The sequence below is a fragment of the Pseudoalteromonas sp. CO348 genome (genome assembly GCF_004208845.1).
Taxonomy (GTDB): domain Bacteria; phylum Pseudomonadota; class Gammaproteobacteria; order Enterobacterales; family Alteromonadaceae; genus Pseudoalteromonas; species Pseudoalteromonas maricaloris.
In genome coordinates this window covers 288,357-401,822 of sequence record NZ_SGPI01000040.1, presented here as the reverse complement: position 1 = coordinate 401,822, position 113,466 = coordinate 288,357, and the positions used below count along the sequence as shown (strand labels likewise).

The following is a 113,466-nucleotide window of genomic DNA, read 5'->3' as shown; positions in this document are numbered from 1 at the left end:
AGTGTACGACCTTCAAATACCACCGCCGTCTGCTCTGGCGCATTCGCTACCTGCCCCTCAAATAAATCATGAATACAGGCCTTCTCTGGGTAAGGCTGCGCTGTGTTGTTAAGGTCATTTATCAGTAGGTTTGACTCTATATCGGAAAGAAACTTAATATCAGAAAATTTCGAGTTATCGTTATTAGTGATTGAAAAAATTAGATTAACTAGACTTTCTGTCATTGAGTGAACCAACTCATCTGAAAGTACAGATTCTGCAAAAGTCCAATAAATACAGAGTCCTCCGTTACCCTCTACACATTCGATATCTAGATCAACCTCAATGTAGTCAGTTTCAGGCTCTTCTATTTCAATTCTACCATTACCAAGACGCAAATCCGGTATTTCATTGTTTTGAAAAGAGAAAAGTATCTGTATTAATGGAGAAATACCCTCAACCCTTTCTAACAAGCAATGACTAACAATATCGTCAAATGGCACTACTTGCTTATCAATTAAATCTAAAAATTGGAGGTTATGATATTTAACAGACTCAATAAACGTAGATGAAGTCTTGATTTTCGTTCTAAATGGTAACGTATTTACAAAATATCCGACCGTATCACTTAACGTTTCGGCCGATCTATTTGCTACAGGGATCCCCATAAGGATATCTTTGCTGTCACTGTACTTTGATAGAATAAACGACGTTGCTGTTTGTAGTACACTGAATAAAGTAACATGATGTATTTTACAAAAACTCTTTAATTCTTCATAACGTTGATGATCTAAATGAATAGTTTTACGTTTTGCCTTTTGTAAGTTTGATAGTGACCTATTAGTAGTAGGAAGACTATGAACTTGCGGAGCCCCTCTTAAGTATTCTTTAAAGAAAGACAGGTTGTCAGCGATTGCGTCTTGAGTTTTGCTACTTTGCTGCCAATCAGCATAGTCGATATACTGTAAAGGCAGATCTTTATTAACCTCGCTATTACTAATCAGAGCTTGATAAAACTCACTCAAATCTCTAACAATAACACCTATTGACCACCCATCAGAGGCAATATGATGAATCTTGATATGTAACTCAAATTGCTCAATGTCAGTTTGAATTAATAATGCCTTCAACATGCAACCCGATTCAAGTGTAAAGCTTGAGGTTTTAAATTTCTCACGTTCTGCATCAATATATTGAAATGAGTTGCTGCCATTGTTATATGGTAAATGATTTAAAAAGAATCCAAAGTCTTCAACGACTTCCTGAGTCAAGTATCCATTGCTCTCGTGATAGCAAGTACGTAAAATTGAATGGCGTTTGATTAGAAGCGTAAATGCATCTTCTAACGTTGAGACAGAAAGAGTGCCATTGATATGCAGAACACGATAAAATTGATAAAAGTCGCTTGATTGGTTCGAATTGGCTAAGAACCACATTTGGGCTTGTCCAGAAGACAATTTCCCAAGCTTCTGTTGAGGATAAACCCTTACAAATTCTTCATTCTCGGTTTCAGCATTTTTACTCTTTATATACGTAACTAGTCGTGCTTTATTATTTCTTATTTCCTCAAGCAGTGACTTGTCCATTTTTCCTTTTGGAGCATTTACTTTTAAGTTTGAGTTTTCAACCGATAAAGTCACACCGAGAACGGAGCACTTATCAATTATATTTTTTATATTCATAAAAAACCTAGTAAATTAAAAAACAGCAGATTCTTTTTCATTTAATGGAGAATCTGCTTCCTGATAAAACGGAGTTGACTCTACCACTTCCCCACTTTCTATTTTTATAATTTCATCACAACAGTGAAAGTATCTATCATCATGTGTGATCGCTATTATTGTCTTTCCTTTACTCTTTAAGTCCGGAATCACATAATTGTAAAATAAGTCTTTAAACTCTGGGTCCTGATCTGCAGCCCATTCATCCAAAATGTATATATCTCTATCTTCGATGATACCGATAAGAAGAGCTAGCCTACGACGCTGGCCATCAGAAAGCTTTATTGTCGAAAATTTGTTATCAACTAATTCCGTTTTCCCTTTCAACTTGAAGATATCCATATAGTATTTTATTCTTTCAACATCATTAGAACTCAGGCTATTATAAAAACCATTAAACAAATAATAGTCAGAATATATTGAATAAAACATCCCCCTAGCAGAAAAAATATTTTCGAGGTTAATCTCGTCACTCCCAAAATAGTAGGTGCCAGAGCTAGGCGTGTAATGCATTGACACAACTTTGCACAATGTCGATTTACCAGAACCATTACCACCAACAATGAAATAAACTTTACCCTTATGGAACTCGAGATTTTCAACAGAAACCTTAAATTTACGTTCCTCTTCCCCATAAGAATATTCAATGTTTTTCAATTTAATACTATTCCAACATTTATCTATTTCTTGACCTTCTTCATTTAAAACTTCTCCACTAGAATATATTTCATTAATTTTATTTAAAGAAATTTCACCTAGTTTCAACTGATTCATTAGACTAAGCACGCTTGCAATTGGACCTGTTATATATAGAAGAGCCATAACGACTCCATATGTACTCTGTTGCTCTACATCAGGGCCTTTAGGAAGTAAAAATATAACAATACCAATCGCGAAAAAGCATAGAATCTCACTTGAATTACCAGCTAAGTGAAGTATAAAATCACCTTTTTTTTCTTGTTTTAAAGATTCCAGAGTTGGGGACGTGATTTCACTATCTAAAAATTTCTCGGATTTTCTTTTATCTAGCTTTAATTCATAAGCACCAAACACTAAACCTCGAAATCCTTCCTGCATAACGTCTTTTAACTCTCTTGACTTAGAGTAAAATTTCTTAGTTCTACTTAATGGAAATTGAAACAAAACCAGCCCGAATATAATAAATAAAATTGTGTAGATAAATATCTCAAGATCAATTACAGCAAGATAAATAAGCATACCTATTGCTGTCACAGTTGAAACAAGTACCATTGGAATCGCGATAGCAGCATTTGTAAGTCTCCCCATATCCTCAGTCAGAACATTTAGAATGCGAGACAACCCTAACCCTTCGACATGCGCTATTTCAGAGCTATTTATCTTCCTCGAGAGATCTATTCTCAATCTAGCAACGGCAGTTTTAGCTAAATTATTGACAAGAATAACTGATGAAGCTTTGGTTATTAGTACCAAGGCTATCAATCCAAAAAAGAATGCCTCAACACTAATATGATTGGAAATGTAATTATGAGCTTTCGCCTCACCAGAAACACCTGACAATATACTCGGAATGATCAAAGCGTATAGGGCTCCAGATATGATACTCAATGAGATAGAAGCATATAACTTACTCGGTGAGTTTGAAAAAAGCAGCTTCATTAATGTTAAATCATTATTTAATTTCATAATAATCTCTAGATAATGAATTCATCAGTTTCTTCCTCTAACTCGTTACTTATTCCTCCGAGTACGGCCTGGCTTCGCTTAACTTGAAGCAACTCCTGATCAATTATCGACGCGCACCCTTGAATCGTCGAAGATTCAAAGAAGCTCTTAAGTGGTAGTGAAATATGGAAGTGCTTGTTTATCAAGTTTACCAACTTAGTTGCCATCAGTGAGTGACCACCTAATTCGAAGAAGTTATCCGTAACCGAAATGTGATCTAGCTCTAATACTTCACTCCACAGATTACTAAGGTAGATTTCGGTTTCGGTCGATGGCTCTATCGCTCCGGCACTGCTCACCGGCTTAGGTAGCTTCGTTCTATCCAATTTACCATTTGGATTATGTGGAAACTCAGTTAGATGCATATATACAGTCGGTCTCATAGACTCTGGAATTTCCTTCGCTAACGCGGTTCTAATTTCATCTTCGATAGCTGTATTAGAGCCATTTGTATATGTCGTGTAGTACAACGCGAATTTGCTATCGCCACTTTCCAATGGGACTACATGAGCAAGGCATTTTTTAACAACCTCTAGTTGGTTTACGATGCTCTCTATCTCACCGGTTTCGATTCTTATCCCTCTTAAACTGACTTGGTGGTCAACCCTTCCTAAGAACTCAAAATTTCCCGAACGGGTAAGTCTTGCTCTATCTCCCGTTTTATACAATCTCTCACCAATAGCGTTGTTGTACACAAACTTTTGCTCTGTTAATTCTGGTTTCCCAATATATCCATTAGCTAGTGATAAGCCACCAACGTATAACTCTCCAGAAACCCCCAGAGGCTGAGGCACTCCGTAGCTATTCATTGTATAGAACTTCATATTTGGATGTGGCTTACCAATACAGTACCCACCGCCGTCGTGTTCATGGGATAAGTATCCACTGCTGACAACTGAAGATTCTGTCATGCCGTAAAGGACTCTTACTATTACTTTACTACGCCAAGTGCTCAACTTAGTTAATAAAATCGGGGGAACCGCTTCCGCACCGACTAATAAGAGTCTTAGATTAGGATATAAAGACGGTTCTGATTCTATCATCTCAAGCCATGGCATCATTAGACTCGGAACCATATGCATAACAGTTACATCTTGTGTAGATGAGATTAATTTGGTTAAGTTGGTTACATCAGACTTTTTCAATATCTTTACTGTTCCACCTGAAATAAGTGGAACGAATGTCTCAAGTAAAGATACCCCAAACGCTTGTGAGCCAACCGTCGGCATCATATCGTCGACACAAAAGTTATATACATTACGATTGGCTTGGAGTGAGTAATATATACTACCATGTGGAACCATAACTCCCTTAGGCTTACCTGTCGATCCTGATGTATAAATTACATAAGCAATTTCGGACTCTTGAATACGGTGTAATTGTGCACTTCTATTGTGTTCTGTTAGTGATTCAAAGGTAGCATCATTGCCCTGTTTTATCAGGCTGTTAGGTGGTACGAGATCTTCTGAATACAGTAAAAGGTTAGCACCAGAGTCAGCTCTAATATAGTCTAACCGATCTTCTGGATAACTAGGATCAAGTGGTATATAAACATATCCAGCTCTCATTACTGCATACATAGTGACAACTTGCTTTAGGCTCTTTTCCATATATACCGCAATGGATTGTCCAGCAGCGATTCCACGTTCTTGTAAGCCTGCAATGAGTTTGTTTGCTTTCGTAACTAACTCTTCATATGTCAATACACTTTGTCCATCAACAACCGCTACCGCTTGAGGTTGGGAGTATCCATGGCTTTCAATAATTTCAGGATTACTTTTATAGTCGGCAAAATTACCTTTATTCACTCGCTGTAAGCTTGTTTCTTCGTTAAAAGTAAACTCATGTATGCTATCAAATTCATTATCCAAATGGTGCTCAATAAACTGAGCAAAGTAATCAAATAAGGCGTCAACTCTTGCTTTGCTTAAAAGTTCAGTATTAAATTCCCAATTAAGAGCTATTCTATCGTCATGAAAAGTGCTATGAACTGAGAAATCAAACTTGGCTACAGGCTGTCGGCTATCAAGCTTTACTACCTCAAGATCAGCCAAAGAAAATTGATTTAATGTATCGTCTTGCAAGACAAAGTGTACTTGAAATAAAGGGTTATAAGACGCATCTCGTTCGGTCCCGGCACACTCAATAATCTTCTCAAATGGATAGTGTTGATACTTTAATGCTTTTTGATTTTGTTCTTTCGTCGAATTTATGACGTGAGAAATGTCTGTCTTACCATCAAACTTATATCTAAAAGGGATTGTGTTGGCAAACATACCTACTGTTTTCGTAAATGCCCCAGTCGTCCTATTTGAATAAGGCACCCCGATAACAAGGTCACTTTCATCCCCTAATCTAGCCATAAAGCCGACAAATAGTGACTGTAATAGGAAAAATGCAGAAATATCATATTTTTTTGCCGAGTCCAAAACCTTGTCTTTCAACGAACCGATAAGATTATAACTAGCAGTATCACCATCAATTGATAGGGATGAGGGTCGATTGAACTCCAAAGGGAAGTTGTGACATTTTGGCGCATCCAATAATAAACTCTTCCAGTAATTTCGGGCCTCTTCAGCATCATCACTAGACAGGTAACTCTGAAACCACTCAGCATATCGGGCGTACTGATTTGGCGAGTTACTTAGGTCATCATTAAAGCCTTTTAGTTTCAATTTAAAGTTATAATACGATTCAGAGATATCCTTAGTTAATAATTTTGCTGAAAAGCCATCTGCAGCTATATGGTGAAGATTCAAGCTCAATATTTGCCTAGAAGGCGACTTTAGGAGAAAACACCTTATAGGCCAATCTTTCGTTAAGTCATATTTAAATGCTCCTTCTTGGGCGAGGAACATATCTACTTCTTCATCTTCCAGATCGATGACTTCAAAATGAACTTTATCGTCGTCGAACATTTCGATAACCTGAATTAATTCACTGCCATCGAGGCGATAGATTGTTCTGAAAATATGGTGCTTTTGGCAAATAGATGTTATGGAATATTTTAGCGCGTCTTCTGAAACTACTCCCTGTAATGAGAAGCAAATAGGCAGATTATAATAACTTTTATCTCCAACAAGTGATTCTAGAAAAAAAATGTCCTTTTGTCCGCTTGTTGCCTGTGCTTCATATTGCTCTAGCTGTAATGGCTTTGAACTTAACAAGCTTGAACACTTTGTATTATTGAGTAATGCTAAGATGTCTTCTTTGCAAACTTTGAGGTTTTCATAATCATTTTCTGTAAGCGCTTCAATATTTCCCGTTAAAAGTAATTCAGAAGCGTCACATTTTACAATGATTTGACGCTGAAAAAGTTCAACAATTAGTTCTTTTGCATTCATATTCTTACCGCCCCACGAAGATCACTAGAAGAGTTTTGTTTCACTTTTACGAGTGTTATCAATTGCGCCATCTCTTTGATGTTCGTACATTCCAACAATTCTGTTTCGTCCAAGTTAAGTGTTGCATAAAAGCTCTGAACATCGTCTACAATCTGAGTAGCTTGAATCGAGCTTCCACCTAATTCATAGAATCCCCTTTCAACACAAATATTAGGTAGTCCTAAAATTTGAGTCCATATCCTGTATATTTCATTCTCTATTGTTCCACTTGGCCTTACTGCTTGCTCTGAACCGACTTTATTGAAGATACTCGGTAATCGACCAGTCGTATATTGCTCCTTTGTTTCCTTTCTACGAATTTTTCCACTTGAAGTCATTGGAATTTTATACGGAGGTAATAGGATAATATCGTGAATTGATACACTATGTTCCACATACACGCTTCGTGAAATTTCTTGTGTCAAAAGCTTAAAGTTATTTGCGCGCAGTGCCTCACGCGTCACCTCAGTAACTACGACCAGTTGATTACCATACTCAAACGCTGCAGTATGACCTGGATGAATATCTCTATGACAATATTTAACTGTTTCTTCTATGTCTTGAGGGTAATAATTCTTGCCATTAAGAATAATTAAATCTTTCTTTCGACCGGTAATATACAAATCGTTATTGAATACAAAACCTAAATCTCCAGTCCTTAGAAAGTTTCTATCACTAAATCTGTTTAAAGTATTTTGAAACGTTTCCTTCGACGCCTGTTCTAATCCCCAATATCCCGGAGAAACACTAGGACCAGAGAACCAAACTTCTCCAATAACCCCTTCTTCTACCTCGATATTTGTATCAGGATCGACCACCTTTAATAAGTGCTCATCATCTGTGAAACCATTTCCCACAAATGTAAGGTTGTTATTTGAATTCTTTTCATTCACCTTCAATATGTTATCAGCCAGAGATGATTTATCTACCAATAGGGTACTTGGCGTGCCTATCCCATTCCCACCACTGATAAATGCTGTAGACTCTGCCATGCCATAACTAGGATAGAAGCTATCAAAGTTAAAGCCTACAGCTGAAAACCTCTCACTAAACCTTTGTAAAGTTTGATACTTGACTGGCTCTGCCGCATTATAAGCGATCCGCCATTGTGATAAGTCAATATCAACGAGTTCTTCCGTAGGAATTTTATCTGTACACAAATCGAAAGCGAAATTAGGAGCGCCAGCAATTGTACCGCCAAACTTTGTTATCGCTTTTAGCCATATAGCTGGATTTTTGACAAACGTAGCAGGTGCCATAAGCACAGACTTACACCCCAAATACGCTGGTAATAATACTGTGGTTACCAACCCTAAATCATGAAACAAAGGAAGCCAATTAACAAAAACATCTTTTTCGTTAGCACCCGAAAGTCTCTCCAGATACTTTGTATTGGCGAAGATATTATTTTGGGTGATTATTACCCCTTTTGGATTGCCCGTGGATCCCGAAGTATATTGGAGAAAAGCCGGTGCATCGACATCAATTTCAAATCCAGCTGGACTTGAATCCAACTCTTCAGATACCAAAACGCCTGTGCTCAAGAATTTTACATTACTTTTACAGTTCTCTTTCCACAAATTTCGTAGTGGAATAATGTCTTTATCAGCCGTTAAAGCAATCTTAGCGTTTGAAAGCTCCGCAACTTTAAATACTTTGTCAGCCTTACTGTTCTTCTTTGGAGGATACAAAGGTATTGCAATGACTCCAACCATTAAACATGCGAAAAAAGCTTTTATATATTCTATCCCCGGGGGAAAGAGAAGTAATGCACAATCGCCTTGAGCAAGATGCCTACTGATCCCATTCGATATTTGTTTAACTTCTTTGTACAATTCAGCGTAAGTTATGGTTGTGGTTGGTGATACCAGATCGGTTAAAAATTCATATGCAATTTCATCTGGCTTATTTAAGGCATTGTATCGAATACAATCAACAATATTATTTACCTGTGACATTTTTAAAACGCTCCACTCGCTTCTAATTGTTGGAAAAGATCTTCTATGTTGTTTTTCTCGAACCCTGAATCTTCTGCTCTTTTCTTTATGAATTCGATCATCATCCCACTATTACAATCTCTCTTGGTGAATACCTGTAGCAAGTTTTTCCCCTTAATTATACTGGTAGCGAATTCCATGCCTTTTTTTTCAAGTGTACTTACTAGTGCATCGATATCCTCTACTTCTACAGCGATATGCTGCACACCTGGACCGTACTTTGAGATAAATTGGCTCACTTGAGACGACTCGCCAGTGCCCTGTATCAAAACAATATTAAAACCATGAGCATCTAATTCTGCAGATAGCATTCCTGAGAATTCACCACATACCTCCCTTTTTGCAATTAGCTCAAATCCTAGGACTCCTTGATATAAAAATAACGCTTCTTCTAAATCCAACACGGCAATAGCTATATGGTCTATCCTCGCGGGAAGTTTATATAATTTCTTCATGATTGAGCTTCTTATAGGTATATTAAATTACAACAGTTAAAGGTTTTGTATCACTCACCACAACTTCTCCTACAGCGCTTTAAGATTCAAATCAGTGGATAGTTAAATACTCTTATTGATACGCTTTCTCAATACATCAGCCTAAAGTGATGAGTAGGAATATGTCCGCTAGACACTCACTTCTTCACTTTCTAAAACATCTCACACGTGAGACAAACACTAAAAATGCTTTAAAGACAGAACTCTTTTTTCTAAACGGCGACTAAACAACATTAGTTGTTACACATTTTCAACGCTAATAAAGCTAAATTGCGGAGCAATAAAGAAAATTCGAGTGAGAGGCGTATACCTGCAACAAGTTTTTATTTTGGCCTATGATACTAACTTAGATATTTGGAAAGCGTCAAGGTCACATGACTTTCTTTTAAACAAGTTATAGACAACTCACTAACACAAATGCTAATTTAAGAATGCAGTAATGAATTTAAATCCCTACTTATTATAGTACAGAGCGCACCTACCTTTGGGGGTGTAAGAAAATATTTTGATGCATCACACAGGCTAAAACCTCGAATTTGACACAGGGGTATTGCACCTGTTTGCGAACTAAATTAGAACAATCAAAATTTAGAACTTAACTTTCAAAAATAACTGACATTCGAACAGGAGCAGATCTATGGAAAAATTAGAACGACGTGAAGTACTTAAAAAATTAGTTATTGGTACTTCAGCTTGTTTTATCGCGAAAGGGGCATTGGCAAATGAGCCGACACCAACAGAAATGGAAGGTCCATATTATCCAATAACTCCACAAGATGATAAAGACGCCGATTTAACTCAAATCAAAGGAAAAACTGGAACTGCAAAAGGTGAAATTATCGAAGTCTTTGGCAAAGTTTATGATAATGATATGACCCCATTGTGCGGAGTAACTGTAGATTTATGGCAAGCTAATTCATTTGGAAAATATCATCACCCACACGATCCAAATGATAAGCCAATAGATGAGAACTTTCAGTGTTGGGCAATTCTAAAAACTGATAACCAAGGAAGATTCAAAATTAAAACGGTAATGCCGGGAATGTATCCAATTGAAGGAACTGATATGATCAGGACACCTCATATACACTTCAAAATTAGCAAGAATGGTTATAAATCATTGCTAACGCAGATGTACTTTCCTAATCATCCCGGCAACATTGAAGATCCTCTGATTTTAGATAGGACGGAAAAGGAAACTGAAATGATGACTGCGAAGGATGTTTCTTCTGAAAAATCAGAGTATAAACAATACCAATTTGACATTATTATAGAAAAAATTAAACCAGTAAAGCGAGGGGATAATGAGCAAAAGTAAAAAGCTAATCGCTTTAGGAATTTTTATTGAGATATTAGCAATCGTATTTCTTAGCTATGTAAACCCATCAATAATTAAGCTTCCACTTAATCATGAGTTAGTTTCTATCATGTTGTTTTTTATCACTTTAATAGGCAGTTTGCTTATCAACTATAGAGAACGCACGAACTATGTTTCCAATGGAGCCTTAGTTGGAGTTGTCATGATCCTAACCTACATTGTCATTACTGTTTCAGCTGAATTAGCTGGAGTCTATCAAAACACATATGATTTGGAGTACTGGGTAAAGCATTTAGCAAAAGTAGCTGGTGGTGTATGTGGAGGACTCGTTTTTGTTCTTTTCAGAAAAAACAGATTAAAAGAAGTAGAAGCAGATAACATTAGCTAATCCCCGATGACCCCAAGACATTTGTGATAAAAACTTGCAGCTCGAAACAAGGCCGAAATGTAGACATATTATGGTCGCATTTTTGGCCTCACCTGTAACTTCCCCAAAGAATGAAATAGTTCATAAGTAGAATTTTCCATTAACTAAAATAGGAAAATTTACGATGAGAAAAAGCAAGTTCGCCGAAACCCAAATTGTCAGCATGATCAAGGAAACTGAGTCAGGTATTCCTGTGCCTGAAATCTGCCGTAAACATAGTATCGGCCAAAGTACATTTTACAAATAGCGCTCAAAGTATGGTTGTATGGAAGCGTCTGATGTTAAACGCCTCAAAGAGCTGAAGAAGAAAACCGTAAGCTAAAAGATATGTTTGCAACGCTTAGCCTAAAGCACTCGATGCTTGAGGATATCATCGCAAAAAAGCTGTAAAAACAAGTAGCCGCAGAGCTTGGGTAGAGCATTTTAGAGCTCAATTTAACGTCAGCGTCGTATTTGCTTGTGAAGTGGCTGGTCTAAGCCGCTCAGTTTTTTATTACAAACATAAACGACCGTTAGATAATGAAGTTATCGACGCATCACTTGCGCTGGTAGAGCGCAATCCTAGGTGGGGCTGCCTAAGCTATTCAAAAGGCTTCGCAATAAAGAGTAAAAAGCGTGTTGAACGTGTTTACAACATGCTAAAACTAAACTTAAGACGTAAGGGAAAGCACCGTGTTCCAACAAGAACACCTGAACCATTAAGTGCACTGGCACAACATAATGAATCGTGGTCAATGGACTTTATGAGTGATGCATTAAGCTATGGACATCGCTTTAGAACATTGAATGTACTCGATGATTTCAATCAACAAGCACTGGCGATTGAGGTCGATACAAGCTTAACTTCTGAACGAGTGATTAGGACACTAAAACAGATCATTGCTTGGCGCGGTAAACCAAAACAAATTAGAGTCGATAACGGCCCTGAGTTTACTTCCACTTCACTTGGAACTTGGGCTATGGGAAATAACATCAAGCTGGAATTTACAGAACCTGGCAGCCCTTATCAAAATGGTTTTGTGGAAAGGTTTAACCGAAGTTATCGTGAAGAAGTGCTCGATTTATACTTGTTTGAGTCACTGCAAGAAGTACGTGAAATCACTGATTAGTGGTTAGATATTTATAATTATGAGCGACCTCATGATTCACTTGGCGATATGACACCAATTGGTTATCTTGAGGCTGCATAAAATTCTATGAAATAGCTGTACTAAATTGGGTGGAGTTATAAAAATAGTGAAAGTGAGTGGTAATTTTATGGCTCAAGCGATTGGAAAAAAGAGGTATTTTACTCGGAAACTAACCGCCAATAGAAAAGCTCCACAGCGCGAAAAAAGACAAGTAAAAATAGACTCAACCAAGCAGCCGATTGAGTCTATTCTATTTATTAGCTTTGCCTTAACCCTTCACAAGGTTCCTGCTTAACCATTTTATTACTAGGATAATAGGTCGCCCATAGTACGATTAAACTTATGAAAATTGGTATTCCTACCAAACCAATCACATAGCTATTACCGTCGATAATCATTGATTTCGTGATCTGACTTATAACCCATAAAGACATAAGAATACCGAAAGCCAGCCCAGCGCCTAATTGAAGAGAAGCCTCTTTAAGAAACAATTTAATGACGTCTGAATTTTTGGCTCCTAACGCACGCCTCGTAGCAATTTCTTGCGTACGGATAATGATACTGTTTGAGGAAACGGCATAGATGCCACTTGCGGCTAGCATTAATGCGACAACGCCACACCAAAGAAAAATCGTATTTACTGCATTCACTAATAGCATCGGCTGTTTGATTAAACTTTGATAGCTTTGCACATGATATAGCGTCACCTCATTATCCATGCCATTTACAGCTTGCCTGAGAGCCGATTCTGCAGCATTAAGTGAGCCACTGTAGTGAATCACAATTTCCATGGTCCATCCTCTTAGATCCATTAATCCATAGCCAGTATGCCAAGCACTCGTCGATTGCATTGTTGGTCCATGAACACTATCAGACACAATTCCAACAATTGTTCGCCATTCTGTATGCCAGCCACCTTCATCAACCGTTCTTACTTTTTGACCAAGCGCATCATTGTTTGGAAATAACGCCTCTGCCATTGAAGCATTTATAATTGTTGGAGATTCTCCACTATCAACATCTCTCAGCTCGAAGCTTCTGCCTTCAATAATGTTCATACCAACGACTTGCCAAGCATCTCGGCTAACAACTTCAAAGTTCCACATTGGATTTTCATTATAAACAAGCGCTTCTCTACCTTGGATTTCAAAATGTGAACTCCCTCCGCCAGTGCCAGGTAAACTGGTAAAATATCCTACACCGTTGATGTTTGGCTGCTGTTCCAGTTTATCTTTGAGCTGATAATAAAAATCGTTTCTTTTTTTAAGCTCCGATGTTGGATAGCTAGTGCTGGGTAATTGAATAGTGGCAGTCAATCGCTGCTGTGTTTTTACCCCATAGTCTGCATTTTGAGCCGCATAGCCAGTGCTTAGAAGAAGCGTCGCAACGACTAACACAACTGAGGATAAGATGACTTCTGATATGACAAGCAACTTGTTCATTCTGCCAGCCTTTTTCCCAAGAGCACCTCTTGTTCCATCTCTTAGCACGGCATTAACATCTTGTGCCAATGCTCTCATTGCGGGAATAAAGCCGGTTACAAAAACCATAAAGATCACTGACAGTAATAGAACCAAAATTGCGTCCATTTCTAGTGACAACACCCACCAAAAAGGACGTTCTCCATTGACTGAAAATATCTCGTCTAACACTTCATTTGTAATGCTTGTACCGAAAGATGCGAATATAAAGGCAAGGATCGCACCCAAGCCACAAATGAATAAGCTTTCCCACAGCATTTGTAAGATCAATCTCTTTCTAGGGATCCCAAGAGAAATTCGAATTGCAACTTCTTTTGCCCTTTCATTCACTCGAGCCAAAAGCAAATTGCCAATGTTAATACAACTCAAGAATAATATCAGAACAACAACACAGGACATGGCGATAAATATGGGGTAGTGATGCGCAACACCGTCGTCAGTCATTTTAAAGTTAAAAACTCTGATATAGCCACCTGGAGAATCTGCTCGCCAACTAAACTCTTGCGGTAAAGCGAGGAATTGGCGTGTAACTAAGTTACCTACTTCTTTTTCAAACTGACTCAAAGAGACATCAGGCTTTAATCGAGCCACACCATTAAGCGAGTCTCGAAAGGCATCAGAAGGGTGAGTAGGCTCGAACTGGTTAACAGCTAATGGTTGCCAAACTTGAGCAAAGGCCGGAAATGAAAATCCAGCAGGCATCACGCCAATGACTTGTTTAGAAATGCCATTAACCTTAAGGTTCATGTTTAAAATATCATTACTTCGAGCAAAGTATTGGTCCCACAATTCGAAACTTATTACAACCACAGGCTCTGCGCCAATCTCATGATCTTCAGGGCTAAAACCTCTACCCAAAACTGGTTGAGTTTTCGCAACTTCAAAAAGATTCCAATCACTATGGCTAGAGTGAACTTTTATTGAACCTTGCCCATTGTTAATATTACTAATGGTTGATGTTCCCGTCCTATACAAGCTCATATTATCAATGAGTTTTGACTCTTGACTAATATAGTTCAAATGGAAAGGATCCGTTCTCTGCCCTCGCCCATGCGCTTCTCTATATTCACCTTCAATTGCAACGATTGGAGTGTCGCCATTTAACGTTAAAGGTTTAAATATTAACTGTGATAGAAGCGTATATGTATAAATAGAAAGCCCCAATCCTACCGCGACTATGAGTATCGACATTGATGAAAATAGTGGCTTTTTCAACAACCCCCTGAATACGTACTTTATATCAATCCAATAGTTCATATTCCGATCCCTTTAACGCATGAGCCCCTATTGATCCGATGTTATTTGATATGTCCCCTACAATTTCACCATCAAACACTTCTATTATACGTTGTGTTCTTTTCGCTGATGCAGGATCGTGAGTAACCATACATATAGTCGCGCCTTCTTTATTTAAAACCTCCAACAATTTCATCACCATTTCAGCGTTTTTCGAGTCCAAATTACCTGTCGGCTCATCAGCTAAGATAATAGAGGGATTACCTGCAATCGCTCTCGCGACTGCTACTCGTTGCTGCTGTCCTCCCGATAATTGAGATGGGTAGTGTTTTGCTCGGTGCGCCATATCTACTTTTTCTAACGCGGATACTACTGACTGTCTTCGCTGATCAGCGGTCAGGTCTGTTCGGTATGTTAATGGTAGCTCTACATTTTCTTCAATTGTCAAATCGCTAATCAGATTAAATGATTGAAAGACAAAACCAATTTCTTTATTTCTAATTCTAGCTCGCTCATCAGTATCAATATCAGATGCGTCATGACCTGCTAATTGGTACATTCCTTTCGTTGGCGTATCTAACAAACCAAGCAGAGAAAGTAATGTGGATTTTCCGCAACCAGAAGGTCCCGTAATGGCAATATACTCTCCAGAATATATTGTTAAGTTAATGTTTTTTAACGCATGGGTTTCTACTTCATCGGTATAAAAAACTTTGTCTAAAGATTCTAGTTTAACTAGAGTTTTATTCTTCTTACTCATTGGCTTTCCTAATTAATTTGAATACGTTCGTGTTGTTTCCAACCCGAGGCGTCTGAAACGATGACTTGGTCTCCTTCCTTCAAACCACCTTCTATTTGAATATACTGACTCGACATAAAACCAAAGTTCACTGGATGCTTTACCGCAAAATCTCCCGATGTTTCCAAAACATAAATTTCCATCTGACTAAAGCTATTAGCAAACATTGGCCTTCTAACAAACAATGTATTGGGAATGGTATTAATCTCTATGACCCCATCAACTGATAACTCAGGGCGAGCTTCTTTAGGTAATGCGCTCGTGAGTTCAATATCTACTTGAACGGACCCATTTGATACGATGGGGTCAATACGAAGTACACTGCCTTCTATTTTACTGCTTCGTGTATCGAGAATAGTGCGTTGGCCTACAACAACATCTTTTATCTGTTTTTCAGGAATTCTAAGTTCAGCAATAAAGATGTCACTTCTAGCCAGCAATGCCAAGTTGGTCCCTGCATTTACCTCCTGCCCAAGCTCAATAGGTACTTCTTGAATTATACTATCCATCGTTGCTGTCACTTTTAGACTATCTACTTGTTGAGCGTATCTATCTACAGCCTTTTGCATCATAGTTAATCGCGCTTCACTAGCTTCAATCTGTGCCGCTAAATTCTCTTTACGTTTCTCTAAACGCTGCTTTTCCAACATCCATTGTTGTTCATACTGCATCACATCCATTTTGACTTCCTCGAAGTCTATTTTCGAAATTGCATCGAACCCCTTTTCCAACAGTTCTTGTTGCGCATTTAAGGTAAGCTTACTGCGTTCAAAACCAAGCTTCTCATTCATTACTCTGATCTCTTGATCGAGTAACTCAGATTCCAACGCAACCTTTCTTGCTTGTACTTCTGATTGCAACGCTTGTAGTTCCCATTTAGCCTCTTCCATTTGTTGCGATAAATGAGGGTTACTAAGTTCCAAAATAAGCTCACCTTGCTTCACTACTGCTCCAGGCTTTTTAAGTATTCTTTCTACTCGTCCTGAAACACTCACCGCCATCCAACGCTTTTCCTTTGGTACCAGTACGCCTGTTCCCCTCACATTGATGTTCAGCTCACCTCTTTTTACACCATCAATTAACAAACTTTCCTTCTTAGCTAAGTAGGAGGCATTACTTGTATTTAACATAAACATGGTCGCTAAAGTGAGGCAGGTAACCATAACAAGGCCCCACTTAACTCGTCTGCTAACCCCTTTCTTGTTATCTTTTCGAACTATATCCATTACTTATCCTAAAAATTTGGAAATCATCGACCTTTAACATCCAATGTAGGTCTTTCAATGAGTTTTAATAAGACAAGAAAGGTAAAATAAACCGCGCTAAAAGTTTACAAAAGTTTGCATTTAACTCAGCGAGTTAACAGGTATAATGAGGACTAGGACTATCTAGGGAGGATGCTGTAGTTGAATATCAAACCCAAATTACTCATTATTGAAGACGAACCAGCCATTTTACGCGGATTAACCGACCTTTTCGTTTTTCACGGCTATGATGTACATAGTGAATCTGATGGTGTATTAGGGTTAAAATGCGCAATTCACGAAAATTATGCCTGCGTTATCCTTGATGTAATGCTTCCATCCATGAATGGTTTCGATATCTGTAATAATTTAAGGCAGTCGTCTCCTTCACAACCTATTTTAATGTTGACAGCTAAAAATAGTGAAGAAGACATCATCAACGGTCTTTCTTTAGGCGCTGATGACTATGTTGCAAAGCCATTTTCCACATCAGAGCTGGTATTGAGAGTTAATGCCCTTGTTCGTCGTTCGGGTTGGACAGGAGCAGAGCAAACGCTTGTATTAAGCCCTGATATCACAATCAACACGCAAACTTTAACGGGTAAGTTAGGAAACAATGAAACAAAATTTACACGTAGAGAAGTCGAGGTACTGTGTTACCTACATCGTCAAAAGCACCCTGTTTCTCGCGACGAACTGCTTAAAGAAGTGTGGGGTTATAAAGAGACTCGCGATATAGACACTCGTACGATTGATATACACATCGCAAAACTTCGAAAGAAAATTGAACATGATGCCAAATCTCCTCAATATTTAGTGACCCATCGTGGAGAAGGATACCAACTTCATGCTGATTAAGTGGCTAACCTCTAGTCGTGAGGCAAAATATACGCCTTTGAACTATCTTCAAGGTGTTAAAAAGCTTCGGGTGCTAACTAGCTTAATCACGCTGTTAATCATGATTCTTATGGCTCTGTTATTGTACTTTAGCTATCAATCTGCTCGAGAGTCTCAGCTAGATAGTTATCGCCAAGAAGCCCGTAATTTGATTCAAGTTACAAACACAAAACTGTTTCGAAAGCTCATAGCGCATGACTCTATTCCCGCTACTGCGTTCGACTATTACAGTTACTCATATAACTCACAGACTAATCAAACGGATAAATTACGTTCACCGTTAGTATCTCCGGCGACTCAACCAAACATTCCTGGGTTGGTTGGCTTTTTTCAAATAAATGCAGATCACCAATTTAGTAGCCCGATTTGGATCAAAGAAATTAATTTCTATGCTGGGATGGAACAACAAATAAATTCCACATCACCGTTTGAAAAAAAAGCCTTCGAAATACTGCAATTGGTTTCTCAATCATCGCGCATCAATGCATTATTGGGTAATAGCCTAAATCTCAAAAAGCAGCATTGGAATATCACATTTGATGTGCCTGATAACTTACTATTTTACAGAATAATAACTAACTCTAAGAGCGCCAAAATACAAGGTTTCTTAGTCGAAAGAACGCTCTACTTACAACGACACATTAATGATATTTTGGCGCTACGCAGCTTTTCTGACTCTGTGCTCGTGAAACTCACAGATAATGAGGGGAATGCCGGCGATGAATATTTCCTCTATCAAAAAACTGAAACGAATGAAGTCATCGTAAGTAATCCGGAACAAACAAATATCAACCTTCAGCAACAAATAATTGACTCGAGTACGCTAAAGTGGCCTTATTCGAATTACGATATATTAATTTCGACAAAAGCACTGCCTTTCTCGAAGAATATGTTTTTAGGAGGTGCTTTTCTTGCTGTACTCTTTAGCGCCTTACTTATTGGCTGCTTTGGTTTCTATAGACTTGGCCTTGAGCAACTGCAACTTGCTGAACAACGGTTAAACTTTGTTTCTTCTGTTAGTCATGAGTTAAAAACACCACTGACATCCATAAAAATGTACAGTGAGATGCTACAGGCTGGTATCGTACAATCGCCAACACATCAAGCTGAATACTATGACTTTATACACAGCGAAAGCGAACGGTTAAGTAGATTGATAGATAATATTTTACAACTTACAAAGTTGCATCACCAAAAGCAAACAGTTAAACCACAACCAGTTAGCGTTGCTGTTTTAATGGATATCATCCATTCAAAAGCATCCTCTTTGATGCTGAAACACAACTTTAAACAACATATAAGTACAGAGCTTGTTGCGCCTGAAGAAACCATGTTAAACATGGATTTAGATGCTTTTTCACAAATAATAATAAATATCACAGACAATGCGATTAAATTTTATGACCAAGCTAAGATTAACGACATAGAAAGACAAAAAGTCGATTTCATATTCCGTCGCCAATCCGGCCAAACAAATATGCTAGAACTAGAGATCCGCGATTATGGTGCAGGTATTACGGAATCCCAAGAAAAACGAATTTTCGAACTTTTCTACCGTGCTGGTAACGAGCTCACAAGAGCGACTCAAGGAACTGGAATTGGTCTGGCGCTTGTTCACGAGCTTGTCCATGCACATCGTGGGGAAGTCTTAGCGGTTCGCAGAAACCCAGGCTTAGCAATCAATATCACTTTTCCAATCCCCCCCATTCATTAATGTATTAAGTAATCTGAGCTGCGGGTGATTAAGGCAAATTTTAAATACAATAAGTTTGCTCATTCTTCATCCAATCTCAAGTTAAGTACTAGAATGCAGCCCAATACTAACAACACACCCACTCCAATACAGCGCATAAACTCAACTTGATTTGATAAGTTAAAATCAAAATACTACTCATTTATGCACCTAAATAGGAAAAAGTAGATATTTTTTTCGTTCCACCTTTGACAATTATTAATATACAGCTAACTTTGTTACCAACCTGTTTCAAAGGTTAATTTTAAAATAATTATAAATAGGAACAATAAGATGAAAAAAACACTACTTACTTTGTCCATCATGTCGACGTTTGGTGCTACTACCGTTTTTGCACAAGATGCAACGTATCAAGGCGCAGCCGTGGATGCCGAAATTGCAAATACCTGCATCGTGCGTTTTAAAGATGATGTTTCAAAGTTTGATGTTGAAGGTAAAGCGCGTGGCATGGTCGCAAAAGCGAATGCACAAGCGAAGCATGTCTATAAAAATACCATTAAAGGCATGGCCGTGAACATGAGCTGTGACAAAGCTAAATCCGCGTTTGCAGGAAATAGCGATGTGATGCGCTTTACTCCCGATGGTAAAGTGTATGCAAGCCCGACAAAAGCAAAGGGAAAACCAGGTGGTGGTAGTAACCCACAAACAACACCTTGGAGCGTAACGCGTGTTGGCGGTCCCGTGAATGGCAACGGTTATACCGCTTGGGTGATTGATACCGGTATCGACTTAGATCATCCAGATTTAAACGTTGACGCAAGCCGCGGTTTCTCTGCTTTTTCTAGCGGTAGAAATGCAGGTATGGACGACGGCAACGGCCACGGCACACACGTAGCGGGTACGATTGGCGCGCTCGATAACGATATTGATGTAGTGGGTGTTGCAGCGGGCACCACTGTAGTTCCAGTAAAAGTGTTAGATGCTCGTGGCTCAGGCAGCTGGTCAGGTGTTTTAGCTGGTGTCGATCACGTTGCGGTCAATGCAAGTCCTGGCGACTGCGCAAATATGAGCTTGGGTGGCGGCTTCAACCAAGAGCTAAATGATGCTGTTGAAAGCGCAGCTCAACAATCTGGTGCTTTCTTTGTGGTAGCCGCTGGTAACGAAAGCCAGCACGCGGCAAATGTATCTCCAGCTAGTGCTTCACACAACCGTGTATTCACTATTTCAGCGACCGATTCAAATGACCGTTTTGCAAGCTTTTCAAACTATGGCAACCCACCTGTAGACTATGCAGCTCCTGGTGTTGGCATTTTATCACTGAAAAATGGTGGCGGAACAACAACGATGTCAGGCACTTCAATGGCTTCACCTGCGGCCTGTGCTGTGATCATGATGCGAAATGGTAACCCAGGTACTGATGGTAAAGCATCGAACGATCCTGATGGCAATGCAGATAGCATCGTTCATCTTTAATATGGCTTAGAGAGCACCTAATGGTGCTCTTCTCCTCTTCCGAATCCCCTTCCCTGCTCAATAAACTATTGTTACAAATAAAGACGCCCTATTCTGGAGCTGATGCTTAGTATGTTGCTAAACTGAGCACAACAATAACAATCAAATTAACTGGAATCGCTATGTCATTACAAAAATGGGGAGGTGTCGCAGCACTCACAGAAGCCGCGACTTATTTATTTGGTTTTGTTTTATTTTTTGGGGTGCTGGACTCTAGTGAGCACAATACGCCAGCGTTATATCTAGATTTTTTTGTGCAAAATCGCGATACCTTTTTTCTTGGTTATATCGTGATTGGGATTATTTTCAGTTTTTCCCTGATTGTGTTGGTGCAAGCAATTCATCAACGCTTTAACACAATGTCACCTGACTGTATGAAGTTTGCTAGTGTAGTTGGCTATATTTGGGCGGCGATTGTCCTTGCCAGTACCATGGTTTTTTTAACCAGCATTGAAGCGATTGCAAAATTTCATGAGCTGGATCCGGCGCTTGCATTAACGATCAATCGCACCATCTCAATAGTGGTAGATGCACTTGGCGGTGGCATTGAATTGGTCGGCGCGATTTGGGTGCTGGCAATCAGTTGCGTCGGTCTCAAACATAAAATATTCACCCCACTGCTCCATTATTGGGGTTTGCTGGTAAGTTTAGCTGGGGTTTTAACGTTATTTTCAGGTTTATCTTTCCTAGCCAAAAATCCATTCTTTGAGATTACTACGGCTATATTTGGTCTCGGACAAATCCTATGGTTTATTGGATTAGGCGTGATGCTATTGAGGAGTAAAACATCATCAGAGGTTGCTCCCGACTAAGTTAGGCACAACCACTGCTGGAGTAATATCCCCAAGAGGCGATTGAAAAGTTATCGCCACAACCACGCGTTTACTCAGGTTCTGGCAGCACAGGAGGCGTACTATCCATATAAGTCAAAAAGTTAGCCCAAAGAGTATGGGTTCTGGTTTTTACTAATTCCTTACGACATTCAAGTGCCATCACACCGCGAATAGTACCTTCTCGCCATTGGGTATATACCGCGCCGCAGTGTGCATCGAGATAGCTTTGCCACGCCAACTGCGAGGCTTTAATCGCTTCTACCAGTTGCTCATCAAAAGCATTATGTTCAAGGCTTTTTTGGTAGTAACGTTCAAGTGTTTCAGTTCTGACGTTAAGCTCGCTCATTGCACACTCGTTGATGTCTATGGTTGAGATAGGGTTTTCACATACACCTCCTCCCGCCAACGCGATTTGGCAATTTAATAAAAACAATGCAGCCGCTATTAATCTCATGGTATTTCCTTTTGTGTTTAACCTTTAATGAGTTTCAACATGTTACCGATGGAATCGAGGTTAATTCCACCCATCAGCTCTGGATTATTCAACGCATAGAGGTAATCTTCTATCAGGGTGCAATCAATCTCGTCACGCAGTTCAACAAACCCAGCCCAATTTTCGAGGTCATCTTCGTCGATTTCACCGCTGAGATATTTTGCTAATACCACACTTAACATCGCCTTGCTAATGGCAAGCGATACTGCGCTGTTATCGCTCAATAGGATATTTAACGCCTGCGCTTTGTGTGTGCCGAATGTAACAAATTCGGCCAGTGCTTGTTGCTTATTCATGATTTTTTCTCCAGCTCTGCGACCAAAGCAAATAACTCACTCAGCCCAGCTTGCTGATGCTCGACTTCTTGCGCCGCAAAGCCTAAGCGAATATGACTTAAACTACTAGCCTTATCGAGGGTAAATTCAGGCTCACATTGTACGTAAATCCCTTTTTCAAGCGCTTTTTCAGATAACCTCGAGACGTCGCGTTTGCTGTTTACCCAATACGCCATGCCGCCTTGTGGCATTTCAAAGTCGATATCTAATTTGGCTTTAAGCTCACTAAGGTGCTGCCCCATCGCCTGATGGCGTACTTGATAGGCTTTGGTCATGCGGTGTAAATGGCGCTCAAATCCGCCCTCTTCCATCCAGTAAGCCACAGCCAACTGGGTAAGGGCATCATTCTTGTGATTAAGTAGCTGTTTACGTGCCACCAATTGCGCGAGCACATCTGCCCGTGCACTCATATAGCCCACACGAGCACCGGCAAACATGATTTTTGAGAAGGTAGAAATATAAATCACAATACCACTTGGGTCGCTTGCCGCCATAGGCTGCAACGGCGGGCAGAGATAATGAAACTCATGGTCGTAATCGTCTTCAATAATAAACACGCCATACTGCTGGCACAGCTGATAAATCGCCATGCGCCTCGGTACAGATAAAGTCACTGTAGTTGGATATTGATGCAGTGGCGTTAAATACAACAACTTCACCTTATTTTGTTCAAGGCAGCGCGCCAAGGCTTCCACTTTAATGCCTTCTGCGTCTTGTGCTAAAGCAAAAATTTCAGCACCTGCATTGGTAAAAGTATGCCGCGCAGGTGGATAACCAAGCATCTCGATGGCAACACCATCACCTGGATTAATAAATGCATTTGCCACCAATGAGAGTGCTTCTTGGGAGCCATTACAAATCAGTAAATCATCACATACTAGCCCCCTTGCTCGGCGCAAATATGCCTGAATTTGGGATTTCAGTAACTCGCACCCCGCAATGTCTGAATAGTGAAAATGACTGACATTGGTTTTGCGACACGCCTTTACCAAAAACCGCTTAAACTCATCATAGGGAAAAGCATGAAGATCTGGTAAGCCTCCTGCAAAACTATAGCGGTAGGCTTTACGCTTAGTGCTGCTTACTGGTGCCAGTATTTTAGCAAATTGCGGTACGATTTGTGGTGTAGAAGGCACCTCTGAAGTTATCTGTTGGCTACTGAAAATAGGCAGTTCAGTATTGACTCGATAGCCGCTACGCTCTTTAACCACCAGCCAGCCTTCAGCTACCAAGTTTTGTAGGGCATTCATCACCGTGTGCCGATTCATACCATGTAACTCAGCCAGCTTTCGGGCGGAAGGAAGTTTGTCACCGGGGGTGAGTTTACCTTCGGTAATGGCGCAGCGTAAAACATCTGCTAAGCGTTTATGTTTAACATCTTGAGACTGTGTTTTTGGGCTAATAGAAATCAAAACTGGTCTAATTAAATTATTAAATCTGGTTGTTTTATATCAACCAAAATCAGCGCAATATGCAAGCATTAAAAACACAGAATGAATGGAATATTGATGCTTTCAAAACAAACGCTAGAATCCAATCGCGTTAAGCTCACCCCACTTGAAGCCGCGCATTTACCTGAGTTATTGGCTCGAGGCAAGAAAACCGAGATCTGGAAGTGGGTATTTAATAATTATTGTCGCGATCAAAAAACCATAGAGCAATGGTTTTACGGCTCTGCGCAGTTTGACGAAAGCGAACAGCTTGTTGTTGCAATCATAGACAAAGACTCAGATAAACTGGCTGGTAATAGCCGCTTGTTTAGACTTGATAAACTCAACCTAAGTGCCGAAATCGGCCATACTTTTATTGGTACTGAATTTCAACGCACGCACGTTAATACCCACGCCAAGTACCTGTTGCTCAAATATGCCTTTGAAGCGATTGGACTGGTGCGTGTGCAATTTCAAACGCATGAATGTAATCATAAGTCTCGTAATGCCATCGCACGCCTAGGTGCCCATTTTGAGGGCTTGTCGTTAAAAGATAGACGCCTGCCTGACGGAAGTTATCGTAATACGGCACGATTTGCCATCACCGACGAGATGTGGCCTGAAGTGAAAGCGAGGTTGGAGGAAAAGTTATGAGCTACCCAAGAAACTACTACGTTGAAAGCAATCCAAACATACTCAGCTCTGTGATCACAAAACACCCGCTGGCAACGCTGACGGTGATACAGGAAGGCAAGATAAAGACGGTTTTTGTACCGCTAACATTAAGTGATGACCATGCTTATTTGCTCGGACACGCTACAAAAGATAACCCGATTTTCCACACAGTCGGTGTTATTCAAGCTGTTTTCCACTGTGAAGATCATTACCTCTCACCCGCAGTTATCCCTGACATTAAGCTCCCCACGTGGTTGTACGCAAATGTGATAGTTGAAGGTGAACTCGCGCTTATTACTATTGACGATGAAAAATACGCGTCAATGCAAGCGCAAATAACGCATTTTGAGCGGTTTTCAAATAGTGATTGGCAGCTTGATAGCGTGCCTGCCAATCAACGCCAATCGCTGTTTAACGCCATTAACTTTTTCAAGATTAAAATCAATACGATGCATGGCGCTTTTAAGTTAAGCCAAAACCAGTCGAGTGATATTCGCGAAAAAATCAAAATACATTTACAGCCGCTAAAACCTGCGATGCACAGCTCACTTGTATAAATACAGTGACAGAAGTTTAATTTTTCGTTACCTTTTCCTATAATGCAAATCTACACGTTACGTTATCTTTCATTAAATAAGCTTTGGACAAGAGCAAATTATGGAAGGTTTTAACTACTTATTACTGACTTTATTTTATGGAGAAAATAATGAAAATATTACCTATTTTAGCATCGTTGCTCATCCTCAGTGGTTGCGCAACAACAGATTATTCAAAAATAAAAATAAGCACTGCATCACTGTCCAATCTAGAAGTTGAAGAAGTTGGCAACTTACAGCAAAGAAAACATGAAATTAAGGTTTCTTTCGATTACGCTATTGAAAATTTCAGCCCAGAAAACAAGCTATATACTTGCTCAGTTTTGTTTGCCAATATTGATGGAACCTCCGTAACTAGCTTCAGAGGTACAAGCCACCCTTGCATTCTTAACAATACGACTGGAAGCGTTTCTATTACTTGGCCTACACCTGTAGATATAAGCCGCAATGCACCTAAAATGGTACTATCAAAACTGAAGTATCCAATTGAATACTTTGTTGCAATTCATCAAAAAACAGGCAAAAATTCAAGCGAATTGATTGGCCAGTCTAAACCCTTAACAAGCAAACTATAACCCTCTAGACTGGAGTCAAAGTGCAGCATGTCAGCTTTGTGCTCCAGCCAATCACTTTTTGCATCAACGGAAAACACAGGTTAATAGACTTTGTGATCACACTAAAAATCTCGCGTATCTAAAGTCAACAACTGAAAACCTCCTGTCCACTCCCCTTGCGAATGCTAAACGTACAAATCTTTAAAGTATTCAAGCTCATATTGCATTCATGGTTAAGATGCTTCAATGGTAAAATCAGCAAGCAATTTCTATTTCCATGCGTTATTTCAAAAACCTAATAACAAAATTTATTTTGATGATGCAGAAGTGGCCGGGCCTGATGGCCGTGCTGGCTTTTTGTAGCGGTATCGCGAGCTTTATTTTAGTTGAACGTAAAGAGTCGTTTTCACAGATCATCGCTCTGCTTTTACTCACCAGTTGGCTGTGGCTTATTATTGATAACTGGCTTCGAGACCAAGTGGAGCAACGTTTTGGTATTGTGTTGTCACCCAACTTCATGCGCTTTGCCCTACAAATGGTGCAACAGGAAAGTCTATTCTTCGCACTGCCTTTTTTCTTGGCTGCCACAACATGGAATCATCCACAGGCCGCGTTTACCTGCTTAATTGCACTCTGCGCGTTGATCTCCGTTGTGGACCCGATATATTACAAAAAGCTAGCCCGGCACAATGTGCTGTTTATGGTATTCCATAATTTTGCTTTGTTTGTTGTGATTTCAGTTACGCTACCAATTTTGCTTCACCTGACAACCGATCAAAGTATACAAATAGCGCTAGTCACCGCCATTATTCTTACCCTACCGAGTCTTGGCAATGTTATGCCACACGCAAAATGGTGGCGTTTTCCCTTATTGGCTCTGCTGCTAAGTGCACTTAGCGCTGGTTTGTGGCAGCTACGTAGCTGGGTTCCCCCTGCGGCCTTACGACTCACCGACATAGCACTGGCTTATGAGGTTGATAGGCAACAACGAAAGCCAATGAACAGTATCCAACACCTCGATACCCATTCGCTTCACGAACAAGGCTTATACAGTTGGAGTGCGGTAAAAGCACCTCGAGGACTAAACGAAAAAATCTTTCACGTATGGGTACACAACAAACAAGTGGTTGACCGAATCCCCTTAAATATTAGCGGTGGACGCGAGGAAGGCTATCGTGCTTGGAGCCATAAAACCAACTTTCCCGCCGACTCAACAGGTAAGTGGGAGGTGCATGTTGTCACCAATTCAGGACAACTGATTGGCCTTACAAAATTTACTGTCTCTCCTTAGGAAAGTTTTAAGGAATTACAATCAATTATCGACACCGAAGCGCGGTGATCGCTTTATTATGATATGGTTAAGCGCCTCTTTTTTAACTCAAGGAAGTCTATGACTGATTTTTCCGTTTTACCGGACGAAAACTCAAAGCGATTTGTTGCTGTGCTCAATAAAAAAGTTGAACTTGGTCGGCTTTTTAATGCGCTTGGCCATATGAGCGCTGGGCTCATTGACCAAATTGGTAATACCGATGAGCTCTGTTTTTTACCGTACCAAGACAAAGATGGCGGCATTCACCCATCGATTTCGCACTACCCATTTATTGTGCTTAAAGCAGATAACAGTAATAAAATCAGAAAAATGCGAGCAGAGCTTGTGACTCGTAACATCCCCTTTACCGATTTTACAGATACCATGATTGTTGGCACATCCGAACAGCAAGTAAGCGCCACCGCAGAAACACCTGAACAAGACTTAGAGTACTTTGGCATTTGCATGTTTGGCGATAGCACAGAGCTTAAAGAATTTACTGGGAAATTCAGTTTGTTTAAATAATCTGGGGCTTATTTTTGGTATTACTGATTTTGTTATAGTTTAGATTTAATTTATGAAACGATTTTCAAGTATCGCGCTGGTCATTGTTGTATTACTAGTCACCCTAAATATGAGTAATTTGCCTTGGGAATTAAGATTTGCGGCTCCTCAGCATAATTACCTTTTCGTTATGATACTGGCCATCATCTTACCCGCTTCTGTGTTGCTGTGGTCGTTATTTCGACACACCAAGTTACTCAAAGTGTCTGGCTTCTTAGTCACTTTGGCAGCAGCAGTGCCGAGTTTCATCGTATTCATCTTTGCTGCTGGTGATTATTCCGAGATCAAACGAAGCGGCGTCGACCACTCCTTTGTCGAACTTAATCGACTAAACGTCAATGACGATAACTATGTGCTTTACCGAACCGACCGAGGAGCCACCACCTCATATGGTTTAGTTTTACGCTTAGAGCGAGAAATCGGATTTGGTATTCATGCAGTAAAGGTCGTTCATAGCAAATACAAAGCCGCAGAAGGTCAGCTGGAGTTGCTTTCTGAGAGCCAATTAAAAATGCAGATCCAGCCTTACGATACGCAAGACAAAATGGAAGTCGTGGTGTTAGATATTTAAAATGCTTTCAAGGCCGCAGCGTAAAGCACATGATAAAAGCGACAAAATCGCAGTGTAAAACAGCTCCTACTGCGTAGCGTAAATAGGCTTGTAGGAGGCGATTCACTCGCCGAGCAGTTTATGTTTTCCAACGAATTTTTGACGAAGAAATCCCCTCATCTCACCAGCCAAAAATCCAATATAAAAACAACAAAATTGCTGTGTGAAACATCTCCTACCTCAAGGTGAAACCAAGCAAAAAGCCGATACTGGCTTTTTGCTCTTCGTATTTAACACTGTTAAATAATTGTCTTACGGGTTCTTAGGCGATTAAAGTTAACGTAAACCTTTTTACCACAGTCTAATTTAACTGTGAAACCCGAATGCTCCTCTTTGATTTCAATGAGTTTTTCATAATTCTCTTGGAAGTAGGTCTTCGTCGGGATGGATGCGTCTTTAAAGCTGATAAACGCGCCGTATGCCCCTTCAATAGTGGTGTCGCGGCTAACTTCAATCCAATCAAGTGCACGGTTTACATAGCGGTATACTGGATTTGCTTGACCAAGGCGTTTGCTGTCGTAACTACCGTCGTATTTTAACTCGGTATTCCACCAAGTTTGGTATTGAATGGTGTACTGCGCAGTAGTATAAGGAAAGGCAACACGCTTCTTAGCATCATCACACGTATCATTGGCATAAAACTTACCCGAAATGGCTCCTAAAGTGACGTAACTAAATAGTCCAAGTGGGGCATTTTGTGCAAACAGTAAAGGCGATGTGAGTGAACGCAATAGCGCCAACTTGCCTTGTTCGGTAAGGCCAGACTCACGCACTAGCTTTGAGGTGATCTTGTGTGGCGCTGGGGCATCAAAATCTGGTGTAAATGGTTCCCCATCCAGGCTTGCAGCTAACGTTCCTTTTAATCCCAGTTTTTTGAGATTAGCCAAGGAGTTTCGTGACCAGTCAGACATCAATGCTTCACTATAATTCTGCTTGGTGTCCGTGCCCGTCACCTGCACTTTAGCAGCAGGAAAATACCGCTTAGCAAACTGAACCAGCGCCTTTTCGGAGCCTTGCCAATAGCCGTACATAGTGCTTGGGTGCGCTAACGCTTTTTCGTAACCAGATGATTTTTCACACTCGCTAACATCTGGTATGGCGTTGATTTTTAGGTTAGTACCAACTAAGTTCTCGGTATCCTTTCCCGTATCGTTAATCGCATCTTCCCACTGGCCGAGCAGCTGCCAAGTTGCTAAGTCTGTAGAGCCAACCGCCTCATTATTCCAGTTAATTTCAAAGCGGTGGATTTCGTCAGGTAGCTCAAAAGCTTTGACTCTAAACTCCGTTACGATTCCATAACTTAACGCCCCGCCTCCGCGTAGCGCCCATAAGATATCTTCGTTTTCAGTTTCAGATACCTCAACTCTCGAGCCATCTTGCAAAATAACAGTCGCACCAACGAGTGACTCACAGCACATCCCCTTTGCTCGCGTCCACGGGCCCCAACCACCGCCTTGAATATACCCAGCTAACCCAACCGTGGCACAGGTACCGTGTGGAATGGTTAACGGCGGAATATCTTTATAACCAGATTCTGCAAGCTTTGGGACTAATTGATAAAAGCGATAGCCAGAGCCAATATGAGCGATATAGTCATCACCTTCTTTCTCAATGGAGAAGTCTTTTAAACCGCTTAAATCCAGTAGCACCACATCTGTGCCGCTACACTCCCCTTCGTGATCATGGCCGCCAGAGCGCACCCGAATGGGTAAGTTAAACGCTATCGCCTCTTGATAGGCGCGCATTACATCATCGGTGTTATTACACATCACAATCACCGAGGGCGAGAACTGAAATCGTGTGTTAAAGATAAGCGCTTTAGCTTGATATTCTCTAAAGCCCTCCATCGAAGTATCCCCCGTTGGTAATAAAGTAAGCAACTGCTTCGCAGAAAAGCCATGCTTGCTTTCTAACGCGAGTATAAATCCTTGTGTCGCGCGCCAATAGCGGTCGATACGCTTTTGTGCTTCTTCTAACTGATATTCAGGGATTGGTTTATTGGATTGTTTAGGCATTATTGTTTCCTTGCGCTGTGCTATTTCCACATGGACAGTCGTCCACTTTGTTACCCGTAATGGCTTCGGCGAGATCTTGTATCGCCGGTGCGAGATCTTTTTTATCAATATTGACTTTAATGAGGTACGGCTTACATGAGTTTTCATGAAGCGCAGCAAAAACCTCATTTAGATCCGCGACGGTCTCTACATTCAAATATTCAACAGAATACGCATTCGCTAATGATTTATAGTCCCAACGATGCAGATCATCAAATGGTGCAAATGCGCCCGCAGGAGTAAACGCACAGATATCAACGAACGACTGCTCAATTGCATACACTTGGTTACTCATTACAAACACTGCAGTATTGAGTTTGTTATGGCTAATGGTAGACAGTGTTTGGCACATCATCATAAACCCACCGTCGCCGGCAACCACTACACTACGCCGATTGTCAGCCAAGGCTGTGCCGAGTGAACAACCGGTTTCATGACCTAACGACCCCCAAGCAGCGTCACTAATAAAGCGACTTTCTTCAATGCCAGTTAAACGAGCCGCCATATAAAGCGAAGAGCTCTCACCTAAAATAAGGTTGCAGTCACGCACCTTTTGACATTGGGCTAGCTGCTTTTGGTATGTGCAAAAGAAGTTTTCGTAGCTGATGGTATCGCAATCCTGTACGGGACTTTTCAAATAGGGATTTTCCGGCAACGAGCAAAGCGCATGATGCTGCATCGGGTAATGCTCGGCATACACCGTTAAATCATCAATAAACTGTGCTAAATCGATACCACTAAAACGCTCGCAGTTACCAATTCTTGCTTCGCCCATATTCACGCGGATCAATTCGTTACCTTGCGTTTTTAACATGGTCAGGTAATCGTCGGTGAATATCGCGCCCAACGCTAAAATGCAATCTCGTTTACTAACAAAATCAAATGTTTCAGGCCATGATGCTTCACCCGCATAGGTGCCAACAAACAACTCCTTCCCAAGCCCTTGCGCCTCACTTAATACTGATTTGGCTAGCGTGGTCGTGGTATACGGAATATTGAGGTTACAGAGCAAGTTCTCAACTTCCCTTTGTATGCCAAGCCGCGTTATCTCAATGCCTAATAATACCAATGGCTTCTCAGCCTCTTTGAGTCGGTTGATTACTTTATCGAGTAAACTTGCCATCATCGTAGGATTAGATGCAGGTTTTGGGATCACTAAATGGCCATCTGGTTTATCACAAGCTGCGCCCCACACGTTTTGCCATGCTTCTAGATAAATAGGCCGCTTTTCACTCATGGCAAGGCGTAACGCATTATCAATAATCTTAGGAGCAGAAGCAGGATCCGAAAGAATTTCACTGGCGACAGTGACATTTTCAAACACCTTTTTATCAGCGCTATAGTCACCGGTAGAGTGATGAAATAACACGCCTGTTTCTTCAATATCTACACGGTTTTCAGCCGATGGGCTTGCCGATATAACGACAACAGGATTACGCTCGACATAAGCGCCGGCGATCGCGTTTAATACACTGAACGTGCCAACGCCGTATTGCACCGACACCGCGCCAATTCCACGGTATCTTGCATATCCATCCGCCGCATAGCCTGCCCCTAGCTCGGTTACATCACCTATTGCATCAATACCAGGAAAGTTATCAAGAGCAGTCATAAATTCTTGCACATAGTCACCAGGCACTTGAAACACCTTATCAAGGCCCAACTGCTTTAACCGCCACAGTAAATGGTCAGCAACCGTAAAATTAGCGGTACTCATGATTAATACCTCGATAAGCGAACTCAGTGACTTCGTCTAGCGTGTCTGAGCTAGCATTTGGTTGTTGCGCTGAATGCTGACACGAGCAGTCACCTTTACGGCAATCTACTGGTAAGTAGTTATGGTGTGACTCAAGCCACTGTTCATACTGGACTTTGTCTTTGGATAACCAATTAGGCGTTGGTAAAGCAAAGAACTCAGCCAATGTTGATTCAGCCGTATTTAACGCTCCTTCAACCCAGCCTTGTTCATAGGAGTACGCTTCGCCAACAATATAGATTTCTTCACTCGCAACCGGGTGGCGCATTCTGCACATGATCTCATCGAGACGATAATTGGCTTTCCACTCATGCCAGCCACCGCCATAAGGATCATCCCCCCACTCTTGGTAGATTGCAGAATATGGCATTGGGAGTGCTTTTTGATTATGTAACGCTTGAATTTGGCGATGTGCCGCTTCAACCATCCCGGTGGTAATTTGATACTGGTTTTTAGGTACTATCTCATTTTCGGTATAACCTTGTGCACCATAGGCTGGCATATAGCCTTGGTAATGCTCGCCCTTTTCTAAACCTTTCCAGTAAGGAATAGTGCCAATATCATTGTAAGAAGCCATTAGCAGCGAGTTGGTATTGGGCTCACCATAGGTGTGCTCTACTTTACATACCTGTTCGCCTTTTTCGTTGGTCTCGTATTCAAGGCATGCTTTTTGATCGCATTCCGTGCCCATGTAATAAGTTTGACGGATTGGTAAGTCAGTGACAGAGCGACCAGCAACAAGGCCTAAACTGCGCCACCAAGGTTGCTCGTATGCCATAAACATCTTAATCGCTTTTTGGATAAGTACAGATGGAATGTTTTCTTTCAACCAAGGGTCGTCAAAGAACGGCGATTCAATTAGCTCAAGCGAGCGCCTTGGCATAGCCAAAATAAGCCGCTTCACTTTAACGCTGTACGCTGGAGCCTCTTTATCAACCACTTTCCCACTGCTATTCACTTGTGTTGGTTGAAAAGTGAGTTCATAACGATACTCGCCACAGTGGTGCAGCTCAATTTTTGCAAGTCGATGCAACATGTTAACGCGCTTACAGCGGTCAAGGCAGCCCGGTGCCGCTGCAAACTCTTCACATAACTTCAGCGGTAACGCCTGAAAACCATCTTTGAGGGTCTTAAATACCGTATCATCGCTATATTCAGTGGCAGGCAACTGAGTAACCGCACTGGCATTCGCCACATTAGCATCGTAGCCACCCGCTTCTTTCATAAAAAGATATGCTTCGTTACTCAACACATGCTCAAGCAAGTTCCAAAAGCCAAAGCGCCAGATTTCCTTGCCAAACACTTTGACTTTCATCTGCTCTGCAAGAGACATATCGGCAAAGCCCGGGCAGATGAGGTTCATGACTTTAACTTGAAGATCTTCCGGTCCATAGCCTCGCTCTGTTTCTTCAAGCTGGTATGGGATTTTGTCTGGACACTCGGCGAAATCACGATATCTAAAATATTGTCCGCGCAGGTAAAAGAGGTTGTTTTCACTGCCTGCTTCAGGAGAGCTTTCTGCATTTGAGGGGTATAACGGCAGCTTTGAGCCCATTGGGAAGTCTTTGGTTTGGAGTTTTAGCTCATCCACCAGCGTACTCACCATCACATGATCGTCAGGAATAAAGCGCATTCCACCAAGCTCAGCCACAACGTTGGGCAACCCCGGAAGCGTGCGACTGTACAAACGACCACCGATACGATCGCTATACTCAAATAAGCCTATGCGATGTGTATCACCAAGCTCTTGTTGAAGACGCCATGCACTATAGACACCTGATACACCGCCACCCACAATGGCAATATCTAGTTCTTTATTCATTTTAATATGCTCCTTTAAGCTATTACTTTAAAAGCATATTTAAGGGTCGTGATTTTATCTATTACACCGAGTTACAAGCGATTACAGAGACATTACAGCAACTGCAAAAACCACTTTTCACTAAACAAGCATAGATATGTAACCCAATGTTTTTAGCCAAAATGCTTAGCTAATCGCATTTATTTTGATTAACGCAAATGCCGTGCAAACGGCAATGACTCAACTCGGTGAAGAAATCTGCATAGTCCTACTGATTTCTTATTCCGCCTAAAAGATGTTTATTAATTAAACAAGTCACTTAGCATGATCTTGGTTTTCTTTTTCACCAATTGGCGCTGACTCGATTAAAACAATTGAAATGAAAGTTTCACAAAAAAACTTCTAAAAAACTCAATTTTTACGCAAACAAACATTGACCTTACCACCGTGGCAATCTTTACAGTTATTTAACTTGGCAGATTCATCCTTAAGGTGAAGTTGACTTTTTATTAACCTCACTTTGTTAGTAGGGCATGGAAATTAATTACTTCGTGCGTTACCGCTTTGGCACATGCTTGTCGGTAAACAAACTAATTAGGCCGTTACTCAAAGGTATTAAACACCTTTAACACAACTACAGATAGAGACTAACGAAATGAAATTAAAAGAAAAAATGGTTGGAAAAGTAGAGCAAAAGCTCCTAGAGATGATCCGTATGGATGTCGCTGAACACTACCCGACTGTCTCCGCCTTTTATCTAGAAGGTGGGCATTTTGATCCGCGTTATTCCGCTACCGAATTCTCAATAGATTCAATGGTAAAGGTGTTAAATGTCGCGAACAACGCGATTCTAGAGCACAAGAAAAAACTTAAAGTGGTGCTTGGCGTGTTGATAGACGATCTGGGCTTACAGTGTGGTAGTGAGTCTTGTGATATTTCTGCATCCCCAGCAATGGCCACCGACAGCCAAGGGCTTGCGCCATTACCTGACGAGCTAGAAGCCGTATTAAGTGATTACAGCATTGTAAAACGCGACCGCTTAGTACTTCAGGGTGAGCGCAATTGTAAAAACCGTGGGATCCAATCTTTACGTAAAATTATCTCGCAAGATTTAGCAAGTTTCCCACAATTGTCACTCGCAACGAGCAACGGTGTAACTAAAATTCTATTTGAAAACAGTAAGGGAGTAGACATCGTTTTAGCTGAGTCAAAAGATAAGGATATATGGACTGCAAAATGCCCGCTTATCATGGCGCAGCACTATAAAGATACATACCAAAAAGCACTGAAAATGAACCCTCAGGCAGGGGTATTCCACATTATGGACTTCTCTGAAATGGATGACTTTCACAAAGTCGTGAACGGTACTGAAGTAGCATTAGGACTTTTCCTACAAGACGAAAGCCTTGGCGACAATATCGTTAAGATCTCCAATATCTTCTTGTCTGACTTTGATATGGAAGATTATTCCATTAACACCCAAACCAGCACCCTAGCCGAAGCTTGCGAAGCGTAACGCACGCATTTATCCGCTTCAATTTGACTGTTGCCCCAATTTTATACGGAGATTTTTTATGTCACTCATTACAGCACTAGAGAGTAAGTCCACCACGGAAGCGTCGCTACGCTTTCCTATCTATTTAGACCATAACGCCACAACACCGTGCGACGAAGCTGTGTTACAAGCCATGTTACCTTACTTTTGTAACGACTTTGGTAATGCTGCGAGCATGTATGGTTTACATGGCTGGAACGCCCATAAAGCGGTCGAACAAGCGCGTGAAAAAATTGCAGATGCACTTGGCGCACAACCTGAAAATTTTATCTTTACTTCTGGCGCAACTGAAAGCAACAACTTAGGGATCCGCGGCGTGTTTCGTGCTTGTAATCACAAAGGCAAGCACATTATTACTTCGTCGATTGAGCACCCAGCAACGCTTGCAACACTTAGAGATCTAGAACATGAAGGCGCTCGCGTTTCTTATCTTGAGCCGCTACCAGATGGCAGCTTTGATATTGACGCAATGAAGGCCGCAATCACGCCTGAAACGATTTTAATCACCGTGATGTACGCAAATAACGAAATTGGCACCATTAATCCAATCGACGACATTGCCTTTATTGCAAAGCAACATGGCATTCTATTTATGTCTGACGCCACACAAGCGCTAGGCAAGGTCGATATCAATCTGACCACTTGCCCTATTGATATTTTAACTTGCTCGGCACACAAAATTTATGGCCCTAAAGGGGTTGGCGGCCTGTATTTAAGACATCAGCATGGCAATAGAGTGGTTGATATTAGACCGCAGATCACCGGTGGTGGAAGCGAGCAAGGGCTACGTGGTGGCACGTTAAATGTGCCTGGCATTGTTGGTTTTGCCAAGGCTGTGGAACTTGCACAGCGAGAACTGAGCAATGGCGCAATTGACAAAGTTGAGCAGCTAAGAGACAAGCTCGAAGATGGTTTACTGGAGCTGCAACAGGTGCAAGTCAATGGCATGAGCGAAGAAAGACTCCCCCATGTTTGTAACGTCTCTTTTCATGACACCGACGGTAAAAAAATGCTGAGCTTATTAAAGAAAAGCATTTCAGTCAGTACTGGCTCAGCTTGTTCATCAAGCAACCTATCGCCAAGCCACGTATTAACCGCACTTGGGCTTTCGGATGAACTGGCACAGGCAACCATACGCTTTAGCCTAGGCAGGCATACTACAGAAGCCGAAATTGACTTCGCACTCAACAAAGTTAGAGAAGTCGCAGCGCTAACTTTACTCGTTTAAATAATACTAAATTATTCCAGAACAAATACTTAAGGAGAAAAATATAACAATGGAAAACCTATCAAATTTAGCCAATGCACTTGATTACTCGGACATTATTCACCTTGAGTTTTACGTGCAGGAGCAACTTGCTAAGGGGAAGGAAATTTGTGATTTGATCATTGGAGATTTTGACACGCAACAATTTCCGATGCCCGGCTACCTTACCGCACAGATCCAGCAAGCCTACGAGAACAAGCATAACGATTATCCCCCGCTTGAGGGGGTATTATCACTTCGCGATGAGGTAGCAAAACAAACTAAAAAGCGCTTTAACGTCAGCTACAACCCAGATACGGAGATGCTGATCTCTGGCGGTGCAAGACCTTTGCTGTATTCTGCGATGCTCGCCACAGTGAGCGCAGAAGACAAGGTGATCTACCCTGTGCCTTCTTGGAATAACATGTTTTACACCACCATGTGTGGTGGCAAGCATGTGCCAATTGAAACCAGCGAAGCAAATCAGTTTTTACCTACAGCGGAACAGCTTCAAGCGCATATATCTGATGCGCGCCTTATCACCTTATGCTCACCACAAAACCCTAATGGCTCCATGTTTTCAAAGCAACAGCTCGGTGAAATCTGCAACATGGTTGTCGCAGAAAACGTGCGCCGCAGAACGATAAACGCCAAACCGCTCTATGTTATCTACGACCAAGTGTACTGGATGCTGACAATGCAAGAGGTTGAGCATTATCATCCGGCGTCGCTTTGCCCAGATATCAAGCCTTACTTAATTGTGGTTGATGCTGGCACCAAAGCTTTTGCCGCAACAGGCATTCGAGTTGGGTGGGCGACAGGCCCACACGAAGTGATAGCAAAAATGCAGGTAATCCAAGAACATATAGGTGCAATGGCCCCAACGGCAGAGCAACTTGCCACCGCGGTGTTATTTCAAAATGAAGCCTATCTACAAAGTTATTTAGCCGACTTTAAAGAAAAAATACTAGCCTCAATGGCGGTACTGCATCAGGGTGTTCAGGATATGAAAGGCGCAGGCATGGCAATCGATTCATTTATACCAAATGCTGGCATTTATATGACCTTGAAGATCGACGCCATCAATATGGAAACCCCCGACGGAAACGTACTCAAAAATGCAGATCAAGTCAGTCGATATTTAATTGATAGCGCAGGATTAGCACTGGTGCCATTCGCCAGTTTCGGCTGTCGTTCTAAAGCGTCACAACTTTGGTATCGCGCTGCCGTTTGTACTATTTCACCGAGTGAAATTGAAGCGGCGCTGCCAAGGTTACAAAGTGCACTGCTCGCACTTACTCAGTCAAGACAATTACTCGAAGCTTAGCGCTATTTTGCACAACAAAAAAGCCAGTCTTCATCATTGAAGACTGGCTTTTTAACGTTTGGCTATTCTAACCTTCGGCTACTTTAGGCTATTTTGGCAAAGCCCATCTAAAATTGGACAGTTTGCATTTTCGTCACCACTACAGTTGTCCGACAGCTGTTTCAAGGTCTCGCGCATTTGCTGAAGTTCATTGATTTTATGCTCAATCTCATTCAAATGATGCTGCGCTATCGATTTGACTTCACGGCTAGTACGGTCTGGGTTTTGTAACAAATCGAGTAAAGATTGGATCTGCGCAATAGGAAACCCCAATTTTCGTGCTTGCTTTATCACACCTAGCAATTGTAATTGTTGCGAGTCGTACAGCCGGTAACCCGCTTCACTTCGTTTGCTGCACTTTAGTAGCCCGCTTGCTTCATAATGGCGGATCATCTTTGCCGAGAGCCCAGTACGCTGCGCGGCTTCGCCGATTGTGATCAGTTTTTCCATGACGTTTACTCCTTTGGTTGCCAACGTTGCAATAACAACGCATTGCTAATGACTAGTAAACTACTGGCCGCCATCGCCGCACCTGCAAAAATAGGGTTAAGGTAACCCAGTGCTGCCAATGGAATGCCAATGACATTAAAGATAAATGCCCAAAATAGATTTTGCTTGATTTTGCGATAGGTTAATTTTGCCATCGCTAAAGCAGATGCCACTAAGTTTGGCTCGCCACGCATCAGCGTCATTGCCGACGCGCTTACCGCCACTTCCGTACCGGTAGCCATTGCGATACCCAGATCAGCCTGTGCCAGCGCTGGGGCGTCATTGATCCCATCGCCGACCATTGCCACACAGTAACCTTGCTGTTGGGCATTAGCAATATACTCAGCTTTGTGCTCTGGCAGTACTTGCGCTTTATAATCGTCCAGTTCCAGCAATTTAGCATTGTACTGTGCACTACTTTGGCTGTCTCCAGTCAACATTGCAACTTTGATCCCTTGCTGCTTAAGCTGTTTGACCGCGGTATAGGCATGAGCTTTAAGCTCGTCAGTAAAGTAAAATAGCGCCAAAAACTCGCTGCTCAGTTCACTATTTTGGCTTACTAACCAAGATAAAGAAGCACCGGGTATTTCTTCTGGTAGCGCAGGTAAAGTTAAGCCTAACTCTTGCATCCAAAAACCGCTCCCCAAATAGACTGTTTTATCTTGGTATTGTGCTTTAACGCCTCTACCCGCTACCACTTTAAAGTCGCTTACAGGGAGTAATGACAATTGCTTTTCTTGTGCTTTGTTTACCACCGCCTTGGCAAGCGGGTGTTCACTGTATTGCTGTAACGATGCCGCCAGCTGTAACACATCGTCTTGATGATACGTAAAAGTGTGCATATTGCTAAGCTCTGGTTTGCCCACCGTAAGCGTGCCCGTTTTATCAAAAATCACCATATCGATGGCAGTTGCTTGCTCCAATGCACCAGCATCCTTTACTAAGATCCCATAGCGCGCGGCAGTGCCTGTACCTGCCATAATCGCGGCAGGTGTTGCTAAACCAAGCGCACACGGGCAAGCAATAACAAGAACAGCCACCGCATTCAGAATACCTGTTGGCCAATCTCCTGTGCTGAGCCCCCATGCAAAAAATGTAATGAGCGCAATTACCAATACCGCTGGTACAAATACCGCACTCACTTTATCCACCAACGCTTGCACTGGTGCTTTCGCGCCTTGTGCTTGTTCTACCAAACGAATAATTTTTGCCAACGTTGATTCCGCGCCAACACTGGTTGCATCCACTTCAAGCACGCCATCAAGATTCACCGAACCACCAGTAACTTTATCTGTTTGTGCTTTATAAACAGGCACGCTTTCACCGCTGATAAGCGCTTCATCTACCTGTGAGTGGCCTTCAACCACAACGCCGTCAACCGGTATACGCTCACCAGGTTTGATCAAAAGTCGTTCGCCGCTTTTTACTGCCGCAGCTGGGACTTCTTGCCAACTGTTATCACGCCAGACCATAGCCGATGTTGGCCTTAAGCTTTCAAGCGCTTTAAGGGCGCTGGTTGTACGTCGCTTGGCTCGGTGTTCAAGATACTTGCCCAACAGCACCAAACTCAACACAGCACTGCTGCTTTCGAAGTATAAATGTGGAGCGCCATGCTCACCGCTGAATGTCCACCACAAATACAGCGACAGGCCATACGCTGCACTGGTGCCGATGGCCACCAGCAAATCCATATTCCCCGTCCCCGCTTTTATTGCTCCCCATCCTGCACGATAAAAACGCGCACCAAAATAAAACTGAACAGGCGTGGCCAATGCCCATTGCATCCACGCCGGGAGCATCCAGTTTTGGTTAAACAACATGGCAAACATGGGTAACACCATAGGTAAGGTGAGCGTCAGTGACGCCACTGCCGGGAACCAATCAGCGCGATAAAAGGGAATTGCTGCCACTTGTTCGCTTGACTCATCAGGGTCTGCTTGTGGCTGTACCACAGTGTAACCGGCGTCGTTAAGCTTGGCTTCGATTTCAGCGAACGGTAACTCTGCCACTAAAGTTAAGGTTAGCTTTTCAGTCGCTAAATTGACCTCGGCTTTAATTACCTGCGGTAATGTTTGCGCCGCCTTTTCCACTCGGCTCACACAAGACGCGCAAGTCATGCCTTTAACTTGATATTGCACTTCATTGGTATTGACCTTGTAGCCAGCATCTTTAACCGCACTCACCAACGCCGACACTTCCGCACTGCCCTCAACAGACACCGCTTCCAAGGCTAAGTTAACACTGGCGCTGACAACGCCAGACACTTTCTCTAAGGCTTTCTCAACTCGGCCAACGCACGAGGCGCATGTCATGCCCGATACATTAAATTTTATTACCTTGTCCATTTCTATCTCCGCAAACGCGTTAACTCTCATTTTTGGACACTAACCCTTACCCTCATGGTAAGGTCAAATAAAATTGTTTGTTCATTCATCTAACAGAAGCTTATTGTTAAATAGTAGTTGACCTTACCATCAAGGGAAGCTTCACAGTGCAAACACTTTAATCCACAAAGGAAATAATGATGTTAAGACTAAGAGTAGAAAAAATGGTCTGCGGTCACTGCGTAAAAGCAATCACAGAAGCAATGCAAGCGGCTGATAGCCAAGCGCAAGTGAATGTCCGCCTCGATGATAAAATCGTTGAAATCTCAAGCACCAAAGGAGAAGACGAGATCATCACTATTATTGCCGACGCAGGCTATAGCGCAGAACTCATCAACGAAAGCTTTGCCTAACTCCCAGAAGTTATCAATCCAAGTCGACCCAAACCACTTTGCATTAGTAAGGTGGTTTATCCACTCACTTCCACCTTCATTGCCACTCGTACTTGTTTTATACAGCTCACGTTAATAAACGCTCACAATAATTCACACTTTGACAAAGCGCAGACTATGCGGAACAATTACGCCGTTTGTATTAGATAAAACCAATACAACTGCGACTAAAGGAATAATTTAAGGACAACACAATGAGCTTTATCGGCGCCGGTGCAGGCAGCGAAGCCCAGAGCGTGCAATACAATGTCGACGCGCAAACTGCCAAATTACGAACCTCAGGTTCTGCTTCTTGGCGGCACAACAATCCAGCCTTACTGCCATTGAATATTAGTGCAAAGCGAAATCAAGCGCTGGGACAAGCCTACCGTATTGCGATATTTCCCGACCGTGCTGCGGGTGAGCAAGCCTTTTTAGAAGAAATCGAAAGAGCCAAATACGGCGATTTTACCTTAGGCCAAATGGTCAATGCGTTTATTCCTGACTACATCATCGACCCACCACAATGGGATGAACAAAACCAAACGGCTGTTCTACCGCATATTGAGCCAATAACGGGAATGGATGTCAATCTGCCAATTAGCGACCCACAAGCATTCTTAGATTTGGTAACCCTTAAACTGGGTTGGCAAGTAGGAACTGAGAGTGATGTTGCCAGAGATTTTGAAGCCGAAGCCAGACAAGCAGCTATCGTTTCAAATACCAATGTTCTCATTAACGGTAGAACCGCTGTGCATAGTGGCAGCGGCGGTGTGTTAAGCACAGTAGACGTATGTTTGACTAAGATAGGCAAAGTGGTTGTGCCTATTCCTTATGGCAACATCGCCCGCTCATCAGACGCCGCAAGCGTTGCCAGCTCAGTAAAAATTCAAGGTAACGGTGCAGCCAATATCAAGTCTAACTTTTCAAAAAGTACGGGAGACCAGCCCGGTAATAAAAAAGGTATCGCTAGTCGAACATTGGGTAAAAAAGCAGAGTTTCTGCAAGGCAGCTTTGATGTTTACATCGAGGGAAAACCGGCGGTTAGGCAGGGAGATTTAATGGTATCTAATAATAAAAATACGCCCCCCGCACCATTAAACCAACCCGGTGGTGCCACTCCTGCAGGCCTTGATGTAGTAATTGGCGCAGAACCACTAAGCCAAGACGGTACGAATAAGATCAATATAAAAGTGTCGGGCAGTAGTAAACCAAGCGATGAAGAGGTGAAGATAGGATGAGCCACACTTTACCAACCAAAACCAATGCTAACGGTAATTTTAGAGAACTTGTTTTTGAGGGCTATGCAAGCGACAAAGAAGTGGTGTCTTTGATGCTCAAAGACACCTCGGTTGATGGCACGAAAGAAGGCTATTATAAGGTCCCCCTTTACACTTCAAACACGGTAGACCAACAAAGCAGAGATGCCGACATTGAGCTGGTGCACATTTATCCATTTTTATACGACACGCCAGAACAACAACTACAATCGGCCTCTCCGGTAACCAGCGGATTTATCTATATTTATGTCGATGGCTATTTATGGCGTGAACTACAAGTTATCGAACCTGAAGACTTTGACGCTCCGGCGCTATTCTCAGATGTAAATTTGTATTGGCAAAAAGGCTTTTTAAGTTGGAAAAAGTCGGCCAATAAGCCAAACACTCGACCGCAAGGCACGCGTGCAGCAACCTGTAAGCCAACCAGCAGCATTCTCGTCCCGCATAAATTAAATGGCAACGAAGTAAGCGTAGAAATCGCATGGTCTGAAGTACAGTGGTCGTGGGAACAGATCTTGTTGTTTGGCGGTTTTAATGAACAGGATCCGCGCTTAAATACCGGCACACCACTCGCTGACGAAGAAAGACATAGCCCTGCCCCAGGAGATGCAGCAGCGCTCAGAGCACAGCGCATGACGAAGCTGGATAACTTAGGGCAATTTGCCACAGGCTATAACGACCAAGGCAAAGTAGTTAACACCCCGACACTTCATCAAAAGCTGCATCTTCCAGAACGCGATAAAATCGCCCAAGTGCCGATTTTTGACGGGATCCATGTGGCTCGATATTTCATCTCACAAATTCAAGATCTCACCACGGATATTCAGCATTTACTCAACAAATTATCAGGGTTAGATAGTGCAACCGGTAAAATTGATCTGCAACAACAAGCTAAGTATGAACTCGCCAGCTTTATGGTGCAGGTTTTTTACCATCAAGCCGATTCGATTTTAGATAAAGACATTGAAATTCAAGGCAGTGGAGAGACTCTTGTAGAATCTGATGAAGACGCCGTCGACTTTGCCAATAAATTAAAGGACTGGCGCACTTCTCATTTAGAGGAAGATAAATTCTTCAAGTTTTTGGAAGAAAAGGCCTTCCAAAAACTTGCTCGTCGCATTGCAGAAATCTCTGACGAGCTAGTCGAGTTCTTAAATCAAGAATCTCTTAGTGCAGGTTTTACTGAGTGCTTTAAAGACTATGCCTACCAATCAGATCTGAGGTTCTTTGAAGCATACGACTTAGTCACCGATGTATTTCTCGCGTTAAAGCCTCACCCAGCCGCACCGCTTGCACACCTTAATACAGACAAAGAGTTTTGGCATGAGTTAAGTTCAGGCTATCAGGGGCAAGATTTTATCCTGCAATGTCTGGGTCAACACCCGACAAAACCAGCTAAGCAAATCACCCAATTTTTGTTTCCAAAGCCCACAGGCGACAAACTACACGACTACGAAAAGGCGGAATATGATCGCTTTGCATTGCCTTTAACTAGCGCCAAAATACAAAAGATCCATGCTCAAGAAGCCATTTTGCCACAAGAAGAGAGTGAGCAAATGGGGCGCCGCCTCTCCCAAGTGATTATGGGTTTAGCAGGCAGTTTATTCGAAATTCCAGAGGCCGCTTATAACCTCTCTACACATCCGGGAACGCTTGGGGAACAAAAGGCCCAAACTCGTGAGGCAATGGATGCAACACAACATGAGATAGCGCAGTCAGAACAAGCCCTTATCAACGCTGAAAGAGAAAAAGCAAAAGCATTTAAAGAGTTACAAGAAAAGCGTGCTGAATATGAGTATAAGAAGAGTGTACTTGAAAACTTAACAGAGCAAGAACATGGAATGAGCAGAGCGCAGCTTGATCAACAATTAGAACAGGAACGTGCGCGTCTACGAGAGTTAGAGGCTAAATTTGCTAAAGCAAAAGTTGCCGTCAGTCGTTCTAGAAAACAGGTTAACTCTTTTGTGAAGGTAAACAATGCTTGGAAGAAGTATCCGTTTGCAAAGCTCATTGATGCAAAAGCGGACGTGTTGCAACCTTTGATGCGCTTGGTCGATATCTCAGCACCTGGGTACCTAGTTGAAGTGGAAATGAGAGTGCAAGATTACCTCAACGGGAATTTTCCTGAAGGGTATATGCCACTTGATCCTCAGTCTCGAAAATTGGCTGCAGAAAAGCAAATTAAAGAACTCAACCAAATTATTCGCGGCAGTAATAAACGCAAAATAGACGTTGGATATAGAGGCTCTAAGCTCAAACTATCGTTAGAAGACGTACTAAATTTAAACAAACGACTTGAATTTCTAACCCAGTCTCTCAATCAAGCGGAAACCATCACAACGATTGAAAGCAAAAACAAATCCATTGCATATTTGATAAAAATTACTGGTGCTGATGTCTCAGCCAAGTCAGCAGAATCAACAGCACAAGCGATATACGATGCGGCAGTAGAAGAGGCAAAACAGTATGCAACAGAGCTAGATAATCAACATGCAACACTTAAAAAGTTATCTGATAGGCTCGCAAACTTACAAAAATGGCAAAATGCGGCTGTGACCGAGTCTGTATCTGGGCAGTCATTAAAGGGAGGAATGGCGGGTATACTCGGTATTGTATATATCTTTGAAGTCGCTAACTTTCGACAAGCCTTTTTGAATTGGGATATGAGTGGAGATAGAAAACTCGTTGACTTCATGGGTAGTATTGCTGATCTAGCAGCGATTCATTTCTCTACTCTCTCAATGGTCACAGAGATGAAAGTTGGGTTACCTAGCCTGCGCCAATATCAAGAATTTCAACAGTACAAAATGGCTAAAGGAAATCTCAGCGCCGTTCGTAAGTTTGGTCCTGAGTTTGCAAAAAAAGCAAACATCATTACATGGACAGCTAGATTAAACCTCTTAGCATCTGCATATAGTGCCGGATTGTCAGGCTTTGATGCCTATTACGCGTTTAAACGCGGTGACTCTGGTGGCGCTGCAGGCCTCAGTATTGTAACAGCAGGCTTTGTCGCGCTAGCAGTTGAAACCGCGCCAACCATACTTGCCACGATCACCAGAGGCGTTATTTTAAACCCCATGAGTAAACTGGGCTATGTAGGACTCATTCTGGTATTACTTGGGTATGGTATTTATTATCTATTACGCGATGAACCACTAGAAGCTTGGATTAAAGCGTGCCCTTGGGGCAGTGACGCATATGGTGGTGGCGAGCGTGATTGGTTTGGTGACAACCCCTATTACTGCTGGAAGACAAACCCTGAATATGCACTTCATAGTCTCTATGATCAGTTATTTTCTCCAAAAATAGTTAGCGACGTATCTGTTGTACAATTACACACACCTTCTCGGATATATGACAAGGTAACCTCCAAAGGCAAGTTCCAAGTTGCAAAGTTTAATGTGCAAATACCAGGTCATATTCCAGAATCAGAGCTTGGTTACTTAGACATTCAGCTGGACATTCGCCCACTATTAGCTGGAAAACCTTGGAGCTCATTAATTGCTGTCGCACCCACAGGACAAGCTCAAACGGCGTTGGATTACTTTTGGCAAAATACCAATATCTTCGTTAATTCTAGTTTAACGGGTTTAATTATTGAATTTGAAGAAAGTGCTCTTTATCCCTATTTTGATAAATTCAATCATTCTAAAATTCAAATTAGAATGCGGTGTCGAAAATATCCTAGAGGTAAAGGAGCAACAATATACTCAGGTTCATCTCAAGAGTTAAAGTTACCTGCGTCAGAAAGAGACGAAGAAGGAAAGATAGATAAGCCAGATCTTTGGGCTGAGCAAGTCATTAACGTCGAAATCGAAGATTATGGCATGAGCCCTGCTGGTGTGTTGCAGCGACTCCTAAATTAACTAAAGGCTACCCATGAGAGACAAGTTAAAATCCAATCAATCAGTTCTCGCTTTTATAGCTATTTTGGTAAAAACAATTGTTGAAAAGGTGATGGAAACTGAGGGTAAAAAGGAGACGCAAACGTTAACTCCCTCGGCACCTGTAGATAAGGTAGTGCATGATCGGCCAATAGAAGAAATACCGCTACTAAAAATAGAGGACTCGATACCACGAGACTTTAACATTAGTAAAGGCATGCAAAAAGTGGCTGTAAATAGTAAAGCAGACTTTGTCTTGCAAGATAATAACGTGCTCTCATCGAACCTACGTATCGCATTAGGCGGAGCTGACTTTGCGCGAGCAGGGAAACTTGCGAATATCGTTTTTGCTTATATGGCCTCAATATTTGCGCTTGTTTGTCTCCCCGTATATCTGAAAGAGTCTGAGCCTCATATCCTTTACCTTATGATTGGGTTAGTGGCGTTTGCAAGCTTCGTTTTTTATCGAGTTCACAGAATTAAACACCATACATCTGAGATACTACGGGTAGACTTCTTCCGAAATACTGGCCTTGTCACTTTTCCCATTGGCAATAACGAAGGGAGCTTCTCGTTAACACTTGATGAAGTTGAACTGTATATTGTAAAGGTCTCCTCGGGTAAAGGTGTGAGGCATAATCTCGCGTTTTTAGCCCCACAGCGATACCCAAAAACACTTAAGCGCCAGACACTTTATTCAACCGATTGGGAGCCAAAGGATATGGACAGCAGCGTGCAGTTGTGGAGTGAAATCCACCGTTTTATGGATACCACTCAGCCCATACCAAGTTCGTTTTATAAAGGTTGGCAAGAAACGATAGAAAGCCCCTATCTTGACCACCAAGACCATATTCAAATATTAGGCGAAGATTTAGTAAAACAAGCCCCCTTTTATGACCTAAAAAATAACCGCCCACTAGATAAAGAGTTTTGGTAATACTCGAATTAATCTCTATGACAAGGAGTTTTTGTGACAATAAATAAGTTAATTAAGAAATGCGTTGAGCATATTCTAGATGAAGGAACGCCCACTCGTGCAATCAGTGATGTGAGTGTGCAAAATCAACAACCCAAATATGGTCAAGCTTATCAACAACAGCCGCAACAAGTAATACGGAATGGTCAGCAAGTTACGATGACAAGATCTCAAGTTTCAACAAAGCGAGAGCCCAACCCAGTCGCTGAATTTTTGATTAAAGCCATTGTTATTTTGATAGGCATCTTTGCAGTTGGTGCTTTATGTTTCGATGCATATTATTTAAATAAACGAGGCGACAATGCAGCAGTCGGCTTAATGATGGCAGCCGTTGGTGTGATGTATGGGTATCACTTTATTATGGCAAAGCTTAGCGATTACACTCAGCTTGTAAAGACATCCCGTTTTGTAGGATGGGGCTTAAATGTAGCAGGTACGTTTTATAGCCTGTTTATCTTTGCTGATTTGCTGTCTGACTTTCGCGGGCACTCAGAGGATCAAGTAGCCCTTATCATGGCTTTCATCAATATCGTTTTTATAGGACTTTTGTTCTTTCTAATGCAAAAGATAAAGCAACCCACAAAGCAAATTGATTAAACTCCTTGAAGTAATAAGCCACCGCTAAAATCGGTGGCTTACTATTTTGAGCCTGTGCGCATTCAGGAAACCTGACTTACTGACTCTTTTGCATTAACTTCAAATAGTTATTGTAAATATGGCTTACTTGCATCGTTGATTTACCTGCACTTATACCATGGCAGCTGAAACAGTTAGCTGGTTTAATTTGTGGCTCGCTGCCAGTGACATCGCTGAAAGTTTGGGTATAAGTTTCCATAGTAATATTGGCAACTGCCAATGAGCCGCGTAACGCCTCGTTGGCTCCCTTACCCACGATATTGCCACTAATGCCATTTGCAAAATCGTAATCTTGCGTGCTCAGCCAGATTGATCCGGCGTAAAAGTAGTTACTCCAAACTGGATTCTTTTGTTCCAGTTTTACATTCACTAAGCTATTTAGTTCAGTAATATTATTGAAGTTAGTTTCATCTTGAGCTTGTTGTGTCTGACTCCCCACCAGCTCAGGGTTATTACCCGCTATATATGGATTGCCGTTTGGCACGCCGTACTGATATAAACGAAACGTGTTGGTCGTAGTTTCAGAAGCTGGATACGTTAAATGTGCATTTTGCACCTCAGTTCCGCCCCGATAAAATAGCAGATCGTGACTATTACTCACTACTTTATCTTGCTGTAAGTAAGCCGTGCTTTTCTTAAACTTTCCCTCAGAGCTGTAGTAATCTGGTGCACTCAATTTATGCTCGAACGTCGCCCAAATAAACTCTGGGTGATTTTCAACCACACCGACAACATGCATGCCAACGAGCGCTACTTCTCCCGTACCGCTATATTTATTGTCTTTTTGGTAAACCGCTTTACGAATATAAAAATGCTCAGCTAAATCAAGCTTTGGATAGACTTGCTGCAGCGCTTTGACATCCATCCAAGCAACCTTTAACTCAACCGACCCCACAGCAAATTCAGCTTTGCTATCTGCTTTAGGGTGGGAGGTTGCTGACTTCATATAAGTATCGTTAACGTGGATCGAATAATGTACGGGCGTCCCACCAAACTTGCTGTAAATAACACCATCTGATCCTGCTTGATTTATATCTTCAAGGATCAACACATTTGCGGGGCGAAGTCCGGTTGGATTTAATAAATCATTCCAAGGGGCAAAATAAGGTTTTAGCGCATTATCAACCTGCCAAAACCCAGAACCAAACATCAACAAGCCACCAGGAGCACGCTTGTCAGGCTGCGTTAAATAAAGAAACTTATTCCACGACCACTGATGAAAATCGCAGTTTGTCGAGAGATCTTTACCATCTTTAAATGCAAACGGACTATTTGCACCTTCAGGAGGGTTTGGCACAGGGCTGCCAAACCAATCGTTATTCGGTTTACAAGAAGTATCGTTCGAGTAAGCAAGCGCACTTGGCGCAGCCAGTGTACTTGTAGCAAGCAATAATGACATTCCAAGTAGTTGGAGTTTAGTGCGTGTAATTGATGACGGTAGCATGATGCTTTCCTTAAGATGTAAAACTCCTGTTAAATCTAGTTCATCAAAACGGAAGTTATCAATTACACAGCATTACATTTAATCTGTATTTCACCCTTTTTAAATACTTAAAACCGCATGTTTATCGCCTGCTGATCCGTTACTTACTGCGGTGAGCGAAGCTAAAGCTTTGCTCTGGCACCAGCTGACCGCTTAAATCGTTTGGTGTTGAGTAAAACGACACATTGAGCATGTCTTTTTGGTTGTCTAATTCGATATGCGCAAAGCCCCAAGTAAAAGCTTTATTCCAGACTAGGTCGTACTCTGGATAACGCTTTTCTTGATAGTTAGCAAGCGGTGTATGCGTGCCACGCATTTTTGATGCGGCGCCGCTGATAATAAGTGGTAACTTAGGCTTTGTGTTTCCGGGGAGTACACGCGAACAGTCGTCCGTTAACAGTTCCAAATCATGCTCATGGCCTGCGATATATGCATCTGCATATTCACATAGTTCGGGTAAGATTAAGCGGCGTAGCACATGAGCTTCATCGTACTTGGTGCCACCAATCGACCAAAGTACATGGTGTCCATATACAATTTTCCATTTTGCGGTTGAGTTTTTAAGCCCGTTTGCAAGCCAAGCCAATTGCCTGTGATCTTCCCCATTGACAGGTTGCTCATGTTTTTCAATGTCTTCAACTTCGGCTTGACCACTGGCCAGTGCACTTGCCAGTCCCTGTTCACTACCATCCGGTTTTAGTGGAATTTCGTAATAATGCTGACCAGAGAGCAACATATTGGTATCAAGCACAAAGAACTCGACGTTATTGCCTTTCTCACCAAAGGTGTAGCTGTAATAACCTTTGCCATCCATATGAAAATTAGCTTGCTTAGCCATCCACTCGGTCTGTAATTTCACGCCGCGACGAGACGTCTTCCAATCGTGGTTGCCCAATGCTGAGTACACAACCAACTCTGGGTTTTGAATAAGGAGTGGCTTTAGCGGCCCTAGAATCAAGTCATCCATACGCTTTTGGTCGTCTTTGCCATCGTTAGCCGCCGCACCGTCAGGATAGATGTTATCACCAAGCTGAATAGCAAAGTTGCATGGCTTTTTCTCACACAAAGAGGCCATTGCCTGTCCAACCACCAACGCACCGGTTTCCTCCGTTGCGGTTTCGGTTCCCGGATAAACATAGATAGGCGCATGGTTGAACTCTTCGAGCGGGCGATGCTCTTCTAACCAATCCGCCTTTTCAGCAGCAATAAACTCGGCCTTATTTTTAGGCGATTTAATGTGCTTTGTTTTTGGATAATCTGGGTGATAGCCGCCATCCCCAAAGGCCAGAAAGTTAATATTTTCCGCGGCCTGCGCTGCGCCACTAAGCGCGAATAGTAAAGCTACTGATGTTATTTTCATTATTACCAACACAGTGTTACCACTGCATCCTCCTGCATATAAATAAGGTGGGTGTCCTGCTAATACAGCTCGGTGTCCTGCTAATACAGCTCTGCTAATACTGCTAATACCCTAGCTCGATACGGTGGGTGCTTTTACAAGGACACCCACCTCTACTTTTCTCTGTTAGAAGGACGTTACCGTTACTCCAAGCTCAAATGAACGACCATAGGTTTCGTATTGGTAGTTGTAACGAGTGTCGCCTTGATAAATGCTCATCGGCTCGTCGGTTAAATTGATCGCGTTGAAATAAAGCTGAGTTTGCTCGGTATAAAAGTACTTCATGCTGAAATCGAGTTGCAGATGGTCGTCTTGGAAAACGCGCTGCTTGTTCTCTTCAAACAAAAAGCTTTTGCTCTTGTACGATGCACTTAACCTTGCGCTTATTTGGCTATTTTCATAACCAAACATCAGATTGCCCACGGTGTCGGATTGGTTTGGTAGATTGTCATCTGCGTCAATAAATGTACCATTAGCTGAGAACATCAAACCGTTTTGAAAGTTCTTCGTGTACGCAAGCTCCACCCCTGTCAGTTCAGCGGCGCCGCCATTAACGCTTTGAATAACTTCTTTATAGCCTTGCCACTGACCGTTATCTTGCACCTCGGCTTTGGCAATAAAATTATCGATGTTTTTGTGAAAAACGCCTGCAGATAACACGCCAATCGCGCCGGGGTAATATTCTACCGAGAAGTCATAGTTTGTTGACTTGTATGGGTCTAAGTCTGGGTTTCCGACTTCGGCTTTGCGCTCAATTTCAACTTCGCCATCATCTTCTGTGGTCTCTGTTTCTATGATTTGAAATGCTGCTGCATCTTCAAAACTTGGACGCGCAAGAGTTTGTGTATAGGCAAAACGGGTGATCAGTTTATCGCTGATTTCATAGCGTAATGTTAAGTTTGGTAATAAATGGTCGTAACTATCTTCAACTTGCCATTGGTTGATCTCGACGCGTTCAACGTCATTTACTTCATCATTAATGAGTTCAACACGATTACCACTCGTTGCATAATCTGTGTCTTCGTATCTAAAGCCTGCAATAACATTGAGTTTATCAATGTCGACCGTCAGCATGGCGTAGAGCGCGGTGACGGTTTCTTCACTGGTGTATGAGCGACCTTGCGTTTCAATGTCAGTTTCAAGCTGGTTTAGCTCAAGGGCACTGCGATTACTGTAGAAGTAGTCGCGGATCTGGCCGCGACTTAAACCCGGACCAAAGGCCCCAAGCTCATACTCAGGCTCATTGGCGGCAAAGTCTTTCGCCGTTAGGTCATCAAAGCCGCCGTCATATAGCTTGGCGTCAACGCGGTTAAACTTTTCACGGTCGGCATATTTACCACCAAATTTAATTTGCGCATTGTGACCAAGTAAAGTGAAGTCTTTAGTTAAGTCCAGTCTAAAGCTGGTATTTTCATCTTCACTTAGGTTGTTCTCCCAGACAATTTCATCGATTTCAAAATTGCTAAGCTGCTGAGAAGCTTCATCCGCTGCAAGCGAGGGTGTCTTACCATCCAGTACATACCCTAACGCAAAATCTTCTCCAGCAAATGAGGTATCCAAGCGATTTGGCTCGCTTTCATCTGATTTCGAGTAGCCAATGCTGTATTCAATAAACCAATCCTGCACTAAGTTTTCGCCGCCCAAAACCACAGATAAAATGCTTTGCTCTTCATCTCTGTCTTTGGTATCTCTATCCATTTCTGCACCCGAGAAATAGGCCGTATTTTGGCTTAGCTCATCGGTAAATACATCGCCTTTGTCAAACTTGTACTCATTGCGTTGACGAAATTCATCGTCAGAAAACTTGCTGTAGAGCGTGCGTAAGTAGTATTTGTTAAACCCTTTGTGATGGACATCAAGATTCAGTGCCGCTCCTAAACGCTCTCGCGTAATATGATAGTGGCGCTGCTCCATTTCCTCAGCACCAAAGAAGCTCACTTCTTCTCCTGAGTTCACATCGTCCATTTCTAGTTCCATCCAGCCGCCGTCGGTTTCCATATTATGAGAACCAAACTCACGCTCAAACCAAGATACCGCCGTTGCAACCCCAACTTCCACCTCTTTACCTGCGGCATAAATATCAGTGAAACTAAACGACGCTTTTGGGCTGGTCTCGCTCACCTGTTCATTGTGTGACGCTTGTAACGTTACGCTGTAGCTCTGCCCTTCTCGGTCAAAAGCACTGAGGCTTTTTACTTCGATGCTACCGCCCACAGCTGATGCGTCCATATCCGGTGTGACCGTTTTGCTCACCTCTAGGCTTTGCACTAACTCACTTGGGATGACATCCATCGCCACCGAGCGCACGCCCGCTTCAGGAGAAGGCACGTTGGCACCATTGATGGTGACGTTGTTTAGATTTGGGTCGATCCCACGAATTGCCACAAAACGGCCTTCACCTTGATCTCGTTGAATAGAAAGTCCAGGCAGACGTTGCAGTGCTTCTGCTGCGTTTTGATCCGGCAACTGACCGATGGAATCCGCGCTGACGATCGACTTAAGTGACAGAGCATTTTTTTGTCGGTTTAATGCACCTGCTTGTCCAGCTCTTTGCCCTACAACAATAATATCGTCCATTTGGCCCGTTTGAGAACCAAGCTGTACTTGAACATCGGTGACTTGGTCATCAGTAATTGTGATGCTTTTAGTCACGGTTTCAGCGCCAAGATAACTTATCTCAAGCGTATAATTACCCGCCGGGAGATTAGTTGCCGTAAAGCGGCCATCTCGCTCAGAGATAAGGGTTCTATCTAATTCTTTGATCACCACTTTAGCCCCTTGAAAGTGGCTCTTTTGTGATACGGAACTGACTTGCCCTGTTAGGGTGTTAGCATTTGCAGCTGAGCTTAACGTCAGTCCAGCGCAGATCATCGCAACGGCAGAAAGTGTAAAGCTAGTCGGTAGATTTTTTTTCATTATTTGCTCGCACAGGTTGAGTAGAATTTTAGCGCCCCGCTAAAACGTCGCGGCTACCCTAGTGCGAAAACGTGACGCTTTTATTTCACTTGAGTGCGCTGCAGCCTTTAACAGGGCGTTTATGCCGGCCGAACTCGTGAATTTGAGCCGATATGACCCCCCAGCGCTTGGGGTTTTGGCAACGATATTTAACCTGAACTCTGAATAACAATCGGTTTGCTAGCTGCAGCTATGCAAAAGTGTTGCGGTTTTTGTCATAAAAACATCGCCTTTACTGAGCTAAATTGACCCTATCAGCACCAAGCGCAAATTTTTACTATATCGCTCTACATTTTGACTAGACAACAAACATGAAACTTCAGCCTTTTTTACTTCATCAATCGCGGTGGTTGCTACTAGTTATACTCACACTGGTTGCCATTACCATCACGGCCTATACCTCAGTACTGCGACCACTGTCGGACGTCAATTGGCTCGATAGCCTTGGTGAAGGTGGCCTCACGCTGATGACACTGATTTGGATTGCGGTGACCTTGCTCACTCGACCAAAAGGACTCGTCACTAACCTACTGTTTGCAGGGTTGAGTGCCATGTATGTTTCTATGCTGTGGGATTTTTTAGATGAGATGGTGGTGTTCACACCCCATTATTTAACCAGTTTTGAAGCGATCCCTGCTTGCTTTGGCATGGTGCTGATGAGTATTTCAGCCTATTACTGGTACAAAGAACAAAGCATATTCAATCAAACCTTAATGAAAAAAGAGCGTTTTTATCGTGACCACAGCATGACCGACTTTGTCACCGGCCTCTACAGCGTTGAGTATATGCAAAATCAGGTTCGCCACGAACAATCCCGCCTTGCCAATGGCAATAGCCCATTTTGCTTAACACTATTCGATATATGTGATTTTGCCGCTTATTCTCGCCAGCATGGTTTGCAAAAAAGTAATCAGTTACTGCGCGATATTGCCGATATGCTCTCTTTGAGCATGCGAGAGAGTGATCTGCTATGTCGTTTTGCAGCAGATAAATTTGTGGTCGTTCACCCGCAAACCAACCATATTCAAGCCCAAGCTTTTGCTAACCGTGCGGCCGAATTTATCGCCCGCCATGCCAACTATGATGACGGTGAAAACCAGCCGCAATATAGTGCAGTGAGATGGAGCTGTATCGAAGTTGATGACAAACACTGTGAATTTGAACCTCTGATAGCAGCGCTTGTGAACGAGCTGAATCAGACCAAGGTAGCTGCGGCTTAATGTCCTATTTTGAGTGCCAAACAAAACAACTTGCGAGTCGCTACTTTGCACTCCCCTTGGTGGAGTTGGCTTTCCAGCACGGTGTACATGCAGACGTCATTTTGAAAGGCAGTAAATTGTTTTATACCGATCTGCACGCTAATCCAACCTGCATTAGTTATGAGCAGTTTGAAACAATAGTAAGCAACCTTGTCAGTCAGGCGAGCTGTCAGGAAGTCAGTTTTATTTACGGCCAATACCTACTTAATACGCTGATCAGTCACCATGCCGAGCTGCTATTTAATTGCCACAACATACAGCAATTACTCAAAGTTCTACTGCTTAAAGGTTTGGATATATTGCCTTTTTACCACATTAGAAAACTCCAGACAGAAACAAGCTGCCATTTACTGTTTTCACCCGCCATTGCAGAAGGTAAGCCTGCGGTCACGCGATTTTTATGCGAAACAATGGCAAGCCTTTGTTGTGGCTACCTTAAGTGGCGCAGCCCAGAAACCACATTAACATTGCAGTTTCCGTATACAAAGCCAAAACAAGTCGCGCAATACCTGAGCCATATACACCTAGCTTACAGCTTTGATCACAGTGATTTTGCCGTTGTAATGAGTAACCAAGCTTTAGCTCAGCAGCAAATTGGCACTTTTCCTTATTTAGTGGCTCGGCAGTTAAAAACCTTGCCCTCACCACAGCGTGGATTTCTCGCCCAATTGCATCGCTTACAATTAAAATATCCTAAATATCATAGTGAGCAAATCGCTGAAATGATGGGCATGAGCGCTGCAACTTTTAAACGTAAACTCAAGCTACATCAGACTACTTTTATTAACGAAAAAGACAGACTGCATCGTCAACAAGCCATGTTTTATGTGACTGAGCAAGGCTATTCCAATGAACAAGTTGCAACCGCTTTACAGTTTAGCGACATCACTAATTTTCGCCGCGCATTTAAGCGCTGGACGGGATTAACGCCTTCTTACTTTCGTAAAGTGTAAAAGCTAAAGAAGTAAATGAATATAGGAGGCTAATAAGATATTAGCCTCGACAAGAGAGTAAATTTAGTTATATTACTTACTACATTTACCTTGTACCGCTAATTTAAGCGGTTTGATTGCTTTTTTACCTTGTTCCTCAGAAACCAGTTCTAGATTAGCGCCACCAACCATCACACCCATCTTTATGTACTGCTCAATGAAGTAATGCTTACCAGCTTCTGTTTCTACAAATAGGTCATTGGGTGAAAACTCTGATTCAGTAGACACTTTATGTTTTTTGCCACCTTCCACTTCTTTATAAAAGAAAACTTTGGGTGCAGTTTCACCTACACAATCATCATTAACCCAAACGTCTTTCTTTAGCGCAGCACCAAGCATTGAGTCTCTGTAAATGTATAGACCAGCCATGCCATCTTTCGGTGCATCATATTGCTTTGCTTTATCAGAAAGCTCTTTTGTTTCAAGAGGAACTGAGCTACAACCGGCAAAGAATAACGTTGCGATAATACCCGCGCTTAGTTTTTTGATCATTACTACTCCATTTGATCTTTATCATTTTTTTGGCCGGCAATGATAGTGTGTAAGCTTCATTGACTCAATAACTTCCTCGACACAACTGTAATAAACTGTAAACGCGTTTTTCGTAGATAGAGCGTGAAGCATTCCTGAGCAAATTTAATGATCATTTATTCGGTTAGATTGTCATTTTTTCTTCTACACTGAAATGGATCTTGCGGTTACTAGGTCTTTTATAACGTGACTGCGTTTCGAGAATCCCAAGGGCTGCTTACCTTTGCTGTTTGATTTTTGTTCTCCTGAGTGAGTTTTGATCGCGGCGCTCGACTTGCCGCATAGTGGGCTAAGCTAAAGTTGAGCAACAAAGAACGAAGCACACTCAGGTGAACCCGAAGGGCAGCGCTTGATTGGCATTTCTACTGTGTTATCGCCAGACTTACATAGAACAACTATGCTACGCTGGCTCTGCCTTGTATAAATGGCCATCAAACTGCTGCAAAAACAAACTTGAAAGATAAGCAGCCCCTTGGCCGAAGCTAAGCACGTTAATAGATAACAAAGAGGATTAAAAACATGAAAGCATTAACGGGCGCTGCGATGGCGATGATGGTAGCGGGTTTAGTGGGTTGTAATAGCACAGAGAACAATTCCACGAGTGCACAAGCTGCGACAGCTGAAACAGATTTAGTGCATTGTTATGATGTCAATGTTTGTGGTGGACATAACGATTGTAAAACAGCGAGTAATGCCTGCTCAGGACAAGCTTCTTGCAAAGGCACTGGCTTTGTTGCCATGCCGAGTAAAGCGTGTAGTGATGTCGGTGGCAATCAAAAAGACGCTTGGGTTGGCAGTGTCGCAAAGGCCGACCTCGTGCACTGCCACGATGTCAACGTTTGCGGAGGCCATAACGATTGTAAAACCGCAAGTAATGCTTGTGCGGGACACGCTTCTTGCAAAGGGACTGGATTTGTCAGCATGCCAGCAAAGGCCTGTGCTGATATTGGTGGCAAAGCGAAAAGCTAATAAGCTTTAACCTCGGCGCGTGTTTATCTATCAAGATTATTATTGCAATAGATAAACACGCATAATGCATTAAAAGAGCGCAATTATGTCAGTACCCTTCCTGGGCTTTGGTCTTGGCCTACGCACGTGTTATTTTGACGCTATTATCGACACCCGACCCCAAGTAGATTGGTTTGAGATTATCTCTGAAAATTACTTTGTCGACGGCGGCAAGCCTTGGTATTACCTCTCGCAGATTAAAGAACACTACCCCATTGTGATGCACGGAGTATCGATGTCGATAGGCAGTACTTCGCCCCTAGATATGAATTACCTTGCGCAACTTAAACGCACCATCGCACGGGTTGAACCCGAATGGGTGTCAGATCACCTTTGCTTTAGCAGCTTAGGCGAGTTTAATAGCCATGATTTATTGCCACTTCCCTACACCGAAGAAGCGCTGATACATCTCACCGCAAGAATCAATCAAGTACAAGATTACCTTGAGCGCCCAATGATCTTCGAAAATGTCTCAAGTTATTTAAACTACAAACAATCTGAACTGACAGAGTGGGAGTTTTTGAGCGAATTGCACCAACGTACCAGATGCCAGTTATTGCTCGACATTAACAATGTATATGTAAGCTCGCGCAATCACAAATTCGACCCAATGACTTACCTAAACGCCATACCAACACAAGCGGTCGCACAAATTCACTTGGCTGGTCATAGCGATTTTGGGACACATATTGTTGATACGCACGACCAACCTATTTGCGAAGAGGTGTGGAGTTTGTATCGCCAATACACTCAAAACAGATCCCCTATTAACACCATGATTGAACGTGATGATAACTTTCCTGAACTCGCGGGATTATTACAAGAGTTGAACTTGGCCAAAGGAATAGCCCCTAGCAGTTGGAGAACATATGGCTGATCTCGCCGCGCTGCAACACGCCTTTATTGCAATGCTAAAAGGCGATGACAGCCAATTAATAGCTGAAATTGAATATCAAAGCGGCCTAAATGTCGCACAACGCGCACAAATATACACTAATGCTTATCACATCAGATTAAAAAAAGTGTTAGAACAAGATCATGAAATGCTTGGCTTTTATTTGGGTGATGCCCTGTTTGATGAGATGTTTTCGGGCTATCTAGAGCACTTTCCTTCGTGTTCGACCTCATTGCGCCAGTTTGGCGATTCGCTTCCTGAATATTTAAGCCAATTTGAGCCATTTAAGCTCTACCCTATTCTCACTGAAATCGCACAATTTGAACGTACATTACTCAGTGTATTTGACGCAGAAGATGCGCCTCAATTGGGACTTGTGCACCTACAAAAAATTGCAGCAGCACAATTTCCAAACTTGCAGTTTACTTTTCACCCCAGCGTTCATTTATTGGGATTTACACATAATGCGGTTGACTGCTGGCAAGCGTTAAAGAACAGTACAGCGGTCCCTGAAGTGTCGACAAAACCGAACTATTGGATACTCGCCCGAGAGCGCGATATGCGCACTGGGTATCACTCGTTAACGGAAGCCGAATTTGCTTGTCTACAAAGCATGAAGAACGCGCTGCCGTTTAGTTTTGTCTGTGAATACGCGGCTGAGCAAAGTGATGATTTAGCACAAGGCACAGCAATGGTGATGCAGTTACTGCAAAAAGGGCTTAACTTGGGATGGTTTAGTGGCTTTAAAGTTGCTATATAACCTGAGCTGCGGATAATTAATGCCTTTCTAGCAGCCAGTTTTAGCGCTAACTGCGTTGAATTCACTTCCAATAGCCAGCTATTGGTGCGTAAATTCGCCTTGCCTACAGGATGTAGGTACCTTAGCGAGAGCAGGACGCGGAAGCGGTGTTTTCCCTAAAACTCTCTGGCTAGACAAGGAAAAAACTAAGTTATTCTTTAGAAACAATAAGTTGGAACATTCCTTATCCAAACCTCAGGTTATATCACCGCGATATTCAACAAAGCGGCATAGAAAATGAGGATCAAAGAGAAGTTAAAGCTGTATCAACCAAGTTTAATAATAAGCATGGTTTTCACCTTGATTGGCTTTGTCCTTGTTTACAATTCAAAAGTCAAAAACCAAGCTTAAATGTAAAGATAAATTAACAAAAATCACATACCTTATACTCATTTGGAATTTTTCCAGCCTATTTATTCCTCTTACCCTGTCGCGTTACCCCTCTCTAAAATAAAAATTAACCAACTGTATTTATTGATAATATATAAAGAACAAGGATAAACCTCTCGCTTATTTGGTCAGCTAACCTATGCATTAAAAAACACATTGTAAATTTTTTTTGTATTTTTTGTTTATTTTTTAAGCTTTACTTCTATCCTAGTGTAACCAGTCGAAATTATGTGCAATTTTTATTTAGCTGGCGTTGTTCATTATCTCAAAACAAACGCAATCAAGCGTTGAACTTTGGTGAATAACGCGTCTACAGCAGCTAGATAAGTTCATAACCTTGAGATTGGTAAACACAATTAAACAAAACAACATGCAAGGAACAACAAAATGCGTAAATTAAGTGCTATTAGTTTTGCAGTATTAGCGGGTTTGACCTCAGTCAACGCACAAGCCGCTAAAATACTTAGCGTAGAATCAAACAAAGCAATTAAAGATCAATACATTGTTGTATTTAGCACCCCTTCAGTCCTTAACGTTCAAAACAGCAAAGCAATTGCAGCCTTTGCTAATAAGCAAGCAAAAGCATTAGAAAACAAACATAACGTAAGCATTACAAAAGAATTTGGTGGTGTACTAAATGGTGTGGTCATTAATGCATCTGCAAAACAACTAAAAGGTCTGCTTAATAACCCAAATATTGACTATATCGAACAAGACCAAGTGGTTACAGTGACCCCCGCTATCACAGCAAGCGGCGACCAAGCTAACCCTACTTGGGGTCTAGATCGCGTCGATCAACGTAATCTACCGCTAAACTCAAACTACCATTATGATTTTGATGGTACTGGCGTAACGGCTTATGTTATCGATACCGGTGTTCGCATTAGTCACAATGAATTTGGTAACCGTGCATCACATGGTTATGACTTTGTTGATAATGACAATGATGCAACAGACTGTAATGGCCATGGTACCCATGTTGCAGGCACAATTGGTGGCGGTGAATATGGGGTAGCGAAAAACGTCAATATCGTTGGCGTAAGAGTATTGGGTTGTAACGGCTCGGGTTCATATTCAGGCGTTATCTCTGGTATCGATTGGGTTAAAAACAATGCATCAGGCCCATCCGTTGCTAACATGAGTTTGGGTGGTGGCGTTTCTCAAGCGGTTGATGACGCAGTAAATAACGCAGTTGCCTCAGGCGTTAGCTTTGTTGTCGCGGCGGGTAATGACAATAGCAATGCCTGTAATTACTCACCTGCACGTGCAGCCGATGCAATCACTGTGGGTTCAACCACAAGCAGCGATGCCCGCTCAAGCTTCTCAAACTATGGTAACTGTCTAGATATTTATGCACCGGGTTCAAGCATCACCTCTGCTTGGTATAACTCAGATACATCAACCAACACCATCAGCGGTACTTCGATGGCCGCGCCGCACGTTGCGGGTGCTGTTGCGCTATATTTGGATGAAAACCCAAGTCTAAGCCCGTCACAAATTGATAGCTTGCTGAGCCAACGCTCATCAAAAGGTAAAGTCTCTAACCCACAAAGCGGTTCACCTAACGAGCTACTTTATACACTAGCTGATGGCACTGATCCGGACCCAGATCCAGATCCAATCACAGAGCTGGTTAATGGCCAAGGCGTCAGTGCATCTGGTGCATCTGGTCAGCAAACCTTCTATAAGTTGGTTGTTCCAGCAGGCGCTAGCGCGCTGAACTTCTCACTTGCTGGTGGTACTGGCGATGCCGACCTGTATGTACAGCAAGGCACTCAACCAACGCTAAATAGTTACGCTTGTCGCCCGTATCTGGATGGTAACAATGAATCATGCGATTTCACCAATCCAACTGCAGGTGATTGGTATGTGATGCTAAATGGTTACGCTGCGTATGCAAATGCGACCCTCACAGGTACTTACTCATCAGATCCAGGTGGCTGTGGTAGCAACTGCCTAGAAAACGGCATCCCAGTAAGTGGTCTAGCTGGTGCATCTGGCCAAGAGTTGCAATACACCATTGATGTTCCAGCCAATGTAACATTAACAGTTGCAAGCTCTGGTGGTTCTGGCGATGCAGACTTGTATGTTCGTAAAGGTGCGGCTCCTACGACATCAACCTATGACTGTCGTCCGTTCTTAAATGGTAATAATGAATCTTGTAGTTTAAGTTCAGGCCAAGGTGCAACCTATTACATCAAGTTACGTGGCTACTCTAGCTTCTCAGGTGTAACACTTGTTGCAAGCTACTAATTAGCTTAATTACAAATAAATCTCATTTCGTTTGGGGTTTATTGAAAAAACAAGTACAGTGGTGGCTCGTTTGAGCCGCCATTTTTGTTTTTAATGAGTATTGTATTAGATCTCTACAGCCAATTATTACATCAAGGGTTTTATGACCATGTGTCTGACGGTGAACTACACACCGAAGTGCCGCTCATCTGTAGTAGCATCTCGCAAGTAAAGCTCGATGGTATTATTTACCATCGCACTGCGCAAACTGCGGCGATGATGCCTGAAAACTATGGTAGTTTGATCCTTATCACTGAAGGAAATGGTTGGTGGCTGACTGAGCAATCCTTGCAGCGTGCTGATCTAACACAATTAATTTATCTTGAGGCAAATCAAAAACATGTGTTTCACCTTCCGACACAATACCACGCCGTTAGCTTCAACTTTCCAATCAATTGGCTAGCATCTCGAACCGGCAAGCGGCTTTTGCATGGACAAGCACTGACAATTCCCTCTGGTCTATCAACATTATTCAAAAGCGCCTTAACCGCCACAACGCTAAATTTAACAGCGGCAAAATGGCTTGAAGATGAAATTGTACTGCACCTAAGTGCTTGCCAGCCGACCCAATTACCAAGGTCGCCGCTAGCGGAGTTAAAACAGCTCATCTCTACACATGCAAATGATGAAGCATTTTGTATCGACATGCTATGTGACCATTCAGGCTGGTCAAAACGTTATATTCACAAACTATTTGCCGCATCTGATCTGAGTGCCAGTGAATATCTTATCCGCACTAGGCTCACTCATGCTTATTTTGAGTTACTTAATAGCTCTGCATCCTTAAATCAAATTGCTATTGATAGCGGATTTAAAAATCAGGCGCACTTCAGCCGTCGTTTTAAGCAATTATTTTCTCTTTCTCCCAAACAAATTTCACAACGAGTGCACTCTTAGACAAAACTGAACCGTGCAAAATATATATAATAAGAATCACTCTCATTATCCATAGTAGTAGAACAATGAAAATTAACACGCTCTATGCTGCAGTGTGCCTCTCACTGCTTTCTCAAACCACAAGTGCCAATGAAAACCAAAAAGATGAGTTAGAAAGAATAGAAGTTCAGGGCAGCCAATATAAAAGTACCGGAACAAAGTCGTCTTTAGCACCAATCAACGCGCCCTTTTCTATTTCTCATATAGATCAAGATACCCTGCAGCTACGCCAAGCTGACTCGGTCAATGCTGCGTTACGCTATGTTTCTGGTATCACACCAGAAAGCCGCAGCACGGTCACCATTTTTGACCAATACACTATTCGCGGTTTTGAATCTTATCGAAACTATTACGATGGCCTAGAACTGCAATCCAATAACCTTTGGAATTTATATCCTCAAGTTGATGCCTTTGCCACCGACACCATTGAGGTGCTAAAAGGCCCAGCGTCAGTACTTTACGGCTCAGCCCCGCCAGGTGGCATGGTGAATCAAATCGCAAAGCTTGCCAATGGCACTGAGCAAACACAGGTTCGCCTGAGAGTCGGTAGCAGAGCGCTCAAAGAAATCGGCGTTGATCATGGAGGTGTGATCACCGATGAGCTGAGCTATCGTGCCATTGCGCTATCAAGAACAAGTGATGGCCAGCAAAAAACAACTGAAGAAGAACGCACTGTATTTGCACCATCACTGCGCTGGCAACCGAGCCATGATACGGCTTTAACTGCACAGCTTTATTACCAAGACGATCCCAAAGCCATACCGTCCACTCCCTTACATAGCGTTGGTACGCTCACGCGTGCAAGTTACGGTTATCTAGATGCCGATGCATTTGCAGGCGATATCAATTGGTCTAATTTTGATAGAACAACGCTAATGGCAGGGCTAAAGTTGGAACACAATTTGTCCGACAATTGGGCTTTATTTGCCAACTGGCGTTACACCGATGCAGAAGGCCTACAGCAAAATACCTACAACCAAAACTTAATTGCAGATAGCGATACCATACTTGCCCGTGCAGCATATAAAACCGATGAAACGCAACATGGCTATGTTTTAGACAACCAATTGTCTACTCACTTTACGGTTGGCAACTCATCACATCACTTACTCTTGGGTTTTGAATACAAAACCTTAAGCTCAACCGTAGGGTATTGGGATACTCTCGGGACAGGCACACCAAACATTAATCTAGCAGCGCCCAATTATGCAGCGTTTGATGTCAGCGCTTTGCCACTTAACTTCTATACCGAAGCGCACGATATTGAACAGAGTAACCGTGCGTTTTACGTCCAAGACGAAGTGACAATATCAGCGCTAACCCTCTTGGCAGGTCTTAGATACGACAGTTTCACCAGTGATGTTACTGCTGATAAAAACTACGCTGGCACCGAGTGGCAAACGGAATCAACTATTGATGACACCCAACTCACCGGGAGGATTGCCGCACTTTATCAGCTGGACTCTGGTTGGCGACCTTACGTAAGCTATAGTCAGTCATTTGAGCCCGTTGCAGGAGAAGATAGCGTAACTCAACAAGCCTTCAAACCAACTGAAGCAGAACAATGGGAACTTGGCGTTAAATATCAATCTCGCGATACACAGCTAACATTTGCACTATTCGATCTCACCAAGCAGAACGAAATCATTAACAGCAAAGACTTTGTCACGAAAACTCAAGCCGGTGAAATCCAGTCCAAAGGTATTGAGCTTGAGGCTTCTCACACCTTTAACGAACAAGTTGATGTGCAGTTCAATGCCACGCATCTAGACCAGAAAGTCACTAAAAATGAATTAGATCAAGATTTGGTGGGGAAACGCTTAGTGTGGGTGGCTGATAACACCGCTTCGCTTTGGTTAAACTATTACCCAAGCCTGTTGAGTGCACTTAAAGTCAGTGTTGGTGCTCGGTATGTTGGCGAGAGTTATGTTGGTAAATACAACTCAGATACCGTGCCATCCTATACCTTATTCGACATCGCCTTTGATTATGAACTCAGCGAGCAAGCCAGGATCACCTTTAGCATTAGTAACCTCAGTGACAAGCGATACGTTGGTGCATGCTATGACGAAAGTAACTGCTGGATGGGGGCCGAGCGCAAAGCCGATGTTGGTCTCCACTATCGCTTTTAGTCTCACCTAAGAGAACTTACGGAAGGACATAGACTGAAAGATTTAAACGGACACCCACCTTAATGCGCCTGCAAGCATTAAGGTGGGTGTCCTTGTTAATTCAGCCTGTAAATTCATCCATTTATTCATTCTCATTTAGTTTTAACTCAAAGGAAAATAATGCGTAAAACACTATTTAAATGGCACAGTGCAATGGCATTAATCGCGATACTTCCGCTCGCCGTTATGTCAGTCACAGGTAGCATGTTGGTGTTTAAATTCGAGATAGATAGCCTATTACTCCCAAAGCAAGCGACATTGACTTATCAGGACCAAGACGTCGAACGTCAGCCCATGAAGGTGCTCGTTAATTATGTCGCAGACACCCATCCAAATTATGAAATTGGTAGCTGGGAAATATTCGATGACGGCTACGAAGCTGATAGAGTCTATTTATTAAAGCATGGTACAGACACGTGGTTTAAAACGTATCTAGATCCGTACGTAGGCAAAATGCTAAGCGAGCCTGTGGGTATTCACAGCGACTTTACTGATTTTATTCTTCACCTACATTACACCTTACTACTCGATGATGTGAGTAAAACCTTTCCACACATGGGTGTCGTTATCGGTTTAGCTGTGGCTATAATTTTTACCTTGCTCGGTGTTTCCGGTTTAGTGATATATCGGCGCTTTTGGCGGCGATTCTTTAGCTTTAGGCGACAAGCTCCTCGGCTCATCATGATGAGCGACCTGCATAAGGTAATTGGCATTTGGAGTTCGCCAGTATTGCTCGCGCTAGGTATTACTGGCGTTTACTTTAATGCAGTGGAGTATTATCACGAGGCTTTTGAACACCAAGAAGATGAGCACCATATTGTCAGCCACGCAATGTTTAATCACTCATTAGATTTTGATGCCATGATGACCCAAAGCCATCGTGCGGTTAACGAACTTAAACCAACCTACTGGCTATTTCCATTTGAGCCAGAGCAAACCAACATTACCATTTTTGGTAGCGTCGCCGATGCCAACCCGTTCATTAGTAACTATGCTGCAACGGTTAGCTTTGACGCGCAATCTGGTATACAAACCTTTGCCTACGATATTCGAACGGCGTCTACTGTAGACAGGGTAATCGACAGTTTTAGAAAACTTCACTTTGGCCACTTTGCAGGGCTTACCAGTAAAATAATTTGGTGCATTATGGGACTCGCCCCCGTATTGCTTGGTTTTACTGGGTTATATTTATGGTGGCAAAGAAAGCGTAAAAAACACAAGAGTAAGAAAAACCGTCAACTCGCCTTAAGCTGACGGTTCAAGTTTCAATCTAGATCCGTTATTGTCGTTATTATCAGCAAATAACGAGCAATCACTATGAAACAACTTGGGCTAATTGGCGGTATGAGTTGGGAGTCAACACAAAGCTACTACCAGCTTATCAATCAAACAGTTAAAGCAAAGCTTGGCGGACTACACAGTGCCAAGCTTTGCTTGTATAGCGTCGACTTTGCCGAAATTGCAGAGCTTCAAGCAGCTGGTGATTGGCAGAAAATGACCACCATTTTGGCAGGCGCTGCTACGTCGTTGAAGCTTGCCGGCTCAGATGCCATTGTGATCTGTACCAACACCATGCATAAAATTTCAGATGAAATTAGCGCAGCGTCAGGCTTACCGGTACTGCATATTGCCGACGCAACCGCGAAGCGACTTAAAAATGACGGCATAAAACGCATCGCGCTGTTAGGTACGAGATTTACGATGCAGCAAGACTTTTATAAAGCACGATTACAAGATCTTCACGGCATTGAGGTCATAACACCTGATGGGGACCAACAAGCTTTAGTTCACCACATAATTTATGACGAATTATGTCGTGGTAAAGTCAACGCAAGCTCAAGGCAAACTTATCTAGACATCATCGATGCACTCTATCAACAAGGGGCTGAAGGGGTTATTTTAGGTTGCACAGAAATCGGTTTGCTCGTTCAGCAAGTGCATACTCAAGTCCCTCTTTATGACACAACCAAACTTCATGCTGAAGCCGTTGTAGAGTGGTCACTTGGGGTAACATCTTGCTTTATTCATGAGTAATATCAAACTTTGTTGTAAATAAAAAATAACAACAAAATCGCTATTGTCGCGATCACTTGGCTACTATAGAATTAAATCTCACTTATTCTAATTAAATCAGGGATGTATTATGACCCAATACGACGAATATAAAGTTATCCATGTAGTTGAAGGTGGCTGCGGCACATTATTACTTGGCTCAAGTGGATTACCGTTAAAAAAGCTTGAAGCAACTTTAAATATGGAAGCGCAAGATGGTTGGCAGCTTGTTTTCCAAGTTATCGAAAACAAACGTTTTATGCTATTTTGGAGCCGCGAAGCCGTGATCTTAACACTGGGTCGTAAACGTGCTTAAACGCTTTGCTCTGTCTGCCATTCGCCGCTATCAAGCGAATGGTGGAGCAAAAGCCCACTTCAATATAAGTTGTAATTTTACGCCGTCATGTTCTGAATATACCTATCAAGCAATCGAAAAATACGGCTTCTTTAAAGGCGTGCGTATCGGTTTTTGTCGGATCAGGCGCTGCAATGATCCAGATTGTATTGAAGTAAAATCAGATCCCCTACCATAACCTAATCCTAGGAGTTTGCATGGACGAAATAGCATTAAGAGAACAAGAAGAAGCGTTGAGAAATCAAGTTGCTCAGCTAAGTCCTGAAGCGCGCAAGCAGTACTACCAACTAGAAGAACAGCTAGTAAAAGATCCGGATACTTACGCCGTACTCAATTACTTCTTTGCCGCAGGTTTACATCACTTTTATCTGGGTAAAACTGCACGTGGTGCTATTAATCTAACCTTGATGCTAATAGGGCTTGCGCTTATTCTCTTTTATGGCTGGATACTGCTAATTTTAGTGTGCTTAATTGAGCTACCTCAGTTATTTAATAGCCAAAAAATAGTGAGAAAATACAACATCGATGTGATGCGAGAAGTGCTAGATGAGCTCAAAGATACACAGCAGAATCAAACAATCTAAAGAAACGCAGTGGCTTTGGATTATAGCGGCCACAGTTGTGGTCGTTTTATTTAGTGGTTATCAGTTTTATACCAAAGGCGTGCCTTACTTCGCTGAAGAGATCTCAGCCTCACTGCCCAAACAAATCTACCAAATCATCGACGAAGGTAGCCTAAATGAGCTAGATAACTCGGAATTTTCTGAATCAAAATTAAGTGAAATCAAGCAGCAAGAGACTCGAGCTTTATTTGTCTCATTGCTTGGCGCTAACGCATCGAGTGAACGTGAATTTAAACTTGAATTTAGGCAATGGAAAGATAAAGCCAATGCCATGGCACTGGCCAATGGTAGCATAGTGATCACCGATAACATGGTCGAACTGGCATCGACTCAGCAAGAACTTAGCGCAGTGTTACTCCACGAGATTGGCCATGTGGAGCATAATCACGTGATGGAATCCCTTGTAAGCTCGTCTATCGTATTCGTCAGTTTGAGTGTCGTATTGGGTGACATCTCTGCGCTCTCAGATCTTATGATGCAAGGCGCAATGTTAGGTATCAACCAAAATTACTCTCAACAAGCTGAGCTCGAGGCTGATTTGTACGCGCACAACAAACTAATGGCGCTATATGGTAATAATGATGCGATGATCTCTATATTCGAAAAACTCGCCAAGGAAAGCGACGAACAGCATAGTTGGTTAAGCACACACCCAAGCTTTGAGCAACGCATCGAGCAGCTGCGACAAAAGCCATGATCCTTACAGGTTAAAGTGGGTGTCTTGTTAAATTCCGTTGTTAAATTCTGCTCAGTACAAGCTTTTAAAACAGCTTTTAAAAAGACACCCACCCATTTAGTATTTCATTTGTTAAATTGGCTAAGACAATCTACTCTTAACATACATTCAAAGGATTGAAGGTATCTATTATGGCCACTGCACGCTGCCGACAAATTTGTCTATCAGAAACCAAATATTATCACTGTATTTCTCGCTGTGTTAGGCAAGCCTATCTTTGCGGTAAAGACATAGCCACTGGGCGCTCTTACGAACATCGCAGGGATTGGGTTGAAGAAAAGCTACTCGCCCTTAAAAAAACGTTTTGCATTGATGTCTGTGCATATGCGGTTATGAATAACCACACCCATATAGTTCTACATGTTGATATTCAAAAAGCCAAACGTCTAACTGACAAAGCTATTATCATTCGCTGGCACAAGCAGTTTAAAGGCAATTGGCTCACACATAAGTTTATTCGTAATGAGCCATTATCAGATGCGGAAAGGTCAATACTTGATAATACTATCAATATATATCGATCGCGCATTACCTGTATCAGCTGGTTTATGAGAACACTTAATGAGTATATTGCACGACGAGCAAATCAAGAGGACCAATGTACAGGTCGGTTTTGGGAGGGGCGCTTCAAATCACAAGCACTACTTGATGAAGCTGCACTTGCTGCGTGCATGGCTTATGTTGATCTAAATCCCATTCGCGCTAACCTCGCTAAGCTACCTGGAGAATCTAAATACACGAGTGTAAAAAAGCGTATTGAATTAGCCAAACAAGGAAAGCAACCTCGCTCACTATTCCGATTTGCTGGCAATCCGAGAAAGCATATGCCTAAAGGTATACCGCTTGAGCTGTCATCATATCTCGAACTGGTCGAACTCACAGGGCGTTGCATAAGAAGTGACAAAATAGGTTACATTAAAAACAAACAACCGATTTTAGACAGGTTAAATCTAACCTCTAAGAACTGGATAACCCTGACAACACAATTTAGTACTGTGATCCATGGAGCTGCAGGTAGCTCAGCAGCAAAGCAAAAATATTGTGATTCACTCTCAATTCAACGGCGTTCAAATATATCCAATTGTGTAGCACTTTTTGGTTAATCATCAAATCAATTAATAATTGAGAACCTAGACCAATTGCGCCTTAGCGAGAAGCAATATAGCTTGCTTATTCATGCATCCATAATGCAGGCCAATCATAAACTTCAGAAATGGCTCTAGAGATTTCATGGATTAATTGAAAGCCATTGTCTGAGTTTGTCATAACGACAAAACCTCGGCCAACACTAGCAAAAGACACGGCATAGCAAGTATACCCGGCATTCCCACCACTATGTCTAAGTCTATAAGCGTTACCTTCTCCATCGAGTCCTATTCCTGTACCACCAGCACCGGGAACTCTAGTAAGCATGACTTTCGCAAGATGTGGAGATAATAAGCTTTCTTCATCACCACGATAGGATTTACCTAGAGCAATCATAAATAATGCTAAATCAGAAGGAGTACTCCATAACCCCGCAGCTGCCTTTTCAGGATATAGCCGATAACCTCCAGCGATCATATTTGCTTGTAAATCATGACCTTTAGCAACTCTATATTGAGGCAGATTCAGCGACGCTAACTTAAAAGAGCTGTTATTCATGTTTAGGGGCTTTAATACCTGCTTTTCCATTAACTCAGAGAATGACAGCCCACTACTATCTTCCATCAACAGTTGCAAAACTGTCATGCCACCACCTGAATAAAATTCAGACTTCCCTGGTGTTTGAAAGACTCTAACTGATGGGGAATTACTCAACTCACTCCCTTGTAAAACCTGTACGAGCGAAGGAGTTTTTTGGTTTCTGCCATAACCAGCGAACCCTTGTACATTGAGCCCTGAAGTGTGACTCATAATTCGACTGGGTGTCACTTTATTTTCTTTAGTAAATTTATTATTGGGGACCTGCCAGCGTGTAAGCTTACTGTTTACATCTTCATGTAGTCCAAAACGACCTAGCTCTATCATCTTAAAAGCACCAAAGCTCGTTACAGCTTTAGAAATAGAAGCAGCCTGAAACAGCGTATCCGGCGTTACATTCACTTTTGAGTACTCATCTGTAACTCCGTAACCTTTCGACCAAAGAATATGATTATTATCAAAAACAGTAATGCTAACCGCAGGGACGCGGTATGTGCTCATTCTGGATTGAAGTGTACTCGCTGTTTCACTACTCACTCCGCTATCATTAATTTCGCGAATACTCTGCTCGAATACTCGTTGTTTATTTACATAACCTGGTGCTACAGCTTCCAACTTTTGTTCTGCACAACTCGCCACTGTAACCAAAGTTGCCACCAGTATGATTTTCATGACTCTCATGTATTGGCCTTAATATTCAAACGCTAAAATATTATTGTCGTATTGAGGTCTTAAAAAGTTTGCTTTGACGACAATTAAGTTTCAAACATCAAACTAACTGTAGCGCCCGTATTGTTGGCATATGCAGACACCCACTTTATCGTCACAGTTTAAAAATTGGTGTCTTTTTAATGTTTTTAACTTATTACCTCAAAAGATAAAGTGGGTGTCTCTTTAGCCGTACTTTAGCGTAGAAAAACGAAACCAAAGTGGAGCGAGTCCACTTTGGTTTAAGATAAAACAGAACTAGCTAGTACTGCCCAGTTGAATTAGCTCAGTTGTACTAGCTCAGTAGCCCTTTTTTAGTCTTCTAGTATCGCTTTGTACAAAACGATACTTCTTTGCAAGTGCTCTTTCCTTGTCTCTCTTATCTTTTAGGCTGGCGTTGTTTCTTTGATGTTCACTTCTTAGTTTTATGAAGTTGTTGAAGCGCCTAACTTCAAGTTCTCCACTCTCTATCGCTTGCTGAACAGCACATCCGGGCTCATTTTGATGCGAGCAATCACTGAAACGGCAGGCGCTTTCTAACACTTCAATTTCTGCAAATGTTTTACTGATCCCTTGTTGGCAATCGGCTAGTTGGATCTCTCTCATTCCTGGCGTATCGAGCAGCACTGAGCCATTGTCCATAAAATGCAACGAGCGAGCAGTTGTTGTGTGCCGCCCTTTTGCATCATCTTCACGGATTGAACCGGTGAGCTGTTCTTTACACCCTAACAGCGTGTTCACCAAGCTGGACTTACCCACACCTGATGAACCTACAAATGACAACGTTTTTCCCGTGCTACACCAAGCTTTTAGACACTCAACGGAGCTCGGCTCCAACGCGTTTATCGCTTCGACTGTCAAAAATGGGTCCAACTCCTGAACGAGTTGTACTTGCTGTTGCCAACCGTCAACCAAATCCTTCTTAGTCAAAACAACAATTGGCTCCACTTGCGCTTCATTAGCCAGTGCTAAGTAACGTTCGATCCGGTTTAGATTAAAATCCTGATTTAGCGAGCAAACAATAAACAGGCTATCGATATTTGCGGCTATCAATTGCTCCGCGACTTTACTGCCAGCAGCTTTCCTTGAAATAACCGATTTGCGGGATAATAGCCTAATAAATTGATAATTTTCATCCAACAAAACCCAATCACCAACCGTCATACTAGGCAGTAATACATGAGTAGCTAAAGAAATTTGCCGTGATTGCAACTGGATTAAATAATTACTTCTGTGGTGCGCTATCACGCGGCCAAGATTTGATGATTCCAGTTCTGTTAGTGTCAGTTGCTGTTGAAAAAATGCTTGCCAACCAAGCTGTGTTGGCGAATAAGATGTATTCATTATAAAATCTCAAAAATGCAGAAAGACTGCAAAAATCAAGCAGGGTTAATGAATATCATTGACCCCGGAGAAGCCCGTTAGGCATCACACCGGGTAAAAGGAGTAAAAATTTAGAAGAGACGAAAGTTAGCGTCTACTAATCACACCTAGCTACAACTTTTACCGGGTGGCTCAATAAAACAATCATCAAATTCTCCTTAAACTTTTTTGAATACTGCCGTAGATTAGCACTGAAGATAGGCGAGGTAAACCAAGTATTTCACGCAACCAATTTCAATAATAGATTAAAGTTTTGTGTTTAAAGCGATATCAATCATGCAATTTTTGTATGTTATCTGGGCTAAAATAAGAGCAGACGCTGATCCGCCTGCTCTTGTGATTTTAATAAGCTTTACAACGCCAACATCAAAATCTCTTTCGCCTTCGCTAAATCAATATCGCCGTGCTCACCTAGCGCCGTCATGCCGTTCTTTTCTAGATTAGCGATAACTTCTTGTACTGCTTTTTCGTCTAATTGGTAATCAGCTAAACGCGTTTGCACCGCCATCGACTCAAAAAAGTCTTGAACTGCTTTTATCGTTTGGTCAATTTGCTGTGCTTCGTCTGCGGCTGCAATACCAAATACACGCTCACCAAGTTGCTTGATTTTCTCGGCTTTTTTGTCTCGTTGCACATACATCACCGCAGGTAATACAATCGCAAGCGTTTGCGCGTGGTCAAGGTTATACAATGCCGTTAGCTCATGACCAATCATATGCGTTGACCAATCCTGTGGCACGCCTTGACCAATAAGACCATTTAGCGCCATAGTTGCAGACCACATAACGTTTGCTCTTACATCATAATTGTTAGGCTCGCTTAACGCCTTTGGCCCTTCGCTGATAAGCGTTTGTAAAATACCTTCTGCGAATCTGTCTTGCAGTGGCGCATTTACTGGATATGTTAAATACTGCTCAATCACGTGAACAAACGCATCCACTACCCCATTACTCACTTGGCGAGGCGGCAGTGAATAGGTGTATTCTGGATCGAGTACCGCAAACTGCGGCTGTACCGTCGGTGACGAAAACGCACGCTTTTGCGAAGTTGCCTTTTTAGTAACTACTGAGTTGCCGTTACTCTCAGAGCCAGTCGCAGGTAAAGTAAGTACAGCACCAATCGGCAATGGGTTGCTAAAGCTTGCGCCTTTTACCAAAATGTCCCAAGGCTCACCGTCAAAATTCACAGCTGCCGCCACAAACTTTGCGCCGTCAATAACACTGCCGCCGCCAACCGCAAGAATAAAGTTCACATCGTTTTGCTTTGCTGTCGCGACCGCTTGCATTAGTGTTTCGTATGTTGGGTTTGGCTCCACACCACCAAATTCCACAACCTCAACACCTGTCAATGCACTCATAGCTTGGTCGTATACACCATTGTTTTTAATTGAGCCACCGCCGTACAGTAGCAGCACCTTTGCTGTCTCTGGTAATCGTGAGGTGATTTCACTCATTTGGCCTTTACCAAAAAGAATTTCGGTTTGATTTTTAAATACAAAATTAAGCATGCTCAATTCCTTACTGTTTAATATTCGATTCTTTCGCTAACATTTCTAGCAGCTTTTCTGCTAGTAATGAGTCTGAAAACGGGTTTTGCCCCGTAATTAGCTCTCTATCAACAACCACTTTTGGCTGCCATGCATTTGCAAACTGCATCTTTCCTCCAGCCTGAGACATAGCTGCTGCTGGGTAAAAGTTGAGTTTTTCGCCATTTAAAGTACTTTCAAATACTTGTTCTTCTGGGTTCGAAAATATCGTCATTTGATATCCGTCATAAATCCAGTTTTTCGCTTGAACAGGTGACTGTGTTGTTAAACTCTTATAATACGCTTTTGGTTCACTTTGCGCCGATAGCAACGTAATTGGGCCGTGGCAAATCGCGGCTGTTGGTTTATTCTCGCGGTTAAAATGGCGCAAAATTTCTCCCACCTGCGGATTATTCGCCAAATCAATTAATGGTGCGTGTCCGCCTGGAATAAATACCGCATCAAATTCGTCTAACCCCGCAGCAAGGATCTCGCTAAAACTTGCGGTATCATTAATATCTGGCAGGTTAGCAATAAATTTTTTGATGCTTTGTAATTTAGTTTCATCACCGCCAAAGTAATCAACCGTCACTGATTTTTGATCAACAGCAGGGGCATTGCCTTTTGGTGTTGCTAATACTAGTTTATATCCAGCATCCACCAACGCCTTTGCTGGGATCCCAAACTCATTGAGGTAGTAACCTGTTTCTATTGTCTCGCCACTGGCAAGTTCCATCGAGGTTTCGCTCGAAAGTAACACTAATACCTCTCCTTCACTTGCATGAGCGCTAAGCGCAAGTGCTGAACCCAACAACGATGACACCCACACTATCGTATTCACTAAACTCTTGTTCATGCCGGCTCCTCATACCAGTTCAATATCGACAAGTTTAGGCGATTTGCGGATACAGGAGAATTCGGATAAATTGGTAGGAGCAATCAGAATATTTATGGCTCAAGTATTTTATGTCTCATCTCACCCAACTAAAAACCTTTGTGGAAGTATACCGCTGCAAAAATATCACCAAGGCAGCGGCCAACTTGGGGATGTCGCAGCCGGCTGTCACGGCACATATTCAAACCATGGAAGCGGTAGTAGGAAAAGCCCTGTTTGAACGTCAAGCAAGAGGCGTGAAGCCGACGCCAACGGCACATGACTTAGCGCTGCAGGTATCTGGTCATATCGATATTTTAGAGCAGAAGATCACCTCAATTCGAGCACGCTCCAACGCGGTATTTGGCACACTAAATATTGCCGGCCCCGCGGAGTATTTAAGCTTTGTCTCCGGTCCACAAATCGCCAACTTATTGCAAGCGGGCAACATTAACGTGGTACTTCATATTGGCAATAAAATTAACATTTTCGACGCACTAATAAACGACACCGCAGACATCGCCATTGCCGCCTCTGCGCCAGATCCCACAACCTTTGACTATCTCGTTCTAGACAAAGAGCAATTGTGGCTAGTGATGAACCGTTTAGAGGGCCGAGAAATTCAAGACAGCGATATTACCGCCGACTTACTCTCAAGCTATAACGTCGTCACGTACGATCAAGACTTGCCTTTGGTTAGACAATACTTTGACCGTGTATTTAATGCGAGCTGCAACTCTAATGTGATCGCCATTTGTCCAGACATTAGAGCAATTGCTAACATTATTCGCTCTGGAATAGGTTACTCCGTCCTCCCCGATTATCTCTGCCGAGATCTCATAAAAGCAGGTGAACTGATCCAACTTGGCCCCGTAGGCCCCGAAAATAATATCTATTTGGTATGGAAAAAGGGCGCGTTAAAACACCCTCGCATTGCCTTTGCAAAGGATGTGATCTCCGCCTTTGCTAATATTAATTATCTTTCGAATTAAAAAGTTGTAAAAAATTATTTTCCGCAGATTTCTGCTGAGAATTCCTGTTACTTTGCTGTAAATTAAAAGAGACGGGTTGGAACAACAATGGACTATCAAAGCCAATATCGTGACTTAACTATTTATTACGACGCACTAAAAAAAGCAACAAAGCAAAGTGAAGCGGTACCAGACACCACAGAAAAATGGCTGGCACTCGTAGAAACGACCTTATTTGAACTACAAGAGCTTGCCCATATGGAAAAGGCTTATATGCAAAAATCAAGAACGATGAATAACCTAATTGAGTTGGTGTACTCCAGTGCCCCAAGCATGGACTAGCAACTAAAGGTTATTGCTGTTGAGTTTTGCATTGACAAGAGTGCTACTATTAGCACTCTTTTTTTCGCTAGAAATAGAGTTAAACAAATTTAAAGTTTGAAAAATTAGCAACTTAAGCTTTACGGCGCAGATAACCTGCGAAAGCTCAGAATGTTATGTGTGCTGCTGATAGGCCTTCAATGTAGCAAAGATCTCCTCAGACAGTTCAGCAAACACACCGTGGATCCGCTCTGATAGCGCTTTTACATTGTCGAAGTCAGGGTTAGCAAGCATTAAAATTTCAAAGATTGACCACTCAGGCATAACCTCTTGATTCACCCATTTGATACCCTGTAACTTTGTCCAATAATCAATCTGAACATCCTTTGTTTGCCCAAGGAGCCAAAGTTCGAATTGCACCTCTTGATGGTTCAACACCACTGCCAATTTGAGTTTGTGTTTTTTAAGGTAATCGTTTTGTAGATAAAAGTATGTAAAGTCAATATATCCGTGTAACACGTTTGCGACTGTTAACTGGCCTTTATATTGCCTACTGAATTCAGCTCTGAGACTTTGAACAATAGCAACGAGATCCTTATAGGTTCTCTGCAGTTCGCCACTTGCAAATACCATTTTATAGGCTGGAATTCGAGCACTAAGACTTTTATTAGACATGTTGTCCTCTGAGTTTTTCAGGCACATAGACAAAATGACCCACACACGAAGCTAGCTTTGCAAGGAGCCTGAGTCATCATTAGATTGTCAAATATCATATCAAACAATCAAAGTCGAGTGGCGCTTCATATACGCCAAGCTATGGTGTAAGTAAAAGAAGCGGGCTGTTTTGAACTATTGGCATAACTATAGTGCTAAGTTATACTTAAGAAGTCAGACAAGAGGTGTATTTATGGCTGTTACTTCGGTGAAAAAAGCAAAAAATGTTCAAACATTTATACCTAAAATGAGCAACTTTGAAATAAGCGCTAAATACGAAGGTCTAAGTTTTAAAAAAGAGAGCTTGAGCAAATCAATTGCTGATTTAAAAGCAAAATATGCGAGATAAATACGGCGTTGCTCAGGATAGCTATTGTTATCCAAAATCTGACGTACTAGTTGTTAATAAGCTTAATATTACAGATGCAAATGAGTTAGCGGAAGCTGAGCTAGCGTTTACCGCCTTTAGATATAGTAAATACTCTTCTACAATCAAATCCCTCCACGAATTTAGTTTAAATCATTTACGACATCTCCACTGATTTATTTCAAGATGTATATGATTGGGCTGGCGAGATTAGAACTGTTGACATTTCCAAAGGGGAAACTCGGTTTTGTACTTGTTCACGAATCAATGTTGAAGTACAAAAGCAGTTCCAGCAAATTGAAACATTGGATATAAACGCAGCTAAACCAGAAATCTTAGCCCAGCTTGCGGATATCTACTGTGAATTAAATATTATTCATCCCTTTAGAGAGGGCAATGGTAGAACTCAACGTTTTTTCTTTGAGGAGCTACTATTTTTCTTAGGCTTTTCTGTCAATTGGCCAGACATATCAAAAGATGAATGGGTTCAAGCAAATATAGATGGCTATTACGGTAATTTAAATCCACTAAACACCATCCTAACACTCGCGACGAGATAGCTTACCCCATACGTTTAATGCCTGAATGGTAGCGAGTGCTAATCCACATACAGCACGAAATGTTAACAGCCCTATTTTGGTGCTGACTCAAGGTACCCAACTTGTAGCGGAGCATTTCTTCGAGCTATAAACCCGATATAAAGTACTGCGACACACAGCAACATAGGCACTGACTTTAAGTAAGCAAAATAGTCATAAAAAAAGGTTACTTCCCAGAACACCTTTGCGGTTTCTTCGTTTATACCCATTCTATCTAGGTTACGAAGAAAGTTTTCCATCAAGGCAAAAAAATCTATTAACGCTAAGGTCAAAACTAAGAAATGTAATGGCCCCTCCGCATAGTTTCTTTCAAACACAGAAGGACTTCTTCCTCGGGTAAGCAACACCGCAAAAGCCATCCGATGTTTTAGTAAAAAGAGTAATAAAAGGCTGAGTGAGAGCTGAATTGAAAACGCAAATATATTTTCTATAAAGTAGCTTTCCACAACAGGGAAGATCGCGATGCGAAGCGTATATATCGCTACAATTGCAAGAAAGTAAGGCACGGCAAAACATAACGTCAGTAGCTGACTATTTTTGTCTTTGTAAGAGTAAAAGAACAAAACTAACAATAAGATAAACAAAGTAGATTCAAAAATAATTACGCCAAAAGCCGATCCCAAGATTAGCGTAAGAATACTGCCTTTGTCCTTCATATCGTCTGGATACAATCGTGAGAGCGCTTCGGTATCATCCAAAATATCGGCGAGTTTGACTCTACATAAGTCAGCAAACTTCATTAACGTACCAAGCTTGAAGGAGCTAACGCCATTAAGGTAGTTGTCTAACGTTCGCATGCCAATCCCGAGGTGGCGACATATATCTTCTCGAGACATCCCACGTTTATGCTTTAGACCTTTTATTAGCAGTCCTATGCGCTGGCTTACTTCGTACTCTTCTGGCGTTTGCATCGCCTCGCTATCCTTCTATTTCCGTGATTTACTTATCGACTTATTATTACGCGCTTTGGGGCTGCTGCGTATTTCTTTTCCGTGCGAGTATTCCTGCATAGAGGAGTACTAAACTGAGTAAGATCGGCGGGGCTTTAATGTATTCGTAATAATCATAAAAGAAAGTTAATTCCCAGAATGTTTTAGCGAAATCTTCATCCATACCGATATGCTCTAAGTTGCGAATAAAATTTTCCATCAATGCGCAAAAATCAATGAGCGCTATCATCATTGCTAGGAAGCACAGAGGTGCCTCGATAGGGTTTTTCTCAAAGACATCTTCAGACCTGCCTCGCGTGATAAATACAGCAAATTTCATTCTATATTTAAGTAAAATGAATAAAAGTAAGCTTAAAGACAAGTTAGTTGAGAAAGCATAAATATTTTGATAGAAGGCATTAGTAACCACGGGAAAAAGAACAAAATGCAGCCAGTAGTTAGCTACATTCGTTAACATATAAGCAGTGACAAAAATTGCGACCATGCATTGACTGTTTTTGTCCTTATATGAATAGCAAAGCAGTCCAATTAATAAAAGCAAGAAAACCGACTCGAACAGCATAGCGGTTGTACCTAAGCCGAAAAGCAATGTAAGAATACTGCCTTTGTCTTTCATATTGTCTGGATATAGTCGTGAGAGCGCTTCGGTATCATCCAAAATATCGGCGAGTTTAACTCTGCAGAGATCGGCAAACTTCATTAACGTACCAAGCTTGAAGGAACTAACGCCATTAAGATAGTTGTCTAGCGTTCGCATGCCAATCCCGAGGTGGCAGCATATATCTTCTCGTGACATCCCGCGTTTATGCTTTAGACCTTTTATTAGTAGCCCTATGCGCTGGCTTACTTCGTACTCTTCTGGCGTTTGCATCGCCCACCATCTCCTTATTCCGTGATTTTCTTATCAACTTATTACTACGCGCTTTGGGGCTGCTGCATATTTCTTTTCCGTGCAAGTACCCCTGCATAGAGAAGTGCTATACTAAGCAACATCAGCGGGGCTTTAAGGTATTCATAATAATCATAGAAGAAGGTCAACTCCCAAAATATTTTTACCTTCTCTTCATCCATACCTAATCGATCTAAATTGCGAATAAAATTCTCTATTAGCGCACAAAAATCAACAACTGCTAGGATCAGAGCAAGGAAGTAAAGTGGAGCTTCAACAAGGCTCTTCTCAAATACTTCGGAAGATCTTCCTCGCGTGATAAGCACCGCAAATTTCATTCTATATTTAATTAAAAAGAGCAAAAATAAACTTAGTGCCAAGTTTATTGAAAAAGCGTATACATTTTGAATGAAGCTATTAGCAGCTGCGGGGAAAACAACGTATTTAAGCCAGTAACCAAATGCATTACTTAATGCATAGATCACTACAAAAATTGCGACCATACATTGATTGTTTTTGTCTTTGTATGAATAGCAAAGCAACATAATTAACAAAAACAAAGTGAGTGACTCAAAAAGCATTGCCGTTGCAAGAGAGCCGAAAAGCAATGTAAGAATACTGCCTTTGTCCTTCATATTGTCTGGATATAGTCGTGAGAGCGCTTCGGTATCATCCAAAATATCAGCGAGTTTGACTCTACATAAGTCAGCAAACTTCATTAACGTGCCAAGCTTAAAAGAGCTAACACCATTGAGGTAGTTGTCTAGCGTTCGCATGCCAATCCCGAGGTGCCGGCATACATCTTCTCGCGACATCCCACGTTTACGCTTTAGACCTTTTATTAGCAGTCCTATGCGCTGGCTTACTTCGTACTCTTCTGGCGTTTGCATCGCCCCGTTTTTCCCTTTAACCAAAACACCAAATTAACCCAAACATTACATTCTGTTTAATATAAAGACAAGTAGATGTTCAGGTCGATTAATGTAAAAATGGTATAGGATCTAAATGGGCATAAACTACATAACATTGTAATTAACACATAACTAGGAGAGTCAAGCGCCTGTGTTCGCTTTAATTATTACAAGAACATAAAATAAAAACACAGTGTCGGAAAGATACTGTGTTTTAGGATTTTCAATTAATTTTGAATTGGTTCTCTTTTAGTTCGAACAACCAAACCGACATATAAGAGTGTAATACATAGAAAAGTAGGTACTGCTTTAAGATATTCAAAATAATCATAAAAAAACGTGACTTCCCAGAATATTTTAGCAGTCTCCTCACTAACTCCCATACGATCTAAGTTACGTAAAAAGTTTTCCATTAACGCCATAAAGTCTATAAACACAAGCACCATAACTAGAAAATATAGAGGCCCCTCTGCATAATTTTTTTCGAACACGGAAGCGGATTTTCCCCTAGTCAACAAAACAGCTATTGTCATTCGATGTTTTACTAAAAACAGCAATAGGAGATTGACCAGAAGTTGAAGTCCAAATGCATATATGTTTTCTACAAAGAAACTCTCTACTGCTGGAAAAATAACGTACCTAGACCCAATTGCAACACAAACTTCTAATACAAAAACTGCTGCAAAAATCAATGTAAGCAATTGACTGTTTTCGTCTTTTCTTGAAAAGCAGGTCAGTAAAAAGAGCATAGCGCAGATGATCGATTCAAGTACACCAAACTTTATAACAGATGCAAATAACAACGCTATAATACATGTTATCAACGATAAACTAAAAAGACTTCTCATAATAACAACCCTAACCACTAGAACTTTGTTTTGTAGCTTCGACTCGTTGATTTCTTGGACCTCCGCCTTTGACAGCAGTTGCGCCACATACCAATTTACACCTTGAATAACTAAGAACTTTGTTTATGAGCTTCTTTTGATTCGTTGGCGAAGTCAGGCTAAATAAACTTTTCATATATACTTACTCTCTAATTACTGGCTTCACTTAAACATCGTCTAGGAGTCAGGTTTAGTAGCTTCCGCCTCTACACCCCTAGGAATCTCTCCTTTTGAAGTGCCAATACCACCGTAAATCTGTTTACACAATGAACGACTAAGATCTATTTTTATTGGCTTTTTCTGTGCAGCCTTCATTGTTCTTTTCCTCACTTTTTTCTCCATACAGGCCAGAGAGCTTATCTGTATCTTCTAAAATATCTGATAACTTTACTTTACAGATTTCAGCAAACCGAAGCAATGTCCCAAGCTTAAAGGAGCTAGAGCCATTTAAATAGTTATCAAGGGTCCTGTCACCCACACCTAAACGCCGGCTAACCTCTTCTCGGGTCATCCCTTTTTTGCGCTTTAGCCCCCGTATCAATCGGCCGATACGTTGGCTTACCTCGTATTCTTCTGGCGTCTGCATCGCCCCACCATATCTCTCAATCACCCCAACCAATTTAACCAAAAGTTTACATCCAGTTAAATATAAAGACAAGTAGATGACAGTACTATTTTTAGGTGCATACTCGTAAAACAACCCAAAACAGAAACAAACTTATCATTATATTTGAATTTTTGGTATCAATTGATTTAAGCAACTCTTTCTAAACCTGCTTATTTGTTGTTTTGCAGACCATTAAAATCAATAATTAAAAACACACAGACTTCTCTATTTTTATGTGAAAATCTTCACATTATTGTGTAGGCGCGGCATTTGCTTTATTTAAAACCTGCTTACGGCGCGCTGTTATTCCTGCGTATAAAACAAACATACAGAGCAGATAAGGCACGGCCTTAATATAAGCAAAGTAATCATAAATAAAGGTCAGCTCCCAAAATGGTTTGGCAACTTCTTCATTTATACCTAAACGCTCTAGGTTACGGATAAAGTTTTCCATCAATGCGGCAAAATCAATCAAAGCTAACGTACATGCGAGTGCATAAAGCGGCGCGTCTACTTGGTTCTTCTCAAAAATGCTAGCTGAATTCCCTTTGGTAAACCACGCACCTAAAATCATTCTGTATTTGATCATTAGCGCAAGCAGTAAACTCAGTAAAAGTTGAGTTGCAAAAGCATAGATATTTTCAATGTAATAGCTTTCAATAGCTGGGAAGACGACATAATTCAACCAGTATGCAACAACGATTTCTAACGAAAAAGCAAATATAAAAATTGCAACAATGCTTTGGCTATTCTTGTCATTACGCGCATAAAACAATAACAAAATAAGAAAAGCAAATAAGGTAAATTCAAGGACCAAAACGCCGACAAAATAGCCTGTAAATAGCAAAAAGATATTGCCTTTGTCTTTAATATTTTCAGGATACAAACGCTTCAGCGCCTCGGTATCATCCAAAATATCAGCCAACTTTACCTTGCAAAGATCCGCAAACTTTAACAATGTCCCAAGTTTAAATGAGCTCACCCCGTTTAAGTAATTGTCTAACGTGCGCGAGCCTATACCTAAACGTTTACAGACATCTTCTCGGGTTATACCTCTGGTACGCTTTAACCCAAGTATTAACCTACCTATCCGCTGGCTTACCTCATATTCCTCTGGCGTTTGCATCTGTCCACCATTGTTTTACGTTAGCTCCCTTGAAATTAACCCAAACATTACATTTAGTTAAATATAAAGACAAGCTTCTCTCGATAAATTGCAATGAAAAAACAATAAAGCACTCAATACTTCACCAACTTTACGTAATTTGAAACATTTTCATCGTTTTTCACGTTTAACCGCTCTTTAAAGACAAACCTTATTGAGGGTATGCCCCTCATAGCCCTGAGTAATCCGCAGCCGGCGTTTTAAAAAGATCGCTGGGTAAACCAGCTCCTACATGGTGGTGTGGAGTCAGTATAAGGTGCTTTGTGCAGCGGTTGGTGCCTTATAAAGATCGCTGGGTGAACCAGCTCCTACGCGGGGTGTGGAGTCCGTATAAGGTGCTTTGTGCAGCGGTTGGTGCTTGGTAAAGATCGCTGGGTAAACCAGCACCTACGCGGTGGTGTGGAGTCAGTATAAGGTGCTTTGGCAGCGGTTGGTGCCTTATAAAGATCGCTGGGTAAACCAGCTCCTACGAGGAGGTGTGGAGTCCGTATAAGGTGCTTTGGCGCGTTGGTGCCTTATAAAGATCGCTGGGTGAACCAGCTCCTACGCGGTGGTGTGGAGTCAGTATAAGGTGCTTTGGCAGCGGTTGGTGCCTTATAAAGATCGCTGGGTAAACCAGCTCTTACATGGGGGTGTATCGCTCGGTAAACCAGCTGCAATATTAAAAGGTGATTGTTATGCTTTACAAAAAAGTACAACTGTTCTATTTTAATAAAAGTACAAGTGTTCTTTTTTAGAGGTCAGGATGAAATTCAGCTACTTTAACGACAAAGACGGGTCGCTTATTACCAAGATAAGTCGGGGTGTCACAGGGCTTATGTGCACGCTTGCGCCACCTATTACTTCGAGGTTAGGTCAGGTACTACTGATGAGCCCGCATGGTAAGCGTCAATATCAGTTTAAAAATAAAAAACCCAATGGTGAGCTCAATATTCTGACCTCGCTTGGTCGTGTTCATGTAAACGTGTTTGGCCTTGGCCCGAAGACCGTCGTATTAAGTCATGGTTGGGCCGATAACAGCAGTTGCTTTGATACTTTGATCCCAGAACTCGTTGCAGCGGGATTTTGTGTTGTGGCGGTTGATCATGTTGGGCATGGACAATCTCATGGTAAGCAAGCCCATTTGCTGGCTTTTGTTGAAGCGCTGGATACTTTGATTGAGAAGCTAGAAGCCGACCGCCATGATATCGTAGCTTTGGTGGGACATTCTATGGGCGCTGTGGCGCTGATGAACTTACCGGATTATCGGCTAGAAAATCGCGTGGTTATTAATGTTGCAACTCCCGTGCAGTTTTTTGAGCTGATGTTTGAGCGCGTTGCGCGAGCGGGCATTTCTGAAAAAATGCTGCACCAAGTGTTAGGCGCTATCACCACAAGGTATGGCACGCATTGGCATTTGATCCGAGATAAATTCCACGACGGTGTACTTAAGTTTAAGCCGACATTTATTCACGATACCGAGGACCGATTTGCGCCATTTGAACACGTAGAGTCGCTTATCGCAGCCGCTCCTGAACGTTTAATCCAAACCTCAGGCCTTGGACATCGCCGCATTTTAGGCGATACTGGCGTTATTCAACATATTACTCAAAGAATAACTGCATAAGTGATGAATAAAGGCGAGAGAACGAGACAAACCATTTTAGAGCAAGGTATGCGCTTTAGTAGCCAATATGGCTTGATAGAAGTCACTATTGGTTCTATGGCCAAGCTTTGTGGCTTGTCTCGCAGCGGGCTTATCTCGCATTTTGACAGTAAAGAAGATATGCAGTTGGCGATCCTCGATTACTGTGAAGATCAATTTATGTTGCATGTCGTAGAACCTGCACGGCACCAAGATCCCCTTGTACAACTCAAAATGCTCTTTTCTATATGGGCAAACTGGACTCGCGAATTATTTAATGAGCCACATTCAACTTGCCCGTTTATCAAAGCATTGGTTGAATTTAATTGCTATACAGACAGCCCCATTCATACCAAGGTTACCGAGCAACATAATCGACTATTTAGCTATATCAAGCATAAAATCGGGCAAGGGATTGAAAGCGGTATTTTTCATCCTGAGCTTGATGCTCAGTGCGCGGCGTACGAGCTATACAACTTGTATCTAGGCCATGCGATAGCGAAAAATACGGTACTAACAGAACATGCCAGCGAGTTGTTTAAACGCAATATTGAGCACTTACTTGAAAGTTACCAAGCTGATCCAAAAACACGGAGCGTATCTGCATGATTGAAATAATCTCTACCCCAACCTGCGATATTGTTGAGCAGCTTACTGAGCTATACATCGCGACCTTTTCAGCGCCGCCACGCAATGAAGAAATAGACCAAGCAGCCATTCGCTTGCTTATGGAAAAGGAGATCGAAGAAGGCGAAGTGCGTGTTATTTTTGATGACTCAACAAAGCATCTTATAGGTAGTTTGTCGCTAGTGCCAATCGCCCATTTTAAAGATAAGGCGCGCTTTGATCTTACGTCAGGCCTGTACATTTCGAACTTTATGGTTGATGCGAATATTCGCGGCAAAGGAGTTGGCAAGCAATTACTACAAGACACCTTAGCCTCTACTCGCCAACCTATCCATACTCGTTGTCGAGTAGATGCCTTAGCAGTGAATCATTTATTTCAGCGCCATGGCTTTAAATTGATTGCTAATTACACAACAATCATGAATAACTCGGTTGCGGCGCGTAATATCTACACCTATCAAGCTGAATAATCTGCGGATAATCCTTGGATTATCATTGTTGATTAATACACTCACTCTTATACTTTGCCAAAGAGTCGTCGTGTAGAGTAATGAGATGCTAAGGTTTTTTTCGATTGAACACGGTGTAATTTCCGAAATGGAACCAAGCACCGACACCCCGATTGAAATAGCAATCAAAAACGCCCATTGGATAGATACTATTAATCCCAATGAGGAGGAGCGAGTTGCCCTAGCAAACACGCTAAATATTACCCTTCCTGGTGCGGATGACGTAGAGGAAATTGAAGCCTCTTCGCGCTGTTTTATCGACAGCGAAGGTCTGCATGTACACGCTTTGTTTATGTCTCCCAATGACGGGCGTTTTAATACGGTGACCGTGGCCTGCTTATTACAAAAAAACTGCTTATTAACCATTCGTGATGACGAACTTGCGGATTTTAGGTTGCTGCGACTGCGTGCGCGTAAAGGGCAAGTGGCGTGCGATAACCCAAAACAGCTGTTAGTGACTTTGTTCGACCAAAAAGTCGAAAACCACGCGGATATGCTTGAGGATATGCACCACCAGCTTGAAAAGCTCAGTGCCTATGTACTCGAGGAAGAAGACTCAGATCTAGAAGAAGCCGTTAGTCGTATTTCAAGGCTAGAAGATGCCAACGGTAAAGTGCGCTTATGTTTGATGGATACGCAGCGCAATATCTCGTTTTTAATGCGTCATGTGGGGGTGCAATCTGAAGAACGAGAAACGCTACGTGAAGTCACACGAGATATCGAAACGCTAATGTCGCACTGCGCCTTTCTCTTCGATAAGGTGAATTTTTTGATGGATTCTACGCAGGGTTTTATCAATATCGAACAAAACCAAATTATTAAAACCTTTTCCATTGCCTCTGTCGTATTTTTGCCGCCCACTGTGGTTGCCAGTGTGTATGGGATGAATTTTAATAATATGCCAGAGCTAAACTGGGCATGGGGCTATCCTTTTGCCATTGCTATTATGCTGCTCTCTGGTTTTGCGCCTTATTTATTCTTTAAACACAAAGGTTGGCTGTGATCTTTGGTTAATCTAGAGGTGTAGCTTCATTTCCAGCAGGCAAGGTGTAAATCCCGCTTTTTCATAAGCGCGAATTGCTGCGGCGTTACTACTGTATACATCAAGGTAAAAGTCGTTGACGTGTTGGGTTTTACACCAAGCGATTAAGTGCTCCATGATCTCTTGATTTAAACCTTTACCACGATGCTCTGGTGTTACATACATAAAACCAAGATAACCATGCTGCGTGTGCTGTAACTGCTGTTTAGACGCCCTTATCTGCACATATCCTGTTGCGACTATTTGCTCTGACACTTCACCAATAACCACTAACATATTCGAACAAGTGAGTAATTTCTCAAGATCATAGTATTTGGCGTCTTGCGATTTCATTGCTGCGTTATACGGACGCTCTGCTTCAACCACTTGCTGTTCTAAGTCTAGAAGTGTGGTTAAGTCGTTGATGGTGGCTGGTCTAATTCTCATATTTTTTCCTTAAAAAAAGCCACCTTAGCTTAACTAAGGTGGCAAAGCCACTATCTACAGTGTTAAAAATTGTCAGGGACTACATGAGGTTAAGTATTAATGGTCGTGAGATTCCTCTGCAGTAATACCAAGCCATACTAGTTTTTCTGGTACGTAATCTAGCTCAAATGTGTCTACCAGTTTGGCTTCTTCTAAATCAAACTTTTTAATTTGTTTTGCGATTGGGTCGCTCACATATACCGCTTGCTCTGAATGAGAAAATGTAATTTGGAAGCCGTGACCTTCTGGCATCGTAGTTAAATCAGCATCACTTACTTGTACTTCACCTGCGGCTTCAAAATGGTGCTCGCCATCATGATCATGACCGGCAAAAATGCTGAGTTTACCTGAGGTATCCATCACCACAACATGCTCACCTGCAAAGCTAAATCCAAAACTAGCAATGCGATAGTTATCACTTACTTGCCATTCAAGCTTCTCGATATGGCCATGCTCAGGGTCAACCATCAGCACATCATTACCTGCTGATGCGATAAACTGCTCTGCATCATGGTGGCCTTTAAGGGTGCCAATTCGCTGCCCGTCAGCAAAGTAATCTGGGTTAGCTAGTTTTACTGCACTAAAGCTTTCACCTTGCTGAGTGATAAGCGCAACACCGTCACCGCAACCAAATGCCACTGCTTCTTCATTTTGTGCGCTGCCGTGAAGTGCTGGACAGCTTACGTTAAATACCTGCTCTTGATGAAAATGGTCACCATGCGCATGATACAAACCAATTTGCGAGGGTAGAGAAGTTTCAGTTTGAGGGTCTCTGATCGTGCTAATTAGAAATTCACCTCGAGCTTGCGCCGCACCGTGCATGTAAGTGTCGTAATGTAATGCAGCAACTTCGCTTTGCTCGCCGCTAATATGCGCTTCAGTGAACATTGCAGCACTGGCATTCTGTTGGCTGTCTTTGTCGCCATCAGAGAATACAGCAATACCCGACTCGCCCACTGTAACGTGTGTTGGCTTCACTGATTCTAAATGGAACGAAGCAAGTGCAGGCGCTTCTTCATGAGTATGGTGATGATCGCCATGCTCCTCTTCATATAAACCGCCATCAATAAATTCTACTAAACCTTGGTCACGTTGCACCAAGACAGCAAAGCGGTGATTTTCAGAGCTATATACATATTTTGGATAGTGGGTAACGCCAATCGAGTCGATAAGTGATTTATCCGCCGTTGAGTACACATTCACAACGTTACTTTCAGCGCTAGTAACTAACAGACGACCATTTGCGTCTGCGATCGTATCTCCATGATCGTGATCATCATGACCATCGTCATCGTTGCCATTATCTTGGGCTGGCGGGTCTACTTTTACGATTGTGTGTTCAGTACCACCACATGCAGAAAGAAGAATTGCAGAAATGGCAACTGCCAAAAGTTTACCTTTTAATACCATGAGAGAGATCCTATTTTTATTTATGTTATACCATAACTTTAAATATGTTATCTTATAACAAAACTAAAAACAACACCTCGACTAATCACCTATTGACTATTTTACACACAAACCCAATAGTGAAGTATGAAATCCAATTGGCATTACCAGACAAAAGACACTCTCAAGATAACAAATGCCTTGATGTAACACCCAGACTATTTAAAAAGGACTACTTAATGGACTATTTGGTTGCTATCACTTTATTTGCTATTGCGTCTTCCGTAACGCCTGGGCCAAACAATATTATGGTGATGACATCTGGTGTTAATTTTGGCTTAAAGAGGAGCATTCCGCTATTAAGCGGTATTTGTGTGGGCTTTTCGATTATGCTTTTGCTGGTCGGCTTAGGTTTTGCGAAGCTTTTTGAGCTATTTCCTAGTTTGCACTTTATTTTAAAGTGCATTGGCGTCATTTATCTTCTATATCTTGCTTACCTTGTCGCGATGTCTTCACCCACAACTGATGCAGACTCAAGCCCTCAACCTTTTTCGTTTTTAAAAGGCGCACTATTTCAGTGGGTAAACGCAAAAGCATGGATTGTAGCAATAGGTGCTATTTCAACTTATACCTCCACTGGCGCAGATTTTATGAGTCAAAACTTGATGATCACCATTGTCTTTCTGCTGGTGTCATTTCCTTGTGTTGGGATCTGGTTGGTGTTTGGTTCATCGCTGAAACATGTATTAAAAAATGAGCAAAGTCGTAGATGGTTTAATTTTGTGATGGCTGCATTACTGGTGCTTTCAGTAATGCCAATTGTGCTGGAGATCTTTGCAGGATAATCCCCTGCAAAGATTACCGTGTTATTGTTACTTGTTGTCCGCTTTTTACCGACGGGCAATCACCCACACTGCATGCACAATTCCTGGTATATAACCCAACAATGTAAGCAAAATATTTAACCAAAAAGCCCCGCCAAGACCGACTTGTAAGAATACACCAAGTGGTGGAAGCAGAATTGCAATGATGATCCTCAATAAATCCATTGTTCTCTCCTAAAAGTTATAGACGCTTTCATTCTGCATGGGTTATGCCAATTCAAAGGAATGCCTTTTGCATTAACCCAATAACAGTATAGGAGATAAAAAATGCCAGATTGGATTAATCTTGATTTAGCACTCATTTGGTATCACTTTTACCAAATTATTTTTGCGTTTTTACTTACATTACCTTTGGCTATTAATAGAGAAAGTAGTTCCGATAGCGCGGGGCTTAGAACATTCCCATTAGTCGCTATTTCCTGTTGTGCTTTTATTTTAACAAGTATGGACGTCTTTGAATCACATGAAGCGCAAGCAAGAGTAATGTACGGTGTCATTACTGGAATTGGCTTTATTGGTGGTGGCTCTATTGTGAAAAATGATAATTCCACACATGGCACAGCAACCGCTGCAGGTATTTGGTTAACCGGGGCAATAGGGATCTCAAGCGCATATCAACGATATGAAATCGCAATTGTATTAAGCGCGGTCGGGTTTTTGGTGTTTCGCTTACTTGAGCCTTATAAAAAGCCTTCGAGTTCTCAATAGACTTACGTTGAACCTTTCGTTCTTTTGTTTGAGACTTGGCGCTTGAGCTCTAACTTTTCACCAAAGAAGTACTCGTAAACTAAAATAGCGACAAAATAAAAAAACCCAAAAACGCTGATATCAATAAGCAATTTACCGAAGTCAAAGGGATCTTCGAATAAAAAATATTCGAAATCAGTAAGATAAAAAACTAATTTAGTCAAAAAAAGTGCGGGTAAAAGTGAAATAACAAATTTCAAATTAATGTCCTTTTAATTTGCCTGAGGTACTATCCGAAGTGCAGTTTACCTGCTTTCTTCCTTGATTGCACGCAATATACATTTTATTTCGATAGTTTACAAAGAGTTACTATCTTATCAGCTGAGCACTAAGCTCAGCTGATAACGAAACATCAAAACTTGATAATAGTTGAAACCGCTTCCTCGTTTGCCGTTTCAATAGACATTTTCAGTTCACGATTTTGCCAATCTATATCTATCAAGCCGTAGTTACTTCCCGATTTATTAATCAAATGGCGGTTAGATGTTGTTAACTTTGCGATGTCTTTGCTTATTGCACCAACTCGTCCGGTTGGAATACTGGCACCTGCTGGCGCACAGTTGCCCCACTCACCTTCGATGCCTTTTTGGTTATCATCCACTTGGGTATAACACCAAGGCTTATCGTTGTCTCGCGTGATACAACCTTGGTAGGTTACACCTGCATATTTGAACGGTAACTGACATGCTTTGGCAAAATTGCCATCCCCTTTGTCATCTGCGTAAATCGGTAACCTTAATGGGTTTTCGATATGATAAGGCCAGTTTTGACCAAACCCTGATGCCGTCACTTCGTAGACGTTAACTGCTTGACCATATGTGCTACTTGCGGGAATAGTCTTTTGCAAAAGCTCTCCCCAGTGTTGATCGCCAGACAAAAACACAACGGCCTTAGTTTTACCTTCGTTCACTGATTTCTGTACTAACCTAAGCAAACGCTCTCTTTGCGCTGGCATTTCAGCCCAAGACTCATAACTAGTACCAGACATATTTGTTTCTTCTAATGACGCGATGGCAGCATTAAATGTTTTGCCGTCTCCATAAGCACAGTAGTTAGTTTTACTTCTGCCTTGATGCAGCGGAGGCAGTACTTGAATACCGCTTGCAATAAGCTTGATTTCTGATGGTTTTTGTAACTCTTGCTCAAGCCATTGCCACTGCGCCTCTCCCAATATGGTGCTACTTTCACCTTCACACGCACCGTAACTTGAAAAGGTTGGAGAGCGGAAGTAACGGGCATCCAATGTGATCACATGTGTGGTTTCGCCCGAGCCACCCAGCATTTTGGCTTCGTAAATACCAGCTTGACCATTTACTCTTGGATCAGCCTTATCGACATCAAAGTGACGCAAGTATTCTTTCTGTGCGTTTACTCTCTGTGGATAATGTTTACCTTCATTGTTCCAACCAAAATCGTGGTCATCCCAAGTCGCCATCACTGGGATCTTAGCCTCTAAAAACTTGCGATATTCACTATTGTTCTTTTTATCATCGTACTTCTGGCGCATCACTGCCATATCGGTGGTATCTGCGTAGATATTGTCCCCTAACCAAAGAAATAGGTCCGGTTGTTGACCAATTAGTTTAGCGAGCGCTTCGGGCATATCTCCTTTGGTTTTGAAACATGAGCCAAGTGCAACTCTATCTAATCGCTTACTTTGTAGGGGTTGAGTGTGAGCTAAAAGCGCTGGCGGCGCTTCTGGTTGGCATTCTTCCCAGCCGCCTTCTTCAAGATAGCACCAAGGTGCGGTGTGATTTCGGGTTGTACAGCCATAAAATTTTTCACCCTGATACTCCGATGGCGTTTTACACGCTTTTCCGGTTACTGTTTTGAATTCTGGGATGGTTTCTGTTCTAACATGACCCCATGTTGCGCCTTCGATGCTTTGTTTTAAATAGCACCACTGCGAACCTGAATTATTTTTATCCGTCGTCCCTTGATACTGTGCGGCTAGATAGTTAAAAGTGGATTTACAAGACTCGTAGTGAACTTCAGGTTCTGCATTGGCGACGCTGCTCATGAGCATCAACACGGCTGGTGTGAGAGTATAAGTTTTCATCGTTTCCTCGGTATTTGAATGTTGGCATCCTTGCTAGTTTTCCTTGCGGGAACGGAGTCTAATTCGGCAATGTTAAATTTTAGTTTAATATTTATTTCAAGTTCACATTTACTTCCGCATTCATGAAATAATACGAAAGAAGCTCAATTAGTGAGCCATAACTAGGCCTTATGGTAAGTGATTAATTAGCCAATCAATAAATACTTGGATCCGAGCTCTTTTTGGTGAATAGGGATCGAATAACACATAGCGTTGCCATACCACAGGGTGAGGGATATCAAAAAGCTGCACAATAAGTCCAGCTTGTTGAAAGTCTAAAAATAGCTCTTTGGAGACGATTGCAACACCTTGGCCTTTAAGCGCTGCACTCAATGCCATGTCATTAGAAGAGACTCGAGTGTGTGGACCTTTGGCACAAATACTTAAACCGCATATCCCTTGAGACTCAAACCACTGCTCCCAGCTTACTTTATCATCGTCGTGGTGAATAAGGTTGCATCTTGCTAAATCACTCGGAGACTTAATTTGCAGCGCTTCTTTGTAGCTTGGTGAACAAACAGGATAGTTGCTATCTTCCCCCAGATATAGCTGCTCAAGTCCGGCGGGACACGCTAATTCTTTCTTAGTAGAAAACCGGATCGCGATATCAATATGATTTAAACGAATATCTTCAAAGCGATTAGAGCCAAGCACACGAATTTGGATGTCGTCATGAGACTCGTAAAACGAAGATAAGTTAGGCATTAGCCATAAAGAGCAAAAAGACTGGGTTGACGTTATGGTCAAGCTACCAGCCAATTCTTGCGTTTGAATTTGATTTAATCCCCCAATAATGCGCTTAAACGCACTTTGAGTAGACATTAACAACACTTCGCCGGCTTCAGTTAAGTGCATATTTCGGCCCTTTCTTACAAAAAGCTTAACTGCAAGTGCATTTTCCAGTTGCCGCATTTGTTGACTTACTGCCGCTTGCGTAATGTTCAATTCGAGCGCAGCTTGAGTGTAACTTTGGAGCCGAGCTGCACTCTCAAAACAGCGTAGTGCACTTAAGTGCCTTAACCTCTTATCCATAAGTTCAACTTATATTAATTGTAATTAACTATCGTTGGTATCCTGCCATATTTTGACCCAAGATACAGTCATAAATTACTTAACCTGAACTCAGGTTACTCACTACTACGACAGGAGCAACAATGAATTATTGCAAACCAAAGCCAAAGTCACGGTTATTACACTGGTTAAATATAATCGGAGCCTATCTGAAGTTAGAACACACAGTGAAACATAAGTAGTTTCAATATGTGGGAACATAATTAAGTACGGTGAAGCCTGTTACAATTTTTGTTACACAAAAAGTCGACTAGCCGACCGCTACAATTTATTGATATTACTTAGTATTTTAAATATTGATCGGATAGAAAACCTTTATCCACACTCTTTTTGCAACAAGTTTTGTTAAAGTAAATGGAACATCGCGCTCATTATGTGTTGTTCACACCTAGTGACAACATACAGCACATTGATTACAACAATAACAAATATGGATAAAGGATTTTTATGCTATCTAAATCTCTGATATGCAGTGCTATTTTACTAGCTACTAGTGCTTCTGTTGATGCCCAATCTAATGCTGAACTTCATCGTCTAGCCACCGTAGCTAAACCGATAGAACAAGCAGTCACATTTAACTTAGATCCATCTAAGGAGCGTTTTTCAGGACACACGACTATAAAACTTGAGGTGCTCAAAGCCACCCAATTTATTGAGCTCAACGGATTAGACTATGCAATCAACACTGCTGAGTTAGTCGGAAAAGCGTCGTGTGAGCTCAGAGATAAAATGCTCGAAACCGGTAAAGTGAGACTAAGTTGCGAAAAAACACTGCAACCGGGTCGCTACACGCTTACTATTGACTATACCGCCCCTTACAATCGCAATAGCGTCGGTCTCTATAAAACCATAGACAATGGCGTGCCTTACTTATTTACTCAGTTTCAGATGAGTGATGCAAGAAGAGCAATACCAACGTTTGATGAACCTGAGTATAAAATTCCATTTCAACTCACTATTACCGCCCCTAACGATCAAAAAGTATTCGCCAACACGCCTGTTTTAGAGACCAAAAAGTCAAATGGCATGACCACCCACTACTTCGACAAGACGCCGCCCCTTCCTTCTTATTTAGTTGCCTTATCCGTTGGCCCATTCGAAGTACTTGATGTTAAAGGGATGGCGGTTCCAGGGAACATTATTACCCCACAAAAGAAATCAAATCTTGCCGCTTATTCCATCGAAAACACGCCAAAGATACTCAAAGCACTTGAAGACTATTTTGACTTACCCTATGTCTATAAAAAACTAGACCAAGTCGCAGTCCCTGAATTTCCGTTCGGAGCAATGGAGAATGCAGGCCTTGTGACTTACCGAGAAGATATATTACTTATCGATCCAGCAACGTCGACAAGACAAGCGCAAACTTCGCATGTGAACGTTATTGCTCATGAGCTCGCACACCAATGGTATGGTAATCTAGTTACGATGAAATGGTGGAATGATCTGTGGTTAAACGAAGCGTTTGCCACTTGGATGGCTGCAAAGATCACATTACAGTTGTTTCCTGAGCTAGAGACAAATTTATCCTTATCTCAACACAGTGCCATGCCCTATGATGCTCAAGCAACTACCTCACCGATCCGCAAACCGGTTATTACAGAGTCTGATGTAACAGACGGCTTGGGACTTGCGTACAGCAAAGGTAGCGCGGTACTTTACATGGTTGAGCAGTGGCTTGGGGAAGCAGTATTCAAGCAAGGCATGCGCAATTATACCCGCAAATTTGCTTATAAAAATGCAGAAGCCAAAGATCTTTGGAATGAGCTGGGTAAAGTGTCTAATAAAGATGTTGCGACAGTGCTAAACTCATTTGTATCACAAGCTTCATTTCCACTTTTGACGATTAAGTTAGATGGTCAGAATGCCACCTTATCCCAACAACGTTTTGTAATAAAAGGGCAAGAAGCGGCAGCACAAACTTGGTATATCCCCATAACATTGCGCTATGGTAAAGGTGACAAAACGGCCACTAAGACAATACTTCTAGACTCCAAGACACAACAGATTAAATTAGACTTTGAGCCTGAGTGGATCTTACCAAACGACAATGCGACAGGTTATTACCGTTGGGATCTTTCTGAGTCTCAACTCGCAAGCCTGATATCACATGCCCCAAACAAGCTAAACGAGCGGGAGAGATTAGACTTACTAAGCAATGTTGACGCGCTGATGGAGTCTGGAAAAATAAATGCCAATGCGTTGATGTTAACACTCAGTGAGTTTATTAACGACACTCATCCCAAAGTAGCAAAGGCCGCTCTTACTCAATTACTATCACAACATAAACAGTATGAAGACGATTCAAATAAGTTACTTTGGAAGAAACTTTATACCACTTATGTTGAGCCTGCGTTTTCTCGATATGGACTTGAGGCAAATGCAAATGAACCAGCTGCCACATCGGAAATACGTGCAGCATTGGTGAGAGCACTGGCTTTCGAGACCAAGCATCAAACCATTATTACGCATGCCAAAAAACAAGCGAGTTTATATTTAACGTCACCTGATAAAGTTGACCCCTACTTGGCGAGAAGTTTCCTGCAAATTGCCGCTTATTACGGTGATGCTGAGCTGTTGAAGTCGTACAAAAAGGTATTTGAAACTACTAATAACCCAACTCAACGTACTAATCTATTGCTTGCCATGGGGTATTTTGGTCCTCAAGAATTGCAACAACAAGTACTAGATTATGCCCTAAGCGAGCATGTAACAGCCTCAGACTTTAATTACATATTAAGCGGGAATGGTAAAGGCGATGAGCGAAAAGCGCTTTATCAAAAGTGGTTTTATCAGCACTTTGAGCGCTTAAAGGAACGTTTTCCTCCTTTTGCCAAGCCACAGCTACCTTTTTACCTATTTTCGTACTGTGACGCAGATGCGCTAAAACAGGCGCAGCAGTTTTTTGGACCAATGCAAAACGAGATAGAAGGCTTGAGTAAATCACTTAAACAACTGGAATTGGCAACAAATACCTGCATTATGCAAAAGCAAAGAGAGCTAGCATCAGTTAACCAATTTTTGAATAACTTGTAAAAGACTCCAACCAGTTGTGGCGCTTTTGGCTTTTGCTGAGCGCCACTATTTTTTAGGATAAATATGTTACGTTCATTTTTATTATTGCTATGTCTCCCATTCGCTTTGGCCGCTGAAACCGTGATTGATCCCACTCGTGATAGAGCAATTCCTGTAGAAATTCATCAGCCATCCAATACCGATAACTGCTCAACTACAGCGCTTTGTCCCGTTGCACTGCTAAGCGCCGGCTATGGTGTCTCACATACCGAATATCAATTCTTGGTTAAGACGCTGAACCAAGCAGGATATTTGGTTATTACTGTAGGCCATGAGCTTGCAACTGACCCTCCTCTTTCCGTCGAGGGGAACTTATACGAAACGCGCGCGGAAAACTGGCAGCGTGGCGCTGATACGCTAGTGTTTATTCACGATTACTTTAAGCCAAAGTTCACCACCTTTGATTTTGAGCATACCCTTTTAATTGGCCATTCGAATGGCGGTGACATTTCAGCATGGTTAATCAATCACGGCGCTAAATTTGCAAACCATATCATTACGCTAGACCATCGCAGAGTGCCATTACCAAGAAGCCTTGATGTAAAGGTATTGTCGATACGAGCAAGTGACTTTCCAGCAGACAAAGGAGTGCTGCCAAGTCGTGCAGAAACGCAAAAATATCAGGATTGTGTTGTCACAATAGCGAATGCAAAACACAACGACATGACTGACGAAGGTCCGAGCTGGCTAACAGACAAAATAGCACAAATTTTGGCTGCTCATTTAGCTGGTAAACCTTGCCTAGAGAATGAAAAAGTAAAAGACCAATAGTCGAAAAATGCTGAAAGAGAAGTGAGGAAATCTCACTCCTCTTTCTGTTTATATGTTCTATTTGAACTGAGCTTTATTTAATTTCAGCCACAGGCATTGATAGCGGTTTTACACACATAAAATATGCCCAAGCAATCAAAATGATTTGCAGTGGTGCTCTAATTAGCAAATAAACTGGTCCCCACTGATGTCCTCCCAAGCCAACGCTGTTGAGCGCGGCATACACGTTTGCGGGAAAAAACAGGATAAAAATGGCAATAGCCGCTTTTGCTGTAGGCAATTGATATTTAGGTATAAATAACAGAATCGCTACGACGAGTTCGATGACACCAGTGAAGTACACCAAAGGAAGCCTATACGGCACCCAACTAGGCAGCATTTCTACCATTCCCTGTGCTTTTACGATATGGCCAATAAAAAAGAACATGAATGCGATACCAAGGCCCCAACAGGCAAGCTTTGTTGTCTCTACCTGTACGCCTCTTACCTTTGAATAGATAATACCGAGTAATAACGGGCTGCAAAGTAACAGTATAATGATGATTGGTGTAACCATGGTTTATGCCTCATCCCTAAACATTGTTAGCGGCTAAAAAGCCACCAAGTTTATCCAATCATGTCACGTGATGTTCCTAAAAACAATAAAATTAGCAACCGTATGTGCTAGATTTTGCTGATCTTTAGCTCACCACTTTCATCAACTCCGCTTTAGTCTTGCCGATATCAAATTGCTCAACCATCTCTCTTAATTCATTGGCTTTACTCAACAATGACAGCCCCGATGCATTCGTCATCTCTACCAAAATATTGTTTTGTTGCGTGATACCATCAATTTGTTTAATCGCTAGATTAATTTGCTCAATACCACTTGATTGCGTATTGCAGGCCTCAGCGATAGTTTGCACTTGCGATGCAAGTCCATACACACTTTCCACGATGGTTTTTAACGTCTCACCGGATTCTGACGCCAGCTTAGATCCTTGCTTCACTTTGATGTTACTGCTTCCCAACAACTCAGAAATGTCTTTTGAGGCGCTTGCACTGCGCAGCGCTAAATTTCTCACTTCTGAGGCAACGACCGCAAAACCTTTTCCTTTTTCTCCCGCTCTTGCAGCTTCAACAGAGGCGTTCAGCGCTAATAAGTTAGTTTGAAACGCAATAGAATCAATAACCTCAATGACGGTAAGTATTTCTTTAGCACTCTTACTAATTTCGGTCATTGCCTCAATCGTTGATTCAACCACCTTTCCACCTTGCTGTGCTTGCTGGTTAACTTCTATAGCCAACTGATTAGCAGATTGCGCATTACTGGCGTTTGAGTGCACGGTTTCGGTGATTTCACCAACTGATACCCGTGTTTCTTCAATAGATGCAGCTTGAGAAGAGGATCGTTCACTTAACTCTTCGATGCCTGTGGTGATCTGCTGTACCGAAACCGTGATGGATTCCGCCATGGCGAGTAGCTTTTGCATCATATTAGCTAAGTTGCCAACACTGGTATTCACCGATTGTTTCAGCAGCGCAAAATCACCCGCATAACTTTTTTCAACTTGGCGAGTTAAATTTCCCTGAGACAGCCCATCCATCACATTCATGCACTCCTTAAGTGGCGCTTCAATCGAGTCCAGCGTTTCATTCATGGCTGTAATTATGCAGGCATATGCGCCATGGTGATTGCTAGCGTCTGCTCTATGATGCAAGTCTCCTTCGCTGGCCGCTTCAGCAAGCTTTTCGGCATCGGTTAGCATCAATTTAATCGCACCAACACAAGCAAAGAGGCTTTGATAGATGCTATCAAACTCTCCTTTATAACCATCATTCGTTAAGGCGGGTAATTCTCCTTTTGCGATACTTTCTAGATATCCACTAGTAAGGGCTACGGGTTTAGAGACCGCATCAAGCGTTTCATTAACGCCACGAATGATTTTCCGAAATTCACCCTGATGTTTGGCTTCATCCGCGCGAGTAGAGAGCTCCCCTTCTCCTGCGGCGGCAACTAAACTGTAAGTATCCTCAATAAGTAACGATAGTGATGAGGTGGCGCGCTGTAAGGCCATATGTATTTGCGCAAATTCGCCCTTAAACTCACCGCTAATCTGCTCGGGAATTTCTCCTTTTGAAAGCGAAGTAAGATATTGTTTTGTTTGGCTAATGGGCTGCTCAACAGCATCAAGTAGTTTGTTAAGTCCGCTGGCTATTAATTTCATAGAGCCAACGTATCCCTCAAGGTTTATACGTTCACTTAGTTTGCCATCGGAAGCTGACTTAATGAGCTGTTCAACCTGTTGTTCTGCACGTCTTGTCTGGCTTAAATCCTTAAATTCAAATACCGTACCTAACACCCTACCATTTTGATCGGAAACTGGGTTGGCGGTTACTGCAATGATTATGTCACCTACGCACCACTCCCACTCTAGCTGACGTACTAATTGACCCGCAGCCTGGTGCAGTGCTTTAGAGCTGTGAAGTAAAGCTTCGGGAATTGGATGATTAACGACTTCAGTCGGCACACTTAACGCAGTGCGGTAACGATCAAATAAAGAATCACATTGTGCATTTACGTAGATCACTTGATTACTGTCATCACATAAAAGCACGGGCGCGGCCACGTTATTTAGCGCATAACGGATCCGTAAGTTTTCTTTTGCTTGTAGCTCTAGCTTTTGAGTCGCATCAAGTAAGCTAGTTTGCATTTGCCGTAAATTTGCCAGTAAATTACCTATTTCATCGTTACTGTGTACAACGACTTTGTTGTCTAATCGACCACTCGCAATTGCTTTCGCCACATCAGATGCACGGCGGATTGGACGAGTGATTAAATGCTGCATATACCAAGTCAGTAATCCTAAAGTCACAAGCGCAATAATGATGAGTCCTAGGGTACTAAAAAAGATAAGTTGGTTTTTTGTCGCGACAATTTCACTCGTTCTCGTGTCTACTAACGCGTTAATTTGCTCATTAATTTCAAGTAAGTAAACACTTGCTTGGCGGTCTATTCCACTCACTGAAGCATCAGCAAGGTTAATATCAAAGCCTGAACTTTTGAATAGTTCCACCGCTTCACGATATTTTTGTCCTAAGGTGAGGTGTTCTTTTTGATATTCACGCAACTTATTTTCTAGGGTGACTGGTAACGCATAGGCAGAAACAATTGAACTGAGTTGCTTTTGTACTTCAGCTTCTTTGGTTTCAAATCTTGACCAATATTTATTTAGCTGGGCAGGATCCCTTCCTCTAATGAGTACATTTTTCCACTCTTGTACTTGGGTTTTGAAATCATCGAGCACTATGTTTATTTGCTCGCGAGCAGCCAATTCATTGTCTATCATGCTGTCATACTGCTCCGCGACGCGTTTCATCACCAAAACAGTAATCATCGCACCGATGAGCATTACCACTAAACCCGCAGTTACCGCAGAAATAAGTTTTGCCTTAACACTTTTCATTCTGAGTATCCCTAATTATGAAAAGATTGTTACATAAAGATAGAACAGGAATAGTGGTGCCACAAATCAATGCAGTATCAAGGGTGAAAAACCGTTATTGCACTTTGATTTACAATGTAAAACTTATGACATTCGTCATCATCACAGAGTCACAAATATCTGCTAGGATAGGTTCGCAAGAGAATAAAGGAATAATACCTGCAGAGCAGGTTTTTAGCGGAGTAAGTAGATGTCGGCGTTTTTTCGCTATCCGACGGCTTGGTTGGTAACAACCATTTTCACTTGGTTAGCCGTTGCAATACCAAGTTTGATTTATGCTCAGCAAAAAGCACAATGGCTGCCTTGGGTACAGCATATCGGTGTTTTGATCCTCGTACTTTTATGTATCAATGAATCCGAAAAATACTATGGCTACAAGGTTAGGTATTCAATGCTGTTTGTATTGGCACTTTTGATCCAGTCAATTAACCTTACCTCCCCGGCCGCAATTCATCTCATTTACAACGTAAAACTCGTTGGGATCCTTGCTTTTTATGTTCCTTTAAGTTTTGCGCTTGGGTATATCCTAGTTACCTCCTGCTTATATGTTGCGTCGCAATACTTTTTTTGGGGACATGGTTTTGAATATCTCAACGCTGTGTTATTTGCTTGTTTTCAGTTATTTGCGTACGTGGTGTGTAAAAGAATGCAAAAAGAACAAGAAGCCAAAGAAGCGCTACAACTCGCGCACAGTGAGCTATCTGCAACGCAGTCTCTGCTAAGCCAAAGTATTGCTAAACAAGAGCGACTTCAGTTAGCACGAGAATTACATGACGATGTTGGACATCAAATAACCAGTCTGATTGTAAATTTAGATGTCGCAAGACGAACTGCGGCTGCACCATTAACCGAGCTATTAGATAGCTGCTATTTGCAAGCTAAAGACACCCTAAAATGTATTCGCGATTTAGTCAGCGACAAGCGTAGCAACGAGCATATCGATCTCCATGATGCATTGCTGAGGCTTACTGAATCAATCCCTCGTCTTAACATTGAACTCGACTATGAACATCATCCCTTACTCGAGAAATTAAGTTATGCCAATTGCATTTTAAAATGCTGCCAAGAGGCCATCACCAATACCTTGAAGCACGCCAAGGCGGATAAAATGCAAGTACGAGTGTATTGTCAACAAGGGTTAAAAGTACAAATAAGTGACAACGGCATTACCTTAAATAGTATTCGATTTGGAAATGGTCTGGCTGGTATGCAGGAACGGATCCAAGAACTCGGCGGCAGTCTTGATGTGTCAACTCATCAAGGCGTAACATTAACTATCCATTTTGGGACGACAAATGGCTAAAATATCAGTTTACCTAGTCGATGATCAGGCGCTTGTGCGCCAAGGTATGCAAGCACTGCTTTCGCTAAGTGGTGACATTATTTGTTCTGGAAGTTGTGGCAGCGGCAGTGAGTTCATCCAACAGGTTCAATTAAACCAAATTACAGCTGACATTGTACTTTTAGATATGCGAATGCCTGAGCTAGATGGTGTCGATGTACTCACCGAGCTTTTGCCTTTGGCAATCAAGTTTAAAGTCATTATCCTCACTACCTTCAACGATACCGCAAAGCTAAAATTAGCCCTAGAGCTTGGTGCTAAAGGCTGTCTTCTTAAAGATGTGGACTTAGAAGAGTTAATTGATGCAGTTCGACAAGTCCATCAAGGTGAACTCATCATCCAAGACGAGCTTGCTGAGACCTTACTAAAACCTGACCCCACTTTAGATAAGCTCACCACACGAGAAAAGGATATTTTAAAACTAATCGCGAAAGGATATTCCAATAAGGAAATCGCCAATACATTATATAAAGCGGAAGGTACCATCCGTAACTCGGTTTCTTGTTTGCTCGCAAAACTACAAGTACGAGACAGAACACAAGCAACACTGAAAGCTAAAGCGCTCGGCTTCGGGGATTGATATTGCTACACTGCCATATCGCCATTTCCGGAGCCGTTTTTGAACAACCCAAATTTACCACTAGTTTATCACTCTAATTACTCATTCAATTTTGACCCAAAGCACCGCTTCGTGATGAGTAAATTTGCGCGTCTTTACCATGAAGTAGACGCATTAGGGCTCATTCACAACAATGTTTATAGCCCTGAAGCCGGCGACCCATCGCCACTTGAAAGCGTGCACTGCGAGCAATATATTTGGGACTTATGGCGTGATCAACTCAACGCTAAAATGATGCGCCGTATCGGCTTGCCTTGGTCGGAGCAGCTTATGGCACGTACTTTTACTGCGCCTCTTGGAACGCTAAAAACTGCAGAACTTGCGCTTAAACATGGTATTGCATGCCATTTAGCCGGAGGCACGCACCACGCACACTATGATTTTGGCTCTGGTTTTTGCATGGTAAACGATCTCGCTTTTACGACCACACATCTGCTCGACAGCAATCAGATCACCAATGCCTTAATCTTTGACTTGGATGTTCATCAAGGCGACGGTACCGCCGCCATGTTGAAGCACAACCCGTATGTTTATACCTGCTCAATCCACTGCGAGAAAAACTTCCCCTTTCGTAAGCATGATAGCGATTTAGATATTGGCTTAGAAGTAGGGATCAGTGACACTCACTACCTAGAAGTTGTCGCACATACACTTGAGTCATTATTGATTGATCTAAATCCAGATATTGTGCTGTACGACGCTGGTGTCGATGTTTGGCAAGGTGATAACTTAGGTAAATTGGATATCTCATGGCTTGGCATTGCGAAACGAGATGCACTGGTGCTGAGCTTATGTCAAAAGCATGGTGTCCCTGTCGCGACCGTGATTGGTGGCGGATACGATAAAGATCACCAAAGATTAGCAAAGCGCCACGCGATTGTGGTGCAACAAGCTGCAAAACTTTAAACCAACTAAGCAACCGTCAAATCAAACAAGTTTCCCTTTATTCTTCAATGAATAAACTCCTCATCAAAAACAACAAATTTATATTATTAATTCAATTTTTCTCAACTTTTTTGGAAGAAATAGTCAAATTGAGACGAAATATGTTAGATCTTTACAAATGGAAGAACAAAAAACGCTAACCATTTGTTTATTATACTTATAATAAAATTTTAAAATTTACATTTGTAAACATATACAGACTTTGTTACAAAATATGTGCATCTTTGCAAAATATAAAGGAATAATAATGAAAATAAACTTAGTTACATTAGGTGTTGTACTTGCACTCTCTTCAGCTGCTCCTGCGTTCGCAGATAACTCAACGGGCTCAATTTCAGGCATTGCCAGCCACGGTTCTGTTGTAACAATCAAAAATAAAAATACAGGCCTTTCAAGAACGTTTTCCGTATCAACGAATGAGAAGTTTCACTTTAGACAATTACCTACCGGTAATTATACCGTTTCTAATGGTGAGCAAAGCTTCGACATAGTTGTAACTGTTGGTGGTACGCGCTCTATCGATTTTACAGACAAAGTTGAAGTTCTTAGTGTCGTTGGCTCCCGAGTTTCCCCCTTAGATTTAACTTCAGTGGAGTCAGCAACCGTCTTTACTGCGGAAGATATAGATCGACTACCAATTACAAAGGACTTAACGAGTGTTGCATTACTTGCTCCAGGTACAACTAAAGGTGATTCAGGCTTTGGAAATCTAGCATCATTCGGTGGCGCATCTGTTGCTGAAAATGGCTATTATATCAATGGCTTCGATGTTACAAACATTCGGAAATTTACTTCTTTTGCCAATCTTCCTTACGATGGCGTATCACAACAACAAGTTAAAACGGGTGGTTATGGTGCCGAGTATGGACGTTCGCTCGGTGGCGTCGTGAATATCGTGACAAAACGCGGTTCCAATGATTGGGAGTTTGGAGGCTCAGCATATTGGACACCAAAAAGCTTGCGTGAAGATCGAACCGATAACTTAAGCAAGCAAACCGACCCTTCTTCGAGCGAAAAGTATCATGTATATAATTCTGACAATACGTATGATTACTTGAAATATAACGTTTACGGTTCAGGTCCGATCATTGAAGACAAACTATTTTTCTTCGCAATGTATCAATGGCGCGACGATGAATGGAACGATTTTAATGTCGACAGAAGTACGCGGAACACCGATGAGTCTCCGTTAGGCTTATTTAAGTTAGACTGGAATATTACTGATAGTCAGGTATTAGAATATACCTATATTCTTAATGATGATGAGTACACGATTCATCCATACACCAACCCTGAAGATGAATATTACACGGGTAAGCATGGCACGCCAGCAGACCCATACTCAATAAGTGACAGTGGTGATATTCATATCCTTAGCTACACGGGGTATATCACAGATAACCTAACTGTAAATGCACTTCTTGGGCGTATGAAGTTTGACTCTAGTGTTAGAAATCCACTTGAAGGACCAGGAGCTGAATGCCCATTAGTTTATGATCGCCGCGAGACTCCAACTTCTTCACAACGGATCGGTTGTTGGGGTAAAGATTCAAACCAATATTATCGCTACGATCCTGAAGGAGAAACAGAATCTGATACTCGTGATTCGATTCGACTGGGATTACGCTACGACATTGGCGCACACAGTATTTCTTTTGGCTATGACAAAGAAGAGTTTGAATCAACCAAACTCGGACGAGAGTTCTCTGGTGGTGATTACTGGCGCTGGCATAGGGGCACAGGAAGTGAAGTACGAGGTGTGGTTGTACCCGAAGGACAAGATTATGTTCGCCACCGTACTCTCACAGAAGCTTCGGGTAAATATCTCGTGGAGAATACCGCGTTTTATCTAACTGATGAGTGGCAAGTCACAGACGACATAATTCTTCGACTAGGTATTCGTGCTGAAGGGTTCGAAAACTTTAACTCAAAGGGTGAATCCTTTGTGAAAGGTGACACTAAATATGCGCCTCGATTGGGGTTCTCTTGGGATGTCTTTGGTGAAGGTGATAAAAAGCTATTTGCCACAGCTGGACGCTATTATATTCCTATTTCGGCCAATACTAACATTCGTGGTTCTGGTATAGAGTTTTCCACAGAAGAATACTTCCTTGTCGATAGTGCTGATGAAGATCCAACAACAAGTGCACCAACCAAGTTAGGTGCTAAATTAGGCGAAACATCATACAACGGTGATGAAAATCCTCCTCACCCTGGTTCTATTGCTGCTATTAACCTTGAACCAATGCACCAAGATGAGTTCATCTTAGGCTATCAGCAAGAGTTTGATACTTGGACCGTAGGAGTTAAAGCAATTTATCGTGAAATAAAAGATGGTATGGATGACTACTGTGGTCACCAAGCATTTATAAACTATGCAACCGATAATGGCTACAATAACTTCGACTACAATAGCATGGCAAATTGTATGATGATGAACCCTGGCAATAATGTTGAAATTGCTATGGATCTTGAAAACGATGGAAACTATCAAGCCGTTTCAATTCCCGCCAGCTACTTTGACCTAGATAAATATAAACGTACCTACACTGCTGTAGAGTTCTTTTGGGAACGAGCATTTGAAGACAATTGGTATTTAAAAGGCTCATACAGTTATGCTAAGAGTAAAGGGAACGCGGAAGGTTATGTGAATTCGACATTAGAGCAGGATGATGCAGGAGCCACACAAGATGTGGATCATGCATTATTCCAAAAAGGTGCTGATGGCTACTTACCGAATGATAGACGTCATACATTGAAACTGTTTGGCGGATATAACATCACAGAAGAAATCGCAGTGTCTGCAAATATTTTGGTTCAGTCTGGTAGACCAGTAAGCTGCTATGGATATCTACCATTGGAGCAATACAAAGACGAATTAGGTGTTGATTATAGCGGTCTTGCAGGTTATAGCGCATCTTCATTCTTTTGCCAAGGCAAGCTAGGCAGTCGCGGTAATGAAGGAAGAACACCTTGGGTTAAAACTGTAGATTTAGGTGTTACATATAAACCTGAGTGGGCAGAAAACCTAACGTTACGCGCAAATATTAAAAATGCATTTAACTCTCAAGAAGTTACAGAATATACGGAGACAAGTGAAATTGGCTCTGCATCAGCGCCTGAAGCAAACCCAAATTACTTAAATGCTTCAAACTATTTAACACCTAGAAGAGTTGAGTTATCAGTCAGTTATAAATTTTAGAACATAGAATCAAGCTCAATGCGTTGTTAACCCAAGCATTGAGCTTTTCTAACTAAAGTTAGCTGTGAGGAACATACAACCGTTCTGTAGAACAGCACTAAATCATGCGCTATTTAAATTAATTTTCAAGTAGTTAGAACCATCTTCTCCTTTCTTTAGACAGCTATCTCCACTAAAAGAAAATTACATACCATTTATGAAAACTTCACAAACAATTCGTTTACCAAAATAACTACAAAAGTAGTGCTATTTTGAACTTCAAGTGCAGAACAACGTGGGATAACGGCAGCGTGGCGGTTGGTCAAATTAAGCTTAGCTACTAATATTGATTAGTGCCCTAACACTCTGGGCAATCTTTCCCTAAGGATTGCCTATTATGGTCCAACAAATTCTTGATTATGCTTTACCAGTGCACGCCTAATTCGGTCTATGAGCATCGGATCTGTATCCTTGCTAAATGCCATACATCCACGCTGCTGACTTGCCTTCGTCACTTCTAAAAGCGGTGTAACTTCGTCATCGTTAAGCCCTGCAGTTTTAAGTTCTTCACTCATGATGTATTCCGTTGACATTACAAGGTCTATCCGCCCTTTGAAAAAGAGTTTGTAAAAGCTTTTGGAGTCGGCGGCAACAACCAAATGCTCTCCTTGAGTAAATCCGTGTTGAATCAAAAAATCATAATAGATATTGCCTTTTACTACTGCAGAAGTGTACTGCTTGGCATCTTCCAATGAAGCCACTTGAATATCTTTGCGCGTTTTAAGCTTGAAGAAATACACGCCCACAGGGCGGATCAAAGGGCATGCCCATTCATAGTCAGCTTCACGCTCAGCGGTACGATAAATAGAGTAAATCATTGTATTTGGGCGCTCTTTGGCAATTTTCATTGCCCGTACCCAAGGGTAAACTTTTATCTCGTAGTCAACTTCAGCAGCAGCAAGCACTTCCCTTACCTTTTTTGTTGCTCTCCCAACAACCTCACCTTTGTCATTGGTGAAGTTGTACGGCTTCCACTCTTCGGTTACCACGAGTAGATCTTTTGCAGAGGCACTCAAACTCGTTAAAGAGAGTATAATCAGGCTATAAATCGCTAATTTCATTACATAAGCCAATATTTCTTCTCCGCTTTTTGCAATTCCACCTTAACTCATGCACCATATTAAAAATATAAAGTTTCAAGAACATCAATATGAAAAGCATAGTACTATTTATCCTTCTCGTCGCTTGTAGTTTTACGAGCATGGCGAATGAACAGGCAACGTCAAAAAAGCCGACAGAAAACCAACAACAACAAGCTTTATCACAATTACAAGAGCCCATGTATAGACCCTTAATTGAGCGTTATATCCTTGATGAGTTAAGAGCAGTCAGAGAAGATCAAATGCGTTTAAGAGCTGATATAGAGAAGAAAATCAGCCACTCTCAGCTAGATACTGCAGATCGTGCAATTACCTACACCACGGATACCATCAATAATGTGCTCTTTTTGATCACAGCAGCTGCGTCCATCTTAGTGGTTGTTGGTTGGACTTCTTTTAGAGATATTAAGAGTAAAGTAGAAGATATCGTTAGCCTGCGCGTTGGCACGATCACCGACGAATATGAAAAGCGCCTTCAGGTTATTGAAGAGAAATTACGCGAACGTTCTGAAGAAATCCTCAATAACCAGAAGAAAATCTCTATAACGAATGAAGTACACTCTCTGTGGATGCGGGCAAATCTTGAGAGTGACATGAATTCTAAAATTGAAATTTACGATGAGATCCTAAATCGCAAACCGGAAGATGTCGAGGCGATTGCCTACAAAGCCGATGCGTTATTAGAGCTTGGTCAAACCAACACTGCAATTGCTTTGTGTAATCAAGCATTAGAAATCGACAGTGACTATGGCTATGCCTATTGGCAGCGCGCGTGTGCTTACTCCATGCTATATAAGCATGCAGATGCGATGGCCGACATCCGTATGGCTTTGGAATATGCGCCTAACTTAAAGAACGAGTTACAACATGAGCCAGCGTTTGCAAGCCTTGCAGATAACCAGAGCTTTAACGAGCTGGTGAATAGTTAAGTTGTTTTAGCAGCTCGATTTGTAACTGCGTAATCACATCGAGCTGCTTCTTAGAGATAATTAACGGATTTTCAATTTGATGGATTGCAGCCCCTTGCAAATTAAAGTGTCTTTTCAGCTCAACCATCATATTACTGTCATAGAAAAGCGCAGCCAAAGAGCCGTCTTCAAATGCTTGTGTTAAGCCATACTCAAGGCGTTTATGCAGTTTAATATCCTCTTTGCGGACATAGAAGTACACCATTGAAGGATAGAGCAACAGGTTCTTCTCACCATAAGTCACTTGCTTGTTATCGAACGCCTTGAGCTCAGGTACGACTTCAATGACACCTCGTGGAAAAATCTTACTGGTACTATTTGCAAGCACTCTGTAAACTGCCAACCCATCAACATATTTTTCTACCGTAAAACCCGCTTTTTCAAAAATCTGAACATCGGGCCAATCCTGCCCCAAGACGACGTTGAACTTTTGTAGCTCAGCTAATGATAAATGCACATTCAGCTTGCCGCTGTCGGCCACGTTCATTGCCAGTGCCCTTATACCAAAGCTGCCAAACGCGATGGGAATGGCCACTGGCTTTGCTTGAGTGTCTCTAGCGGCTGTTGAGACCGTCCAGAATACATCGATATTGTGCTTTAGCAATTCCTTAAATTGCCGTGATTGATTAATTGGTAAATCAATCGGTTCTATCCAATACTCGCCATATTGCTCTCGTGACTTATCTAAAGCTAAGCGCAAGACTGACAAAAAATATTGATTCTGCGGCGTGCCATTTTCTTCTGCTGCGTCCACGACCCTAATGACCTTTGGCTCTGCAGAAACAGTATTCGCGGTTACCAGCAATAATAAGCATAAGAGATACATAACACGAGCCTGCATAGGATCACCAATATTGCTCAACGGTAATATGCCCAGGCTTGGCTCGCCTATGGCGTTCGTACCCCATACTCTGCAACTGAGCACTTAGCTCTTTCACCATTTCGGGGTTACCACAAAGCATAAAATGACTGTTATCCGGAAACTGCTTATAGCCTAGGTAGGTTAATAATTGCTTGTTTTCGATCAGTTCAGTGACACGGCCTTGGCAACCGCTCTCAGGTTGTTCCCGTGTAACAAGCGGCACATAAGTAAAGCCATCTCTTTGTTGTTGCAACTGCTCAAGCTCTTCACGGTAACACAAATCTGCATTTAGGCGCACACCATGAATAAGGATCACCTGTTTAACCCTCTGCCACACCTCATCTTCTCTGAGCATAGACAAAAATGGGCCAACCGCCGTACCTGTACTTATCATCCAAAGCGTATCGCAAGGTGGTAGTTCATCTAGTATAAAAAAACCGTTTGCTTGGTAAGCTACATTGAGCTCATCACCGACTTGTAGCTGATGTAAAGGCACTGAAAGGTTGCCATCGGGCACTTCAACTAACAAGACTTCATGAATTGGTTCTGACGGCGCGTTTACAAAAGAATATGCTCGCGCGATGCGCTTTTCCCCTTGTTGCAAACTCAATTTAGTATATTGACCAGCCTTAAACGGTGCGATATCCGCTTTAAATCTGATACTGAATAATGTGGGCGTCCAATGTGTGATTTCGACGATTTCTCCTTTTACCCATTGCGACATTATTTCTCCAAAACTCACAAGCCGTATTTATTTAACGATAACATAACCATGGCAAAAAAATTGGCTTTGTCAAAGTTTCGGGCACCAGGTTTTTCCTAATTCAACAGGAAGCGGATCTCTGACGATGATCTGTGAAGTGACTTTGGGCAGCGACAGATTAAACTTGTCGATATGCGCATTCACCATGGACGCATATCCTGCATTTGCAGCGCCGAGCGCATAGGCTTTCATTGTTGTCGACACGGTTACGGCTTGTTTGTTTTGCTCTAACTGTTGTACCAGCTCCCGCAACCAACCGAGATAGTTTTGATTATCTTCTATTAGGGAAGGCTCCGTCGCAATATCAGCAAGCGCCTTGTGGTAGTTTGAGAAGTCTGAGTTGAGTACATATATCCCAAGACCATTGATTGATACTTGCTTCACAGCCCTATAGTTTTCATCTTTTGCGTAATGGGTCGCCGCATCAACGTAATAGCTCAGCGCCTCATCGGCTTCACCCATTGCAAATGTTGCATTGCCAAGCGCAGTTAACAGCCCTGCTTGCATAAAGCTTGGTAACATTTCTCTATCCACGCTTTTTAAGAGATTGTAGCCAATCGCGGGTTGTTCAAGGCGCGTGTACGCAATCGCGATGTTCACTTTAAGTGCAGACTTATGCTGGAAGCTGGCCGGAGTGTTCATTGCACATCGATAATGCCAGATAGCTTGTTCATTCTGGTTACGGCGACGATAACCAACACCAATATTAGTCAGAATTTTCGCCCTATCTTCGTCAGCCAAAGTCTTGAAGGGTGGCGCTTTAAGCGTATTTAGCGCTTTAATAAAAATGGCGTTATTGAACGTATTGGCACTCGCTCTAATGGCAAGGTAATGAAGTTGATATAAATCTGCAACAGCAAGATCCTCCCGAGCAATCGCACCTTGGTATGCCTTAAGCGCTTCATCAGGCGCGTTTTTAACCAGAGATTCAAACGCATCTAAGTCAACTTCGGCATTCGCCATTAATGCTAACAAGCCCAGAACAAAAATCGCCATCGTCCAATACCAATACCAATACCTTATCATTAGAAAAACTCTACCACCTTTATGTAGTGTAAACTAGGGAATTTTGGATGGACCAAGATCAAAAAAAAAGCCGCTTCAAGCGGCTTTTTTGGGTGTGATTCGCGTTGTTTTAGGCGTGTCTCCAAAACTCTGCGATTACGTTACCAAGGAACTTTTCAAATTGTATTAAATTGACTCTAGCGCAATTTTAACCATTTCATTGAACGTGCTTTGACGCTCTTCTGGTGGCGTTGCTTCACCAGTAATAACATGGTCACTTACTGTGAATAGTGCCATCGCTTTTGCACCGTATTCAGCCGCTACGCCGTATAAACCAGCTGTTTCCATATCAACAGCCATTACGCCTAGCTTGTCTAATTCTTTATAAAATTCGCCATCGGCTTGATAGAAAGTATCTGTAGTGAAAACATTACCAACTTTTGCTTCAATACCTAAACGGCGAGCAGCGTTTACGCCATTTTCTAATAAACCAAAATCAGCAATCGCAGCGAAGTCATAGCCACGTACACGAGCACGATTCACATTTGAGTCTGTGCTTGCGCCTTGTGCAAAGATCACATCGCGGATCTTGATGTCTTGACTAATACCACCACATGTACCGATGCGGATCAGGTTCTTAACACCAAAGCTAACAATAAGCTCACGAGCGTAGATTGACATAGATGGAATACCCATGCCTGAACCCATGATGCTAACTGGCTTACCATTGTAAGTACCAGTAAAACCAAACATGTTGCGAACGTCAGTTACCTGACGAGCATCTTCCAAAAAGTTTTCTGCAATGTATTTTGCTCTTAGTGGGTCGCCCGGCATTAATACCGTTTCTGCAAAATCACCTGGCTTTGCGCTAATGTGTGGAGTGCTCATATTGTTTCCTTTAGTTAGGCTTTTATCTCGGCCTTAAAGCCTTCACCGTACTGCGTTGCATCTAAATCAAACCACTGGGCAAGCGTTTGACCTATGTCAGCAAAACTTTGTCTTTCTCCTAACGGAGTATTGTTCATACCCGGTGTATATGCCAATACGGGCACGTACTCTCGCGTATGATCTGTGCCTTCTGCGGTTGGGTCACAACCATGGTCGGCAGTCACTAAAAGCAAGTCATCAGCTTTTAGTTTGGCAATAATTTCCGGTAAAAATGCGTCAAACTCAGCAAGTGCTTCTGCATATC

95 protein-coding genes and 3 pseudogenes (1 of these 98 cut by a window edge) are annotated in these 113,466 nt (G+C 42.0%); 53 read left to right on the top strand and 45 right to left on the bottom strand.

Annotated elements, in window-relative coordinates:
- The 5 genes from EXT48_RS22780 to EXT48_RS22760 form a co-directional block, all read right to left on the bottom strand.
- The coding region (locus EXT48_RS22780) for a condensation domain-containing protein (protein WP_130165907.1) at positions 1–1,661 on the bottom strand (1,661 nt) is incomplete at its 3' end.
- 15 nt (positions 1,662–1,676) lie between these two features.
- Positions 1,677–3,365 (bottom strand): cyclic peptide export ABC transporter, encoded by a 1,689-nt coding sequence (locus tag EXT48_RS22775; RefSeq protein ID WP_130165906.1) that lies wholly within the window; start codon positions 3,363–3,365, stop codon positions 1,677–1,679.
- 8 nt (positions 3,366–3,373) lie between these two features.
- On the bottom strand, positions 3,374–6,748 hold the full coding sequence (locus EXT48_RS22770; RefSeq protein ID WP_130165905.1) for a non-ribosomal peptide synthetase: 3,375 nt from the start codon (positions 6,746–6,748) through the stop codon (positions 3,374–3,376).
- Positions 6,745–8,745: an AMP-binding protein gene (locus EXT48_RS22765; RefSeq protein ID WP_130165904.1), complete on the bottom strand. Its 2,001-nt coding sequence runs from the start codon at positions 8,743–8,745 to the stop codon at positions 6,745–6,747. Before EXT48_RS22765 ends, EXT48_RS22770 begins: the two co-directional genes overlap by 4 nt.
- Before the next feature lie 2 nt (positions 8,746–8,747).
- A complete protein-coding gene (locus EXT48_RS22760) occupies positions 8,748–9,239 on the bottom strand; it encodes a VOC family protein (protein WP_130165903.1) in 492 nt (163 codons plus the stop codon).
- A 676-nt stretch (positions 9,240–9,915) separates the two neighbouring features.
- Between EXT48_RS22760 and EXT48_RS22755 the strand changes: the two genes are divergently transcribed.
- The 3 genes and pseudogenes from EXT48_RS22755 (at position 9,916) to EXT48_RS22745 (ending at position 12,213) form a co-directional block, all read left to right on the top strand.
- On the top strand, positions 9,916–10,596 hold the full coding sequence (locus EXT48_RS22755; RefSeq protein WP_130165902.1) for a protocatechuate 3,4-dioxygenase: 681 nt from the start codon (positions 9,916–9,918) through the stop codon (positions 10,594–10,596).
- Entirely contained in the window at positions 10,583–10,984 is a 402-nt protein-coding gene (locus tag EXT48_RS22750) for a hypothetical protein (protein WP_130165901.1), read from the top strand. The genes EXT48_RS22755 and EXT48_RS22750 overlap by 14 nt, the downstream gene beginning before the upstream one ends.
- A 163-nt stretch (positions 10,985–11,147) precedes the next feature.
- Positions 11,148–12,213: pseudogene (locus EXT48_RS22745) on the top strand (IS3 family transposase).
- A 197-nt stretch (positions 12,214–12,410) separates the two neighbouring features.
- Here the strand turns inward: EXT48_RS22745 and EXT48_RS22740 are convergent.
- The 3 genes from EXT48_RS22740 to EXT48_RS22730 are packed head-to-tail and all read right to left on the bottom strand — an operon-like array spanning position 12,411 to position 16,895.
- Positions 12,411–14,891, bottom strand: a complete 2,481-nt coding sequence (locus EXT48_RS22740) for an FtsX-like permease family protein (RefSeq protein ID WP_130165900.1) — start codon at positions 14,889–14,891, stop codon at positions 12,411–12,413.
- A complete protein-coding gene (locus EXT48_RS22735) occupies positions 14,875–15,630 on the bottom strand; it encodes an ABC transporter ATP-binding protein (RefSeq protein ID WP_130165899.1) in 756 nt (251 codons plus the stop codon). The genes EXT48_RS22740 and EXT48_RS22735 overlap by 17 nt, the downstream gene beginning before the upstream one ends.
- Positions 15,631–15,638: 8 nt before the next feature.
- Positions 15,639–16,895 (bottom strand): efflux RND transporter periplasmic adaptor subunit, encoded by a 1,257-nt coding sequence (locus EXT48_RS22730; RefSeq protein ID WP_130165898.1) that lies wholly within the window; start codon positions 16,893–16,895, stop codon positions 15,639–15,641.
- A gap of 180 nt (positions 16,896–17,075) precedes the next feature.
- Here EXT48_RS22730 and EXT48_RS22725 point away from each other — a divergent pair, with 180 nt between their 5' ends.
- The 4 genes from EXT48_RS22725 (at position 17,076) to EXT48_RS22710 (ending at position 21,827) form a co-directional block, all read left to right on the top strand.
- Positions 17,076–17,771: a response regulator transcription factor gene (locus EXT48_RS22725; RefSeq protein ID WP_165384138.1), complete on the top strand. Its 696-nt coding sequence runs from the start codon at positions 17,076–17,078 to the stop codon at positions 17,769–17,771.
- A complete protein-coding gene (locus EXT48_RS22720; protein ID WP_130165897.1) occupies positions 17,761–19,524 on the top strand; it encodes a sensor histidine kinase KdpD in 1,764 nt (587 codons plus the stop codon). Before EXT48_RS22725 ends, EXT48_RS22720 begins: the two co-directional genes overlap by 11 nt.
- A 312-nt stretch (positions 19,525–19,836) precedes the next feature.
- The gene (locus EXT48_RS22715; RefSeq protein ID WP_130165896.1) at positions 19,837–20,976 is read left to right on the top strand and encodes a S8 family serine peptidase; all 1,140 of its coding nucleotides are present in this window, start codon (positions 19,837–19,839) and stop codon (positions 20,974–20,976) included.
- 161 nt (positions 20,977–21,137) lie between these two features.
- Entirely contained in the window at positions 21,138–21,827 is a 690-nt protein-coding gene (locus EXT48_RS22710) for a DUF4386 family protein (protein ID WP_130165895.1), read from the top strand.
- Between the two features lie 70 nt (positions 21,828–21,897).
- Here the strand turns inward: EXT48_RS22710 and EXT48_RS22705 are convergent, their stop codons facing one another.
- Genes EXT48_RS22705 through EXT48_RS22695 form a run of 3 tightly spaced genes read right to left on the bottom strand, consistent with a single transcriptional unit; the run spans position 21,898 to position 24,088 of the window.
- Positions 21,898–22,302: a lysozyme inhibitor LprI family protein gene (locus EXT48_RS22705; RefSeq protein ID WP_039496655.1), complete on the bottom strand. Its 405-nt coding sequence runs from the start codon at positions 22,300–22,302 to the stop codon at positions 21,898–21,900.
- Between the two features lie 17 nt (positions 22,303–22,319).
- Complete coding sequence (locus EXT48_RS22700; RefSeq protein WP_130165894.1) at positions 22,320–22,637, bottom strand: hypothetical protein; 318 nt, start codon at positions 22,635–22,637, stop codon at positions 22,320–22,322.
- Positions 22,634–24,088 carry a PLP-dependent aminotransferase family protein gene (locus tag EXT48_RS22695; protein ID WP_130165893.1) on the bottom strand — a complete coding sequence of 485 codons (1,455 nt, stop codon included), beginning with the start codon at positions 24,086–24,088 and terminating at the stop codon, positions 22,634–22,636. Before EXT48_RS22695 ends, EXT48_RS22700 begins: the two co-directional genes overlap by 4 nt.
- A gap of 96 nt (positions 24,089–24,184) precedes the next feature.
- Here EXT48_RS22695 and EXT48_RS22690 point away from each other — a divergent pair, with 96 nt between their 5' ends.
- The 6 genes from EXT48_RS22690 to EXT48_RS22665 all read left to right on the top strand — a co-directional run bounded on the left by EXT48_RS22690 (position 24,185) and on the right by EXT48_RS22665 (position 28,375).
- Positions 24,185–24,760, top strand: a complete 576-nt coding sequence (locus EXT48_RS22690) for a GNAT family N-acetyltransferase (protein ID WP_045988419.1) — start codon at positions 24,185–24,187, stop codon at positions 24,758–24,760.
- Positions 24,757–25,338: an FMN-binding negative transcriptional regulator gene (locus EXT48_RS22685; protein WP_130165892.1), complete on the top strand. Its 582-nt coding sequence runs from the start codon at positions 24,757–24,759 to the stop codon at positions 25,336–25,338. The genes EXT48_RS22690 and EXT48_RS22685 overlap by 4 nt, the downstream gene beginning before the upstream one ends.
- Positions 25,339–25,487: 149 nt before the next feature.
- Positions 25,488–25,952, top strand: a complete 465-nt coding sequence (locus tag EXT48_RS22680) for a hypothetical protein (RefSeq protein WP_130165891.1) — start codon at positions 25,488–25,490, stop codon at positions 25,950–25,952.
- Between the two features lie 256 nt (positions 25,953–26,208).
- Positions 26,209–27,222 (top strand): DUF5924 family protein, encoded by a 1,014-nt coding sequence (locus EXT48_RS22675; RefSeq protein ID WP_205992136.1) that lies wholly within the window; start codon positions 26,209–26,211, stop codon positions 27,220–27,222.
- 99 nt (positions 27,223–27,321) lie between these two features.
- The gene (locus EXT48_RS22670; RefSeq protein WP_130165890.1) at positions 27,322–27,765 is read left to right on the top strand and encodes a DUF2000 domain-containing protein; all 444 of its coding nucleotides are present in this window, start codon (positions 27,322–27,324) and stop codon (positions 27,763–27,765) included.
- A gap of 52 nt (positions 27,766–27,817) precedes the next feature.
- The gene (locus tag EXT48_RS22665; RefSeq protein ID WP_130165889.1) at positions 27,818–28,375 is read left to right on the top strand and encodes a hypothetical protein; all 558 of its coding nucleotides are present in this window, start codon (positions 27,818–27,820) and stop codon (positions 28,373–28,375) included.
- A gap of 278 nt (positions 28,376–28,653) precedes the next feature.
- On the opposite strand, the gene EXT48_RS22660 is transcribed toward EXT48_RS22665, so the two are convergent.
- The 3 genes from EXT48_RS22660 to EXT48_RS22650 are packed head-to-tail and all read right to left on the bottom strand — an operon-like array spanning position 28,654 to position 34,046.
- Complete coding sequence (locus EXT48_RS22660) at positions 28,654–30,429, bottom strand: FAD-dependent oxidoreductase (protein WP_130165888.1); 1,776 nt, start codon at positions 30,427–30,429, stop codon at positions 28,654–28,656.
- Entirely contained in the window at positions 30,422–32,185 is a 1,764-nt protein-coding gene (locus EXT48_RS22655) for an alpha-keto acid decarboxylase family protein (protein WP_130165887.1), read from the bottom strand. Before EXT48_RS22655 ends, EXT48_RS22660 begins: the two co-directional genes overlap by 8 nt.
- On the bottom strand, positions 32,172–34,046 hold the full coding sequence (locus EXT48_RS22650; protein WP_130165886.1) for an FAD-dependent oxidoreductase: 1,875 nt from the start codon (positions 34,044–34,046) through the stop codon (positions 32,172–32,174). The genes EXT48_RS22655 and EXT48_RS22650 overlap by 14 nt, the downstream gene beginning before the upstream one ends.
- A 634-nt stretch (positions 34,047–34,680) precedes the next feature.
- Here EXT48_RS22650 and EXT48_RS22645 point away from each other — a divergent pair.
- From EXT48_RS22645 to EXT48_RS22635, 3 genes are read left to right on the top strand one after another with little or no spacing between them, the layout of a single operon-like run.
- On the top strand, positions 34,681–35,541 hold the full coding sequence (locus EXT48_RS22645) for a hypothetical protein (RefSeq protein WP_130165885.1): 861 nt from the start codon (positions 34,681–34,683) through the stop codon (positions 35,539–35,541).
- A 58-nt stretch (positions 35,542–35,599) separates the two neighbouring features.
- On the top strand, positions 35,600–36,808 hold the full coding sequence (locus EXT48_RS22640) for a cysteine desulfurase family protein (RefSeq protein ID WP_130165884.1): 1,209 nt from the start codon (positions 35,600–35,602) through the stop codon (positions 36,806–36,808).
- Positions 36,809–36,857: 49 nt separating this feature from the next.
- Positions 36,858–38,153 (top strand): pyridoxal phosphate-dependent aminotransferase, encoded by a 1,296-nt coding sequence (locus EXT48_RS22635; RefSeq protein WP_130165883.1) that lies wholly within the window; start codon positions 36,858–36,860, stop codon positions 38,151–38,153.
- Between the two features lie 78 nt (positions 38,154–38,231).
- Here EXT48_RS22635 and cueR read toward each other — a convergent pair whose 3' ends face one another.
- Together cueR and EXT48_RS22625 are read right to left on the bottom strand one after the other, a co-directional pair.
- Positions 38,232–38,642 carry a Cu(I)-responsive transcriptional regulator gene (cueR, locus tag EXT48_RS22630; protein ID WP_010369762.1) on the bottom strand — a complete coding sequence of 137 codons (411 nt, stop codon included), beginning with the start codon at positions 38,640–38,642 and terminating at the stop codon, positions 38,232–38,234.
- A 5-nt stretch (positions 38,643–38,647) separates the two neighbouring features.
- The gene (locus EXT48_RS22625; RefSeq protein ID WP_130165882.1) at positions 38,648–41,026 is read right to left on the bottom strand and encodes a heavy metal translocating P-type ATPase; all 2,379 of its coding nucleotides are present in this window, start codon (positions 41,024–41,026) and stop codon (positions 38,648–38,650) included.
- A gap of 176 nt (positions 41,027–41,202) precedes the next feature.
- On the opposite strand from EXT48_RS22625, the gene EXT48_RS22620 reads away from it, so the two are divergent.
- The 5 genes from EXT48_RS22620 to EXT48_RS22600 all read left to right on the top strand — a co-directional run bounded on the left by EXT48_RS22620 (position 41,203) and on the right by EXT48_RS22600 (position 48,173).
- The gene (locus EXT48_RS22620) at positions 41,203–41,418 is read left to right on the top strand and encodes a heavy-metal-associated domain-containing protein (protein WP_239360201.1); all 216 of its coding nucleotides are present in this window, start codon (positions 41,203–41,205) and stop codon (positions 41,416–41,418) included.
- Positions 41,419–41,651: 233 nt separating this feature from the next.
- The gene (locus tag EXT48_RS22615) at positions 41,652–42,677 is read left to right on the top strand and encodes a DUF4150 domain-containing protein (protein ID WP_130165881.1); all 1,026 of its coding nucleotides are present in this window, start codon (positions 41,652–41,654) and stop codon (positions 42,675–42,677) included.
- Positions 42,674–46,582: a hypothetical protein gene (locus tag EXT48_RS22610; protein WP_130165880.1), complete on the top strand. Its 3,909-nt coding sequence runs from the start codon at positions 42,674–42,676 to the stop codon at positions 46,580–46,582. Before EXT48_RS22615 ends, EXT48_RS22610 begins: the two co-directional genes overlap by 4 nt.
- A gap of 13 nt (positions 46,583–46,595) precedes the next feature.
- Positions 46,596–47,537, top strand: coding sequence for a hypothetical protein (locus EXT48_RS22605; protein ID WP_130165879.1), 942 nt, complete (start codon positions 46,596–46,598; stop codon positions 47,535–47,537).
- A gap of 33 nt (positions 47,538–47,570) precedes the next feature.
- Positions 47,571–48,173 (top strand): hypothetical protein, encoded by a 603-nt coding sequence (locus EXT48_RS22600; protein WP_130165878.1) that lies wholly within the window; start codon positions 47,571–47,573, stop codon positions 48,171–48,173.
- Between the two features lie 76 nt (positions 48,174–48,249).
- On the opposite strand, the gene EXT48_RS22595 is transcribed toward EXT48_RS22600, so the two are convergent.
- The 3 genes from EXT48_RS22595 to EXT48_RS22585 form a co-directional block, all read right to left on the bottom strand.
- Positions 48,250–49,656, bottom strand: coding sequence for a hypothetical protein (locus EXT48_RS22595; RefSeq protein WP_130165877.1), 1,407 nt, complete (start codon positions 49,654–49,656; stop codon positions 48,250–48,252).
- A gap of 139 nt (positions 49,657–49,795) precedes the next feature.
- Positions 49,796–51,055 (bottom strand): metallophosphoesterase, encoded by a 1,260-nt coding sequence (locus EXT48_RS22590; protein WP_130165876.1) that lies wholly within the window; start codon positions 51,053–51,055, stop codon positions 49,796–49,798.
- A gap of 165 nt (positions 51,056–51,220) precedes the next feature.
- Entirely contained in the window at positions 51,221–54,010 is a 2,790-nt protein-coding gene (locus EXT48_RS22585; protein ID WP_130165875.1) for a TonB-dependent receptor, read from the bottom strand.
- A 350-nt stretch (positions 54,011–54,360) separates the two neighbouring features.
- On the opposite strand from EXT48_RS22585, the gene EXT48_RS22580 reads away from it, so the two are divergent.
- Together EXT48_RS22580 and EXT48_RS22575 are read left to right on the top strand one after the other, a co-directional pair.
- A complete protein-coding gene (locus tag EXT48_RS22580; RefSeq protein ID WP_130165874.1) occupies positions 54,361–55,269 on the top strand; it encodes a diguanylate cyclase in 909 nt (302 codons plus the stop codon).
- Positions 55,269–56,261, top strand: a complete 993-nt coding sequence (locus tag EXT48_RS22575) for an AraC family transcriptional regulator (RefSeq protein WP_130165873.1) — start codon at positions 55,269–55,271, stop codon at positions 56,259–56,261. Before EXT48_RS22580 ends, EXT48_RS22575 begins: the two co-directional genes overlap by 1 nt.
- 72 nt (positions 56,262–56,333) lie before the next feature.
- Here the strand turns inward: EXT48_RS22575 and EXT48_RS22570 are convergent, their stop codons facing one another.
- A complete protein-coding gene (locus EXT48_RS22570) occupies positions 56,334–56,792 on the bottom strand; it encodes a DUF2846 domain-containing protein (protein WP_130165872.1) in 459 nt (152 codons plus the stop codon).
- A gap of 183 nt (positions 56,793–56,975) precedes the next feature.
- Positions 56,976–57,191: pseudogene (locus EXT48_RS23970) on the bottom strand (hypothetical protein).
- 159 nt (positions 57,192–57,350) lie between these two features.
- On the opposite strand from EXT48_RS23970, the gene EXT48_RS22560 reads away from it, so the two are divergent.
- The 13 genes from EXT48_RS22560 to EXT48_RS22495 all read left to right on the top strand — a co-directional run bounded on the left by EXT48_RS22560 (position 57,351) and on the right by EXT48_RS22495 (position 70,191).
- The gene (locus EXT48_RS22560; protein WP_099031235.1) at positions 57,351–57,800 is read left to right on the top strand and encodes a hypothetical protein; all 450 of its coding nucleotides are present in this window, start codon (positions 57,351–57,353) and stop codon (positions 57,798–57,800) included.
- An 85-nt stretch (positions 57,801–57,885) separates the two neighbouring features.
- Positions 57,886–58,716, top strand: coding sequence for a DUF692 domain-containing protein (locus EXT48_RS22555; RefSeq protein WP_130165871.1), 831 nt, complete (start codon positions 57,886–57,888; stop codon positions 58,714–58,716).
- Positions 58,709–59,494, top strand: coding sequence for a DNA-binding domain-containing protein (locus EXT48_RS22550; RefSeq protein WP_130165870.1), 786 nt, complete (start codon positions 58,709–58,711; stop codon positions 59,492–59,494). Before EXT48_RS22555 ends, EXT48_RS22550 begins: the two co-directional genes overlap by 8 nt.
- 816 nt (positions 59,495–60,310) lie before the next feature.
- On the top strand, positions 60,311–62,176 hold the full coding sequence (locus EXT48_RS22540) for a S8 family serine peptidase (protein ID WP_130165869.1): 1,866 nt from the start codon (positions 60,311–60,313) through the stop codon (positions 62,174–62,176).
- A gap of 93 nt (positions 62,177–62,269) precedes the next feature.
- The gene (locus EXT48_RS22535; protein WP_130165868.1) at positions 62,270–63,112 is read left to right on the top strand and encodes a response regulator transcription factor; all 843 of its coding nucleotides are present in this window, start codon (positions 62,270–62,272) and stop codon (positions 63,110–63,112) included.
- Between the two features lie 65 nt (positions 63,113–63,177).
- Entirely contained in the window at positions 63,178–65,283 is a 2,106-nt protein-coding gene (locus EXT48_RS22530) for a TonB-dependent siderophore receptor (RefSeq protein ID WP_130165867.1), read from the top strand.
- 159 nt (positions 65,284–65,442) lie between these two features.
- A complete protein-coding gene (locus tag EXT48_RS22525; protein WP_130165866.1) occupies positions 65,443–66,576 on the top strand; it encodes a PepSY domain-containing protein in 1,134 nt (377 codons plus the stop codon).
- A 63-nt stretch (positions 66,577–66,639) separates the two neighbouring features.
- On the top strand, positions 66,640–67,356 hold the full coding sequence (locus EXT48_RS22520; protein WP_130165865.1) for an aspartate/glutamate racemase family protein: 717 nt from the start codon (positions 66,640–66,642) through the stop codon (positions 67,354–67,356).
- A 109-nt stretch (positions 67,357–67,465) separates the two neighbouring features.
- The gene (locus tag EXT48_RS22515) at positions 67,466–67,690 is read left to right on the top strand and encodes a DUF4177 domain-containing protein (RefSeq protein WP_010369821.1); all 225 of its coding nucleotides are present in this window, start codon (positions 67,466–67,468) and stop codon (positions 67,688–67,690) included.
- Positions 67,683–67,907 carry a membrane protein insertion efficiency factor YidD gene (gene yidD / locus EXT48_RS22510; protein WP_083229856.1) on the top strand — a complete coding sequence of 75 codons (225 nt, stop codon included), beginning with the start codon at positions 67,683–67,685 and terminating at the stop codon, positions 67,905–67,907. The genes EXT48_RS22515 and yidD overlap by 8 nt, the downstream gene beginning before the upstream one ends.
- Positions 67,908–67,926: 19 nt before the next feature.
- A complete protein-coding gene (locus EXT48_RS22505; protein WP_045988345.1) occupies positions 67,927–68,313 on the top strand; it encodes a membrane protein in 387 nt (128 codons plus the stop codon).
- Positions 68,276–69,049: a M48 family metallopeptidase gene (locus EXT48_RS22500; protein ID WP_130165864.1), complete on the top strand. Its 774-nt coding sequence runs from the start codon at positions 68,276–68,278 to the stop codon at positions 69,047–69,049. Before EXT48_RS22505 ends, EXT48_RS22500 begins: the two co-directional genes overlap by 38 nt.
- Before the next feature lie 170 nt (positions 69,050–69,219).
- Positions 69,220–70,191 (top strand): transposase, encoded by a 972-nt coding sequence (locus EXT48_RS22495; protein ID WP_130165863.1) that lies wholly within the window; start codon positions 69,220–69,222, stop codon positions 70,189–70,191.
- Positions 70,192–70,258: 67 nt separating this feature from the next.
- On the opposite strand, the gene EXT48_RS22490 is transcribed toward EXT48_RS22495, so the two are convergent.
- The 4 genes from EXT48_RS22490 to EXT48_RS22475 form a co-directional block, all read right to left on the bottom strand.
- Positions 70,259–71,443: a beta-lactamase family protein gene (locus EXT48_RS22490; protein ID WP_240703430.1), complete on the bottom strand. Its 1,185-nt coding sequence runs from the start codon at positions 71,441–71,443 to the stop codon at positions 70,259–70,261.
- 336 nt (positions 71,444–71,779) lie between these two features.
- Entirely contained in the window at positions 71,780–72,823 is a 1,044-nt protein-coding gene (rsgA, locus tag EXT48_RS22485) for a ribosome small subunit-dependent GTPase A (RefSeq protein ID WP_130165861.1), read from the bottom strand.
- Between the two features lie 391 nt (positions 72,824–73,214).
- The gene (locus EXT48_RS22480) at positions 73,215–74,369 is read right to left on the bottom strand and encodes an iron-containing alcohol dehydrogenase (protein WP_130165860.1); all 1,155 of its coding nucleotides are present in this window, start codon (positions 74,367–74,369) and stop codon (positions 73,215–73,217) included.
- 10 nt (positions 74,370–74,379) lie between these two features.
- On the bottom strand, positions 74,380–75,243 hold the full coding sequence (locus tag EXT48_RS22475; protein ID WP_130165859.1) for a type 1 glutamine amidotransferase domain-containing protein: 864 nt from the start codon (positions 75,241–75,243) through the stop codon (positions 74,380–74,382).
- A 110-nt stretch (positions 75,244–75,353) separates the two neighbouring features.
- On the opposite strand from EXT48_RS22475, the gene EXT48_RS22470 reads away from it, so the two are divergent.
- Both EXT48_RS22470 and EXT48_RS22465 read left to right on the top strand, forming a co-directional pair.
- On the top strand, positions 75,354–76,253 hold the full coding sequence (locus EXT48_RS22470) for a LysR family transcriptional regulator (RefSeq protein ID WP_010369842.1): 900 nt from the start codon (positions 75,354–75,356) through the stop codon (positions 76,251–76,253).
- A gap of 87 nt (positions 76,254–76,340) precedes the next feature.
- Positions 76,341–76,574: a hypothetical protein gene (locus EXT48_RS22465; protein WP_010369844.1), complete on the top strand. Its 234-nt coding sequence runs from the start codon at positions 76,341–76,343 to the stop codon at positions 76,572–76,574.
- 153 nt (positions 76,575–76,727) lie between these two features.
- On the opposite strand, the gene EXT48_RS22460 is transcribed toward EXT48_RS22465, so the two are convergent.
- Positions 76,728–77,228, bottom strand: coding sequence for a hypothetical protein (locus EXT48_RS22460; protein ID WP_130165858.1), 501 nt, complete (start codon positions 77,226–77,228; stop codon positions 76,728–76,730).
- A gap of 232 nt (positions 77,229–77,460) precedes the next feature.
- Here EXT48_RS22460 and EXT48_RS23765 point away from each other — a divergent pair, with 232 nt between their 5' ends.
- Together EXT48_RS23765 and EXT48_RS23965 are read left to right on the top strand one after the other, a co-directional pair.
- Complete coding sequence (locus EXT48_RS23765; protein WP_165384137.1) at positions 77,461–77,616, top strand: hypothetical protein; 156 nt, start codon at positions 77,461–77,463, stop codon at positions 77,614–77,616.
- 170 nt (positions 77,617–77,786) lie between these two features.
- Positions 77,787–78,194: a Fic family protein gene (locus EXT48_RS23965; protein ID WP_306419084.1), complete on the top strand. Its 408-nt coding sequence runs from the start codon at positions 77,787–77,789 to the stop codon at positions 78,192–78,194.
- Positions 78,195–78,265: 71 nt separating this feature from the next.
- Here EXT48_RS23965 and EXT48_RS22450 read toward each other — a convergent pair whose 3' ends face one another.
- The 6 genes and pseudogenes from EXT48_RS22450 to EXT48_RS22425 all read right to left on the bottom strand — a co-directional run bounded on the left by EXT48_RS22450 (position 78,266) and on the right by EXT48_RS22425 (position 83,603).
- Positions 78,266–79,144, bottom strand: coding sequence for a helix-turn-helix domain-containing protein (locus EXT48_RS22450; protein WP_130165857.1), 879 nt, complete (start codon positions 79,142–79,144; stop codon positions 78,266–78,268).
- Positions 79,145–79,190: 46 nt separating this feature from the next.
- Positions 79,191–80,054 (bottom strand): helix-turn-helix domain-containing protein, encoded by an 864-nt coding sequence (locus EXT48_RS22445; protein WP_130165856.1) that lies wholly within the window; start codon positions 80,052–80,054, stop codon positions 79,191–79,193.
- Positions 80,055–80,098: 44 nt separating this feature from the next.
- Positions 80,099–80,962, bottom strand: coding sequence for a helix-turn-helix domain-containing protein (locus tag EXT48_RS22440; RefSeq protein ID WP_130165855.1), 864 nt, complete (start codon positions 80,960–80,962; stop codon positions 80,099–80,101).
- Positions 80,963–81,210: 248 nt separating this feature from the next.
- Positions 81,211–81,831 (bottom strand): hypothetical protein, encoded by a 621-nt coding sequence (locus EXT48_RS22435; protein WP_130165923.1) that lies wholly within the window; start codon positions 81,829–81,831, stop codon positions 81,211–81,213.
- 352 nt (positions 81,832–82,183) lie between these two features.
- Positions 82,184–82,456 (bottom strand): annotated as a pseudogene (locus EXT48_RS22430) (helix-turn-helix domain-containing protein); the annotation flags it as partial.
- A gap of 271 nt (positions 82,457–82,727) precedes the next feature.
- The gene (locus EXT48_RS22425; RefSeq protein ID WP_130165854.1) at positions 82,728–83,603 is read right to left on the bottom strand and encodes a helix-turn-helix domain-containing protein; all 876 of its coding nucleotides are present in this window, start codon (positions 83,601–83,603) and stop codon (positions 82,728–82,730) included.
- 784 nt (positions 83,604–84,387) lie between these two features.
- On the opposite strand from EXT48_RS22425, the gene EXT48_RS22420 reads away from it, so the two are divergent.
- The 4 genes from EXT48_RS22420 to corA all read left to right on the top strand — a co-directional run bounded on the left by EXT48_RS22420 (position 84,388) and on the right by corA (position 87,405).
- Complete coding sequence (locus tag EXT48_RS22420; protein ID WP_130165853.1) at positions 84,388–85,248, top strand: alpha/beta fold hydrolase; 861 nt, start codon at positions 84,388–84,390, stop codon at positions 85,246–85,248.
- 3 nt (positions 85,249–85,251) lie between these two features.
- Positions 85,252–85,875 (top strand): TetR/AcrR family transcriptional regulator, encoded by a 624-nt coding sequence (locus tag EXT48_RS22415; RefSeq protein ID WP_045965554.1) that lies wholly within the window; start codon positions 85,252–85,254, stop codon positions 85,873–85,875.
- A complete protein-coding gene (locus tag EXT48_RS22410) occupies positions 85,872–86,363 on the top strand; it encodes a GNAT family N-acetyltransferase (protein ID WP_130165852.1) in 492 nt (163 codons plus the stop codon). The genes EXT48_RS22415 and EXT48_RS22410 overlap by 4 nt, the downstream gene beginning before the upstream one ends.
- Before the next feature lie 85 nt (positions 86,364–86,448).
- Complete coding sequence (gene corA / locus EXT48_RS22405; protein WP_130165851.1) at positions 86,449–87,405, top strand: magnesium/cobalt transporter CorA; 957 nt, start codon at positions 86,449–86,451, stop codon at positions 87,403–87,405.
- Positions 87,406–87,417: 12 nt separating this feature from the next.
- Here the strand turns inward: corA and EXT48_RS22400 are convergent, their stop codons facing one another.
- Positions 87,418–87,870 (bottom strand): GNAT family N-acetyltransferase, encoded by a 453-nt coding sequence (locus EXT48_RS22400; protein WP_130165850.1) that lies wholly within the window; start codon positions 87,868–87,870, stop codon positions 87,418–87,420.
- A 96-nt stretch (positions 87,871–87,966) separates the two neighbouring features.
- Positions 87,967–89,298 (bottom strand): hypothetical protein, encoded by a 1,332-nt coding sequence (locus EXT48_RS22395; RefSeq protein ID WP_240703429.1) that lies wholly within the window; start codon positions 89,296–89,298, stop codon positions 87,967–87,969.
- A 239-nt stretch (positions 89,299–89,537) separates the two neighbouring features.
- Between EXT48_RS22395 and EXT48_RS22390 the strand changes: the two genes are divergently transcribed.
- Complete coding sequence (locus EXT48_RS22390; protein WP_130165848.1) at positions 89,538–90,143, top strand: LysE family translocator; 606 nt, start codon at positions 89,538–89,540, stop codon at positions 90,141–90,143.
- Positions 90,144–90,188: 45 nt separating this feature from the next.
- Here EXT48_RS22390 and EXT48_RS22385 read toward each other — a convergent pair whose 3' ends face one another.
- On the bottom strand, positions 90,189–90,347 hold the full coding sequence (locus tag EXT48_RS22385; protein WP_010369885.1) for a YqaE/Pmp3 family membrane protein: 159 nt from the start codon (positions 90,345–90,347) through the stop codon (positions 90,189–90,191).
- Between the two features lie 102 nt (positions 90,348–90,449).
- Here EXT48_RS22385 and EXT48_RS22380 point away from each other — a divergent pair, with 102 nt between their 5' ends.
- Positions 90,450–90,890, top strand: coding sequence for an MgtC/SapB family protein (locus EXT48_RS22380; RefSeq protein WP_010369887.1), 441 nt, complete (start codon positions 90,450–90,452; stop codon positions 90,888–90,890).
- A gap of 391 nt (positions 90,891–91,281) precedes the next feature.
- On the opposite strand, the gene EXT48_RS22370 is transcribed toward EXT48_RS22380, so the two are convergent.
- Positions 91,282–92,988, bottom strand: a complete 1,707-nt coding sequence (locus tag EXT48_RS22370) for an alkaline phosphatase D family protein (RefSeq protein ID WP_130165846.1) — start codon at positions 92,986–92,988, stop codon at positions 91,282–91,284.
- 168 nt (positions 92,989–93,156) lie between these two features.
- Positions 93,157–94,059 (bottom strand): LysR substrate-binding domain-containing protein, encoded by a 903-nt coding sequence (locus EXT48_RS22365; protein ID WP_130165845.1) that lies wholly within the window; start codon positions 94,057–94,059, stop codon positions 93,157–93,159.
- A gap of 486 nt (positions 94,060–94,545) precedes the next feature.
- On the opposite strand from EXT48_RS22365, the gene EXT48_RS22355 reads away from it, so the two are divergent.
- Together EXT48_RS22355 and EXT48_RS22350 are read left to right on the top strand one after the other, a co-directional pair.
- Positions 94,546–97,134, top strand: coding sequence for a M1 family metallopeptidase (locus EXT48_RS22355; RefSeq protein WP_130165843.1), 2,589 nt, complete (start codon positions 94,546–94,548; stop codon positions 97,132–97,134).
- Between the two features lie 63 nt (positions 97,135–97,197).
- Positions 97,198–97,944 carry an alpha/beta hydrolase gene (locus EXT48_RS22350; RefSeq protein WP_130165842.1) on the top strand — a complete coding sequence of 249 codons (747 nt, stop codon included), beginning with the start codon at positions 97,198–97,200 and terminating at the stop codon, positions 97,942–97,944.
- A 73-nt stretch (positions 97,945–98,017) separates the two neighbouring features.
- Here the strand turns inward: EXT48_RS22350 and EXT48_RS22345 are convergent, their stop codons facing one another.
- Both EXT48_RS22345 and EXT48_RS22340 read right to left on the bottom strand, forming a co-directional pair.
- Positions 98,018–98,500: a hypothetical protein gene (locus EXT48_RS22345; RefSeq protein ID WP_130165841.1), complete on the bottom strand. Its 483-nt coding sequence runs from the start codon at positions 98,498–98,500 to the stop codon at positions 98,018–98,020.
- Between the two features lie 124 nt (positions 98,501–98,624).
- Positions 98,625–101,390 (bottom strand): methyl-accepting chemotaxis protein, encoded by a 2,766-nt coding sequence (locus EXT48_RS22340; protein ID WP_130165840.1) that lies wholly within the window; start codon positions 101,388–101,390, stop codon positions 98,625–98,627.
- Between the two features lie 229 nt (positions 101,391–101,619).
- On the opposite strand from EXT48_RS22340, the gene EXT48_RS22335 reads away from it, so the two are divergent.
- The 4 genes from EXT48_RS22335 to EXT48_RS22320 all read left to right on the top strand — a co-directional run bounded on the left by EXT48_RS22335 (position 101,620) and on the right by EXT48_RS22320 (position 107,537).
- Positions 101,620–102,732: a sensor histidine kinase gene (locus tag EXT48_RS22335; protein ID WP_130165839.1), complete on the top strand. Its 1,113-nt coding sequence runs from the start codon at positions 101,620–101,622 to the stop codon at positions 102,730–102,732.
- Positions 102,725–103,351 (top strand): response regulator transcription factor, encoded by a 627-nt coding sequence (locus tag EXT48_RS22330; RefSeq protein WP_130165838.1) that lies wholly within the window; start codon positions 102,725–102,727, stop codon positions 103,349–103,351. Before EXT48_RS22335 ends, EXT48_RS22330 begins: the two co-directional genes overlap by 8 nt.
- A 39-nt stretch (positions 103,352–103,390) precedes the next feature.
- Complete coding sequence (locus EXT48_RS22325; RefSeq protein ID WP_130165837.1) at positions 103,391–104,296, top strand: histone deacetylase; 906 nt, start codon at positions 103,391–103,393, stop codon at positions 104,294–104,296.
- 286 nt (positions 104,297–104,582) lie between these two features.
- Positions 104,583–107,537 (top strand): TonB-dependent receptor, encoded by a 2,955-nt coding sequence (locus EXT48_RS22320; protein ID WP_165384136.1) that lies wholly within the window; start codon positions 104,583–104,585, stop codon positions 107,535–107,537.
- 374 nt (positions 107,538–107,911) lie between these two features.
- Here EXT48_RS22320 and EXT48_RS22315 read toward each other — a convergent pair whose 3' ends face one another.
- Positions 107,912–108,637 carry an ABC transporter substrate-binding protein gene (locus EXT48_RS22315; RefSeq protein ID WP_130165835.1) on the bottom strand — a complete coding sequence of 242 codons (726 nt, stop codon included), beginning with the start codon at positions 108,635–108,637 and terminating at the stop codon, positions 107,912–107,914.
- An 89-nt stretch (positions 108,638–108,726) separates the two neighbouring features.
- Between EXT48_RS22315 and EXT48_RS22310 the strand changes: the two genes are divergently transcribed.
- Complete coding sequence (locus tag EXT48_RS22310) at positions 108,727–109,605, top strand: tetratricopeptide repeat protein (RefSeq protein WP_010369934.1); 879 nt, start codon at positions 108,727–108,729, stop codon at positions 109,603–109,605.
- Here EXT48_RS22310 and EXT48_RS22305 read toward each other — a convergent pair.
- From EXT48_RS22305 to EXT48_RS22285, 5 genes are all read right to left on the bottom strand, one after another.
- The gene (locus tag EXT48_RS22305; RefSeq protein ID WP_205992134.1) at positions 109,583–110,485 is read right to left on the bottom strand and encodes a hypothetical protein; all 903 of its coding nucleotides are present in this window, start codon (positions 110,483–110,485) and stop codon (positions 109,583–109,585) included. The two genes, EXT48_RS22310 and EXT48_RS22305, sit on opposite strands and share 23 nt — an antisense overlap.
- A gap of 4 nt (positions 110,486–110,489) precedes the next feature.
- A complete protein-coding gene (locus EXT48_RS22300; RefSeq protein ID WP_130165833.1) occupies positions 110,490–111,230 on the bottom strand; it encodes a ferredoxin--NADP reductase in 741 nt (246 codons plus the stop codon).
- Between the two features lie 69 nt (positions 111,231–111,299).
- Positions 111,300–112,265 carry a hypothetical protein gene (locus EXT48_RS22295; protein WP_130165832.1) on the bottom strand — a complete coding sequence of 322 codons (966 nt, stop codon included), beginning with the start codon at positions 112,263–112,265 and terminating at the stop codon, positions 111,300–111,302.
- Positions 112,266–112,460: 195 nt separating this feature from the next.
- Positions 112,461–113,162 carry a purine-nucleoside phosphorylase gene (gene deoD, locus EXT48_RS22290; protein WP_010369942.1) on the bottom strand — a complete coding sequence of 234 codons (702 nt, stop codon included), beginning with the start codon at positions 113,160–113,162 and terminating at the stop codon, positions 112,461–112,463.
- Positions 113,163–113,176: 14 nt separating this feature from the next.
- Positions 113,177–113,466, bottom strand: partial view of a phosphopentomutase gene (locus EXT48_RS22285; RefSeq protein ID WP_130165831.1) — the final stretch only. 922 nt of this gene lie beyond the right edge of the window; only the last 290 of its 1,212 coding nucleotides appear in the window; its start codon lies off the right edge, out of view — the gene reads right to left on this strand; it ends in the stop codon at positions 113,177–113,179.

Coding starts and splice junctions, on each gene's coding strand:
- EXT48_RS22315 (WP_130165835.1), bottom strand. CDS start 108,637: ATGAAATTAGCGATTTATAGCCTGATTATACTCTCTTTAACGAGTTTG.
- EXT48_RS22365 (WP_130165845.1), bottom strand. CDS start 94,059: ATGGATAAGAGGTTAAGGCACTTAAGTGCACTACGCTGTTTTGAGAGT.
- EXT48_RS22620 (WP_239360201.1), top strand. CDS start 41,203: ATGATGTTAAGACTAAGAGTAGAAAAAATGGTCTGCGGTCACTGCGTA.
- rsgA (WP_130165861.1), bottom strand. CDS start 72,823: ATGAATACATCTTATTCGCCAACACAGCTTGGTTGGCAAGCATTTTTT.
- EXT48_RS22635 (WP_130165883.1), top strand. CDS start 36,858: ATGGAAAACCTATCAAATTTAGCCAATGCACTTGATTACTCGGACATT.
- EXT48_RS22435 (WP_130165923.1), bottom strand. CDS start 81,831: ATGAGAAGTCTTTTTAGTTTATCGTTGATAACATGTATTATAGCGTTG.
- EXT48_RS22740 (WP_130165900.1), bottom strand. CDS start 14,891: ATGAACTATTGGATTGATATAAAGTACGTATTCAGGGGGTTGTTGAAA.
- EXT48_RS22570 (WP_130165872.1), bottom strand. CDS start 56,792: ATGATCAAAAAACTAAGCGCGGGTATTATCGCAACGTTATTCTTTGCC.
- EXT48_RS22535 (WP_130165868.1), top strand. CDS start 62,270: ATGAGTATTGTATTAGATCTCTACAGCCAATTATTACATCAAGGGTTT.
- corA (WP_130165851.1), top strand. CDS start 86,449: ATGCTAAGGTTTTTTTCGATTGAACACGGTGTAATTTCCGAAATGGAA.
- EXT48_RS22730 (WP_130165898.1), bottom strand. CDS start 16,895: ATGGATATAGTTCGAAAAGATAACAAGAAAGGGGTTAGCAGACGAGTT.
- EXT48_RS22720 (WP_130165897.1), top strand. CDS start 17,761: ATGCTGATTAAGTGGCTAACCTCTAGTCGTGAGGCAAAATATACGCCT.
- EXT48_RS22690 (WP_045988419.1), top strand. CDS start 24,185: ATGCTTTCAAAACAAACGCTAGAATCCAATCGCGTTAAGCTCACCCCA.
- EXT48_RS22370 (WP_130165846.1), bottom strand. CDS start 92,988: ATGAAAACTTATACTCTCACACCAGCCGTGTTGATGCTCATGAGCAGC.
- EXT48_RS22525 (WP_130165866.1), top strand. CDS start 65,443: ATGCGTAAAACACTATTTAAATGGCACAGTGCAATGGCATTAATCGCG.
- EXT48_RS22585 (WP_130165875.1), bottom strand. CDS start 54,010: ATGAAAAAAAATCTACCGACTAGCTTTACACTTTCTGCCGTTGCGATG.
- EXT48_RS22415 (WP_045965554.1), top strand. CDS start 85,252: ATGAATAAAGGCGAGAGAACGAGACAAACCATTTTAGAGCAAGGTATG.
- EXT48_RS22340 (WP_130165840.1), bottom strand. CDS start 101,390: ATGAAAAGTGTTAAGGCAAAACTTATTTCTGCGGTAACTGCGGGTTTA.
- EXT48_RS22520 (WP_130165865.1), top strand. CDS start 66,640: ATGAAACAACTTGGGCTAATTGGCGGTATGAGTTGGGAGTCAACACAA.
- EXT48_RS22515 (WP_010369821.1), top strand. CDS start 67,466: ATGACCCAATACGACGAATATAAAGTTATCCATGTAGTTGAAGGTGGC.
- EXT48_RS22540 (WP_130165869.1), top strand. CDS start 60,311: ATGCGTAAATTAAGTGCTATTAGTTTTGCAGTATTAGCGGGTTTGACC.
- EXT48_RS22640 (WP_130165884.1), top strand. CDS start 35,600: ATGTCACTCATTACAGCACTAGAGAGTAAGTCCACCACGGAAGCGTCG.
- EXT48_RS22300 (WP_130165833.1), bottom strand. CDS start 111,230: ATGTCGCAATGGGTAAAAGGAGAAATCGTCGAAATCACACATTGGACG.
- EXT48_RS22710 (WP_130165895.1), top strand. CDS start 21,138: ATGTCATTACAAAAATGGGGAGGTGTCGCAGCACTCACAGAAGCCGCG.
- EXT48_RS22465 (WP_010369844.1), top strand. CDS start 76,341: ATGGACTATCAAAGCCAATATCGTGACTTAACTATTTATTACGACGCA.
- EXT48_RS22590 (WP_130165876.1), bottom strand. CDS start 51,055: ATGAAAATAACATCAGTAGCTTTACTATTCGCGCTTAGTGGCGCAGCG.
- EXT48_RS22655 (WP_130165887.1), bottom strand. CDS start 32,185: ATGAGTACCGCTAATTTTACGGTTGCTGACCATTTACTGTGGCGGTTA.
- EXT48_RS22750 (WP_130165901.1), top strand. CDS start 10,583: ATGAGCAAAAGTAAAAAGCTAATCGCTTTAGGAATTTTTATTGAGATA.
- EXT48_RS22335 (WP_130165839.1), top strand. CDS start 101,620: ATGTCGGCGTTTTTTCGCTATCCGACGGCTTGGTTGGTAACAACCATT.
- EXT48_RS22390 (WP_130165848.1), top strand. CDS start 89,538: ATGGACTATTTGGTTGCTATCACTTTATTTGCTATTGCGTCTTCCGTA.
- EXT48_RS22500 (WP_130165864.1), top strand. CDS start 68,276: ATGAGCTCAAAGATACACAGCAGAATCAAACAATCTAAAGAAACGCAG.
- EXT48_RS22555 (WP_130165871.1), top strand. CDS start 57,886: ATGTCAGTACCCTTCCTGGGCTTTGGTCTTGGCCTACGCACGTGTTAT.
- EXT48_RS22645 (WP_130165885.1), top strand. CDS start 34,681: ATGAAATTAAAAGAAAAAATGGTTGGAAAAGTAGAGCAAAAGCTCCTA.
- EXT48_RS22550 (WP_130165870.1), top strand. CDS start 58,709: ATGGCTGATCTCGCCGCGCTGCAACACGCCTTTATTGCAATGCTAAAA.
- EXT48_RS22735 (WP_130165899.1), bottom strand. CDS start 15,630: ATGAGTAAGAAGAATAAAACTCTAGTTAAACTAGAATCTTTAGACAAA.
- cueR (WP_010369762.1), bottom strand. CDS start 38,642: ATGGAAAAACTGATCACAATCGGCGAAGCCGCGCAGCGTACTGGGCTC.
- EXT48_RS22450 (WP_130165857.1), bottom strand. CDS start 79,144: ATGCAAACGCCAGAAGAGTACGAAGTAAGCCAGCGCATAGGACTGCTA.
- EXT48_RS22665 (WP_130165889.1), top strand. CDS start 27,818: ATGAAACGATTTTCAAGTATCGCGCTGGTCATTGTTGTATTACTAGTC.
- EXT48_RS22700 (WP_130165894.1), bottom strand. CDS start 22,637: ATGAATAAGCAACAAGCACTGGCCGAATTTGTTACATTCGGCACACAC.
- EXT48_RS22685 (WP_130165892.1), top strand. CDS start 24,757: ATGAGCTACCCAAGAAACTACTACGTTGAAAGCAATCCAAACATACTC.
- EXT48_RS22575 (WP_130165873.1), top strand. CDS start 55,269: ATGTCCTATTTTGAGTGCCAAACAAAACAACTTGCGAGTCGCTACTTT.
- EXT48_RS22425 (WP_130165854.1), bottom strand. CDS start 83,603: ATGCAAACGCCAGAGGAATATGAGGTAAGCCAGCGGATAGGTAGGTTA.
- EXT48_RS22320 (WP_165384136.1), top strand. CDS start 104,583: ATGAAAATAAACTTAGTTACATTAGGTGTTGTACTTGCACTCTCTTCA.
- deoD (WP_010369942.1), bottom strand. CDS start 113,162: ATGAGCACTCCACACATTAGCGCAAAGCCAGGTGATTTTGCAGAAACG.
- EXT48_RS22530 (WP_130165867.1), top strand. CDS start 63,178: ATGAAAATTAACACGCTCTATGCTGCAGTGTGCCTCTCACTGCTTTCT.
- EXT48_RS22765 (WP_130165904.1), bottom strand. CDS start 8,745: ATGTCACAGGTAAATAATATTGTTGATTGTATTCGATACAATGCCTTA.
- EXT48_RS22310 (WP_010369934.1), top strand. CDS start 108,727: ATGAAAAGCATAGTACTATTTATCCTTCTCGTCGCTTGTAGTTTTACG.
- EXT48_RS22660 (WP_130165888.1), bottom strand. CDS start 30,429: ATGCCTAAACAATCCAATAAACCAATCCCTGAATATCAGTTAGAAGAA.
- EXT48_RS22350 (WP_130165842.1), top strand. CDS start 97,198: ATGTTACGTTCATTTTTATTATTGCTATGTCTCCCATTCGCTTTGGCC.
- EXT48_RS22675 (WP_205992136.1), top strand. CDS start 26,209: ATGCGTTATTTCAAAAACCTAATAACAAAATTTATTTTGATGATGCAG.
- EXT48_RS22615 (WP_130165881.1), top strand. CDS start 41,652: ATGAGCTTTATCGGCGCCGGTGCAGGCAGCGAAGCCCAGAGCGTGCAA.
- EXT48_RS22755 (WP_130165902.1), top strand. CDS start 9,916: ATGGAAAAATTAGAACGACGTGAAGTACTTAAAAAATTAGTTATTGGT.
- EXT48_RS22305 (WP_205992134.1), bottom strand. CDS start 110,485: ATGCAGGCTCGTGTTATGTATCTCTTATGCTTATTATTGCTGGTAACC.
- EXT48_RS22410 (WP_130165852.1), top strand. CDS start 85,872: ATGATTGAAATAATCTCTACCCCAACCTGCGATATTGTTGAGCAGCTT.
- EXT48_RS22770 (WP_130165905.1), bottom strand. CDS start 6,748: ATGAATGCAAAAGAACTAATTGTTGAACTTTTTCAGCGTCAAATCATT.
- EXT48_RS22760 (WP_130165903.1), bottom strand. CDS start 9,239: ATGAAGAAATTATATAAACTTCCCGCGAGGATAGACCATATAGCTATT.
- EXT48_RS23765 (WP_165384137.1), top strand. CDS start 77,461: ATGGCTGTTACTTCGGTGAAAAAAGCAAAAAATGTTCAAACATTTATA.
- EXT48_RS22580 (WP_130165874.1), top strand. CDS start 54,361: ATGAAACTTCAGCCTTTTTTACTTCATCAATCGCGGTGGTTGCTACTA.
- EXT48_RS22460 (WP_130165858.1), bottom strand. CDS start 77,228: ATGTCTAATAAAAGTCTTAGTGCTCGAATTCCAGCCTATAAAATGGTA.
- EXT48_RS22495 (WP_130165863.1), top strand. CDS start 69,220: ATGGCCACTGCACGCTGCCGACAAATTTGTCTATCAGAAACCAAATAT.
- EXT48_RS22345 (WP_130165841.1), bottom strand. CDS start 98,500: ATGGTTACACCAATCATCATTATACTGTTACTTTGCAGCCCGTTATTA.
- EXT48_RS22775 (WP_130165906.1), bottom strand. CDS start 3,365: ATGAAATTAAATAATGATTTAACATTAATGAAGCTGCTTTTTTCAAAC.
- EXT48_RS22705 (WP_039496655.1), bottom strand. CDS start 22,302: ATGAGATTAATAGCGGCTGCATTGTTTTTATTAAATTGCCAAATCGCG.
- EXT48_RS22380 (WP_010369887.1), top strand. CDS start 90,450: ATGCCAGATTGGATTAATCTTGATTTAGCACTCATTTGGTATCACTTT.
- EXT48_RS22610 (WP_130165880.1), top strand. CDS start 42,674: ATGAGCCACACTTTACCAACCAAAACCAATGCTAACGGTAATTTTAGA.
- EXT48_RS22505 (WP_045988345.1), top strand. CDS start 67,927: ATGGACGAAATAGCATTAAGAGAACAAGAAGAAGCGTTGAGAAATCAA.
- EXT48_RS22400 (WP_130165850.1), bottom strand. CDS start 87,870: ATGAGAATTAGACCAGCCACCATCAACGACTTAACCACACTTCTAGAC.
- EXT48_RS22560 (WP_099031235.1), top strand. CDS start 57,351: ATGAAAGCATTAACGGGCGCTGCGATGGCGATGATGGTAGCGGGTTTA.
- EXT48_RS22650 (WP_130165886.1), bottom strand. CDS start 34,046: ATGAATAAAGAACTAGATATTGCCATTGTGGGTGGCGGTGTATCAGGT.
- EXT48_RS22715 (WP_130165896.1), top strand. CDS start 19,837: ATGAAAAAAACACTACTTACTTTGTCCATCATGTCGACGTTTGGTGCT.
- EXT48_RS22420 (WP_130165853.1), top strand. CDS start 84,388: ATGAAATTCAGCTACTTTAACGACAAAGACGGGTCGCTTATTACCAAG.
- EXT48_RS22445 (WP_130165856.1), bottom strand. CDS start 80,054: ATGCAAACGCCAGAAGAGTACGAAGTAAGCCAGCGCATAGGGCTACTA.
- EXT48_RS22470 (WP_010369842.1), top strand. CDS start 75,354: ATGTCTCATCTCACCCAACTAAAAACCTTTGTGGAAGTATACCGCTGC.
- EXT48_RS22330 (WP_130165838.1), top strand. CDS start 102,725: ATGGCTAAAATATCAGTTTACCTAGTCGATGATCAGGCGCTTGTGCGC.
- EXT48_RS22440 (WP_130165855.1), bottom strand. CDS start 80,962: ATGCAAACGCCAGAAGAGTACGAAGTAAGCCAGCGCATAGGACTGCTA.
- EXT48_RS22680 (WP_130165891.1), top strand. CDS start 25,488: ATGAAAATATTACCTATTTTAGCATCGTTGCTCATCCTCAGTGGTTGC.
- EXT48_RS22490 (WP_240703430.1), bottom strand. CDS start 71,443: ATGAAAATCATACTGGTGGCAACTTTGGTTACAGTGGCGAGTTGTGCA.
- EXT48_RS22595 (WP_130165877.1), bottom strand. CDS start 49,656: ATGCTACCGTCATCAATTACACGCACTAAACTCCAACTACTTGGAATG.
- EXT48_RS22480 (WP_130165860.1), bottom strand. CDS start 74,369: ATGCTTAATTTTGTATTTAAAAATCAAACCGAAATTCTTTTTGGTAAA.
- EXT48_RS22355 (WP_130165843.1), top strand. CDS start 94,546: ATGCTATCTAAATCTCTGATATGCAGTGCTATTTTACTAGCTACTAGT.
- EXT48_RS22295 (WP_130165832.1), bottom strand. CDS start 112,265: ATGGCGATTTTTGTTCTGGGCTTGTTAGCATTAATGGCGAATGCCGAA.
- EXT48_RS22670 (WP_130165890.1), top strand. CDS start 27,322: ATGACTGATTTTTCCGTTTTACCGGACGAAAACTCAAAGCGATTTGTT.
- EXT48_RS22625 (WP_130165882.1), bottom strand. CDS start 41,026: ATGGACAAGGTAATAAAATTTAATGTATCGGGCATGACATGCGCCTCG.
- EXT48_RS22385 (WP_010369885.1), bottom strand. CDS start 90,347: ATGGATTTATTGAGGATCATCATTGCAATTCTGCTTCCACCACTTGGT.
- EXT48_RS22605 (WP_130165879.1), top strand. CDS start 46,596: ATGAGAGACAAGTTAAAATCCAATCAATCAGTTCTCGCTTTTATAGCT.
- EXT48_RS22475 (WP_130165859.1), bottom strand. CDS start 75,243: ATGAACAAGAGTTTAGTGAATACGATAGTGTGGGTGTCATCGTTGTTG.